General features: G+C 71.2%; 102 protein-coding genes, 1 pseudogene and 1 riboswitch (1 of these 104 running past the window's edge). Of the genes and pseudogenes, 52 read left to right on the top strand and 51 right to left on the bottom strand.

All coding sequences use genetic code 11. The features are described from left to right. The 8 genes from Ahu01nite_RS05215 to Ahu01nite_RS05180 form a co-directional block, all read right to left on the bottom strand. Positions 1-215, bottom strand: the beginning of a protein-coding gene (locus tag Ahu01nite_RS05215) for a sensor histidine kinase (protein WP_239158654.1). It extends 1,876 nt beyond the left edge of the window; 215 of the gene's 2,091 nt are visible here — the first part of the coding sequence; the start codon lies at positions 213-215; the stop codon falls past the left edge of the window. A 19-nt stretch (positions 216-234) separates the two neighbouring features. Further along, positions 235-759: a hypothetical protein gene (locus tag Ahu01nite_RS05210; protein WP_203835229.1), complete on the bottom strand. Its 525-nt coding sequence runs from the start codon at positions 757-759 to the stop codon at positions 235-237. A 66-nt stretch (positions 760-825) separates the two neighbouring features. Beyond that, the gene (locus Ahu01nite_RS05205; RefSeq protein WP_239158625.1) at positions 826-1,224 is read right to left on the bottom strand and encodes a nuclear transport factor 2 family protein; all 399 of its coding nucleotides are present in this window, start codon (positions 1,222-1,224) and stop codon (positions 826-828) included. Further along, positions 1,224-1,595 carry a GntR family transcriptional regulator gene (locus Ahu01nite_RS05200; RefSeq protein WP_203835228.1) on the bottom strand — a complete coding sequence of 124 codons (372 nt, stop codon included), beginning with the start codon at positions 1,593-1,595 and terminating at the stop codon, positions 1,224-1,226. Before Ahu01nite_RS05200 ends, Ahu01nite_RS05205 begins: the two co-directional genes overlap by 1 nt. Positions 1,596-1,622: 27 nt before the next feature. Further along, a complete protein-coding gene (locus Ahu01nite_RS05195; RefSeq protein ID WP_203835227.1) occupies positions 1,623-3,005 on the bottom strand; it encodes an MFS transporter in 1,383 nt (460 codons plus the stop codon). Between the two features lie 49 nt (positions 3,006-3,054). Continuing rightward, positions 3,055-3,645, bottom strand: coding sequence for a hypothetical protein (locus Ahu01nite_RS05190; RefSeq protein ID WP_203835226.1), 591 nt, complete (start codon positions 3,643-3,645; stop codon positions 3,055-3,057). Continuing rightward, the gene (locus Ahu01nite_RS05185; RefSeq protein ID WP_203835225.1) at positions 3,645-5,492 is read right to left on the bottom strand and encodes a dynamin family protein; all 1,848 of its coding nucleotides are present in this window, start codon (positions 5,490-5,492) and stop codon (positions 3,645-3,647) included. The genes Ahu01nite_RS05190 and Ahu01nite_RS05185 overlap by 1 nt, the downstream gene beginning before the upstream one ends. Further along, positions 5,486-7,024 (bottom strand): dynamin family protein, encoded by a 1,539-nt coding sequence (locus Ahu01nite_RS05180; protein WP_203835224.1) that lies wholly within the window; start codon positions 7,022-7,024, stop codon positions 5,486-5,488. Before Ahu01nite_RS05180 ends, Ahu01nite_RS05185 begins: the two co-directional genes overlap by 7 nt. Before the next feature lie 220 nt (positions 7,025-7,244). On the opposite strand from Ahu01nite_RS05180, the gene Ahu01nite_RS05175 reads away from it, so the two are divergent. The 4 genes and pseudogenes from Ahu01nite_RS05175 to Ahu01nite_RS05160 all read left to right on the top strand — a co-directional run. Further along, positions 7,245-9,779, top strand: a complete 2,535-nt coding sequence (locus Ahu01nite_RS05175) for a LuxR C-terminal-related transcriptional regulator (protein ID WP_239158624.1) — start codon at positions 7,245-7,247, stop codon at positions 9,777-9,779. Beyond that, the gene (locus Ahu01nite_RS05170) at positions 9,776-10,333 is read left to right on the top strand and encodes a LuxR family transcriptional regulator (RefSeq protein WP_203835222.1); all 558 of its coding nucleotides are present in this window, start codon (positions 9,776-9,778) and stop codon (positions 10,331-10,333) included. Before Ahu01nite_RS05175 ends, Ahu01nite_RS05170 begins: the two co-directional genes overlap by 4 nt. A gap of 5 nt (positions 10,334-10,338) precedes the next feature. Next, the gene (locus Ahu01nite_RS05165; RefSeq protein WP_203835221.1) at positions 10,339-10,908 is read left to right on the top strand and encodes a DinB family protein; all 570 of its coding nucleotides are present in this window, start codon (positions 10,339-10,341) and stop codon (positions 10,906-10,908) included. Positions 10,909-10,956: 48 nt separating this feature from the next. Then, positions 10,957-11,856: pseudogene (locus Ahu01nite_RS05160) on the top strand (NADP-dependent oxidoreductase); the annotation flags it as partial. Between the two features lie 22 nt (positions 11,857-11,878). Here Ahu01nite_RS05160 and Ahu01nite_RS05155 read toward each other — a convergent pair. After that, complete coding sequence (locus Ahu01nite_RS05155; RefSeq protein WP_203835219.1) at positions 11,879-12,631, bottom strand: lysophospholipid acyltransferase family protein; 753 nt, start codon at positions 12,629-12,631, stop codon at positions 11,879-11,881. Positions 12,632-12,821: 190 nt separating this feature from the next. Between Ahu01nite_RS05155 and Ahu01nite_RS05150 the strand changes: the two genes are divergently transcribed. From Ahu01nite_RS05150 to Ahu01nite_RS05130, 5 genes are all read left to right on the top strand, one after another. Beyond that, a complete protein-coding gene (locus Ahu01nite_RS05150) occupies positions 12,822-14,372 on the top strand; it encodes an ABC-F family ATP-binding cassette domain-containing protein (protein ID WP_203835218.1) in 1,551 nt (516 codons plus the stop codon). A 12-nt stretch (positions 14,373-14,384) separates the two neighbouring features. Further along, complete coding sequence (locus Ahu01nite_RS05145; RefSeq protein WP_203835217.1) at positions 14,385-15,359, top strand: tyrosine-type recombinase/integrase; 975 nt, start codon at positions 14,385-14,387, stop codon at positions 15,357-15,359. A gap of 48 nt (positions 15,360-15,407) precedes the next feature. Then, the gene (locus Ahu01nite_RS05140) at positions 15,408-16,253 is read left to right on the top strand and encodes an undecaprenyl-diphosphate phosphatase (RefSeq protein WP_203835216.1); all 846 of its coding nucleotides are present in this window, start codon (positions 15,408-15,410) and stop codon (positions 16,251-16,253) included. A 91-nt stretch (positions 16,254-16,344) separates the two neighbouring features. Next, the gene (locus tag Ahu01nite_RS05135) at positions 16,345-17,586 is read left to right on the top strand and encodes a cytochrome P450 (RefSeq protein ID WP_239158623.1); all 1,242 of its coding nucleotides are present in this window, start codon (positions 16,345-16,347) and stop codon (positions 17,584-17,586) included. Continuing rightward, positions 17,583-17,777 (top strand): ferredoxin, encoded by a 195-nt coding sequence (locus Ahu01nite_RS05130; RefSeq protein WP_275411706.1) that lies wholly within the window; start codon positions 17,583-17,585, stop codon positions 17,775-17,777. The genes Ahu01nite_RS05135 and Ahu01nite_RS05130 overlap by 4 nt, the downstream gene beginning before the upstream one ends. Here the strand turns inward: Ahu01nite_RS05130 and Ahu01nite_RS05125 are convergent. Beyond that, positions 17,764-18,603 (bottom strand): NmrA family NAD(P)-binding protein, encoded by an 840-nt coding sequence (locus tag Ahu01nite_RS05125; RefSeq protein WP_203835215.1) that lies wholly within the window; start codon positions 18,601-18,603, stop codon positions 17,764-17,766. The two genes, Ahu01nite_RS05130 and Ahu01nite_RS05125, sit on opposite strands and share 14 nt — an antisense overlap. Before the next feature lie 87 nt (positions 18,604-18,690). Between Ahu01nite_RS05125 and Ahu01nite_RS05120 the strand changes: the two genes are divergently transcribed. Further along, positions 18,691-19,374: a TetR/AcrR family transcriptional regulator gene (locus tag Ahu01nite_RS05120; protein ID WP_239158622.1), complete on the top strand. Its 684-nt coding sequence runs from the start codon at positions 18,691-18,693 to the stop codon at positions 19,372-19,374. Here the strand turns inward: Ahu01nite_RS05120 and Ahu01nite_RS05115 are convergent. From Ahu01nite_RS05115 to Ahu01nite_RS05095, 5 genes are all read right to left on the bottom strand, one after another. Then, positions 19,371-20,231, bottom strand: a complete 861-nt coding sequence (locus tag Ahu01nite_RS05115) for a sigma-70 family RNA polymerase sigma factor (protein WP_203835214.1) — start codon at positions 20,229-20,231, stop codon at positions 19,371-19,373. The two genes, Ahu01nite_RS05120 and Ahu01nite_RS05115, sit on opposite strands and share 4 nt — an antisense overlap. A gap of 141 nt (positions 20,232-20,372) precedes the next feature. Beyond that, a complete protein-coding gene (locus tag Ahu01nite_RS05110) occupies positions 20,373-20,984 on the bottom strand; it encodes a response regulator transcription factor (protein ID WP_203835213.1) in 612 nt (203 codons plus the stop codon). Beyond that, positions 20,981-22,111: a sensor histidine kinase gene (locus Ahu01nite_RS05105; protein ID WP_239158621.1), complete on the bottom strand. Its 1,131-nt coding sequence runs from the start codon at positions 22,109-22,111 to the stop codon at positions 20,981-20,983. Before Ahu01nite_RS05105 ends, Ahu01nite_RS05110 begins: the two co-directional genes overlap by 4 nt. Then, the gene (locus Ahu01nite_RS05100) at positions 22,048-22,827 is read right to left on the bottom strand and encodes an ABC transporter permease (RefSeq protein ID WP_203835211.1); all 780 of its coding nucleotides are present in this window, start codon (positions 22,825-22,827) and stop codon (positions 22,048-22,050) included. The genes Ahu01nite_RS05105 and Ahu01nite_RS05100 overlap by 64 nt, the downstream gene beginning before the upstream one ends. Then, the gene (locus Ahu01nite_RS05095) at positions 22,824-23,729 is read right to left on the bottom strand and encodes an ABC transporter ATP-binding protein (protein WP_203835210.1); all 906 of its coding nucleotides are present in this window, start codon (positions 23,727-23,729) and stop codon (positions 22,824-22,826) included. The genes Ahu01nite_RS05100 and Ahu01nite_RS05095 overlap by 4 nt, the downstream gene beginning before the upstream one ends. Positions 23,730-24,021: 292 nt before the next feature. On the opposite strand from Ahu01nite_RS05095, the gene Ahu01nite_RS05090 reads away from it, so the two are divergent. The 4 genes from Ahu01nite_RS05090 to Ahu01nite_RS05075 all read left to right on the top strand — a co-directional run bounded on the left by Ahu01nite_RS05090 (position 24,022) and on the right by Ahu01nite_RS05075 (position 29,403). Beyond that, positions 24,022-24,984 (top strand): NAD-dependent epimerase/dehydratase family protein, encoded by a 963-nt coding sequence (locus tag Ahu01nite_RS05090; protein WP_203835209.1) that lies wholly within the window; start codon positions 24,022-24,024, stop codon positions 24,982-24,984. Between the two features lie 201 nt (positions 24,985-25,185). Further along, positions 25,186-26,655 (top strand): IucA/IucC family protein, encoded by a 1,470-nt coding sequence (locus Ahu01nite_RS05085; protein ID WP_203835208.1) that lies wholly within the window; start codon positions 25,186-25,188, stop codon positions 26,653-26,655. After that, positions 26,652-28,268 (top strand): IucA/IucC family protein, encoded by a 1,617-nt coding sequence (locus Ahu01nite_RS05080; protein ID WP_203835207.1) that lies wholly within the window; start codon positions 26,652-26,654, stop codon positions 28,266-28,268. The genes Ahu01nite_RS05085 and Ahu01nite_RS05080 overlap by 4 nt, the downstream gene beginning before the upstream one ends. Then, a complete protein-coding gene (locus Ahu01nite_RS05075; RefSeq protein ID WP_203835206.1) occupies positions 28,255-29,403 on the top strand; it encodes an alanine racemase in 1,149 nt (382 codons plus the stop codon). The genes Ahu01nite_RS05080 and Ahu01nite_RS05075 overlap by 14 nt, the downstream gene beginning before the upstream one ends. Positions 29,404-29,420: 17 nt before the next feature. Here Ahu01nite_RS05075 and Ahu01nite_RS05070 read toward each other — a convergent pair whose 3' ends face one another. Further along, positions 29,421-30,413: an NAD(P)-dependent alcohol dehydrogenase gene (locus tag Ahu01nite_RS05070; protein ID WP_239158620.1), complete on the bottom strand. Its 993-nt coding sequence runs from the start codon at positions 30,411-30,413 to the stop codon at positions 29,421-29,423. An 88-nt stretch (positions 30,414-30,501) separates the two neighbouring features. On the opposite strand from Ahu01nite_RS05070, the gene Ahu01nite_RS05065 reads away from it, so the two are divergent. Next, a complete protein-coding gene (locus Ahu01nite_RS05065; protein WP_203835205.1) occupies positions 30,502-31,080 on the top strand; it encodes a TetR/AcrR family transcriptional regulator in 579 nt (192 codons plus the stop codon). Positions 31,081-31,163: 83 nt separating this feature from the next. Here Ahu01nite_RS05065 and Ahu01nite_RS05060 read toward each other — a convergent pair whose 3' ends face one another. From Ahu01nite_RS05060 to Ahu01nite_RS05040, 5 genes are all read right to left on the bottom strand, one after another. Beyond that, on the bottom strand, positions 31,164-32,435 hold the full coding sequence (locus Ahu01nite_RS05060; RefSeq protein ID WP_203835204.1) for an MFS transporter: 1,272 nt from the start codon (positions 32,433-32,435) through the stop codon (positions 31,164-31,166). Positions 32,436-32,573: 138 nt separating this feature from the next. Beyond that, positions 32,574-33,218 (bottom strand): class I SAM-dependent methyltransferase, encoded by a 645-nt coding sequence (locus tag Ahu01nite_RS05055; RefSeq protein WP_203835203.1) that lies wholly within the window; start codon positions 33,216-33,218, stop codon positions 32,574-32,576. Further along, positions 33,215-33,709 (bottom strand): peptide deformylase, encoded by a 495-nt coding sequence (locus Ahu01nite_RS05050; protein WP_203835202.1) that lies wholly within the window; start codon positions 33,707-33,709, stop codon positions 33,215-33,217. The genes Ahu01nite_RS05055 and Ahu01nite_RS05050 overlap by 4 nt, the downstream gene beginning before the upstream one ends. A 9-nt stretch (positions 33,710-33,718) precedes the next feature. Then, positions 33,719-33,943 (bottom strand): HAD family hydrolase, encoded by a 225-nt coding sequence (locus Ahu01nite_RS05045; RefSeq protein ID WP_203835201.1) that lies wholly within the window; start codon positions 33,941-33,943, stop codon positions 33,719-33,721. Next, positions 33,940-35,181: a chorismate-binding protein gene (locus Ahu01nite_RS05040; RefSeq protein ID WP_203835200.1), complete on the bottom strand. Its 1,242-nt coding sequence runs from the start codon at positions 35,179-35,181 to the stop codon at positions 33,940-33,942. Before Ahu01nite_RS05040 ends, Ahu01nite_RS05045 begins: the two co-directional genes overlap by 4 nt. Before the next feature lie 121 nt (positions 35,182-35,302). On the opposite strand from Ahu01nite_RS05040, the gene Ahu01nite_RS05035 reads away from it, so the two are divergent. Continuing rightward, a complete protein-coding gene (locus Ahu01nite_RS05035; RefSeq protein WP_203835199.1) occupies positions 35,303-35,503 on the top strand; it encodes a DUF5999 family protein in 201 nt (66 codons plus the stop codon). Positions 35,504-35,880: 377 nt separating this feature from the next. Here Ahu01nite_RS05035 and gcvP read toward each other — a convergent pair whose 3' ends face one another. After that, entirely contained in the window at positions 35,881-38,727 is a 2,847-nt protein-coding gene (gene gcvP / locus Ahu01nite_RS05030; protein ID WP_203835198.1) for an aminomethyl-transferring glycine dehydrogenase, read from the bottom strand. Between the two features lie 70 nt (positions 38,728-38,797). Next, positions 38,798-38,892, bottom strand: a riboswitch (glycine riboswitch). Positions 38,893-38,952: 60 nt separating this feature from the next. Here gcvP and mgrA point away from each other — a divergent pair. The 6 genes from mgrA to Ahu01nite_RS05000 all read left to right on the top strand — a co-directional run bounded on the left by mgrA (position 38,953) and on the right by Ahu01nite_RS05000 (position 43,624). Further along, entirely contained in the window at positions 38,953-39,948 is a 996-nt protein-coding gene (gene mgrA / locus Ahu01nite_RS05025) for an L-glyceraldehyde 3-phosphate reductase (RefSeq protein ID WP_275411705.1), read from the top strand. Continuing rightward, a complete protein-coding gene (locus tag Ahu01nite_RS05020) occupies positions 39,945-40,616 on the top strand; it encodes a nucleotidyltransferase domain-containing protein (RefSeq protein ID WP_203835196.1) in 672 nt (223 codons plus the stop codon). Before mgrA ends, Ahu01nite_RS05020 begins: the two co-directional genes overlap by 4 nt. Then, positions 40,613-41,359: a nucleotidyltransferase domain-containing protein gene (locus Ahu01nite_RS05015; RefSeq protein ID WP_203835195.1), complete on the top strand. Its 747-nt coding sequence runs from the start codon at positions 40,613-40,615 to the stop codon at positions 41,357-41,359. The genes Ahu01nite_RS05020 and Ahu01nite_RS05015 overlap by 4 nt, the downstream gene beginning before the upstream one ends. 329 nt (positions 41,360-41,688) lie before the next feature. Continuing rightward, positions 41,689-42,006 (top strand): hypothetical protein, encoded by a 318-nt coding sequence (locus tag Ahu01nite_RS05010; protein WP_203835399.1) that lies wholly within the window; start codon positions 41,689-41,691, stop codon positions 42,004-42,006. Positions 42,007-42,335: 329 nt separating this feature from the next. Continuing rightward, complete coding sequence (locus Ahu01nite_RS05005) at positions 42,336-42,671, top strand: ArsR/SmtB family transcription factor (RefSeq protein ID WP_203835194.1); 336 nt, start codon at positions 42,336-42,338, stop codon at positions 42,669-42,671. Beyond that, the gene (locus tag Ahu01nite_RS05000; protein ID WP_203835193.1) at positions 42,668-43,624 is read left to right on the top strand and encodes a maleylpyruvate isomerase family mycothiol-dependent enzyme; all 957 of its coding nucleotides are present in this window, start codon (positions 42,668-42,670) and stop codon (positions 43,622-43,624) included. The genes Ahu01nite_RS05005 and Ahu01nite_RS05000 overlap by 4 nt, the downstream gene beginning before the upstream one ends. Here Ahu01nite_RS05000 and Ahu01nite_RS04995 read toward each other — a convergent pair whose 3' ends face one another. Then, positions 43,625-46,039 carry a DUF6493 family protein gene (locus Ahu01nite_RS04995; RefSeq protein WP_203835192.1) on the bottom strand — a complete coding sequence of 805 codons (2,415 nt, stop codon included), beginning with the start codon at positions 46,037-46,039 and terminating at the stop codon, positions 43,625-43,627. Continuing rightward, positions 46,036-46,617 (bottom strand): TetR/AcrR family transcriptional regulator, encoded by a 582-nt coding sequence (locus Ahu01nite_RS04990; RefSeq protein ID WP_203835191.1) that lies wholly within the window; start codon positions 46,615-46,617, stop codon positions 46,036-46,038. The genes Ahu01nite_RS04995 and Ahu01nite_RS04990 overlap by 4 nt, the downstream gene beginning before the upstream one ends. 289 nt (positions 46,618-46,906) lie before the next feature. Here Ahu01nite_RS04990 and Ahu01nite_RS50180 point away from each other — a divergent pair, with 289 nt between their 5' ends. From Ahu01nite_RS50180 to Ahu01nite_RS04975, 3 genes are all read left to right on the top strand, one after another. After that, the gene (locus tag Ahu01nite_RS50180) at positions 46,907-47,218 is read left to right on the top strand and encodes an SDR family NAD(P)-dependent oxidoreductase (protein ID WP_239158619.1); all 312 of its coding nucleotides are present in this window, start codon (positions 46,907-46,909) and stop codon (positions 47,216-47,218) included. Positions 47,219-47,263: 45 nt separating this feature from the next. Next, positions 47,264-48,478 (top strand): hypothetical protein, encoded by a 1,215-nt coding sequence (locus tag Ahu01nite_RS04980; RefSeq protein WP_203835190.1) that lies wholly within the window; start codon positions 47,264-47,266, stop codon positions 48,476-48,478. A 221-nt stretch (positions 48,479-48,699) separates the two neighbouring features. Further along, positions 48,700-49,557 (top strand): DUF1963 domain-containing protein, encoded by an 858-nt coding sequence (locus tag Ahu01nite_RS04975; protein WP_203835189.1) that lies wholly within the window; start codon positions 48,700-48,702, stop codon positions 49,555-49,557. A 102-nt stretch (positions 49,558-49,659) separates the two neighbouring features. Here the strand turns inward: Ahu01nite_RS04975 and Ahu01nite_RS04970 are convergent, their stop codons facing one another. After that, positions 49,660-49,983 carry a putative quinol monooxygenase gene (locus Ahu01nite_RS04970; RefSeq protein WP_203835188.1) on the bottom strand — a complete coding sequence of 108 codons (324 nt, stop codon included), beginning with the start codon at positions 49,981-49,983 and terminating at the stop codon, positions 49,660-49,662. A 33-nt stretch (positions 49,984-50,016) separates the two neighbouring features. On the opposite strand from Ahu01nite_RS04970, the gene Ahu01nite_RS04965 reads away from it, so the two are divergent. From Ahu01nite_RS04965 to Ahu01nite_RS04955, 3 genes are read left to right on the top strand one after another with little or no spacing between them, the layout of a single operon-like run. After that, positions 50,017-50,622, top strand: a complete 606-nt coding sequence (locus Ahu01nite_RS04965; protein WP_203835187.1) for a DNA topoisomerase IV subunit B family protein — start codon at positions 50,017-50,019, stop codon at positions 50,620-50,622. Between the two features lie 55 nt (positions 50,623-50,677). Next, positions 50,678-51,160, top strand: coding sequence for an SsrA-binding protein SmpB (gene smpB / locus Ahu01nite_RS04960; protein ID WP_203835186.1), 483 nt, complete (start codon positions 50,678-50,680; stop codon positions 51,158-51,160). A 21-nt stretch (positions 51,161-51,181) separates the two neighbouring features. Further along, the gene (locus Ahu01nite_RS04955) at positions 51,182-52,372 is read left to right on the top strand and encodes an alpha/beta hydrolase (RefSeq protein WP_203835185.1); all 1,191 of its coding nucleotides are present in this window, start codon (positions 51,182-51,184) and stop codon (positions 52,370-52,372) included. On the opposite strand, the gene Ahu01nite_RS04950 is transcribed toward Ahu01nite_RS04955, so the two are convergent. From Ahu01nite_RS04950 to Ahu01nite_RS04940, 3 genes are read right to left on the bottom strand one after another with little or no spacing between them, the layout of a single operon-like run. After that, a complete protein-coding gene (locus Ahu01nite_RS04950; protein WP_203835184.1) occupies positions 52,357-53,478 on the bottom strand; it encodes an outer membrane protein assembly factor BamB family protein in 1,122 nt (373 codons plus the stop codon). The genes Ahu01nite_RS04955 and Ahu01nite_RS04950 overlap by 16 nt on opposite strands. Positions 53,479-53,500: 22 nt before the next feature. After that, complete coding sequence (locus Ahu01nite_RS04945; protein ID WP_203835183.1) at positions 53,501-53,971, bottom strand: hypothetical protein; 471 nt, start codon at positions 53,969-53,971, stop codon at positions 53,501-53,503. Positions 53,972-54,027: 56 nt separating this feature from the next. Further along, the gene (locus Ahu01nite_RS04940; RefSeq protein ID WP_203835182.1) at positions 54,028-54,723 is read right to left on the bottom strand and encodes an NADH-quinone oxidoreductase subunit E; all 696 of its coding nucleotides are present in this window, start codon (positions 54,721-54,723) and stop codon (positions 54,028-54,030) included. Positions 54,724-54,747: 24 nt separating this feature from the next. Between Ahu01nite_RS04940 and Ahu01nite_RS04935 the strand changes: the two genes are divergently transcribed. Then, positions 54,748-55,452 (top strand): hypothetical protein, encoded by a 705-nt coding sequence (locus Ahu01nite_RS04935; protein WP_203835181.1) that lies wholly within the window; start codon positions 54,748-54,750, stop codon positions 55,450-55,452. A gap of 51 nt (positions 55,453-55,503) precedes the next feature. Here Ahu01nite_RS04935 and Ahu01nite_RS04930 read toward each other — a convergent pair whose 3' ends face one another. After that, positions 55,504-56,106: a malonic semialdehyde reductase gene (locus tag Ahu01nite_RS04930; protein ID WP_203835180.1), complete on the bottom strand. Its 603-nt coding sequence runs from the start codon at positions 56,104-56,106 to the stop codon at positions 55,504-55,506. 91 nt (positions 56,107-56,197) lie between these two features. On the opposite strand from Ahu01nite_RS04930, the gene Ahu01nite_RS04925 reads away from it, so the two are divergent. Continuing rightward, positions 56,198-56,662 carry a MarR family winged helix-turn-helix transcriptional regulator gene (locus Ahu01nite_RS04925; protein ID WP_203835179.1) on the top strand — a complete coding sequence of 155 codons (465 nt, stop codon included), beginning with the start codon at positions 56,198-56,200 and terminating at the stop codon, positions 56,660-56,662. Between the two features lie 8 nt (positions 56,663-56,670). Here the strand turns inward: Ahu01nite_RS04925 and Ahu01nite_RS04920 are convergent, their stop codons facing one another. From Ahu01nite_RS04920 to Ahu01nite_RS04900, 5 genes are all read right to left on the bottom strand, one after another. After that, positions 56,671-57,027 carry a nuclear transport factor 2 family protein gene (locus Ahu01nite_RS04920; RefSeq protein ID WP_203835178.1) on the bottom strand — a complete coding sequence of 119 codons (357 nt, stop codon included), beginning with the start codon at positions 57,025-57,027 and terminating at the stop codon, positions 56,671-56,673. Next, positions 57,024-57,476 carry an SRPBCC family protein gene (locus Ahu01nite_RS04915; protein WP_203835177.1) on the bottom strand — a complete coding sequence of 151 codons (453 nt, stop codon included), beginning with the start codon at positions 57,474-57,476 and terminating at the stop codon, positions 57,024-57,026. The genes Ahu01nite_RS04920 and Ahu01nite_RS04915 overlap by 4 nt, the downstream gene beginning before the upstream one ends. Further along, positions 57,473-57,859, bottom strand: a complete 387-nt coding sequence (locus Ahu01nite_RS04910; protein WP_203835176.1) for an ArsR/SmtB family transcription factor — start codon at positions 57,857-57,859, stop codon at positions 57,473-57,475. The genes Ahu01nite_RS04915 and Ahu01nite_RS04910 overlap by 4 nt, the downstream gene beginning before the upstream one ends. A 53-nt stretch (positions 57,860-57,912) precedes the next feature. Continuing rightward, complete coding sequence (locus Ahu01nite_RS04905) at positions 57,913-59,295, bottom strand: lamin tail domain-containing protein (protein ID WP_203835175.1); 1,383 nt, start codon at positions 59,293-59,295, stop codon at positions 57,913-57,915. A gap of 70 nt (positions 59,296-59,365) precedes the next feature. Continuing rightward, complete coding sequence (locus tag Ahu01nite_RS04900; protein WP_203835174.1) at positions 59,366-59,965, bottom strand: hypothetical protein; 600 nt, start codon at positions 59,963-59,965, stop codon at positions 59,366-59,368. A 76-nt stretch (positions 59,966-60,041) separates the two neighbouring features. Here Ahu01nite_RS04900 and Ahu01nite_RS04895 point away from each other — a divergent pair, with 76 nt between their 5' ends. Beyond that, positions 60,042-60,680: a superoxide dismutase gene (locus Ahu01nite_RS04895; protein WP_275411704.1), complete on the top strand. Its 639-nt coding sequence runs from the start codon at positions 60,042-60,044 to the stop codon at positions 60,678-60,680. Between the two features lie 88 nt (positions 60,681-60,768). Here Ahu01nite_RS04895 and Ahu01nite_RS04890 read toward each other — a convergent pair whose 3' ends face one another. Further along, positions 60,769-63,099 (bottom strand): ROK family transcriptional regulator, encoded by a 2,331-nt coding sequence (locus Ahu01nite_RS04890; RefSeq protein ID WP_203835173.1) that lies wholly within the window; start codon positions 63,097-63,099, stop codon positions 60,769-60,771. A gap of 231 nt (positions 63,100-63,330) precedes the next feature. Between Ahu01nite_RS04890 and Ahu01nite_RS04885 the strand changes: the two genes are divergently transcribed. Continuing rightward, positions 63,331-64,617: an MFS transporter gene (locus Ahu01nite_RS04885; RefSeq protein ID WP_203835172.1), complete on the top strand. Its 1,287-nt coding sequence runs from the start codon at positions 63,331-63,333 to the stop codon at positions 64,615-64,617. An 11-nt stretch (positions 64,618-64,628) separates the two neighbouring features. Continuing rightward, positions 64,629-66,389, top strand: coding sequence for a glycoside hydrolase family 3 protein (locus Ahu01nite_RS04880; protein ID WP_203835171.1), 1,761 nt, complete (start codon positions 64,629-64,631; stop codon positions 66,387-66,389). Here Ahu01nite_RS04880 and Ahu01nite_RS04875 read toward each other — a convergent pair. The 3 genes from Ahu01nite_RS04875 to Ahu01nite_RS04865 all read right to left on the bottom strand — a co-directional run bounded on the left by Ahu01nite_RS04875 (position 66,368) and on the right by Ahu01nite_RS04865 (position 70,939). Continuing rightward, positions 66,368-67,816 carry an FAD-dependent monooxygenase gene (locus Ahu01nite_RS04875; protein ID WP_203835170.1) on the bottom strand — a complete coding sequence of 483 codons (1,449 nt, stop codon included), beginning with the start codon at positions 67,814-67,816 and terminating at the stop codon, positions 66,368-66,370. The genes Ahu01nite_RS04880 and Ahu01nite_RS04875 overlap by 22 nt on opposite strands. A gap of 557 nt (positions 67,817-68,373) precedes the next feature. Continuing rightward, positions 68,374-68,985, bottom strand: a complete 612-nt coding sequence (locus Ahu01nite_RS04870; protein ID WP_203835169.1) for a TetR/AcrR family transcriptional regulator — start codon at positions 68,983-68,985, stop codon at positions 68,374-68,376. A gap of 1,216 nt (positions 68,986-70,201) precedes the next feature. After that, positions 70,202-70,939 carry a hypothetical protein gene (locus Ahu01nite_RS04865; RefSeq protein ID WP_203835168.1) on the bottom strand — a complete coding sequence of 246 codons (738 nt, stop codon included), beginning with the start codon at positions 70,937-70,939 and terminating at the stop codon, positions 70,202-70,204. Between the two features lie 66 nt (positions 70,940-71,005). On the opposite strand from Ahu01nite_RS04865, the gene Ahu01nite_RS04860 reads away from it, so the two are divergent. From Ahu01nite_RS04860 to Ahu01nite_RS04830, 7 genes are all read left to right on the top strand, one after another. Further along, on the top strand, positions 71,006-71,536 hold the full coding sequence (locus Ahu01nite_RS04860; protein WP_203835167.1) for a hypothetical protein: 531 nt from the start codon (positions 71,006-71,008) through the stop codon (positions 71,534-71,536). Between the two features lie 46 nt (positions 71,537-71,582). After that, entirely contained in the window at positions 71,583-73,784 is a 2,202-nt protein-coding gene (locus tag Ahu01nite_RS04855) for a putative bifunctional diguanylate cyclase/phosphodiesterase (protein WP_239158618.1), read from the top strand. A gap of 91 nt (positions 73,785-73,875) precedes the next feature. Continuing rightward, on the top strand, positions 73,876-74,856 hold the full coding sequence (locus tag Ahu01nite_RS04850; protein WP_203835166.1) for a helix-hairpin-helix domain-containing protein: 981 nt from the start codon (positions 73,876-73,878) through the stop codon (positions 74,854-74,856). A 203-nt stretch (positions 74,857-75,059) separates the two neighbouring features. Then, positions 75,060-75,764, top strand: coding sequence for an energy-coupling factor ABC transporter permease (locus tag Ahu01nite_RS04845; protein ID WP_203835165.1), 705 nt, complete (start codon positions 75,060-75,062; stop codon positions 75,762-75,764). Positions 75,765-75,849: 85 nt separating this feature from the next. Next, a complete protein-coding gene (locus Ahu01nite_RS04840) occupies positions 75,850-76,206 on the top strand; it encodes a PDGLE domain-containing protein (RefSeq protein ID WP_203835164.1) in 357 nt (118 codons plus the stop codon). Next, positions 76,206-76,967 carry a cobalt ECF transporter T component CbiQ gene (cbiQ, locus tag Ahu01nite_RS04835; protein ID WP_203835163.1) on the top strand — a complete coding sequence of 254 codons (762 nt, stop codon included), beginning with the start codon at positions 76,206-76,208 and terminating at the stop codon, positions 76,965-76,967. Before Ahu01nite_RS04840 ends, cbiQ begins: the two co-directional genes overlap by 1 nt. Continuing rightward, positions 76,964-77,704 (top strand): energy-coupling factor ABC transporter ATP-binding protein, encoded by a 741-nt coding sequence (locus tag Ahu01nite_RS04830; protein ID WP_203835162.1) that lies wholly within the window; start codon positions 76,964-76,966, stop codon positions 77,702-77,704. The genes cbiQ and Ahu01nite_RS04830 overlap by 4 nt, the downstream gene beginning before the upstream one ends. Here Ahu01nite_RS04830 and Ahu01nite_RS04825 read toward each other — a convergent pair. Continuing rightward, on the bottom strand, positions 77,701-78,369 hold the full coding sequence (locus Ahu01nite_RS04825) for an SGNH/GDSL hydrolase family protein (protein ID WP_203835161.1): 669 nt from the start codon (positions 78,367-78,369) through the stop codon (positions 77,701-77,703). The genes Ahu01nite_RS04830 and Ahu01nite_RS04825 overlap by 4 nt on opposite strands. A 319-nt stretch (positions 78,370-78,688) precedes the next feature. Here Ahu01nite_RS04825 and Ahu01nite_RS04820 point away from each other — a divergent pair, with 319 nt between their 5' ends. From Ahu01nite_RS04820 to Ahu01nite_RS04810, 3 genes are all read left to right on the top strand, one after another. After that, the gene (locus Ahu01nite_RS04820; protein WP_203835160.1) at positions 78,689-79,144 is read left to right on the top strand and encodes a MarR family winged helix-turn-helix transcriptional regulator; all 456 of its coding nucleotides are present in this window, start codon (positions 78,689-78,691) and stop codon (positions 79,142-79,144) included. A gap of 73 nt (positions 79,145-79,217) precedes the next feature. Then, positions 79,218-89,597, top strand: a complete 10,380-nt coding sequence (locus Ahu01nite_RS04815) for a beta strand repeat-containing protein (protein WP_203835159.1) — start codon at positions 79,218-79,220, stop codon at positions 89,595-89,597. An 829-nt stretch (positions 89,598-90,426) separates the two neighbouring features. Next, positions 90,427-90,864: a hypothetical protein gene (locus Ahu01nite_RS04810; RefSeq protein WP_203835158.1), complete on the top strand. Its 438-nt coding sequence runs from the start codon at positions 90,427-90,429 to the stop codon at positions 90,862-90,864. Between the two features lie 10 nt (positions 90,865-90,874). On the opposite strand, the gene Ahu01nite_RS04805 is transcribed toward Ahu01nite_RS04810, so the two are convergent. Together Ahu01nite_RS04805 and Ahu01nite_RS04800 are read right to left on the bottom strand one after the other, a co-directional pair. Next, entirely contained in the window at positions 90,875-91,918 is a 1,044-nt protein-coding gene (locus Ahu01nite_RS04805; protein WP_203835157.1) for a zinc-dependent alcohol dehydrogenase family protein, read from the bottom strand. A 15-nt stretch (positions 91,919-91,933) separates the two neighbouring features. Beyond that, the gene (locus tag Ahu01nite_RS04800; protein WP_239158617.1) at positions 91,934-93,238 is read right to left on the bottom strand and encodes a DUF1479 domain-containing protein; all 1,305 of its coding nucleotides are present in this window, start codon (positions 93,236-93,238) and stop codon (positions 91,934-91,936) included. A gap of 90 nt (positions 93,239-93,328) precedes the next feature. Between Ahu01nite_RS04800 and Ahu01nite_RS50175 the strand changes: the two genes are divergently transcribed. Beyond that, complete coding sequence (locus Ahu01nite_RS50175; RefSeq protein ID WP_275411702.1) at positions 93,329-94,699, top strand: ROK family transcriptional regulator; 1,371 nt, start codon at positions 93,329-93,331, stop codon at positions 94,697-94,699. A gap of 170 nt (positions 94,700-94,869) precedes the next feature. Next, positions 94,870-99,267: a HEAT repeat domain-containing protein gene (locus Ahu01nite_RS04790; RefSeq protein ID WP_203835156.1), complete on the top strand. Its 4,398-nt coding sequence runs from the start codon at positions 94,870-94,872 to the stop codon at positions 99,265-99,267. Here Ahu01nite_RS04790 and Ahu01nite_RS04785 read toward each other — a convergent pair. The 5 genes from Ahu01nite_RS04785 to Ahu01nite_RS04765 all read right to left on the bottom strand — a co-directional run bounded on the left by Ahu01nite_RS04785 (position 99,221) and on the right by Ahu01nite_RS04765 (position 104,235). Further along, a complete protein-coding gene (locus tag Ahu01nite_RS04785) occupies positions 99,221-100,084 on the bottom strand; it encodes a Cof-type HAD-IIB family hydrolase (RefSeq protein ID WP_203835155.1) in 864 nt (287 codons plus the stop codon). The two genes, Ahu01nite_RS04790 and Ahu01nite_RS04785, sit on opposite strands and share 47 nt — an antisense overlap. Positions 100,085-100,244: 160 nt before the next feature. Then, entirely contained in the window at positions 100,245-101,309 is a 1,065-nt protein-coding gene (locus tag Ahu01nite_RS04780) for a LacI family DNA-binding transcriptional regulator (protein ID WP_203835154.1), read from the bottom strand. 31 nt (positions 101,310-101,340) lie between these two features. Next, positions 101,341-103,218 (bottom strand): Na+/H+ antiporter NhaA, encoded by a 1,878-nt coding sequence (nhaA, locus tag Ahu01nite_RS04775; RefSeq protein ID WP_239158616.1) that lies wholly within the window; start codon positions 103,216-103,218, stop codon positions 101,341-101,343. A gap of 52 nt (positions 103,219-103,270) precedes the next feature. Next, positions 103,271-103,468: a hypothetical protein gene (locus Ahu01nite_RS04770; protein ID WP_203835153.1), complete on the bottom strand. Its 198-nt coding sequence runs from the start codon at positions 103,466-103,468 to the stop codon at positions 103,271-103,273. Positions 103,469-103,596: 128 nt separating this feature from the next. Beyond that, positions 103,597-104,235: a TetR/AcrR family transcriptional regulator gene (locus tag Ahu01nite_RS04765; protein ID WP_203835152.1), complete on the bottom strand. Its 639-nt coding sequence runs from the start codon at positions 104,233-104,235 to the stop codon at positions 103,597-103,599. 223 nt (positions 104,236-104,458) lie between these two features. Here Ahu01nite_RS04765 and Ahu01nite_RS04760 point away from each other — a divergent pair, with 223 nt between their 5' ends. The 5 genes from Ahu01nite_RS04760 (at position 104,459) to Ahu01nite_RS04740 (ending at position 110,114) form a co-directional block, all read left to right on the top strand. Then, a complete protein-coding gene (locus Ahu01nite_RS04760) occupies positions 104,459-105,370 on the top strand; it encodes a shikimate dehydrogenase (RefSeq protein WP_203835151.1) in 912 nt (303 codons plus the stop codon). Beyond that, on the top strand, positions 105,363-107,162 hold the full coding sequence (locus Ahu01nite_RS04755; protein ID WP_203835150.1) for a bifunctional sugar phosphate isomerase/epimerase/4-hydroxyphenylpyruvate dioxygenase family protein: 1,800 nt from the start codon (positions 105,363-105,365) through the stop codon (positions 107,160-107,162). Before Ahu01nite_RS04760 ends, Ahu01nite_RS04755 begins: the two co-directional genes overlap by 8 nt. A 68-nt stretch (positions 107,163-107,230) precedes the next feature. Next, a complete protein-coding gene (locus Ahu01nite_RS04750) occupies positions 107,231-107,623 on the top strand; it encodes an STAS domain-containing protein (RefSeq protein ID WP_203835149.1) in 393 nt (130 codons plus the stop codon). Positions 107,624-107,657: 34 nt separating this feature from the next. After that, the gene (locus Ahu01nite_RS04745; protein WP_203835148.1) at positions 107,658-109,235 is read left to right on the top strand and encodes a sensor domain-containing diguanylate cyclase; all 1,578 of its coding nucleotides are present in this window, start codon (positions 107,658-107,660) and stop codon (positions 109,233-109,235) included. Positions 109,236-109,250: 15 nt separating this feature from the next. Beyond that, entirely contained in the window at positions 109,251-110,114 is an 864-nt protein-coding gene (locus tag Ahu01nite_RS04740) for an arginase family protein (RefSeq protein WP_203835147.1), read from the top strand. A gap of 20 nt (positions 110,115-110,134) precedes the next feature. Here Ahu01nite_RS04740 and Ahu01nite_RS04735 read toward each other — a convergent pair whose 3' ends face one another. The 4 genes from Ahu01nite_RS04735 to Ahu01nite_RS04720 all read right to left on the bottom strand — a co-directional run bounded on the left by Ahu01nite_RS04735 (position 110,135) and on the right by Ahu01nite_RS04720 (position 113,162). Further along, positions 110,135-111,145: a LacI family DNA-binding transcriptional regulator gene (locus Ahu01nite_RS04735; protein ID WP_239158615.1), complete on the bottom strand. Its 1,011-nt coding sequence runs from the start codon at positions 111,143-111,145 to the stop codon at positions 110,135-110,137. A 182-nt stretch (positions 111,146-111,327) separates the two neighbouring features. Further along, positions 111,328-112,206: an MBL fold metallo-hydrolase gene (locus Ahu01nite_RS04730; protein WP_203835145.1), complete on the bottom strand. Its 879-nt coding sequence runs from the start codon at positions 112,204-112,206 to the stop codon at positions 111,328-111,330. Then, entirely contained in the window at positions 112,203-112,742 is a 540-nt protein-coding gene (locus Ahu01nite_RS04725; protein ID WP_203835144.1) for a winged helix-turn-helix domain-containing protein, read from the bottom strand. The genes Ahu01nite_RS04730 and Ahu01nite_RS04725 overlap by 4 nt, the downstream gene beginning before the upstream one ends. A gap of 54 nt (positions 112,743-112,796) precedes the next feature. Beyond that, positions 112,797-113,162 (bottom strand): DUF2203 domain-containing protein, encoded by a 366-nt coding sequence (locus Ahu01nite_RS04720; protein ID WP_203835143.1) that lies wholly within the window; start codon positions 113,160-113,162, stop codon positions 112,797-112,799. 76 nt (positions 113,163-113,238) lie between these two features. On the opposite strand from Ahu01nite_RS04720, the gene Ahu01nite_RS04715 reads away from it, so the two are divergent. Continuing rightward, positions 113,239-113,517, top strand: a complete 279-nt coding sequence (locus tag Ahu01nite_RS04715; protein WP_203835142.1) for a hypothetical protein — start codon at positions 113,239-113,241, stop codon at positions 113,515-113,517. On the opposite strand, the gene Ahu01nite_RS04710 is transcribed toward Ahu01nite_RS04715, so the two are convergent. After that, on the bottom strand, positions 113,518-114,348 hold the full coding sequence (locus Ahu01nite_RS04710; RefSeq protein ID WP_239158614.1) for an SDR family NAD(P)-dependent oxidoreductase: 831 nt from the start codon (positions 114,346-114,348) through the stop codon (positions 113,518-113,520). A gap of 68 nt (positions 114,349-114,416) precedes the next feature. On the opposite strand from Ahu01nite_RS04710, the gene Ahu01nite_RS04705 reads away from it, so the two are divergent. After that, positions 114,417-115,010 carry a TetR/AcrR family transcriptional regulator gene (locus Ahu01nite_RS04705; RefSeq protein WP_203835141.1) on the top strand — a complete coding sequence of 198 codons (594 nt, stop codon included), beginning with the start codon at positions 114,417-114,419 and terminating at the stop codon, positions 115,008-115,010. The last annotated feature ends 333 nt before the right edge of the window (positions 115,011-115,343 follow it).

Here is a 115,343-nt window from a genome sequence, read left to right as displayed (position 1 = left end):
GTGACGAGTACGGACGGTGCGTGCGCCCATTGAGACGGCAGCCCGTATGCGCCGACGAGCCGTAGTTGTTCCCCGTCGAGGAGGTGGACCATGGCGGCGGGTGCGTGCGCGGCCTGCGCTGTGAGCGCTGACAGGTGGCCGGCGGCGGCCTGTGACAGTCCCCCGGTCCGCAGATCCATCCGGCCGGGTGCCGACTCACTCACCCGCTTTGCCACAAAGTTCAAGAAAAGTATGTTACGCCCGAACGGGTGCGGTTGGGGCCGGTGGCAGCGGGTTGCGGCACTCCGCGGACCCGATCGCCAGGATCGCGCCGGTGGTGACTTGTTCGAGGTCCTTCACGTACGGGGGTTCGCCGTCGTGGACGGTCACGAAGGTGATGTCAGCGACGTAGACATCTTCGTCGTCCATGTCGACCGCGCTGATCGTGAGGTAGGCGACGGCCGCCGGGTGGTCCGGGTGTTCCTCATTGAGCCGGTAGAGCGCCGCCAGGGAAAAAGCGACCCCACGGCGCGCAAGGTCGGCCGCCCTGCTCCGCGATGGCCCGGTGAGGTCCAGGTCGGGTATGCCGCGTCCATTGACGGCAGCCTCGTAGCCGGTGAGGTCGGTGAAGGCATCCGGGGAGCCCGAGTATGTGGCCAGGAAGCGGCGCAGCAGCCAGGCTCCGCGGTCGTCCCGAGTCCAGCCCTCGTCGACGGCAAGGCTGAGTCGACGGCAAGGCTGAACAGAGCCGGCAGGTCTTGGTGGGATGCGTGATCCCACAGGCTCGCACCGGCTAGCTCCGTGAATATGGATACAGGGACACGATGGGGTGCAGGGGGCACGCGGTCATGGGTGGAGTGGGGTGCGACGGGGGGTGACGGTGCGGTGGGAGATGCGCCAGCCGGTGGGGGTTTGGCGGAGGGTGTCGTCGTAGGTGACGCTGCCGCAGAGGCCGTCGGTGGTGATGCCGAGGCCTTTGGAGCGGGCACGGACCGTGCCGTCGGGGGTGGTTTCGACGCGGATGTTGGTGACGTGGTGGGCGACGGGGTTGCGGTCGCCGAGGGCCTGGGCGGCCGCGGTGATCGCTGCGAAGCCCGTCAGGACGCCGCCGCCGAGGGCGGTCACGTCGTAGGTGATGTCTTCGGTGAACAGGGTGGGGAGCTGGTCGAAGGCGCCATCGTCCATGAGGTGGCCGTGCAGGGCCAGCAGTTCGTGGATGGCCAGCCGGTCGTCGGTGGTCAGCATCAGGCGCCTCCCGATGACTGGGTCAGGGCGGCTCTGACGAGGTCGAGGGCCTGCTGGGAGGTGAGGCCGAGGGAACGGGTCGTTTCGGCGTACCTGTGGGCTGCTTTCTGGGCTGCCTCGGGCGTGCGGGCAGCAGCGGCGGTGACCACAGTGCCGGCTCGGCCGCGGGTTTCGACGAGGCCGGCCTGTTCGAGTTCGCGGTAGGCGCGGGCGACGGTGTTGACGGCGAGGTTGAGGTCGTTGGCCAGGTGGCGGACCGGGGGCAGGCGGGTGCCGGCGGGCAGGGTGCCTTCGGCGGCGAGGGCGGCGATGCGCAGGCGGACCTGTTCGTAGGGTGGGGTCGGGGACTGCGGGTCGATGGTGATGTCCACGGGGATGCGGCGCTCCTGGGTCGTGGGTCAGAGCAGGCGCGGCGGGGTGTTGCCGGCTGCGGTGACGGCCCGGCGCAGCGGGACCATCGCGAGCAGGATGCCACCGGCGACGAAGAAGACCACGAGCGACACGATGCCGATGCGGTAGCTGTTGGTGAGCTGGTAGACCAGGCCGAACGCGAGGGGGCCGAGCCAGCTGGTGCCTTTGTCGCTGATCTCGTAGAAGCCGTAGTACTCGCCTTCGCGGCCCGCGGGGATGAGCTGGCTGAACATGGATCGGCTCAGGGCCTGGCTGCCACCCATGACCAGGCCGATGCCGGCGCCGAGGGCCATGAACGGCAGGGACATGCCTTCGGGGAGCCAGAACGCGGCGAGGATGACGACCAGCCACAGGCCCAGGGAGATCAGGACGGTGTTCTTCGCGCCGATGCGGGTGGCGAGCAGGCCCAGCAGCAGGGCACCGCCGAACGCCAGGAACTGCACGATCAGGATCGTGACGATCAGGGTGGACTGTGGCAGGTGGAGCTCTTCGGTGCCGTACTGGCTGGCCAGGGAGATGACGGTCTGGATGCCGTCGTTGTAGACGAGGAAGGCGGCCAGGAAGAACAACGTCAGCGGGTACGCCTTCAAGCTGCGCAGGGTGTACCCGAGTTGCCGGAAACCGCCGGTCAGGACGTTACCGCCGGTGGAGACGGTGGCGGTGGGGTGCTCGCGGAGCCAGAGCAGCGGGATGAGGGTGAACGCCGCCCACCACACGCCGGCGGACACGATGGACCAGCGGGCCAGGTCGAGGGTGCGCTGGTCGTCGCCGTCGACGCTGAGGGTGATCACGGCGACGAGGTTCAGGGCGAGCAGCACGCCGCCGCCGAGGTAGCCGATGGCCCAGCCCCGGCTGGAGACCTTGTCGCGTTCGTCGGGGCCGGCCAGGCGGGGCAGGAACGAGTTGTAGACGACCACGGACGCCCCGAACGACACGTTTGCGATGATGAACAGCAGCCCGCCGAGCAGGTAGCGGTCCCCCGTGACGAACGCGATGGCGATCGTGGCGGCGGCGCCGGTGAACGCGGTCGCGGCGAGCAGGGGTTTCTTGCGGGGTGCCCGGTCGGCGACCGCGCCCATGACCGGCAGGACGAACACGGTCAGCAGCACCGACAGCGACACGAGGTACGGGAAGTACGAGCCCGCGGCGATGCTGAGGCCCAACGGGTGCACGCGGCCGTCGCAGGTGTCCGCGCCCAGTGCGCAGCCGGCGGCGAGCTCCGTGACCGTGGTCAGGAACGGGCCCAGGAACACCGTGATGACGGTGGTCGAGAACGCCGAGTTGGCCCAGTCGTAGAAGTACCAGCCGGTGCGTTCCCGCCGGGTGCTGTCCGGCGCGGTGGTTGCGGTCATGGCCGCAGATGATGTCATCCCGGGGTGGGTGTCCGGGACCCCGGCGCGATGGTTTTCCCGGTGTTTGTCAGCCGTTCTCGCTCCACCAGCGGGCCAGGGCGCTGGTGGCGGGGTCCTCGGAGCCGGCGAGGGTGGCCCACGGGTCGGCGCCGGGTGGCAGGTCCTCGGCGGCGTACGCGGCGAGTTCGGTGGCGGTGACCGGGGTGACCGGCGTCGTGACCGGGTCGACGACGCCGAGGCTGCCGGTGTCGATCCAGGGGAAGCCGTCGACGGGTTCGGGGAGCGGGCCGACGTCGACCAGCGGCGGGAACGCGGTGATCGGGTCGTCGAGGTGCTCGGCGGTGGCGTCGGGGTCGGCGCCGATCGGGCCGAGGACGTGCCCGTCGGTGATGTCGGCGACCGGGTGGTGCTCGGCGAGGTCGTCGGCGGGCGAGTCGTCGTGGACCGGTTCGTGGACGTCCTCCACGACGGCGTGATGATCGTCCACCTGGTCGTCGGCGCCGAAGTGGTCACCGTGGTCGAGGTGGCCGGCTGCGGGGTCCTCCCAGGCGGGGGTGTGGTCCGCTTCCTCCCACGGGGTGTCGGGCAGGTCCTCGTGGTGGGGGATGTGGTCGCCGTGGTGATCGGCGAAGTCCGGCCAGCCGTGTTCGTCGCTCATCAGATCTCCTGACCGAGAGGTGCGGGGGCGGGTGCCAGGGCGCGGGCCCGGGTGAGTACGTCGTCCACGTGACGCAGATGACCGCGCAGCTGCTGCAGCTCGGCGCTCACCTCGGTGCGCCGCCGTGAGCGTCCGGCGGCGTCCTCGGCGGCGGCCGCGTCGATGTCGGCGACCTGCGCGTCGAGTTCCCGCAGGCGGCGTTCGACGGCGTCGTCGACGGCGACGCCGAGGGCGTACTGAAGGTCGGTGAAGCGGTAGGAGATCTCGTCCTGCAGTGCGGCGCGGGCCTCGCCGAGGACGTCGCGCAGCCACAGCCGGGCCTGTTGCCGGTCGGTCTGGACGCGGCGGTGGTAGAGGACGTATCCGCCGGCGGCGAGGCCGAGACCGAGGCCGGCGACGGGGATCAGCAGTCCCCCGGCGACCGCACCGCCGACGCCGAGCACGGACGCGCCGAACGCGGCGCCACGCCCGGCCATCATCGCGATGCCGCCGGCGGACAGGGCGATGAGCAGGTTGTCACCGGAGCCGTCACGGGGGGCGTTCGCGTCGAGGGTGTGGCGCAGGGTCGCGTTGAGCCGGTCGAGGACGGCCGACAACTCGTCGTTGTCGAAGACCTGCGCCAGGACCCGCTCCCCGACCTGCCGGAACGTGGCCCGCAGGTCGTCGGACAGGGTCACCGCGAGGGCCTGCAGCCGGGTGTCGACCTCGTCGGGCAGCCCGGTGAGGGCCTCCCCGCGGCGTTTGTCGACGCTGTCGGTGAATTCCTGCTGCAGGGCGCCGATCTTCGTACGCAGGGTGGAGACCATCTCGACGCGGGCGCGTTGCGTCTCGGTGTTGAGCAGCAGCGCCCACTGCCGCGACTCGGTGCGTTTGCGGGCGGCGAGCGCGGCCCGGTCGGCGCGGACCTTCGCAGCGCCCGCCGGGTCGGCCTCCGCGGCGCGCAGCCGGGCCGTCGCGGCCTGTTCCTGCCGGCCGAGCTCGGCGCGGGCGGCGCGGAGCACGTTCGCGAGTTGCAGCTGGTGACCGCGGCCGGCGAGCTCGACCAGGGCGTGCTGCAGACCGGCGATGTGGGACGCGTCGACCAGGGGGGCCTGCTCGGCGGCGGGCATGGACAGGGCCAGCTCCGCGAGCCGCGCCGACACCGGGAACCAGGGGGCGTCGGCGAACCGGGGTGCCTTGGCCCGCAGCAGGGTGCGGTTGTCGTCGGCGATGCGCCGCCACCCGGGGAACGCGTCGACCTTCGTCAGCGCGAACACCACCGTGTCGACGCGTTCGCTGGCGGCGGCGAGGAAGTCGAGCTCGGGTTGCGACAACGGCGACGACGCGTCCGCGACGAACAGCAGCGCCGTGGCCCGCTCCACCGCGTCGAGCGCGACCGCGGTGTGGGCCGGGTCGAGACCACCGACGCCGGGGGTGTCGATCAGCGTCACGTACTGCAGCAGCGGCGCCGGGTGGGTCAGCTCGATACGCCGCGGCCCGCGTCCCCCACCGGGCAACCCCCGGCCGGTCGCCCACGCTCGCAGCTGCCGCGCATCGACGTCGACGGGCTCAGGGACACCCGGAACGTACGCCGCGGCGCTCAGCGTCGGGCCGGGGGTGAAGTGCAGGTAGGTGGCGGTCGCGACGGCCGCGTCGACCGGGGACAGCCCCGGCACCCCGAGCAGCGCGTTGATCAGGCTGCTCTTGCCGCGTTTCGTCTCCCCGACCAGCACGATCGAGGGCCGGGTGACGCGGCGCCGGCGCAGGTCGGCGAGCTCGGCGGCCGCGTCGGAGTCGGTGGCGCGGACCGCGGCGAGCGCGTCGCGGACCGCCGTGTCGAGGTCCTTGCCGAGGTCGCGGGTCACCATCGGGTCACCTCGCTGCCTGCGCGGATGCCGTCGCCGTTTCGGATGCTCTGGGCGAGCAGGTGGAAGCCGCGCTGGGCGACCTGCGCGACCCGGGACTGGGCGGGACCGGCACCGGCGACGGCGTAGACGCGCCACCTGTTCGCGGCCTCGACCGCGGCGGCGGCGAGCTCGTCCGGGCCGGCCTGCGGGCGGCGCAGCACCCAGCGCGGGTCGTCGGAGGTCGCCAGCCGGATCAGCTCCTGCTCCCAGGCGACCGGGAGCGCGACCCGGCCGGTCGCGACCCGCTGGGCGACTTCGAGCAGCCGCAGCCGGTGATAGGCGGGCTCGCGCAGCAACCGTTCGGTGGCGTCCTGCAACACCTCCCGGTCGGGGCCGGCGGGGGTGTGCCCGGCGATCCGCTCGAGCCGGGACAGCGCCCACCCGGACTTGATCGCGTCGGCACGCCACCGCAGGGTCTGTTCCAGGGTGTTCTGCAGCCGTGGGAACCCCGACGCCGCCACCAGGCGGCGCACGAGCTCACCGGTGCCGAGCTGCGGGTCGGCGGCCAGCTGGGCGAGGGAGAACCCGATGCCGTACAGGTCGAGCAGGCCCAGCAGCCGTTCGCGGTGCTCGGCGCTGACCGGGGCGGGCCGGGTGCGGAACAGGTCGACGGAGGCGAGCAGCACCTGCAGCTCACCGGCCGGCAGCGTGGACAGCCGTTGCAGGGCGGCGCAGTCGGCGCTGGTGAGGCGCCCGGACTCGCCGGTCTCGGCGAGCAGGCCCGCGACGGGGATCACCTCGGACACCGTACGCGCCAGCAGGCCCGCCTGCTGCTCCGCGAGGGGCCCGGCGACCGGCCACGGGTCACCGGCTCCACCGACGAGCGTGTCGACCTTGCCGAACACGCCGAGCGCGTTGATCGGGCTCGACGCGAGCCGTGCCGACGCGGCCCGGAACGCCTCCAGCGCGCGGACGTCGTCGGCACGGACGGCCTGGGTGAACACGTACACGACGGCTTCGGCGGCGGCGACCTCCTGCGAGGAGTCCTCGTCGATGTCACCGTCGAACGGTGCGGTCGCGGCCTCCCCCAGCTGCGCCGCTGCCCGCGCGGACACCTGCGTGTCGGACGACGCCAGGCCGGGGGTGTCGACGACGGTCAGGTCCCGCAGTTTCGCACTCGTCAGGGTGACATCGAGGTACGCGACCCGCCCGGCCGAGACACCGAGGCGTTGCGGGATCATCCCGTCGTCGTCGAGTGGGAGGCTGCGCCGGGTCCCGTCGCGCAGCACCGCGTCGACCCGGTCAGCGGTCCCGTAACGGAACCTGGTGACGACGCGGGTGCACTCACCGGCGGCTGTGGGGGCCACCCGGCGGCCTATCAAGGCGTTGACGAGTGTCGACTTTCCGGCTTTCAACCGCCCCGCGATCGCGACGCGCAGGGGTTCGCCGAGCCGCTCGCGGACGTATCGCACCTGTTCACCGGCCTCAGGGCCGACACCCGCGACGACGTCGTCACACAGGGTCGCGACCCGGGTGGTGAGGGGACCTACCATCACGACTCGTCAGCCGAGCACACATTCGGCGAGAATGTCAGCACTGCGGCCGTCGACGGCGACATGGTGGTCGAAGACAAGGCGGTCAGCCCTCCCGTGCACGGGCAGGGCCGGGTCGCCTGCCGCAGCACAAAGACTACGGACCGGGGATCGCGAGCGACTCCCTGGTTCGTGCCAAGGCAATGCCGCTCCGGGGGGCTGCGGCGGAATGGGGGCGTGCGTGTCACAACGGGACCTGGCCGGGCTGGCAGCCGCCCACCTGCGCCGACCGGGACTCGTCGTGCTCACCGGCGCCCCGGGCACCGGCCGCAGCACCCTGCTGCGCCGGATCGCCGGGACCGCACCCGGGCCGGTATTCACCGGCGGTGGCCTCGCCATGCTCGCTGCCACCCCCGCCCTGGCGCTGTCACGGGCCGTGAAAGCGCGGCTGCCCGCCCACGACGTGCCGCTGCTCGCCGAGGCCGTCCGGTCGCGGGTCCGCGGCGGGCTGCTCGTCCTCGACGACCTGCAGTACGCCGACCCGGCGACCCTGGCGGCCCTGCCGTATCTCGCCGCCCACGTGCGGGTCGTGGCCGCGCTGCGCACCCCGCACCGGCTGCCCGCCGGCACGATCACCGACCTGCGCGCGGCGGCGACGGCGTGGCTCGACGTGCAGGCCCTCACCGCCGGCGAAGCCGTCGACCTGGTCCGGCGCACCGCCCCGCAGCTCGACGAGCACGTCGTCACCACGGTCGCCGCCCGCGCCGGTGGTAACCCTCTCGCGGTGGTCACCCTGGCCCGGCAGGCCGGCAGTGGACGCGGCACCCCGGGCTCCGACATCGACCAGGTGGCGTATGCGATCGCGACCGCCCTGGCGGACCTGCCCCGGCCCGCCCGTACGGCGCTGGCCGCGCTCGGGCTGCTCGGCCGGCCCGCCCCCGCGGCGCTGCTCGGCCCCGGCGCCGCCGACCTGGCGCAGGCCGGGCTGATCGCCGACGAGGGCGACGGGGTCGTGCCCGTCTCCGCGTATTTCGCCGAGACCGCCGCCGGGCTGCTCGACGCCGACGCCCGCGTCGAGCTGCACCGGGCCCTGGCGACGCTGACCCCCGACGCGGAGGCCGCCCGGCACCTCGCCGCGGCCGGTGACGCGCAGGGTGCGTACCGCAAAGCGCTGACCGCCGCCGACCGTACGACCGGTGCTGACCGTGGTGATCTGCTGCTGTTCGCCTGTGACCTGCCCGGGGTCAGCCCCGACCCGCGGGTCCGGATCGCCGCCGCCGACGCGTTGCTGTCCGCGGGCCGCCCCCACGCCGCGGCCCGGGTCCTCACCACCACCGGGCCGCTCGGGGTGGAGGCCGACGTGCTGCGCGGTGAGGCCCTGTTGCAGGCCGGGGAGCCCGCAGCGGCCCGTGACGCGGTACGCCCGGTGCCGGATGCCGCCGCGCCTGCCGTGCTCGCCGCCCGGGACCGGATCCTGCTGCTCGCCGGTCTCGCCGCGGACCCGGGCGCCGCCCTGGACACCGCGGAGAAGATCGCCGCCCGCTATCCGACGCCCCCGCCCGGTGTCGCCGCCGCAATGGCCGCGGTGCGGGCCGCGCATCGCGTTCCCGGCTGGGACCGCGCCCTCGCCGCCGCCGGCGCGGACGGCGCTGACCCGCTGACCGGCAGGTGGAGTGCGTGGCTGCTCGTCGAGTATCTGATAGCCGACGCCCGCCTGACCGAAGCCGCCGCGTTCGCCCGGCACGCCGGGGCTGCCGCCGGTAACGCCGTCGCGTACAGCTGGCAGACCCGGTTCCTGGCCGTCGCCGACTGGGCCGACGTCCTGCACGGCACCCGCCCACCCGGCGACAAGGCCGGTGGCCCGGACGACAACGCCGTGGGCGGGCCGATAGAACCCAGCGCGGAAAGTGACACGGCCGTCGAGGACGTCGCGGATGCCGTGGTCCGCCGCGCCGGTGATCTCGCTGACCGGTCGCTGCCCGCCGACGCCCGCGGCTACGCCGTCGCCGCGACAGCCCTGGTCGAGGCCGACACCGGGCTGCTCGCCGCCGCGCGGGGGCGGCTCGCCGGGCCGGACCTGCACCCCGCCACCGCCTGGGTCGCACGGGAAGCGGCCTGGCTCGACGGGCAACCCGACCGTGCGACCCAGCCTCCCGCCGCCGGCCCGGCGGGGCTGCTCGGCGGGCTGCGGGAGATCACCCTGCTGTGGGCGGCGTTCGACGCCGGCAGCCCCACGGCCGCCGCGGCCCCCGTGACCGGGCTCCCCGCGGCCGCGCAGAACACGCTGACCGCGTGGGCGACCGGCACCGGTTTCCCCGCGGCCGCCGCCGGCTGGTCCGGGGTCGTGCTGCGGGAACAGATCCGCTGCCTGCTCGCCGCCGGGCTGCGGGAACCCGACCCGCAGCAGGCCGTCGGGGCGCTGCTCGAGGCCGAGAAACTCGCCGACGACGCCGGCCTGGTCGTCCTCGCCGGACGGGCCCGGCGGGGGCTGCGCCGCCATCACGTGCAACGCGACAGCCGCAGCCCCCGCTCCGGATCGAGGCTGACCCGCCGCGAGATCGACGTCCTGCGCCTGGTCGCCGCCGGGGAACCGACCCGCCGCATCGCAGGCCAGCTCGGCATCTCCACCGAGACCGTCGACACCCACATCCGGGCCGGGATGCGCAAACTCGGTGCCCGTACCCGTACCGAAGCCGCCGCCCTGGCCCTCACCCAGCTGGAACCCGAACCTGCCGCCCGGCACCGCGCGCAACCCGACCGTGAGGATGGCCGGTGACCCGACAACCCGACGCGCCCCGCCACGTCGTGACGTCCACCGCGGACGCCGACACCGTGGTCCGCCGCCTGTCCCGTGACGGCTGGTCCGTGCAGGAAGGTTTCGCCCTGACCGACGCCGCGTTCGACGTCAGCACGGAACGACTCGTCCTGCACGGCAGGATCAGCGACCCCGACACCCTGCAACTCGCCGTCCTGGCCGCGGCCCGCGGCGCCGGTGTCGTCGCGGTCTGTGACACCGACAGCCCGATGGGCCGCGCCCTGGTCGACGATCTGAGCCGCCTCGGCGCGGTCCAGCTCGGCGCCGGCCCCGGCACCCCCGCACCCGCGGCAGCCGACGACAACGGCACCGGCGTCGTGCCGCTGGTCCCGGAGCAACAGGCCCTGCTGGACAGGCTCGCCGCCGGTGATACGATCGCCGCGGCCGCGGCTGCCGAGTTCCTGTCGCTGCGCACCGCGAACAGGCGCATCGCGGAGGCCCGCGCGCTGTTCGGGGTCCGCACCACCCGTGAGGCCGTCCTGGCGTACCTGCGCCAGCGCGGCACAGGAGGCTGAACCGGATGAAGGACTATCTGCTCGACGAACTGCGGTCCACCCGCCGCGCGGTGGTGTGGAAACTCGACGGCCTGTCGGAATACGACATCCGGCGGCCGTTGACACCCACCGGGACGAACCTGCTCGGCCTGGTCAAACACCTCGCAACGCTGGAAGCCCGGTACTTCGGGGAGATCTTCGCCCGCCCGTTCCCGCAGCCACTGCCCCGGTGGCAGGACGCTGACGGCAGTGACCTGTGGGTGGCCCCGGACGAGACCCGCGAGCAGGTTGTCGGCTTCTACCGGCGGGCGTGGGAGCACGCGGACGCGACGATCACCGAGCTGCCCCTGGACACCCCCGGTCACGTGCCGTGGTGGCCGCGACCGGACGTGAAACTGTTCGGTGTGATCGTGCACGTCCTCAACGACACGAACCGGCACGCCGGGCACGCCGACATCCTGCGCGAGCACCTCGACGGCCGCACCGGGGTCGCCGACTGGGACGATCACCCGATCGACCAGGCTGCCCGCGACGCTCATCGGGCGATGATCGACAAGGCCGCGAAGGCGGCGGATCCGGGTCACCTGCGGCCCTGACGCTCTCAGTTCCCCCGGTCAGGGCCGCCGGCTGGTTACGGTCCGGGGATGAGAGCTGTCCAATTCGTTGAGTACGGCCCCCCGGGCGTCGTCCACGTCGCCGAGGTGAGCGAACCCCATGCCGGGCCGGGCACGATCCGGATCGCGGTCCGCGCGTCCGGGTTCTCCGCCGGGGAAACCCTGATCCGCTCCGGGCGGATGCGGGACACGATGCCGGTGCGGTTCCCGTTCCGGACCGGGTTCGACGCGGCCGGTGTCGTCGACGAGGCCGGCCCCGGGGTGAGCGGCGTCGAGGCCGGCGACGAGGTGTTCGGATGGACCGCTGCCCGGGGTGCGAACGCCGACTTCACGGTCCTGCAGGCATGGGCGCCGAAACCGCCCGCGTGGAGCTGGGCGCAGGCCGGCGGCGCCGCCGGCAGCGCCGAGACCGGTGTCCGCGTCCTGGACCTGCTCGCCGTCACAGCCGGCCAGACGGTGCTGGTGCAGGGCGCGGCCGGTGGGGTCGGCACGGTCACGGTGCAACTCGCGGTCGCCCGCGGAGCCCGGGTGATCGGTACGGCCAGCGCTCCCAATCATGATCTGCTGCGCTCGCTCGGCGCGGAACCCGTCGTCTACGGGCCGGGCCTGCCCGACCGGGTCCGGGCCCTCGGAGGGGCCGACGCCGTGGTCGACTGCGCGGGCGGGTCCCTGCCCGACCTGATCGCCATCGCCGGGGACCCCGCGAAAGTGATCACGATCGCCGACCTCGGCGCCGCGGGCCACGGCGTGCACCTGTCCCACGGCGGTGTCGACGCTCTCGCCGTACACAGCCTGGGTATCGCCGTGGACCTGGCCGCTCAGGGCCGCCTGCAACTGACCGTCGCGGCGCAATTCCCCCTGGAACAGGCCGCCGCCGCGCACGAGCTGAGCGAGACCCGCCACGCCCGCGGCAAGATCGTCCTGATCACCGGAGGCCCTGAGCACCGGAGGCTCAGCGGCGGGTGCGGGACAGGTCGACGGGGCGGGTCGGGTCGACGTGGTGCGGCAGGCGGGGTTCGGTGGGGCGTAGCGGGGCGAGGGTGTCGGTGAGGGCCTGGATGATGCGATCGGTGGCGCGCCTGGCCCGGGCGCCGGGTGAGCCGGTCAGCCCGGACAGGTCGACGAGGTCACCGAAGTGGACGTGGACGACCGGGCGGCGCGCCAGGGTGCTCAGGATCGAGCGGATCAGCCGGGCCGGGGTCGTGTAGGGCAGGACCTCGTGGGTGCCCCATTGCGCGACGGCCAGGACGGGGGCGCCGGACAGGGCCGCCATCCGGGCGACGCCGGTCTTGCCGCGTTCGGGCCACATCCACGGGTCGAGTCCGATGCGGCCCTCCGGGTACACCAGCACCACCGACCCGGCCCGCAGTGCCGCCGCGGCGGCGGGCAGGGCGTCGGCGACGCGGTCGGTGTTGCGGTCGACGCGCAGGTGCCCGCTGGCGCGTAACGCGGCCCCGGCGATCGGTGCGTCGAACAGTCCGCCGGTGGCCATGAACCGTGGTGCCATCCCGGCGCGGTGGCAGGCGGCGGTCATGACGATCGGGTCGACCGGGCCGACGTGGTTCGCGGCGAGGATCAGCGGCCCGTGCCGCAGCCCGGCGGGGACGGCTCCGGTGACTCTCAGCCGGCACATCGTGGGGACGAGGACCCGGGAGAGCAGCAGCAACGCCCGCCACAACCACGGCACCCGCCACGACGTCTCCATAACGCCGCCATGATCGCACGGGTTAATCCGGTTGCGGCCCGGCGGAGCACGCGGCATGGTGGAGGTCAGCCGAGACCGAGGAGCTATTTCTTCCGTGTGATACCGACCCGACCCGTGTGACGCCGCCCCCTGGGTAAGTGCGTCCGGGTCGCCGTGTCAGTTCTGGTATCTGCCGCACGCGGAGGCGCTTGTGTTGAAGGCTGTGTCGCTCGCTCATTCCCACGACGGTGATCTGTTGTTCACCGGGTTCGACCTGGTGCTCGGCGCCGGGGACCGGGTCGGGGTCGTCGGCCCGAACGGTGCCGGGAAGACCACTCTGCTGCGGATCCTCGCCGGGGAGCTGACACCGTCGCACGGTCACGTCACGCTCGGCCCGGGGACCCGGGTCGGGTATGTGCCGCAGCAGGTGCCCGGCGCGGAGCAGGCCACGATCGGGGAGTTCCTGAGCGCGGGCCTCGGCGAGCTGGCCGGGGTGCTGACCCGGATGCGGCACCTGGAACAGCAGCTGGCGGACGGTGCTGACGTGCTCCGCGCGTACGGTGAGATTCAGGAGCGGTGGACCGCCCTGCGGGGGTGGACCGCTCAGGCCCGTGTCGATCAGGCCCGGGAAAGGCTGGGGATCGCCCACCTGGACGGCACCCGCGGGTTGCAGGAGATCTCCGGCGGTGAGCAGGCCCGGCTGCTGCTGGCCCGGGCCCTGCTCGACGACCCGGACGTGCTGCTGCTGGACGAGCCCACGAACCATCTCGACGCCGAGGGCGCGGCCTGGCTCGCGCAGTGGCTGGCCGATTATCCCGGCGGGGTCCTCGCTGTCAGCCATGACCGGGCGTTCCTGGATCAGGCGGTGACCCGGGTCATCGAGTTCGACGGGATCCATGAGCAGGCCCAGGACTATCCCGGCGGCGGGTACAGCGTCTACCGGGCGGAGAAGACGCGGCGGTGGCGCAAGCTGCTGCTCGACTACGAGGCGCAGGAGAAGGACCGGCTGCGGTGGGAGGCCGACATCGCGCAGACCCTCGCGCAGGCCCGCGGGGTGGAGACGACGGTGCGGTCCGGGGTGGAGGCCCCGCATCTGCGGCGGATCGCGAAGAAGGTCGCGAAGAAGGCGAAGGTCCGCGAGCGCAGGTTGCGCCGGCAGATGCAGTCGCTGCGGTGGATCGAGCAGCCCCGCACCCGGCCACCGCTGACGCTCGCGTTCCCCGGCGACGAGGACACGGCCGGGCAGGTCGTGGCGAAACTCGACGATCTGGTCGTGCGGCGCGGGGACAGGATCATGGTCACCGGGCGTAACGGTTCCGGGAAGACAACCCTGCTGCGGGCGTTGGAGCGGGCCGCGGACGTGCCGGTGGCGGTGCTGCCGCAGACCGATGCCGGGCTGCGGAGCCCGGTCACGGTGGTTGACTACTTCCGGTCGCAGATCCCCGTGTACGCCGACGACGCCGAACGGCTCCTGCAGGCGCACCAGTTCGGCGCCGACCAGTGGCAGGCGCCGTTGCGCAGCCTGTCCGCCGGGGAGCTGCGCCGGTTGCTGCTGGCGGTGATGGTGAACAGCCCGGCGCGGGTGCTGCTGCTCGACGAGCCGACGAACTTCCTCGACTTCGACGCCCTCGACACCCTGGAGGCGGCGTTGCGGGCGTACCGGGGGACGGTGGTGGTCGTCACCCATGACCGGTATTTCGCCGCGGCGGCAGGGGCGGGCCAGACCTGGCATGTCGCGCACGGCCGGGTGACGGTGAGCTGAAATCATGTCGGGATGACGTCACTGGTTCCCCGCCAGCCACATCCCGGCACTGTCGACACCGCGGGCAGCGCTGAGCAGGTCACCGAGGCGTGGCTGGCGAACCGGCGGTTGTCGCCGCACACCCGGGCCGCGTACCGCCGCGATGTGGGTGGCTGGCTCGCGTGGTGCGCGGCCCGGGAGCTGGATCCGTTGCGGGCGTCGTTCCTGGACGTCAACGCGTACGCGCGGGGCCTGGAAGCTTCGGAGCTGGCGCCGGCGTCGGTGGCGCGGAAACTGTCCGGGTTGTCGAGCTGGTACGACTTCCTGACGAAACTGCGTGCGGTGGATCACAACCCGGTTGCCGGCGCGGACCGCCCGTACGTGTCCCGTGACCATTCGGGGACGATCGGGCTGGCCCCGCAGGAGGTCGACGCGCTGCTCGCCGCCGCGGACGCGGACACGGGCCCGTCGGCGGCCCGGCACCGGGCGGTGCTGACGTTGCTCGCGGATCTGGGGTTACGCGTCGGGGAGGTCTGCGGCCTGGATGTCGCCGACCTGGGTTATGAGCGGGGTCACCGCAGTCTGCGGTTCATCGGCAAGGGCGGCCGGCCGCGGCGGCGGGCGCTGACCCCGGCGGCGGCGCAGACCCTGGACGCGTACCTGCAGGAACGCGCCGCGGCGGAAGGCACGGCCGTGGACCGTCTCGACGGGGCGTTGCTGGTCACCTCGGGCGGGACCCGCATCGACCGGCACGCGGTGTTCCGGCTGGTGCGGCGGCTGGCGAAGGAGGCGGGGATCGCGAGCTGGGCGAAGCTGTCCCCGCACTCGCTGCGGCACTCGTTCGCGACGACCGCCCGCGCCGAGGGTGTTCCGCTTGAAGACGTCCAGGATGCCATGGGTCACGCCGATCCGCGGACGACGCGCCGCTACGATCGGGACCGGCACAACCTGGACCGTGATCCGTCGTACACGCTCGCGGCGGCCCGTGCCCGCCGCAACGCCTCGTGATCGCACCCCCTATTCTCGACGCCGTCGTCGATCACGGATGAGGTTGGGTTGAACATTTTCGAAGCGGTGCTGCTGGGTGCGGTGGAAGGTTTCACCGAATTCCTGCCCATCTCCAGTACCGGTCACCTGACCATCGTGGAGAAACTGCTCGGCTATCAGATCGACGCGCCGGACATCACCGCGTTCACGGCGATCATCCAGTCGGGTGCCGTGTTCGCGACGCTGATCTTCCTGCGGACCGACATCGTCAGGATCATCGGGGCGTGGGTCAAGGGCGTGTTCAGCTCCGCGCAGCGCTCGAACGCCGACTACCGGTTCGGCTGGGCCGTCATTCTCGGTTCCATCCCCATCGGTATCGCCGGTCTGCTGTTCCAGGACGCGATCGAGACGACGCTGCGCTCGTTGTGGTTCGTCGCCGGTGCGTTGATCGTCTACAGCTTCGTGATGTGGTTCGCCGACCACGCCGCCACCGAGGTCCGCCACGCCGAGGACGTGACGTGGAAGGACACCCTGATCATCGGCATCGTGCAGTGCCTCGCCGTGATCCCCGGCGTGTCCCGCTCCGGGTCGACGATGACCGCCGGTCTGCTGCGTGACCTCGACCGGGTGACGGTGACGAAGCTGTCGTTCTTCCTGAGCATCCCCGCCCTGTTCGGCGCGACCATCCTGCAGACCTACGAGAACTACGACGGCATCTCCTCGGCCAACGGCGGCGTCGGCTGGACCGCGACGATCACCGCCACGATCGTGTCGTTCATCGTCGGCTGGTTCGCCGTGTCGTGGCTGCTGAAGTTTGTCGCGAAGCACTCGTACTCGATCTTCATCGGCTACCGCCTGGTCCTGGGTTCGCTGCTGCTGGTCCTGCTCGCCACCGGGACGATCGACGCGAAGTAATCCGGGTGAGGGTGTCGCATTCATTGACGTTCGTTGTTTTATAGCCCACTCCGGCGTTAACGTAGCGCGTGCAAGCCAGCACGGTGCGTTGATGATTGAGGAGGCTTCCGTGGGTGATGTGGTGACCGACCGGCTGCCGTTGTTCCCGTTCCTCAGCCCCGGCGACGACCCTTTCACCCCGGTGGGCGGGGCTGATCTGCGCCGCCTCGACGGGCCCGTGACCCGGGTGAGGCTGCCGACCGGCGGGTGGACGTGGCTGGTCACCCGGCACGGCGATGTGAAGCAGATGCTGCGCTCGGACGCGTTCAGCGCCGACATGGCCCGGCCCGGGTTCCCGCTGCTGCGCCAGGCGCCGCCGCAGACACCGGAGGGCCGCCGGGGTGGTTTCATCCGGATGGACGGCGAGGAGCATCTGCGGTTGCGCCGCATGCTGACCGCCGAGTTCATGATCAAGAACATTCGGCGGATCGAACCGCTGATCGGCGATGTCGTCGACGGCGCCCTCACCGCGCTGCAGGCCGGGCAGCGACCCGCGGATCTGGTCGCCGGGTTCGCCCTGCCGGTCCCGTCGCTGGTGATCTGTCACCTGCTCGGGGTGCCGTACGCCGATCATGGGTTCTTCCAGCAGCGCAGCGCGATCCTGCTCGACCGCACCGCCGGCCCCCTCGCCGTGCGGGACGCGGTCACGGGGCTGCGGTCGTATCTGGGCCGGCTCATCGAGGACAAACGCGTCAGCGGAACGCCCGGCGACGACCTGCTCGGCAGGCTGATCACCGAGCGGGTCCGCACCGGGGAGCTCGAGGTCGGTGAGCTGATCGGGATGGCGTTGCTGCTGCTGATCGCCGGGCACGAGACGACCGCGAACATGATCGGCCTCAGTGTCCTGTTGCTGCTGCAGCACCCACAGGTGTGGGACCGGCTGCGCGCCGAACCCGCGCAGGCCGACGCGGTGGTGGAGGAGTTGCTGCGGTATCTGACGATCGTGCGGCAGGGACTGCCCCGGCAGGCGATCCGCGACGTCGAGGTCGGGGGCCGGCGGATCCGGGCCGGGGAGCCCGTCACCGCGCTGTTGTCGCTGGCGAACCGGGACGCGGAGGTGTTCGACGCTGCGCAGGAGTTCGACCCGTACCGGGAGGCGCATCAGCATCTCGCGTTCGGGTTCGGGGTGCACCAGTGCATCGGGCAGCCCCTGGCCCGCGCCGAGCTGCGGATCGCGTTGACCGGGCTCGCGGCCCGGCTGCCCGGGTTGCGCCTGGCCGCCGACCCGGCGGACCTGCCGAAACGCGACAACTCCATCGTGTACGGGCTGGCCGAACTGCCGGTGACGTGGTGAGCGGGGTCACCGCGGACCGGGATGTGTGTGTCGGGGCGGGGATGTGTGTGCTGACCGCGCCGGAGCTGTTCGATCAGGACGACGAGGGTCTCGTGGTCCTGATCGACGGCAAGCCCGACCCGGACCCCGCACTGACGCAGCGGGCGGTGCTGCTGTGCCCGTCCGGGGCCCTGCGGGTCACAGGAAGTTAGCGGCGGGCTGGGGTTCGCGGCCCAGCAGGGTGGCGAGCTGCGGGTCGACGCCGGCGAAGTCGCCGCGCCGGGCAGCCTGGTAGAAGCCGAGCAGGAACCGCGCCATGAACTCCGGGGTGCCCCGCTCGACCTGCGCGGCGAGCCACGCGTCGTCGTCGAGCAGCTCGACGGTGACCGTCCGGCCGGCCAGTTCGGAGGCGGTGACGGCGAGCTCGGCGAACGTCGGTGCGGCGTTCGCGGTGATCGTGACGGGACCGTCGAAGCCTGTGCCCGCCGCGAGGATCACGGCGGCGGCCTGCGCGGAGTCGTCGCGGGCCGTCCAGGACACGGGACCGTCGCCGGGGACGGCGATGACGCCGGTCTCGCGCCAAGGGCCGGTCATCCAGGTGAGGCTGTGGGCGTAGAAACCGTTACGCAGCGACGTCCACGCGATCCCGGACCGTTCGAGGAGCTGTTCGGTCTCGCCGTGGTCGCGGCCCGGCTTGAACGCGGTGTCGAGCAGGGCGTTCTGGTGGCTGGTGTAGAGGATCCGGCCGGCCTTCGCCGCGACGGCCGCGTCGATCGCGGCGCTGTGCAGGGCGACCGCGTCGGCTTTCGGGTCGCTGGAGGAGACGAGCAGCAGCTGGTCGGCGCCGTCGAACGCGGCGGGCAGGCCCGCGGGGTCGGCGTAGTCGCCGTGGCGGACCTCGACGCCGAGGTCGGCGAAGCGCTGGGCTTTGCTGACGTCGCGGGCCACGACGGCGATCTGCGTGGCCGGGACGAGGGTGAGCAGGTGGTCGACGGTGGCGCCGTTGAGGGCTCCGGTCGCTCCGGTGATGACGATCATGGTGACACTCCAGGTGATATCAGCGTTTCGCCATTGACGTTAACACTGGAATCACGGCGATAGCAAGAATCCGCTATCATCGGAAACGTGAAGGAGCAGCCAACCCGGGACCACGTACGCGCACGCCTCGTCGACGTCGCCGCCACCCTGCTCGCCACCCAGGGCCCCGACGCGGTCACCACCCGCTCGGTCGCCCTCGCCGCCGGCGTCCAGGCCCCCTCGATCTACCGGCTCTTCGGCGACAAGGACGGCCTGCTCGACGCCGTCGCCGAACATGGCTTCGCGACCTACCTGGCGCAGAAACCCCCCGTCGACACCGGCGGCGACCCCGTCGACGAACTACGCGCCGGCTGGGACCTGCACATCGGGTTCGGCCTGGCCAACCCCGCCCTGTTCCGCCTCATGCACACCAGCACCCCCACCCCCGCGGGCAGAGCCACCGCCGAGGCCGGCGGCGCCATCCTGCGCCGCCGCGTCCAGCGCGTCGCCAAAGCCGGCCGGCTGCGCGTCCCTGAAACCCGCGCTGTCGCCCTCATCCGCGCCGCGGGCACCGGAGTGGTCCTCACCATGCTCGACGAAACCGAACCCGACCCCGCCCTGGCGGACCTCGCCTGGGACGCGGTCTGCGCCGGCATCCTCACCGACACACCCGCCGAAACCCCCGGCACGGGCGCCGCGGCCGTCACCCTGCGCGCCGCCCTGCCCGACCTGCCGGACTTCACCCCCGCAGAAACAGCCCTGCTCGGGGAATGGCTGGACCGCCTGGCCTAAGCCGCATACGCCGCGTTGATCCCCTGAGCGTCGGTGACCCGCAGCCGCGTCGACATCGTGCTGCGCGCCGCGATCTGCGCCGCATACGCCGCCCGCCGCCGCGCCACCACACCGTCACCCTTCGCCGACGCCGTGACCTGCTGCTCCATGTGCCGCGACAACCCGTCCTTCAACAACGCCAGAGCCTCCGTACGCAGCTGCGACACCCGCGACTCCGACACCCCCAGCTCCGCCGCGACATCCGCGAGAGGCCGCTCCTGCAGGAACGACGCCTCCACCACGAACCGCAGCCGCTCCGGCAGCATCGACACCGCGTCATGCAGATACCCGATCCGCTCACGGTGCAGCAGCATCTCCTCCGGGTTCAGCGACGCCTCCGTCACCAGATCCTCCGCGGCACCCGCCGTGAACCCCTGCAACGACAGCACCGCCGCCCGCTGCACATCGTCATCCACCGACGACAGCTCCGCCACACCCACACCCAGCAGCTCCGCGAGCTCCCGCGGCGACGGCGTACGACCCAGCCGCGCCGTCAGCTCCTGCCGCGCCACATCCGCGCGCCGCGCCCGGGCCCGCACCGACCGGCTCGCCCAGTCCTGACCCCGCAACTCGTCCAGCAGCGCACCCCGCACCCTCTGCACCGCGAACCGGCCGAACGGCACCCCCCGCGACACGTCGAACGCCTGCGCCGCCGTCACCAGCGCCGCGTACCCCGCCGACGCCAGATCATCACGGTGCACATGCGCCGGCACCTTGAACAACATCTCCCGGACCAGGTGACCGACCAGCGGCATGTTCTCCCGGACCAGGGCGTCGAGCTCGCGGGCGGACAGCGGCGTAACAGTCGCAGCGGACATCGTGGTTCCCCCTCGGATCCGTCTCCCGGTGACGGCTCACCGGCTGACAGGGGGAACTTTTCAATCCGCCGGGTGCAGAACCCGGTTCCGTACAGGTGCAGGAAGGTTGCACCGGGAAAAACCCTAAAGTCCGCACAGCACCTACACAGGCAACCAGCCACTCTCCCGGGCCAGCCGCACCGCCTCGGCACGGGTACGCGCACCCGTCTTCCCGATCGCCGACGACAGATGGTTACGCACCGTCCCCTCCGACAGCCGCAACTCCCGCGCCACATCCGCGACCGTCCCGCCGTCCGACGCCGCCCGCAACACATCCGTCTCGCGCTCCGTCAACGGCGAATCCCCCTGCGCCAGCGACTGCGCCGCCAGAGCAGGATCCACGACCCGCAACCCCTCATGGACGCGGCGCACAGCATCCGCCAACTGCCGCGCCGGAGTGTCCTTCACGATGAACCCGCTAGCCCCCGCCGCCATCGCCTGCCGCAGATACCCGGCCCGCCCGAACGTCGTCACCATCAGCACCCGGCACCCCGGCACCCGCTTGTGCAGCTCCCGCGCCGCCGCGATCCCGTCCAAACCCGGCATCTGCACATCCAGCAACGCCACATCCACCTTGTGGTCGATCACCGCCGCGACAACCTCGTCACCCCGCCCGACCTCGGCAACCACCTCGAGATCCAGCTCCATGTCCAGCAGAGCCGCCATCGCACCCCGCACCAGAGCCTGATCATCGGCCAGCAACAGCCGGATCACGACGGCACCTCCACCCGCACCCGGAACCCCGGCCCGTCGCCACGACGCCCCACCGACAACACCGCACCCGCCTCCCGCGCCCGCCGCTGCAACCCCAGCAACCCCTGCCCATCAGCCGCCGGCACCCCCGCACCCGGCCCGTCATCCACGATCTCCACGCTCGACGGCGTCAACCGCACCTCACACCGGCCCGCCCCGCTGTGCCGCACCACATTCGTCACCGCCTCCCGGATCGTCCACGCGAACAACTCCCGCACCCGCGACGGCACCTCATCCGCCGCCCCCGGAAGATCCGCCACCACATGCGCCGCCTTCAACGCCTCCCGCGCCGCCGCGATCTCCCCCGGCAGCGAAATCCCCCGCATCCCCAGCGCCGTCGCCCGCACATCCGACAACGCATCCCGCGCCAGAGCCTCCAGATCCTGCAACTCCTTACGCGCCTTCTCCACATCGATATCCAGCAACCGCTGCGCCAGCTCCGCCTTCACCGTCACCACCGTCAGCGAATGCCCCAGAATGTCGTGCAGATCCGCCGCGATCCGCGCCCGCTCGTTCTGCACCGCCATCACCGACAACTCCTGCTGCGCCGCCCGCAACCGGAACTGCCGCTCCCCCGCCAGCCGCAACCCGAACGTCGCCGCCGACCCCAGCAGCACCGCCAGGCCGTACCCGTTGTCCTCCCACCCCGGCACCAGCCACGCCAGCAACTCCGCCGACACCACCAGCGCCCCGCAGAACGGCACCGCCTGCCACACCGGCAGCACCGTCATCGCCAGCGCCCCCACATACACCGCACACGTCAGCGCATGAAACCCCGCACCCGGCACCTGCAACGCCGCCAGACCCAGCATCGCCGTCAGCAACAGCCACACCAGCGGCAACCGCCGACTCACCGCCCGGCCGCGCGCCACCAGGAACACGTACAACACCGCGAACCCGGCCAGCGCCACCAACCCCACATCACGGGCCCACCCGGCCTGAGCCCGCAACGCCGACAGGTTCTCACCCAGATAGAACAGCCAGACCGCCGCGAACACCCACACGAACCGGGGCCGCCCAGGCGTCAGACCCGCGCCGTGTCCCTGCGGAACCGCCACATCGCCCCCACCGAGAACACCGCCGTCCACACCACCACGCTCAACGCCGCCAGCCATAAATTCCCCTCATGCGTCAACGGATACCGCGCGATCTGCCCCACCCCGTACACCGGCGTGAACGCCGCGATACGCGCGAACGTCGACCCCAGCTGATCCACCGGCACGAACAACCCACCCGCGAACGACAACACCGCCAGCACCGGCCCCAGGATCTGCAACACGTTCTCACTGGGCAGCAGATACCCCATGAACAACCCGAACGCCGCGAACACCAGCGCACACACCCACGCCAGCAACCCGCACTCCACCCACGCCGCCGCCGGCAACTCCGCACCCGTGAACGCCCCCACCACCAGCGCCACCAGCACCGACACCGCCCCGACAATCATCGCCAGGACCAGCTTCACCGCGATGTACGCCCCCGGCAGCAACGGCGTCAACCGCAACTGCCGCGACCACCCCGCCGCCCGCTCCACCGACACCATCGCCCCACCGGACGTCGTCGCCAGCATCGCCCCGTACACCGCCATACTCACCAGCACATACCCGGCGACGTTCCCACCACCGTCAAGACGCTCCGACCGGTACGACGCACTACTGCCGAACAGCAGATAGAACACCGGCGGCATCACCACCGTGAACACCACCGTCCGCCGGTTACGGACCATCCGCCGCAACTCCAGCCCGATCATCCCCAGCGAAAACCCACCCCAGCGCGGCAACGACCGCTCCACCACCGTGGTCATGCCGTCACCTCGTCACTCGTGAGCGCGATGAAAGCCTGCTCCAGGTTCCGCGCCACGATCTCCAGATCCCGCGCCGCCGTCCGAGTCAGCAGATACCGCGCCACCTCATCGGTGTCCTTCGCATGCACCAGCACCGAATCCCCCCGGACCTCCACCGAATCCACCCCCGCCATCGCCCTCAACGCCGCCTCCTGCTCCACCGCACCAGGCAAAGTCGCCCGCACCGTACGCCCGGACGCCAGCGCCTTCACCTCAGCCGCCGTACCGTCCGCCACCACCCGGCCCCGCCGCACGAACACCACCCGATCCGCATACGCATCCGCCTCCTCCAGGTAATGCGTCGCGAAGATCACCGTCCGCCCCGACCGTGCGTCCTCCCGGATCGCCGACCAGAAATCATGACGCCCCGACACATCCATCCCCGTCGTCGGCTCATCCAGAATCAGCAACTCCGGATCCGGCAGCAACGCCATCGCGAACCGCAACCGCTGCTGCTGACCCCCCGAACACTTCCCCACCAGGCGATCCCGGATATCCGCGATCCCCGCCCGCTCCAGCACCGCCTCCACCCGCTCCCGCGGCCGCCCGAACAACACCGCCGTCAACCGCACCGTCTCCCCGACCGTGTAGTCCTTCAACAACCCACCCGACTGCATCACCGCCGACACCAGCCCCAGAGCCACCGCCTCCCGCGGCGCACGCCCATACACCCGCACCGACCCCTGCGACGGCTCCGACAACCCCAGCACCATGTCCACCGTGCTCGTCTTGCCCGCCCCGTTCGGCCCCAGCAACGCCACCACCTCCCCCGGCCGGATCGCCAGACTCACCCCGTCCACGGCAGTCACCGCCCCGAACCGCTTCACCACACCGTCGAGCTCCACAGCCATCCGCTCCGTCATGCCACCAGCCTCGCCGCCCCCGGCCCCCGATGCGGGGGTGACACGTCACCCTCACCCCATGACATCCGTAACGGGTGCCATCGGATGATCGGCTCGACACCTGAGCACCAACGCCGCTGCCGAACCCACCCACCCGACCTCCACACTGGAGCGCAGTGCCCGGTGCGGTCCGGGGACGCCACTGGCCACCCGACCGGGACGTCCGCACCGGGCACACCCCCATCCGGCGACCCCGCTCTGCCGACAGCAAAAACACCTTCCCCCACCCGCCCGCACCGGGCAGGGTCAGCAAATGCGACTGCTCATCCTCGGCGGCACCGGCTTCGCCGGACACGCACTCATCGACGCCGCCCGCACCCGCGGCCACGACATCACCGTGCTCAACCGCGGCCACCGCCGGCCACCGCCAGGCGTCACCGCCCTCGTCGGGGACCGCACCACACCCGACGGGCTCACCGCGCTCCAAGGCGGCACCTGGGACCACGTCATCGACACCTGGTCCGCCGCACCCGGCGCCGTCCGCGACGCCGCCACAGCACTCAACGGCCGCGCCGGGCGCTACACCTACATCTCCAGCCGCAGCGTCTACGCCGACGGCACCGGCGCCGGCGCCACCGAGAATTCCCCCACCGTCACCGGCGACGGCGACGACTACGCCCACCACAAACGCGGCGCCGAACTAGCCGTCGACCAGCACTTCGACGGGCCCGTCCTGCACGCCCGCGCCGGCCTGGTCCTCGGCCCCTACGAGGACGTCGGCCGGCTGCCCTGGTGGCTCACCCGCCTCGAACGCGGCGGCCCCACCCTCGCCCCCGGCCCGTACGACCTGCCCCTGCAACTCATCGACGTCCGCGACCTCGCCGACTTCGTCCTCGACACCACCGGCACCGGGGCGTACAACGTGGTCAGCTCACCCGGGCACACCACCATGGGTGAACTGCTCGACCTCGGCAACCAGCTCACCGGCGGGCACGCCGACCTGCGCTGGACCGACGAGAAGACGATCCTCGACGCCGGCATCGAGGCGTGGATCGAACTGCCGATCTGGCTCGCCCCCAGCAGCGCCGACTATGGCTTCCTGCATCAGGGCGACGTCAGCAAGGCCCTCGCCGCGGGCCTGCGGCCGCGTCCGATCCGGGAGACCGTCGCGGACACGTGGGCCTGGATGCAGACCCTGGGTGGTACGCCCGCCCGGCGCCCGGACAGGCCCGCGCTCGGCCTGAGCCCGGAGAAGGAGTCCACTGTCGTGTCGTGACATCCGACACGGAGATCATCTGGAAAGGGACCGGCAGCCACTCGCTGCCGGTCCCTTTCCACAACGCTCTGACCTGCCTAAAAGCAAACGGTGGGGGTCGTTGAATTCCTTTTTGTAGTTGATCGTGGTGTGCGAAGCACATCCTCTAAGCCATCCTAGGACGTTAGGGGAGAGGGGTGTTCCAGGACGGACAATGAGCACGTGCCCACCGCTGACGGCGCCCGGACCCGCGCCGAGCTGACGACCCTGCGCCCGGACCTCACCGGCGCCTACGACCGGGCCCTGCCCCGGGCCCGCGCGGAGATCATGTCCCGGCTGCTCGGGGCCGTCGAACGCGAACCGCTCGGCGTGACTCTCGAGTATCCGGCGCGCGCCGCACTGCCCTTCGCCGTGCCGGAACCCGGCCTCACCGTGTCGGGCACCACCGATCCCGCGGAGCTGGTGACCCGGCTGGGCTGGGCGCGGGGGTTCCGCGACGAGATCGCCAACTCCGTGGAGAACCTCGCCCTCGCCTACGCCGACCCGCCCCCGCCCGGCGACCGGCCCCTGCTGGACACGTCCCCGGACCTGGCCACCCTCGAACAGCTCGTGCCGGACGGGCACCCACTGCACCCCTGCTGCCGCACCCGCACCGGCCTCACCGCAGGCGACGTCCTGCGCTACGCCCCGGAGCACCGGCCCACCCTGCGCCTGCGCAAACTGCGCGTCCCCGCCGACCGCTGGTACGGCGGCGGCCCCCCGGTGCTGCTCGCCCATCCGTGGCAGGCCGACCGGCTCCGCGACACCCACCCGTGGCTGCGGCCCGACGGCGAGACCGGCCCGGTCCGCCCGCTGATGTCGCTGCGCACCGTCGACACCGGCGCCGGGCATATCAAGACCGCCGTCGACATCCAGATGACCTCCGCCGTGCGGACCGTGTCACCGGCCGCCGTGCACAACGGGCCACGGCTGTCCGCGTTGCTGCGCACCCTCACCGCCGGGTTGCCGCTGGAGATCCTCGCCGAGACCGGGGCCGGCGCGGTGATCGTCGACGGGCACCCCGACCGGCACCTGGCCCACCTGCGCCGCGAGGCACCCCGGCTGCGCCCCGGCGAGACGGTCGTGCCCCTCGCGGCGCTGGCGGCCCCCGACCCGTACGACGGGCGGCCCCTGCTGCACCACGCCGCGCCCGACCCGTACGCGTGGTGGCACGACCTCACCCACCTGCTGCTCCCGCCGCTGCTGGCCGTCCTGGACCGGGGCGTCGCGCTGGAGGCCCACGGCCAGAACACCCTGGTCGTGCTCGCCGGCAGGCGCCCCGTCCGGATCGTCTACCGCGACTTCGGCGGGGTCCGGGTCAGCCCCCGCCGCCTGGCCGCCGCCGGTGTCGAAGCCCCGCCCCTGCAGGGTGACCTGCCCAGCGACGACCCCGTGGTGCTGCGCACGAAACTCGCCGCGGCGGTGCTCGGCACGGTCACCGGTCAGCTCGTCGCCGTCCTGGAACGCGGCGGCGCCGACCCGGCGAAGCTGTGGGCCACCACCGCCCACGCGATCGCGGCCGCGGGCACCGCTGACGCCGCGGCGCTGCTCACCGAGCCACTGCCGATCAAGGCCACCACGGCGATGCGCCTCGCCGCAGACCCTCTTGACGATGTGTGGGCATATCTGGAGAATCCGATGGGAGCCTCATGACGCGCAGCGTGACTTCCGGCAGGCTGGCTGTTTCCGCTGCTCATGCGGGGGCGGCGCTGGCTGTGCACGCACCGGGGCTGGCCGCGGCGTACGAAACGGCGCTGCCGGAGGCCGCCGACGTCGTGGGGCGCAGGTTGCGGGGGGCTCTGGTCCGGGAACGACTCGTCGACGCCGCGCCCGGGGACCACTTCCATGCGTTCCATCGCGTGGAGTACGCCCATTCCGGCGCGGACGACCCGGCGGAGCTCATACCGCCGGGGCTGCCCGGGGCCGCAGGGCTCGCCGCCGAGCTGCGCAACGCGGTCGTCAACCTCGCCATCGCCATGGCCCGGCCCCCGCAAAAAGCCGCCGCCGATCCGGACGCGCAGGCCGTTGCCGGGGAACGGCTCGCGGTGGCCGGGCACAACCTGCACCCCTGCGGGCGTACGCGGCTGGGCTGGGACACCTCCGACGTGCTCGCCCACGACCTGGAAGCCGGGCACACCCGCCTCGGGTTCCTCGCCGTGCGCGACGACACGCACCTGGGCGACGACGTCGGCGCGGCCCTGCGGGAGGCGTACCCGCAGCTGCCCGAGGTGGCGTCCGGGTTCCGCCTGCAGCCCGTGCACGCGTGGCAGCGCGACGCCGTGCTGCGCACCCGCTACCGGGACCTGATCGACGCCGGTGACGTGCGGATCCTCGACGCGGAACTCGACGCGGTGCCGACGGCGGCGCTGCGGACCCTGCTGCTGCCCGCCGCCGCGGACGGCAGCCGCCGCTACGTGAAGGTGTCCCTCGACATCCAGGTGACCTCGACGCGGCGCAGCATCTCGGTGGCCAGCACCCGCAACGGCCCGGCCGTGTCGGTGCTGCTACACCGCCTGGTCGCCGACGATCCGGGGATGGACCGGCTGCTGCTGATGGCCGAGACGGCCGGTGCGGCGGTCCCGGCGGGGTCGGGTCGTGACATGGCAGCGATCCTGCGCGACGGGCTGACCGGCCGGCTGGTCCCGGGTGAGCGCGCAGTGCCGGGTGGGGCGTTGCCGTTCGTGGCGGCGAAACTGGTCGCGGAGTTCGCCGCGGGCACGGGACGCATCAACGGCACTGCCGCGGCGGGGGCGTTCCTGGACGCGTACGCCCGGCTGGTCCTGCCGCCGTTGCTGCGGCTCACGATGCGCGGGGTGGCGTTCGAGGCGCACCTGCAGAACTGCCTGCCGACGTTCCTGGGTGGTGTCCCGCACCGGCTGGCGCTGCGAGACTTCGCGGGGCTGCGGCTGCACCCGGGACGTCTCGGCGACGCGGCCGGCGCCCTGGAGCTGTGGCCGGGGTCGGTGGTCGGCACCGACGACGAGGACGTGCTGCGCGCGAAGATCGGCTACACCGGGTTCCAGGCACACCTCGGGGAGCTCGTCATCCGGCTCGGCGAGTCCCACGGCCTGGCCGAGGACGCCGCGTGGCGGATCGTGCGCGCGGTCGTCGACGAGGTGTACGACGTGCCGGGTGACGCCGCCCGCGCCGATCATGCGGCGTTCACCGCGCCGCTGGTCCCGCACAAGGCGCTGGTCAGGATGCGGCTGGCCGGGGCCGGTGACGAGTACCTGCCGGTGGAGAATCCTCTGCATGCCCGCGCCTGAGAACGTTGTCGCCGCGCTTGCTGAGCTGCCGTCGCCGGTCTGCGCGTACGTGTATGACCTGCAGGCGTTGCGGGAGCGGGCCGCGCAGATGCGGGCGGCGTTACCGGCCGGGACGACGCTGCTGTACGCGGTCAAGGCGAACGGGCACCCGGATGTCGTACACACCCTCGCTTCGGTGTGTGACGGCCTGGAGGTGGCGTCCGGGGGTGAGTTGCAGCTGGCCGTGGGTGCCGGCGCCCGGCAGATCGTGTTCGGCGGCCCGGCGAAGACCGACGCCGAGCTGGCCGCGGCGATCGCGGCGGGTGCGCAGATCAACATCGAGAGCGGCCAGGAGCTGCGCAGGCTCGATCGGCTGGCCGCGGCCGCCGGGGTTGTGGTGACAGCGTGTGTACGCGTCAATCGCGCGACCGCGTCCGTCGGCGGGACTCACGCGATGACGGGCACGGCGACCCCGTTCGGTGTCGGCGAGGCAGCGCTCGGAGAGTTCTTCGCGCTGCCCCGCGACAACGTGCGGATCGTGGGGTTCCACCTGCACGCCGTGTCGAACAACCTCGACGGCCCGGCGCACGCCCGGTTCCTCGCCGACTGTCTCGCGTGGTCGGTGACGGCCGCGTCGCGCTACGGCGTCGACCTGGAGATCGTCAACGCCGGTGGGGGCCTCGGCGTCGACTATCTCAGCGACGCGATCATCGACCTGGACGCGCTGTCGACCGGGGTCACCGTGCCGCCCGGGGTGACGCTGATCGTGGAACCGGGCCGGATCCTCGCCGCCGACGCGGGCTGGTACGCCACCGAGGTCATCGATCTGAAGCACACGCACGGCACGTGGTTCGCGGTGCTGCGCGGCGGGACGCACCACTTCCGGCTCCCCGCCGCGTGGGGCTACAGCCATCCGTTCACGGTCGTGACGCGGGAGCTGTGGCCGTACCCGTGGGATCGTCCTGCGGTGTCGGACACGCGTGTGGACGCTGTGGGCGAGTTGTGCACCCCGCGTGACGTGCTTTCCCGCGATCAGCCCGTGGAACGCCTGCGAATCGGCGACGTGCTGCTGTTCGCCCGCACCGGCGCCTACGGCTGGGACATCTCCCACCACGACTTCCTGCGCCACCCCGCCCCGCAGTTCCTGATCGTCTAGAACGGGCCGGTTCGTCCTCACAGCGTGGCGGCGTCCAGGACGAGCCGGTACCTGACATCTGCTGCGTCGAGGCGGGCGAACGCCGTACCCATCCGATCCGCTTCGATGATCTCGACCTCGGCGGTGATGCCGTGCGTGGCGCAGAAGCCGAGCATCTCGCGTGCTTCGCGGAGGCTGCCGATGGACGTGCCCGCCAGTCGGCGCCGGCCGGTGATCAGAGGCCCGACAGGCACGGACAGTGGCGTGGCCGGTGCGCCGGCCATGACGAGGGTGCCGTCGACGTCGAGCAGGCTGAGCATCGGAGCGAGGTCGGTGACCGCCGAGACGGTGGAGATGATCAGGTCGAACGCGCCCGCTGGTGCGCCGGCGACAGTGTGGAAGCCGGAGGCACCGAACCGTCGCGCGTCGTCCTCCCGGGCCCGGCTGCGGCTCAGGACGCTGACCTGGGCACCCATCGCAGCGGCGAGTTTGACGCCCAGGTGACCGAGCCCGCCGAGGCCGGCGACCGCCACTCTGACGCCCGGCCCGGCGTTCCACTCCCGCAGCGCGGAGAACATGGTGATGCCGGCGCACATCAGCGGGGCCGCGGCGGCCATGTCCAGCGATGCCGGCAGGCTCAGTGCGAAGTCCTGTCCGATCACGATGCGCTCGCTGAAGCCACCCGCGTCCGCCGGGGCACCGCCGCCGCCCGTGCAGTACTGCTCCCGGCCGGCCCGGCAACTCGGGCAGATCCCGCACGATCCCAGCAGCATGCCGACCGCGACCCGGTCGCCGATCGTGTGCGCGGTGACATCCGTACCTACTGCGGATACGAGGCCGGTCACCTCATGGCCGAGCACCGTCGGGTAGGTCGCGTAACCCCAGTCGTTGCGGGCCATGTGCAGATCGGAGTGGCAGACGCCGGCGTAGGCGACATCGACCGTGATCTCGGCGGGGCCGGGCTCGCGACGGGTGATGCCCACCGGTTGCAGCGGCGCGCCGGCGCGGGGGACGGACAAGGCCTTGATCACGGTTTCCTCCTGAGCAGTTCACGACCGAACGGTCTAGAACCGTAGCATGTTCTGGAACGGCCGGTCGTGAACGGGTACGCTGTCCTGCATGGCGAGGCCGAGAGAGTTCAACGAGGACGACGTGGTCGCCAAGGCGCTGCACCGTTTCTGGGCCGCTGGATACTCGGCGACCTCCATCCACGATCTGGTGGAGGCGACCGGGATCAGTCGCGGAAGCCTGTACGGCGCTTTCGGCGACAAACACACCCTGTTCCTGCGGGCCCTCGATTCCTACTGCGCCGGGACGATCGCCGCGGTGCACGGCGACCTGGACGGTGACGAGGCAGGTGCCGCCGCACGGCTGGGCGCCCACATGCGCCATGTCGCCGACAGCTGCGGCGACAGCCGGAACGGGTGCTTTCTGGCCAAGTCGAGTGCCGAGCTCGCCGCCTCCGATCCCGAGGTCGCACTGCGAGCCGAGCAGATGTACGGCACGTACGAAGAGGTGCTGGTCACCTGTTTGACGCAGGCGCAGGCCGCCGGTGATCTCGACGGCAGGCACGACCCCCACGCGCTTGCGGCACTACTGCTGATCACGGTGCGCGGCATGGACGCACTCGGCCGGGCGCGCCGCGGCCGCGACTTCATGCGACAGGTCGCCGACCTGTCACTCGCGTTCCTGAACTGACCCCGCCTCTGCGCTGGCCCGGCGGGACCACGACTGCCCGTCGTCGTTCATGCAGCCGTGGTCCCGCCGCGTCGTCTCCGCGGCTATGACAGGTCGGCGCCGGCCGTGCGGACGGTTCTGCTCAGGCTCGCCGTGAGCGCGAGCAGCGTGAGCCACCCGGCCAGGACATAGGTCAGCACCGGCGCACCGATCAGCGCGATCAGCGCACCCGCAGCCATCGTCCCGATCGCCGCGCCACCCGTGGTGAGCGTGTCGATCGCGCTGGTGACCCTGCCCCGCAGCGCGTCCGGGGTGACCGCGAGCCGGTAGGAGTCCAGCGCGACGTTGTAGATCGGCGACACCACCGACTCCGCGAACGCCACGACCAGCAGCAGCCCCCACACCGGCGCGACCGCGTAGAACGGGAACGCCAGCGCCTCGGCCCACAGCATCGCGATCGACAGCCTCCCCAGTGGATACCGGCGGGTGAGCACCGGTGCCAGCACGCTGCCCAGCAACGCACCGGCAGCGGCACCGGTGAACACCAACCCGACCTGGGCAGGGTTCGCGTCCAGGCGTTGGGCCAGCACAATGATCAGCAGATATCCCGCGCCGTACCGCAGACTGTCCGCCGCGTCGATCAGGGCCAAGGTCCGGATCATCGGGGTACGCCACAGCCAGCCCAGCCCCTGCCCGATCTCGGCTACAAGAGCCCGCGGTGAGGCGCTGGTCCTGGCCCTTTCCCGCTGGGAGCCGGCCCGTTCTTGCTGGGAGCCGGCCCGTTCTTGGTGGAAGCCGGCCCGGATGCTCCGCAGTGCGACGGCCGAGACCAGGAACGAGGCGGCGTTGACCGCGAACGGGAACGTCCGCCCCACGGCGTAGGCGACGCCGGCCACCGAGGCGCCGGCGATGCGCAGGGTGTTGGAGAGCACGCCGATCGTTCCCAGCGCGCGGGGCAGCTCATCCTTGGTGACGATGGCCGGTAGCGCCGCGCTGTTCGCCGCGGCGAACAGGGTGCTGAGGGCACCGGTGAGGACTGCGACGGCGTACAGCTGCGGCATGGCGAGCACGCCGCACGCCGCGGCGACGGGGATGGAGGCGGTCAGCGCCGCACGGCCGGCCTCGCACCAGATCATGGTGGTTCTGCGGTCCCAGCGGTCGGCCAGCGCACCGGCCACCAGCCCGAAGCCGAGGTAGAGCGCGGTCTGCAGGCCGAGCAGGACGCCGGCCTGGGTGGCGGACCCGGTGAGGGCCACGACGAGCAGGGGCAGGGCGAGGAACTGGAGCTGGTCACCGAGCTGGGAGACCAGCCGCCCGCCGATCAGCAGCTGAAAGTTGCGCCGGCGCCACAGGGGCGCCGAGATTGAGTTGTCCATGGGGCAGTCCTGTCGCTGAGTGCTCTGTCAGGGGCTCGACAGACACGCGGAGGACTCCCGGTAAAAGGGCAGACTCCACCCGCGTGTCGCAGCTCGACAGCTAGGACTTACACGGGGAGAACACGGCGACGATCATAGCTACTGCTTGCGGAACTCCGCGCACCACCGGGCACGGAGGGTCTCGCCGGGGTTGCCGGTGAGGTGCTCGATGCCAACGGTGGTCAGGCCGGTGCCGAACGCTTCGATCTCGTCACGCTCGAGCGGCCACGGCGGTCCCTCGCGGCGCTCGTCCACCGCGGCGGCGGCCAGGACGAGCAGGGTGCCGCCCGGGGCGACCAGCGGGGCGAGGTTCGCCATCGCCCGATCACGCGTGGGGCGGGGCAGGGCTTGGACGTTGTTGCTCTCCACCACCAGGTCGAACGCGTCCCGCCACCGAGCGGGCGGGTCCAGCAGGTCGGCGACCATGTAGTCGACCGGCGATCCGGGGTGGCGCTCACGTGCGGTGCGTACCGCTGTCTCGGAGATGTCGAAGGCGGTCACCGCGAAGCCGAGCCCGGCCAGGAACTCGGCGTCGCGGCCCAGCCCGCACCCGACCACCAGGGCGCTGCGTCCGTGCCCCGTCATCGCTGCACGGCCGGCCCAGGCGGTGAGGTAGCGGCTCGGGCGGGGGACGTCCCACGGAATGTCCGCACCGGCCTGCGCGTACAGCTTCTCGAACCAGCCCGTCGGGTCACCCGCGGCGAGCGACTCCCGGGCCAGCCGTGTCGTGTCGGGAACGGTCACGCGCTCGCGCGGGGCAGGCGGCGCAGCTCACGCAGGGCCTGGCGGCGGGTGTCGCCGGTGAGGGTATCGATGTAGAGGCGCCCGTCGAGGTGGTCGGTCTCGTGCTGCAGCGCGCGGGCGAGCAGCCCCGTCCCGTGGATCGTCACGGGTTTGCCGTCCTGGTCGAAGCCGGACGCGGTGACCGACATCGCGCGGGGTGTCGCGAAGCCCAGGTCGGGCAGCGACAGGCAGCCCTCCTCATCGTCCTGCTCGCCGTCGAGGTCGCTGAGCACCGGGTTGATCAGATGCCCGACCACGCCGTCGACGTTGTAGGAGAAGGCCCGCACACCGACGCCGATCTGCGGGGCGGCGACCCCGGCCCGGCCGGGCACCCGCACGGTGTCCTCCAGGTCGGCGACGAGCTCACGCACGGCGGCGTCGAAGCCGGTCACCGCTTCGGACGGGGTACGCAGGACGGGATCTCCGTACAGGCGGATGGGGCGCACAGTCATGCCCCGAATCTACCCGCCGAGGATCAGCCGGGCCGCGGCGAGCAAGTCGTCACCGGGACGGTCCCGCACCAGCAGGGCGGGGATGCCCGCTGCCCGCGCTCCGGCCACGTCGGCGTCCGGGTTGTCACCGGCCATCCAGACCCTGCCACCACGGGTACGCGTCAGAGCGGCCGCATACATAGCCGGATGCGGTTTCTCGAACCCGGTCACCGCGGACGTGAGGACGTCGATCATCGGCCGCCGGCCAGGATGGCACGCAACGGTCCGGCTTTGGCGGCGGCCTCGTCGACCTCGGCCCAGGGGTCGCTGTCGATGGTGATGCCACCGCCGGCCCACAGGTGCAGCCGGCCGTCGGTGGCGGCGACCGTGCGGATGGTCAGGCCGAGGTCGACGTGGTCGGTGCCGACCCAGCCGAGTGCGCCCATGCTGACGCCGCGGCCGACCGGTTCGAGGTGTGCGATCTCGTTCAGTGCTGCGAGTTTGGGTGCGCCGGTCACCGAGCCGCCCGGGCACATCGCCCGCAGCACCGCGGACAACTCCAGGGTGCCGGTGATCGGCGCGGACACCTGCGACTCGGCCTGCCACAGACCGGACCATTCGCGTACACCGAAAAGCTCGTCGACGCGTACCGGACCGACACCCGGTAGCCGGGCCAGGTCGTTGCGGGACAGGTCGACGATCATCACGTGTTCGGCGCGTTCCTTGTCGGATGCGAGCAGTTCCGCGCGCCCTTTCACGGTCGCCGGCCGGGTCCCTTTGATCGGGCGGGTGATGACCCGCCCGGCGCGGATCTCGACAAGGGTTTCCGGGGACGCCGTCGCGATATGCCAATTGTCGCCCGCCATCATCCCGCCGTACCGGGCGCCGGGAATTCTGGTCACCCGCTGTAGGGCCGCGACCGCATCCCCGGTGTACGGCGCGCTGGCGTGACCGACGACGTTGACCTGATAGACGTCGCCCCGTGCGATCGCCGCGCGGACCGCGCCGACAGCATTGGCATGTTCCTGACGGGTCCAGCTGGGCACCCAGGAACCGAGCTCCCACGGCGGCGGAGCTGACTCAGGGTGAGCGCGGGGTGCCGGGGTGGAACCGCTCCCAGCTTCGCTACCCTGGGTGTGGTGGACGTAGAGAACCGCAGCCACGTCCGGGATTCCCGGGACGGGGGTCACCCCGCCGGGCATCCCACCGGCCATCACCGAACCGGCGGCCGCAGACACGTAGAGTGCCGATCCACAGACCGTGTCTTCATCGATCGGGTGGAATGGGATGGCCGAACGGATGAGGTTTCGCACCGGCAGTCCGTTGCTCGCGAGCCAGGCTGTCACAAGCTCTGCGGGGTCACCGCCGTCGGACAGGTACCACTCGAACCTGGATGACGGACGGTGACGGTGCAGGCAGGAGGCCGGAGAACCCGGTGGACCTGTTTGCGCGGGTGTCGGAAAGTGGTCGTATCGGCGCCTGCCGTGGAACATCTGAACAGTGGATTCTGTCAACGGAGCCCCATCACCCGCGCCAGCCGAAATCGTTCGGAAGGAGTAGTGTTCGGCCCCGTTGATGTGAAGCACAACACAACCCCTTACCGGAGATCCCCCGATGTGCCAGCACCAAAACACCTGCCCTAACGCCGAGGCCATGGACCGCGAAGCGGCCCGTATCGTGGCCACCTTCCCTGAACAGGGATGGAGCCTGCTCTGCAACGGAGTCATCGTCTTCGAGGACACCGGCGAGCTGCTGCCCGACTGCAGCGTCATCGAGCCGCACCGCGGCCCGGCCCGCCACGCCCTCGCCGCCTGACCCACCGACGGACCCGCCATCCTCCGGACGGCCCGACCCGGGTCACCGGAGCAGCCACAATCGCACAGACCCGCACGGACCCGCCCACCGGGCTCAGCCACTCACCCGGCGCCATCCACCAGGCGCCATGAGCCCGACGCGGACCCTGCGACAACACCGTCACACCTGCAAGGCACAGCTAGTCCCGGCATCCCGGCGACGAAGCCGAGAGCGACGCCCCTGACACCAGGCGGCGACCCGCTCGGCTCCGCCGAAGCAGCCGAGCACCCGCGCCTACTCCCCCACCGCGCTCACCCACAACCGCGCCGGGCACCAGCCGCGCGCGGAAGCGACCCCGAGGGACCGACCGGCGCGAACCGGCCGGCCCTCGTCGCGGCTCAGTCCTCGAACGCCTCCGGCGACGGGCACGAGCAGACCAGGTTCCGGTCACCGTACGCACCGTCGATACGCCGCACCGGCGGCCAGTACTTCGACGTCCGGTCCACACCCGCCGGGAAACCGGCGAGCGACCGCGGGTACGCGTGGTCCCACTCGTCCGCCGTCACCGCCGACGCCGTGTGCGGGGCGTGGTGCAACGGGTTGTCGTCCGCCGGCCAGTCCCCCGCCGCGACCCGGTCGATCTCACCCTTGATCGCGATCATCGCGTCGCAGAACCTGTCCAGCTCGGCAAGGTCCTCGCTCTCGGTCGGCTCCACCATCAGGGTGCCCGCCACCGGGAACGACATCGTCGGCGCATGGAACCCGTAGTCGATCAGCCGCTTCGCCACATCGTCGACGCTCACCCCGGTCGCCTTCGTGATCGGCCGCAGATCCAGGATGCACTCGTGCGCGACCAGACCCTCGTTGCCCGCATACAGCACCGGGAAGTGGTCCCGCAGCCGCGCCGCCACATAGTTCGCCGTCAGCACCGCCGCGGCAGTCGCCGCCGCCAGGCCGTCCGGGCCCATCATCCGCAGGTACGCCCACGAGATCGGCAGAATCCCCGCCGACCCGTGCGCCGCCGCCGACACCGCGTGCGTGTCCGCAGCCCCCTTGCTTTCTCCTGGGTTTTCCGCCACGGGGAAGCTCTGCAGCGGGTCACCCGGCAGGAACGCCGCCAGGTGCGCCCGGACCGCGACCGGGCCGACACCCGGGCCGCCGCCACCGTGCGGGATGCAGAACGTCTTGTGCAGGTTCAGGTGCGACACGTCCGCCCCGAACTTACCCGGCTTGGCATACCCGACCAGCGCGTTCAGGTTCGCCCCGTCGACGTACACCTGACCACCCGCGTCGTGGACCTTGCCGCACAGGTCCGCGATGCCCTTCTCGTACACCCCGTGCGTCGACGGATACGTCACCATGATCGCCGCGAGCGCGTCCCGGTGCTTCTCGATCTTCGCGTCCAGGTCCGCCAGGTCGACGTTGCCCATGTCGTCACACGCCACCACGACAACCCGCATACCCGCCATCACCGCGCTCGCGGCGTTCGTACCGTGCGCACTCGACGGGATCAGGCACACCTCACGGTGCGTGTCACCGTTCGCCCGGTGATACCCGCGGATCGCCAGCAGACCCGCCAGCTCCCCCTGCGACCCGGCGTTCGGCTGCACACTCACCGCGTCATACCCGGTGACCTGCGCCAGCCACCCCTCCAGCTGCGACACCAGCGCTTCGTACCCCTGGGTCTGCGACGCCGGAGCGTACGGGTGGATGTTCGCGAACTCCGCCCACGACACCGGCTCCATCTCCGTGGTCGCGTTCAGCTTCATCGTGCACGACCCCAGCGGAATCATGCCCCGGTCCAGGGCGTAGTCGCGGTCCGACAGCTTGCGCAGGTACCGCAGCATCGCCGTCTCCGAGTGATGCGAGTGGAACACCGGGTGCGTCAGGTAATCCGTGCTCCGCAGCAGCACACGCGGGATCCCGTCGACAACCTCCGGCGCGTCCGCCGCCCCGAACGCCGCGAGCACCGCCGACACGTGCGCCGGCGTCGTCGTCTCGTCCGCCGCGATCGACACCCGGTCCGCGTCCACCAGCCGCAGGTTGATCCCGCTCGCCTCGGCCGCCGCAACGATCTCCGCAGCCCGGCCCGGCACGACCGCGGTCACCGTGTCGAAGAACGCGTTGTTCGTCACCTCGACACCCGCCGACGCCAGCCCCGTCTGCACCGCCCGCGCCATGTTGTGCGCCCGCTGCGCGATCGCCCGCAACCCCGCCGGACCGTGATACACGGCGTACATACTCGCCATCACCGCGAGCAGCACCTGCGCCGTACAGATGTTCGACGTCGCCTTCTCCCGGCGGATGTGCTGCTCCCGCGTCTGCAACGCCAGCCGGTAAGCCGGCGCGCCATCCGCGTCCTTCGACACACCCACCAGACGCCCGGGCAACGACCGCTCCAGCCCGGCCCGCACCGCCAGGTAGCCCGCGTGCGGACCACCGAAGCCGAGCGGCACCCCGAAGCGCTGCGTCGTCCCCGCCGCGATGTCCGCCCCGATCTCCCCCGGCGTGCGCAGCAACGTCAGCGCCAGCAGATCAGCGGCCACCGTCACCAGCGCACCCACCGCGTGAGCAGCCTCCACCAGCGCCGCATGATCCCGCACCGCCCCGGACGCACCCGGATACTGCACGTGCAGCCCGAAGAACTCCGCCGGCAACTCCACGTCGCCGTCCAGGTCGACCAGCGTCAACTCGATCCCCAGCGGCTCCGCCCGGGTCCGCAGCACACTCAACGTCTGCGGCAACGTGTCCGCGTCGACGACGTACACCGGGCTCTTGCTCTTCGACGAACGCCGCGCGAGGGTCATCGCCTCCGCGACCGCCGTGCCCTCGTCCAGCATCGACGCGTTCGCCGTCGTCAGACCCGTGAGGTCCGTCACCATCGTCTGGAAGTTCAGCAACGCCTCGAGCCGGCCCTGGCTGATCTCCGGCTGATACGGCGTATAAGCCGTGTACCAGGACGGATTCTCCAGCACGTTCCGCCGGATCACCGCGGGCGTGAACGTACCGTAATAGCCCAGACCGATCATCGACGTCGCGACAGTGTTGCGGCCCGCGATCTCCCGCAGCTCCGCGATCGCCTCCTCCTCGGAGGCAGCCTCGGGCAGCTCGAGCCGCTCGTGCCAGCGGATCACCTCAGGGATCGCGGCATCCATCAGCGTCTCGAGCGAGGCCTGCCCGATGGCCTTCAACATCTGGGCCTGGGCATCCCCATCAGCACCGATGTGGCGATTGGCGAACGTCATGGCGGCTCCCGGGGAAAGGTCGACAAGGCAACCTCCCCCTCTGTCACCCCAGGACGGGATTTCAGAGTCGCCTGCCAGCGCGGTCCTTTTGCCTGAGAGGTTCCGGGGAGGATTTGCCCCTTCGGCGCCGCCATACGAACTGGCGATCTCTCCCGCGCGGCTGTTCGGCTACCGGAAAACCTACCAGTGATCATGTTTCCGGAGCATGTCCCTAGGCTGTGGTGTGTGACCTACTCCGCGGCAGAGAACCGCTACGACACCATGACGTACCGCCGAGCGGGCAAGAGCGGCCTCACCCTGCCCGCCCTCAGCCTCGGCCTCTGGCACAACTTCGGCGACAACAAGCCCTTCGACACCCAGCGCGCCATCGTGCGCCGCGCGTTCGACCTGGGCATCACCCACTTCGACCTGGCCAACAACTACGGCCCGCCCTACGGCAGCGCCGAGACCAACTTCGGCCGGCTGCTCGGCACCGACCTCAAGGCCTACCGCGACGAGCTCGTCATCTCCAGCAAAGCCGGCTACGACATGTGGCCCGGACCGTACGGCGACCACGGCTCCCGCAAATACCTGATCTCCTCGCTCGACCAGTCCCTCGCCCGCCTCGGCCTCGACTACGTCGACATCTTCTACCACCACCGCCCCGACCCCGACACCCCGATCGAGGAGACGATGGGCGCCCTCGACGCCATCGTCCGCAGCGGCAAAGCCCTCTACGTCGGCCTCAGCAACTACTCCAGCGCCCAGACCTCCCAGGCCGCCCAGGTCCTCAAGGACCTCGGCACCCCGCTGCTCATCCACCAGCCGTCCTACTCGATCCTCAACCGCTGGACCGAGGAGGACACCCTGCTCGACACCCTCGAAGCCGCCGGCGCCGGCTGCATCGCGTTCAGCCCCCTGCAGCAGGGCCTGCTCACCGACCGCTACCTCAACGGCATCCCCGACGACTCCCGCATCCGCACCAGCCGCTTCCTCAACGAGGACGCCCTCGACCCCAAAACCCTCGAAGCGCTGCACTCCCTCAACGACCTCGCCAAGCGCCGCGGCCAGAGCCTCGCCCAGATGTCCCTCGCCTGGGCCCTGCGCGACCCCCGCATGACCAGCCTCATCATCGGCGCCAGCAGCGTCAGCCAGCTCGAGAACAACGTCCTCGCCCTGGAAACCCTGCGCCTGTCCGACAGCGAACTCTCCGAGATCGACGCCACAGTCGCGGACCTGTGACGCACTTCCCACCCCACACGATCCTGGCGGTCGTGGTCGGCTCACGCGCGTACGGCCTCGACGGGCCAGCCTCCGACCACGACCGCCGGGGCGTGTACGCCGCACCCACCCGCGACTTCTGGCACCTCGACAAACCGCCGACCCACGTCGACGGCCCCCAGGACGAACAGTTCACCTGGGAGATCGAACGCTTCTGCACCCTCGCCCTGCAGGCCAACCCCACCGTCCTCGAAGTGCTCTGGTCACCCCTCACCGAGAAGATCAACACCGACGGTCAAGCCCTGCTCCGCGTACGCACAGCCTTCCTCTCCCGCCACCTCGCCCAGACCTACGGCGCGTACGCCCGCGACCAGCTCAAACGCGTCGCCGCCCGCCGCGAGCACACCGGCGAGACCAACGGCAAGCAGGCCATGCACATGCTCCGCCTCCTCATGGCCGGCGCCCACGTCCTGCGCACCGGCAACGTCCTCCTCGACGTCCGCGCACACCGGGACCGCCTCCTCGCCGTCAAAACCGGTGGAACCGACTGGCCGTCCGTGGTCTCGTGGTCCGACGACCTCTTCGCCGACCTCGACGAAGCCCACCGCACCACCACCCTGCCCGCCGACCCGGACCGCGACCGCGTCAACGAGCTGCTCCACGGCGTACGCGAAAGGAACCTGCGGTGACCGCAACCATCCCCACCTGGGCCTCCACCGCCGTCCAGCTCGCCTACCCCACCATCTTCGTCACGGTCAGCGGCGCCCACCTCTACGGCTTCGCCTCCCACGACTCCGACCTCGACCTGCGCGCCACCCACCTCCTCCCGGCCACCGAGGTCCTCGGCCTGCACACCGGCCCCGAAACGCTGCAGTCCGACACCTGGCGCGACGGCGTCGAGCTCGACGTGGTCAGCCACGACCTGCTGAAATTCGCCCGCCTCCTCACCAGCCGCAACGGCTACGTCCTCGAACAGATCCTGTCCCCCCTGGTGATCCACACCTCGGACACCCACCGGGCGCTGATCGACCTCTCCCCCGGCCTCATCACCCGCCACCACGCCCACCACTACCTGGGCTTCGCCGCCACCCAGCTCCGCCTCCTCGACACCGCCAACGAGATCAAGCCGGCCCTCTACACCCTCCGCGTCCTGCACACCGGTCTCCACCTCATGCGAACAGGCACGGTCCAAGCCGACCTCCGCACGTTCGACACCCCTGCGTACGTGGCAGACCTCATGGCTTTGAAACTCGACGCGGAACACTCGGACTTCCCCGCGGCCATGCGCCCGGAATTCCTCGCAGACATCACCCGCCTGCGCAGCGAACTCGAAGCCGCCCGCGACAGCTCCCCCCTCCCGGCCCACCCCGACCCGGACGCGGTCACCGCCCTCCACAACCTCGTGATCACCACCCGCCTGACCACGATCTGACCCACCGCCCCGCTCCCCGGGGTGGACGCGCCCGGAATCTGTTCTGTGTTGCCGGCGAAGCCGTCCTCTTGCTCTGGTGCGACTTGTCGCACTGCCCGTAGACCATCCTAGGAACCTAGGTGTTATGTAGGCAGCGCGATCGGGCGGTTACTCTGAGACCCGTGTTCACCAGCGAGCTTGACAACCCGGAGCTTGACGCCCCGGCCGCGCGTCTGGCCCAGCCCCACCCGCACCTCACCCAGCCGCACGGGGGCCAGCCGCACGGGGGCCAGCCGAGTCCGGCCCGGCCCCATGCGACCCGGCCCTACCTCTCCAGGCCCGGCCGGGCCGTGCTCGTCGCCGGCACCCTCACCGAGCTGACCGGCCCCACGAGCGGCCTGGTCGAGCTCCCCCTGCGCCTCTGGTGGAACCCGCAACGCGCCTTCGACCTGAGCCAGCACACCATGCTGCTCTGGATGTACGAGAACGTCCTGCGCGAAGCAGTCCGCATCACCGAACTCCGCGACCACCTCCACGGCCCGACCCTGCTCCGCCTCTGGCCCGAGCTGAACCTCCCCCGCGCCGTCCGCGCCGCCTGGGAAGCCCGCCACCCGGCCCTCCACCGCACCACCACCCTCACCGCAGCCGACACGGCCCTCGCCGCCTGACCGACCCCGGCCTGCCTGCGCGAGCCGCGACCAGCCGGCTCCTGAGCGGCGATGATCCACCGGCCTCGCATCCTTCTCACTGCGGTCCGGTCGACCCGGGAGTTACCCCGAGAAGGGGTGACCCCCAGCGGCATCCAGTATCTGATTCACGGTGCAGGCTGCCGGATGACCGCTGAGGACGGGCGGGGTGACCTCGCCGCCGGACTCGTCACCATCTCGACGGTTCCTGGAACGCCGGTCGCGGCGGCCGCCCCGAGGTCATGGCCGGGGCTCTGCGAGATTTCTTCCTCTAGTTGACGCTTGATAAAGCGGATGGTTGAGTAAGGGTCATGCAGAAGCAGCAGCTCGACGCGGTGTTCACCGCACTGAGTGACAGCACCCGGCGGGACATCGTCGCGCGGCTGAGCACGGGCGAGGCGACGGTCAAAGAGCTCGCCGAGCCGTACGCGATGAGCATGCAGGCCGTCTCCCAGCACATCCGGGTGCTCGAGCGGTCCGGGCTGATCAGCCAGGGCCGGCACCGCCAGACACGGCCGTGCCGGCTCGAGCCCGCGGCGCTCGACGCCGCGCTGTCGTGGATCGAGGAGAGCCGGCGCACCTGGTCGGAGCGCGTCGACCGGCTGGAGACCCGCCTCGCCGACCTGCAGCAGGAGGCAGACCAGTGATCATCTCCAGGAGGATCCTGCGCGCACCCCGCGACCTGGTGTGGCGGTGCCTCACCGAGCCCGCCGAGCTCGCGCGGTTCTGGGGACCGGCCGGCATGCACACACCGGTCGACGGCATCGTCGTCGAGCTGCGTCCCGGCGGCCGCTTCGAGACGCTGATGATCGGCGAGCACGGCAGCCACCGCATGGTCGCCACCTTCACCGAGGTCGTCGCCCCCGCGACGCTCGCCTGGGTCGAGCCGGCGTCCGGGATGCACACCACCAGCACCCTGACCGACCTCGGCGACGGCACCACCGAACTCGTCATCCAGCAACGCCACGTGCCCGAAGCGATGCGTACGCCCGAATCCCGCGCCGGGTTCCTCACCTCGCTGGACAAACTCGAACAACACGTCATCACCAGGCATCGGATCGCGGAGACCTACCACGCCCTCGCCGGCCTGCTCACCGCCGGCGACTTCTGGGACAGTCCGTCGCTGTGCGAGAAATGGCTCGTACGCCACGTCGTCGCGCATGTGACGATGCCGGTGCGGCTGACTCCCGCCCTGTTCGGAGCGGAGATGGCAGCAGCCGGCGGCGACTTCACCGTCCTCTCCGACACGGTGGCCATGCGCGACGCCGCGCTACCCACTGCCGACCTTCTCGCCCAGCTCCGGTCGCCGGACCTGCACGCCTGGCAGCCGCCGGGCGGGGGCGCGGTGGGCGCCCTCAGCCACGCCGTCATCCACTCCCTGGACGTGACACTCGCCCTCGGCGTGCCACCGGTCGCCCCGGCCGATGCCGTAACCGCCGTCCTCGACCAGCTCACCGCCAGCCGTGGCACGCTGTTCGGCGTCGACCTGACCGGCACCCGCCTCGAAGCCACCGACACCACCTGGACCTGGGGAGACGGCCGCGTCACCCGCGCGGACAGCGGCTCCCTGGTGGCATTCCTGAGTGGCCGGATGCCGTGATCACGCCAGCATGGCCTTCGCGGTGCGGGCGGCCTTTCCGGAGCCCCGCAGGCCGCCCAGCCACTGTCGCAGATCCGCGTCATCGGCCGGGCGGGCATTCAATCGCAACGATTCCTCGTGCAACACCGTGAGCAGCGCATGCAGGCCGGCGTACCCACTGTCCAAGCGCGGCAGCAGCAGCGTGAGCACCTCCACCACCTTCCGGGCGGTGTCCTGACCCGCAGTCGCCGCGTCACGCAGCGACATCGCCCAGCGGGTGGGTTTGCACGGCCCGCTCAGCTGGGCCATCGCCTCCGCCAGCTGCTCGTTCGTGATCCGGCCTGCCACAAAGACGTCAACGGCCCGCGTTCTGCCGATCGGGTCGCTGCAAGACAGGCCCGATGCCAGGGTCGCGGCGGCCATCGGGCCCAGGCGGCCGGGATGGGTCAGCAGGGCGTCGAGGACGGCGACGGTGTTGTATTCGACCTCGGTCCCGATGGCGTCGAGCGTGGAACGGACGCCGCGGGCGAAGAACGGCTCGGCGTCGTGCGGCCAGGTCAGCGCGTCCCAGGCGACCCAGTCGGGGCCGCCGGTCCAGGACTCGCCGAGTGATTCGTCGCTCCAGGACCGGACTACTGTGGGCTGGTCGGCGGGGGTGAGCCGGTGCTTCCACGGCGGGTCGGCGGTCAGGCTAGCGCGCCAGTGCACGCCGAACTCGTAGCGGTCGGGGCGCAGGACCAGCCCGTACGTCGCCGCTCGGCCCTGCCCCGGGCCGTCGAGGCCGGCGGCGATCAGGTGCGGGTCGTCCGCGTACGGTGCGCGGGCCCGGGCGGCGGCCACCCACCAGGCGTCCGTGACGATCGGGGCCGGTGGGCCGCCCAGGGCGTACCGGACGACCTGGCCGGTCTCGCCCGGAAGGTCCGCCGCCGCTCGCAGGGCCTCGTCGCGTCCCCCGGGGGCGATCCGCAGCAGCGCGGCGACCAGGTCGTGGTGGCCCGGGGTCCGGTCCCGCAGCCGCCGCACCAGCGTCATCGGCGCGATCCAGCCCGCGGCACCGGTCGGCGTGGCCACGGTCGGGCCCTGCTCCAACCGGGCATGCAGCAGTGCCTGAGCCGGCATGCCGTACCGCGGATGCTCGATCCCGCCGGCGGTCAGGACCAGCGACGCGAGATGCCCGCGCAGTTCCCAGCTACTGCGATCTCCGCGCGCCACCGTCGCCGCCCGCTTGACTATCGGACTCAACTTGTCGGACATTTCGTAAATGCCCGACAAGAACAGCTCGACCTCGAGCGGGTCACGGGCATTCTCCAACAACGCCGCAGTACGTTCCACAAAGTCGTCAGCCGTCATCGGCATCAACTCCCGGGCAGGCTCCTGGTAGGCCGCCGCCTCCTCGCCGACCGCAGGAATCGCCGCACCGAGCCACTCCACGGCCACGCGTTGCACGGACGGTTCGAGGGTCTCGAGCCGGCCGGCAACGACGTCACCGGCGTCCAGCGACCGCAGCAACTCCAGAGCCTTGACCTGCACATCACCGTGGGCGTGCTCCAGCCCCCAACCCGCAGCCTCCGCAACGCCGTCCGGATGCCGTTTCGCAACGGCGGCCAAGAGCTTCAGCACACCAAGAGCGGTCTTCTTGACCGGTACGCCCAACGCGGGCACACACGCCACCACGAATTCCGCGTCATCGATCCGGCCCGCCTTGTCGAGCGTGGCCAGACAGCGCACCGCCATACCGACCGTGGCGGTCACCTGACTCCGCAGCAGGTCGAGCAGCAACGCCTGATCCGCGGCCAGCTCGTCCACAGTGGGTGACAACGTCTCGTACGTCGCCGAGAACCACCCGGCCCGGAACGCTGTGAAGCCCCGCCCCAGCGCCAGCAGGCAGCTCCGCAGCACCCGCGCCCGGTCCAGCACGCCATCCTCGATCAGGTCGGCGAACGCCCGGCGCCACCCCGCCCCCACCGCGACGTACTTGTCCAGCGCCGCGAGGCTCACCTCACCGCCACCCTCGACCTCGAAGACCCGCCACAACGCCCGCTCGACCAGCTCCGGATCGTCGCGCAGCAGGCCACGCCGGCTCTGATCACCCCAGCGGTCACCGAGCCCGGAGACCATCGCCAGCACGTAGTCGTCGTCGGGTTCGAGCGTGACCAGGCCGAGGCGTTCCAGCGTGCGGATCTCGGTGAACGTGTCGCTCCCGATCGTGGAGGTAGCCAGCATCCGGATCCGCTCCCGGACCAGCCGCCCCACCCACGCGGGCGCCGCCGCCCCGAACGGCGTCTCTCCCCCGCCGTCTTTCACAAGATCCGTAAAGGCTTCGAACAACGCCGGCCAGGTGCGCCGCTCCGGCTCCCACCGGGCAAGATCACGAACAAGATCTCCTCCGGGTACGCCCGACAGCTGCGCAAACGACGGAAGGTAATACGCCGTCACGGCCTCGCCCCGCGGACGAACTGGTCAACGGCGGTCTCCAGGAGCCCGTCGAGCAGCTCCGGCACGAGCAGACTCCCGTTGATCAGCGAAGCGATCCCGTGCAGCGTCGCCAGCAGCACGACCCCCACCTTGTGCGAGTCCCCGGCGGCGAGCACACCCTGCTCCTGCCCCTGCACGATCAGGGCATCCATCAACCCGAACGGCACGGAGGCGGCCACGGCGATCTGCTCCGCGCCCTCCCGATGCTTCCCGGCGAACATCAGCTCCAGCAACGCGGCATCATCGGTCGCAAACTTCAGGTACGCCGCCGCGATCGCATGCAACCGCGGCACGAACTCCGGCCCGGCAACGTTCAACGCCACCCGCAACGTCGCATCCAGCCGCGCGAACCCAGCCTCCGCCAGCGCATCCAGCAACGCCTGCCGATCCGCGAAATGCCGCCGCGGCGCGGCATGACTGACCCCGGCCTCCCGAGCCAGCTCCCGCAACGACAACTGCTCCGCCCCGTCCTCCCGCAACCTGCGCTCAGCGGCATCCAGCAACGTCGTCCGAAGATTCCCATGGTGATAAGCAGGCACCCGATCACCCTAGTCTAATGTTGCCGTTGACACCATTGTTGTCACCGCATACATTGTCGCCCATGCCAACATCCTCCCCCGCCTCCCTCACCGGCCAGACCGCCATCATCACCGGCGCCAACAGCGGCATCGGCCGAGCAGCAGCCCGCGCCCTTCTCCTCGATCCGAGCCTTCGCCGCGGCCTTCACCACCCCGATCGACATCCTGATCAACAACGCCGGCCTGATGATCCCGCCCCTGGGCCTCACCGAAGCCGGCCCCCGTCCTCGCCACCGCCGCCCACCCCGGCATGGCCGCCACCAACCTCCTGAACCACCTCGAGGGCGAACGCTCCACCCTCCCCCGCCTCCGAACCCACATCACCAGACGCCTCTCCCAAACCGACCACGAAGGCGCCCAGCCCACCCTCCACGCAGCAACAGCCACCATCCCCGGCAACAGCTACATCGGCCCGGACGGCTTCCTCCAAGGCCGCGGCGCCCCCAAGCTCGTAAGCCGCTCCAAGTCCGCCCAAGACCCCGCCCTGGCCCGCCACCTCCGGCAAGCCTCCGAATCCCTCACCGGCGTGACCTTCCCCCAACTCACCACCACGACCCCCTGATAAATCCGCTCCGATTGTCAGGCCTGGTGGGATAGCCTCCGCCGGGTGTCCACCCGGGTCCCACCGCCGATCGGCAGTGCCGCCTGGGATCGAGAGCTGACAACGCTCGACATCGATCGCCCGACCGTCGACCGGGAGTTGCACAGCGCCGTCGAGGACGCCATCGCCGAAGGAACCGCCGAACCCGACGGCCACGACGTGTACCTCAACGACGCATCACCCGAGACCGCGGCCGTACTGGTCCTGTTCCATCAGAGCCACCCGTCGTACTCCGCGCTGATGTATCTGAGCTTCGTCTGGCACGACGCCGACGGCCGGCTCCGCGACTGGATCGTGCGCCAGTACGCCGCCATGCTCGTCCACGGCCCCCGACCGGTCACCGACTCGGCCACCTACGGCCTGGCCATCGACTACTTCGAGGACCACAAAGCGGCACCCGGCTTCTTCGCCGCTCTCCTGCCCCAGATCCCGACCGGCAACTGGGGCGGACTCCTGCGCGCCGCGGGCCCTCTGACATGGCCGATCAAGCGGCAGCTCTTCCTGACCGCCGCAGAGCACCCGGGTCTCCACGCAGCCCTGGCAGAGGGAATGGCCGCGTCCTTCTTCGGCATCCACCGATCCGAACTGGTCATCAACGGCCAAGCCCAAGGCCGGCCCGCCCACTGGTCCTCAGCAAGCCCGATCTTCGGGGAACCGGGCGATGCCAGCGTCGTCCACCCAGCCACCCCAGTCATGGATCACGCCGTCGTCGAGGCAATGTCCCCAACCGAGCGGAATGACGATCAGAAGATCGCGCGCAACCGCCGCAGCGGCGGGGTCTGCCAGGGCCGCGGCGATGTCGTTCAACATGTCGGCAGCCGCTTCCATCCGCTCGGCGATGGCTGGGACAACGGCAACTCTGGCACCGTCGGCATCCAGGTACGACTCGAGGCCCTGTTCCGCTTCAAAGCCGGACCACCAGTCCTCCAGTACCGACAGGGCGACACGCCTTGGCTCGCCCTGATATTCCCGCGCTACAAACAACAACTGCTCTGTCATGGCTACGGCGGCAGGATAAACAGTGCCGCGGTGATCGTTGCCGACGGCGAAGCGCACCAGCGTCCCGGCATCGCCCCAGTCCTTCGCGGACGGCTCCACGACGGCACGAAGGGCCGCCAGGATGGACGCCTCGTCGCAGTCGCCAGTGTCCGGCCACGGGAAAGCCGCCCAGTTCACGTCTCCGCCGAGCGGGCGACCACGATAAAGAGCCACGTCAGGTGATCGGCGAAACACCCCACTCACCCCGCCACTGTCCCACATCGCCGCATCCGATGATGCTGCAAGCCGTGGGGTGTAGCTTCGCGGGACCGGACCTCTTCAATCGGCCTTTGCAGCTTTGGACCGGGTCGAGTCAGCCAAGACCGGCTGACAGATTGACAGTCGGCACGGGCCTTTCCAGGGGTACGCGTAGCCCGTTGGCGGGCGTTTGCCATCGTATGTCCATGCTGAACAGTCGCATCGAAGAGTTTCGCGCTGCCCTGGCCGCACACGACATCACCGGCCAGGAGCTGGACAACTGGCTGGAGTACGCGCGTTTCTACGTGGTCCTGCCCGTGGTCCCGGAAGGCCCGCCGCCGATCGACGGCCCGGTCGCCGGTCGCAAGGGTGGTCTCCCCCTGCTGCCGCCGGACATGCCCTGGCCCGTCGGTCCGTCCGGCCCGCTGCCGTTCCACGGCCTGGTCGACTGTGCTGCCCTGCCGCGCAGCGAGCGCCTCGACCTCGAGCTGCCGGCCGACGGCTACTTCCTGTTCTTCGTCAACTTCGATGACACCATGATCAACTTCGAGGACTATGAGGGTACGGGTGACGGGTTCGGGCGTGAGCAGGAAGCCGCCCGCCTGATCTACGTGCCCGGTGGCATACCGGTGGAGGAGCGGCCCGGGCCCGCGTTCCCGGTTGTGGAGTTGCGTGCCACCATCAGCATCGATCCTCCGAGCTGGCCCAGCGGCGAGCCCAGTGCAGAATTCGCCGAGCGGGTCCCCAACCACGAAAAACTGGAGCGGCTGGCGGGAGAGTTCTGGCGGGGCTGGTACGGCGACCGCGACATCCGGCTCGGTGGGTTCGCGCTCACTCCGCAGACGGAGCCCGCCGACGTCATCGCCGAGCATCAGCAGCAGGTGACGGGTGGCGACCTGGACGAGTGGCGGCAGCTGGCTGAGCGGGAGTGGGTGCCGCTGGCTCAGCTCGGGTCCGAGGAGCCGGTCGAGTCGGCGACCCTCGCGCGCTTCATGGTAAAGCGGGCCGCTGTGGCAGCAGGGGACTTCAGCGAGGTGCTGTCGGTCGCGGAATTCATGGAGTGAATCAGGCGACGGGATCGCAGGGATACATCTTCGCCACCCGGAGGCCGTCGACGTCGGGCTGGAGGTAGATGTCGGCGGTGTCGTAGGAGGCCTTGACCGGCATCAGTTGACGGCCATCTCGCCGAGCAGGGACCAGTCGTCCTGGTCGACCGTCTGGCTGATGATGCGGGGCGTGGCCTGGAGGTACGGCGGGAGGTCCCGCTGGGCCTGCTTGAAGTGGGCCGAGCCGACGTGTGCCCCGCCCGCGTCACCGTCGCGGAAGGCCTCGACGAGGACGTACTCGTTCGGGTCGTCGAGGCAGCGTGACCAGTCGAACCAGAGGCAGCCCGGTTCGGCGCGGGTGGCGCGGGTGAACGGGCCGCTGATCTCGGGCCACTGGGCGGCGTACTCAGGCTTGATCAGGAATTTGGCGGTAATGAAGATCATGGTGGACCTCTCCGGGCGGCATAAACTGGGGCGGTGACAAAGTACGACGCGTCCATGATCCAGGTGCTGACGCTGGACGCCTCGGTGCGCAAACGGCCGGGGATGTATTTCCGGTTCGCCCAGGATAATCCGCTGCTGCCGACCCAGGTTCTCGCGGACGTGCTCGGCTCCGTCGATCATCCGCCTACCGCCGTGGCGCCGGTGCACTCCGCGGATGCCGTCGCCGAGATCACCGGTGACCTGGCGTTCACGGTCACCGACAACCTGCGGGCCCAGCCCGGCAAGCACGGCTACTTCGACTCTCTGATCACGACGGACCGGCTCTGGTTCGCGGCGGCCGCGGCGCTCAGCACCGCGGTCCTGGTCGAGATCTGGCAGGACGGCCACGCCTGCCGCCAGCACCTGGCAGGCATGCATCCGACCGGCCCGGCCGAGGAGTTCCCCGCCCCGCCCGGCGCGGGCGCCCGGTTCGCGTTCACCCTGGACACCACCTACTTCGCCCCGGGCGCGGCCATCACCACCGACCTGGCCACGATCGACCCGCACGGCCCCCACTGCGAAAAAGGCCACCGCACCGGTTCGGTCACCGTCCGGGACCTCCGCAATCCCGCGAAACCCCAACAATGTGAGTACGCGTAAAGCAGCGTCAACGCTGATCGTTAAGCTCTGCGAGTGAGGGTGGGAGGGGGCGGGAGTGGCAAAGGAGACCGGGCGGAAGGCCATCGCGTCGAACAAGAAGGCGCGGCATGAGTACGAGGTGCTGCGGACGTTCGAGGCGGGGCTGGTGCTGGCCGGCACCGAGGTGAAGTCGTTGCGGGCCGGGTATGTGTCGATCGTGGACGCGTTTGCCGCGGAGCACGAGGGCGAGTTGCTGCTCTACAACCTGCACATCGCGGAGTACGGGTTCGGGTCGTGGACGAATCACGCTCCCCGGCGTACCCGTAAATTGTTGCTGCACAAGGTCGAGATCGCTCGCATCCTTGACAAGCTCAAGGAGAACGGTATCGCTCTGGTGCCTTTGTCCCTGTATTTCAATGATGGCTGGGCGAAGGTCGAGCTGGCGCTGGCGCGGGGCAAAAAAGAGTACGACAAACGCCAGACGCTCGCCAAGCGGGACGCCGAACGGGAGATCTCCCGGGCGATGGGACGCCACCTCAAGGGTCACCCGAGGGGGTGAATTCGTGAGATCCTGTGCTGCATGCTGGCAGCGGATCTCTGGCAACAGGCGGTCGCGGGCGGGGGCCCGGTGATCTCGCCGGTGGATGCGCGGGGCCTGATGGTTGCGGGGGGCCTGGTCGATGTCAGTTTCGTGTGGCGCGGCGAGGCGGAGCGCACCTCGGTCGGGTGGGGCACGCAGCAGCCGATGGAGCGTGCGCCCGGCACGGACATCTGGCAGCGCACGTTCCGGTTGCCGGCGACGATGCGCACCATCTACTACTTCTCGCATATCGCGGTCGACGAGCATCGTCCCCCTCCCGGCGACAGCGGCTCCGGCCCCACCCACGTCGACCCGCTGAACCCCGACCGGCTGCTGTTCCCCGGCGACCCCGACGATCCCACCGACCGTGACGGCTGGGTGTCGGTGCTGACCCTGCCGCGGGCCGCGCCCCAGACCTGGTGCCTGCCGCGGCCGGGGGTTCCGGCGGGGACGGTCGAGCGGGTCGAGCTGGACGGCGGCCACCGGGTCGCGATCTACCGGCCCTCCTCCGGCACTTCCGGTCGTGGCGGGCAGCCCGGCGGGTTCAGGGCCGGTCTGCCCGCGGTGATCGTCTTCGACGGATATCTCGCGCGCACGATGATGGCGATGCCGGTGACCATCGACAACCTGATCGCCGCCGGGGAGATACCGCCGCTGGTGGCGATCTTCGTGGACGGCACCGACGAGACCCGGCTCGAGGATCTGGCGCCGTCGTCGGAGAAAACCACCCGGTTCATGATCCGCGAGCTGATGCCGTGGGCACGCCGGGTTCACGGCATCAGCCCGTACCCGCAGGATGTCGCCCTGGCCGGGATGTCGCTCGGTGGTCTCACCGCTGCCGCACTGGCGCTGCGGGCGCCGGAGGTGTTCGGCGCGGTGATCAGCCATTCGGGCAGCTTCTGGTGGCCGGCGCCCGCCGGCGGCGACCCGGAGTGGCTGACCCGCGAGGTGGCCCGCCGTCCCCGCGCCGACGTGCGTTTCTACCTCGACGTCGGCGACCGGGAGCGGCAGATCTTCCTGCCCGGCGTGCCCGACCAGGTCACGGTCAACCGGCGGATGCGTGACGCGCTGCGGGCCAGGGGCTACCCGGTGACGTACGCGGAATACCCGGGCGAGCACGACTACGTGAACTGGCGCAACACGTTCGCCGACGGCCTGCGCGCGGTGTTCGGGCATCACCCCACCAGGTAGGAGCGCAGCACCCAGTTGTCCTCGACGTAGTAGATGCGGCCGTCGGTGACGACCGGGTGGGTCCGGGGCCGCCCGGCGACCGGGACGTCGAGCCGCTGGTTGCCGGTGTCCGGGTCCACGAACGTCGTGCCGACGTAGAGCTGGTCCCGGGCGTGGACGGGCTGCTGCGCGGCCGCCGGCAACCCGTAGTAGACCTTGACCAGCTGGCCGGTCACCTCGCGGACCTCGACCTTGCCGCTGCGGGAGACGAAGAGCTGGTTCCCGCTGATCGTGAACGGTCCTACGGGGAAGCCGCTGCCCGCGTACACCTTGCCGGTGCTCGACCGCACGCGCACGATCTGGTCGCCTGCGCGGAGATAGAACACGGACGGGCTCCCGGCGAGCACCGACCACTTCTTCGCCGTACGCCACAGGATCTTGCCTGTCGTCATGGCCATCGCATAGGCGCCCCGCCCGTCGCGCCGCGTCACGAGGATCGTTCCGAGGGCGGCCACCGATCGGGTCCAGCCGTCGGTGCGCCGCCACAGCTTCCTGCCATCACTGATCCGGTACGCCGTGACGTGACTCTGCTTCGCCGCCCACCCGCTGACCAGGGCGATCCCCCGATCGGCGACCAGCTCGAACGTCGACACGGGGAGCCGCACCCGCCATGTGCGCGCGCCGGTCAGCTCGTCCACCGCGGTGAGATACGACGGTGAGCTCCCGGCCTTGCGGCAGGTGGTGGAGAGCGTGAGGAGCATCCCGCCGGCCACCACCATCGCCCCGGCACGTTCCCGGTCCACGGCTCGCGGCCCCCAGTGCCCGAGCCGCCGGCTCCACAGCTTCGTCCCGCTGACCCCGTCGTACGAGTCGATGCTGTGCCCGGTCCGCACGAACATCCGGCCCGCGTGCACGACCGGCGCGCCGAACTGGGTACAGACCTCGTTGTCGGGCGCCAGCTGCGCGGACCAGCTGAGGCTCATCCCGGTGAAGCCCGGCGGCTGCTCGTACGGGTTGTAGAAGTTCGCGTACGGACTGCCGCCGTCATGGGTCCAGTCCGCCTGTGCGGGCCCGGCCAGCAGGCTCGTCGCGAGGATTCCGGTCAGCGCCGCCCTGATGATCTTCACACCAGGCTCAACGACGGTCTCTTTATTCCGGCATCGGTAGCTCAGCGGCCTCGCCGGTCGCGGGCGCGGCGGAATGCTCGGGCGCCGCGAGCAGACTGCGGGTGTAGCGGCCCTGCTGCCGGGTCACCGGCAGCGTGATCAAATGAATCGGCGGCGGTGGCTCGACGAACCGCCCCGTCCCCCACCGGATCCAGAACGGCAGCCGCCCCTCCTCCGCCTCGGCGAGCAACTTGTCGACGGTCCGCTGCCGATGCGTGTGGTCCACCTCGACCACGATCGGCGGCCCGTCCTCCCTGGCCAGCGCGACATCGAGCACCGAATGCTGCCGCTCCATCGGCGGCGGCAACGTCACCACACTCGCCGCCCGCCGGTACACCCGCCACCCGTGCGCCTCACCCCACTCACCGACCGTGTCGATGATCAGGGCCGTCACCTGCTCCTGGCTGAGCCCGGTGAACGTCAGCGCAGCGAGCCGGGGCGCCAGGTCGTCCATGCACGGAATCGTAGTTCGCCCCCGCCCCACCCCTGCGCCCAGCCTTCGCGACGGCCTCAGTCGGCAGGGATGAGCACAGCGCCAGTGAGAACGACAGTGCCGTTGGGGTCGCCGCACTGCACCCGGAGCGTGAGCTTCTCGGCGTCATCGACGGTCGCGGTCAACTGCTGGGACTGCGCCGCGGTGGCCCGCTGCTGCGCGCCGGCCTCGGCGGTCACCACCTCGCCATCCCGCTGCCGGGTCCCGGTGAGAGCGGTCACGTAAGTGGCCGACCGTTCATCGGCGTCCGGCGGATAGTACGGCCGGACGTCGGCGCGGAACTCTACGTATCGGCCCTTCAGCAGGTAGGTGACGCTGTGCTCCTGGTCGCCGGTCTGGTTCGACGGGCAGCTGATCGCGATGGGCCGATCGGTCCAGCCGTCCTTACCGCGCACCGGCCGCGGAACCGCGACGAGGAATGCGCCGCCGGATTCCGCGGCGAAGCCGTTCAGGTATTCCGCACTCGCGGCCGGCGCCGGCCCGCTCGGGCTTTGTGGAGCGCTGGACGGCCCCGGTCCGGCGGCCGTCTCGTGAGCCGCGGAAGGAGCGGCCCCGGCGTCGGTGGCGCCGGGGCCCGGCGGGGACTTCGGCCACTGCCAGGCCACGAATGCCACGAGAAGGCTGAGGATGCCCGCGACGGTGCCCAGCACGGTCGCCCGGACTCCCGTGTCCCAGCCGCGCCAGCCACGCGACTTGGGGACCTTACGGGCCAATTCCGCCGTACTAAGGTGCGGCCGGTGAGTCCAAAGATTACCGTCCGCAGAACCATGTCGATCATTTCCGTGATCGCTGTGATCCTTTTCGCGTTCACCGCTTTCTTCTCCTGGCGCGCACTGGGAAAGGCTGACGATGCCCTCACCCAGGTCAACGCCCTCGCCTCCGCTCGGGCGGCCGAGGCACCCCCGCAGGTGGTCGCCGACCCGACCGTCGCCGCCACGACCGCCGATCCACCCACAGCCGCCGCCACGGAGGATCCCGCCGGGGAACCGGCAGCGACAGTGCCGAGCCTCAACGCCCAGACCCAGTACAAGACCCGGTACACCAGCCAGACGCTGCGCATTCCGCCCAGCTGCACCAGTTCCGTCTACATCGATCTCGACGAGCCCCGGGTGCAGACGGAATCGAATGTCGCTGAACTGAGTTACGAAAATCCGTGTGGCGGCGGCACCACCGCCCAGTTCAGCCTCCAGAGCGACGTGACCGCGAGCGCCGTCCCCTCCGAGGCCGTGACCCCGATCGAATGCGCGGAACAAATTCGCACGAGCCCGTTGGGCAAAGCGAACGAGCCGATCCGCCGCGGCTCGGTCTACTGCGTCAAGACGTCGCCGAACGCCGCCCAGACCAGCGGGATCACCTGGAAGATGGTCATCCTCGCCGTGACCGCGACGGCGCAGGACGGGACGGTCACGCTCAAGGCGTCAGCCTGGGATATTCCGCAGTAGAGGACGGCCACGACGGGTCAGGGCGTGTCGCTGGTGTCGTAGGACAGCCGCTCAGACCCACTGCACCACGTCGTCGTGCTCCAGGCGTGGGAGCCTGCCGAACCAGGGATTCTCCCCGGGGTGGCCGATGTTGACGACCAGGATCGATCGGTGGCGCCCGTCGGGGAAGAACTCGGCGTCGATGCCCGCCGCGTCGAAACCCGCCATCGGGCCGGCCGCCAGGCCGTGGGCGCGGACGGCGAGGATGAAGTAGCCGGCCTGGAGGGTGGCATTGAAGGTGGCTGTCCCGGTGCGCTTCGCGTCGTCCGCGGCGAAGACGTCCTTCAGCTCCGGCCGGAACGGCAGGACCGTGGGGATGTGCTCGTGGAACCGGGTGTCCATGGCGAGAACAGCCACCGCGGGCGCAGCCGCCGTCTTGGCACGGTTGCCTTCGCTCATGTGCTTGAGCAACCGGTCACGGCCCTCGCCCTGCCGGACGTAGAGCACGCGCAGGGGCTGGGAGTTGGCCGATGTCGGCGCCCACTTCGCCAGCTCCCAGATGTCCGACAGCTCCGCGTCGGTCACCGGCGTGTCCGCGAAGGTGTTCGCGGTCCGCGCCTCGGTGAACAGCAGGTCCTTGGACTTCGCGTCCAGAGATTCGAGCGAGCGATCCATGTCCGGTTCCTCACCACAGCACTTGGTTAACGTGTGAACCAAAGGTAGATCGCAACTGGTTCACACGTCAACCAACGGTAGAGTGACGCCCATGACAGAGGTGCCGTGGCTGGACGAAGGGGAACAGCAAGCCTGGCGTGCCCTGATGACGATGCAGGACGACCTGGCAGAGTTCCTCGACCGGCAGATACGTAACCGCGACGGGCTCTCCAAAGCCGATTACGAGGTCCTGGCCCATCTGTCCGAGGCACCCGGGGGCCGGCTCCGCTCCTTCAGGCTCGGCGAGCTGCTGCGCTGGGAGAAGAGCCGCCTCTCCCAGCACCTCGGGCGGATGGAGAACCGTGGCCTGGTGATCCGCGAACGCTCGCTCGCCGACCAGCGTGGCGCGGACGTCACCATCTCCCGCCGCGGCACCGACCTCATCACCGCCGCCGCCCCGAGGCACGTCGCCGACGTCCGCGCCGCGTTCTTCGACCATCTCACCGCGGCAGAGCTGCAGACCATCACCACCATCGCCGGCAAGGTGAAGGAAGGGCTCGCGAAGCTGCAGCCCTGACGGTGGTCTCAGGCGAGCGGGACCACATAGGAGTCGACCCGGGCGATGAGGCCGTCGCGGAACGTGAAGAGGTCGTTGAAGCCGAACCGGAACGGGCCGTGCTCGACGGTGGCACCCCGGCCCTCGCCCGTGGTGACGACGACGGGACCGTCCTCGTAGACACGCTGGACGTCGAGCTCGGGGCTGCCGGTGAAGGCCGGGTTCTCGATCTCGCCGTCGAAGTCCGCCTTACCGCGCGTCGTCCGATGGCCGTGGATGACCCATTCGACGTCGTCGGTGAGCGTCGCGAGGATGCTCGGGTGGTCGCTCGTCCGGAATCCGGCGAAGTACTGGTCGACGAGGTCGCGCTGTGTCGGTGCGGTCATGATGTGCTCCTGTCGAGCTGAAGGTAGGTGCCGAGGGAGTCGAGGATCGAGCCGAGTCCGGTGGCCGCCCGGGCCGTGCGGAGCTCGGGGGGAAGCCGGCGCTGGTGCACCGTCAGATGGGTGCCGTCTCCGGACCTCCGGACCGTGACGGTGGTCCGCAGGCCGGTGACGGGCTCGTCGAACACGAGCTCGTGCGGCGCGGTGACGCTCACGTAGACGAACGTGAGCCGGCGGGTGGCGCCGTCCGGTGCACGGGTGTCGAGCGCGAACTCACCACCGGGGCGCAGGTCGAGGGTCACGGATTCCGGGGGAACCGTGGCGTGCGAGCCGCCCCAGAAGCTCGCGATGCTCACCGGCGAGGTGAAGGCGGCCCAGACCCGTCCGGGGTCAACGGCGTAGTGCCGCTCGGCGATCAGTTCGTCGCCGCGCAGCTTCGCGGCCCCGTTCACGGCGCCTCCTCGGGCTCGGCCCCCAGGGGGAAGCCGGCGCCGGGCTCGACCTCCAGGGGGAAGCCGGCGCCGGGCTCGGTGAGGTGCTTGCCGAGGGCGTCGAGGCGGTCGTCCCAGGCGCGGCGCTGGTCGTCGACCCACGTGCCGATCAGGGCGAGCTGATCGGCACGGAGCCGGCAGGGGCGGCGGGTCCCCTCCCGGCGCTGCTCGACGAGGCCGCACCGCCGTAGGACGCCGACGTGGTGGGAGATCGCCTGCGGGGTCAGGTCGAACGGCCCGGCGAGCTCCCCCACCGTCGCGTCCCCGTGCGCGAGCCTGGTCACCAGGGCCCGGCGCACGGGGTCACCGAGGGCGGCGAAGGCCATATCGAGATCGGGAGGCATGACACCACCCTAACGCAAACGTACGCTTGCACAAGCGCTTGTTTGCTAATGCGTCACGACGTGCAGGTCAGGGTGCCGGCGCGAAGGGCGTGGCCGGCGTCGTTGGTGTCGTCGGACCAGAGGACAGGCTTGAGGCCGCCGGCGCAGGCCGACTGGGGTGCGATGGCGAAGCCCTCGTTGTTGTAGTTGGGCATGCCGGTGGGGCGGTCGGCGGTGCGGGTGACGGCGAATCTGCCCTGGGCGTTGAGGTCGAGGGTTGCGGTGCGGCCCTGGCAGGTGTCGTCGCAGGCGGCCCACAGGTGACCGGTGGCCGGCTCGAACTCCAGGTCCATGACGGCGGGGAAGCCGCTCGTGAACGTGGCGACGCGGGTGTAGGTACCTGACGGGGTGAGCGCGTACGCGTACACCATGCCGTTGTTCTCGACCCCCGCGAAGAACAACCCGCTGCCGTGCCCGGGGTAGGTCGCCGGGGTGTAGGCGGCGCCGGTGTGCTCGTCGCGGAAGCCGTGCGCGGTCAGGAACGTGTCCGGGATCCAGGAGACGGCTTCGGGTCCGGCGTTGGCGGGCAGGCCGGGAAGATCGGCGGTGAGGTTCCACTCGGCGGTCGCGTTCAGCGTCGTCGCCGTCGAGGTGGTGTCGAAGCGCAGGATCTTCGGTGCACTGGACGAGCCGCTGTTGTCGCGTTCGGTAATGACGAAGGTGCCGTCCGGCGAGACGACCACACCCTCGGCGTCGGGGTCGCCGCTGCCGTTGGCGAAGTGCAGGGTCTTGCCGGACGCCCAGCCCCCGGCCGGGTCGGGCCGCCACGTCGTGCCGTTGGGCACCAGGCGGTACAGCGTGCCCGGTCCGTTGCGCACGGCCCACAGCACGGTCGCGCTCTCGTAGGACAGTCCGCTGAGGTTGGTGCCGAAGACGTTCGACCCGTCCGCGACGGTGACGGCCGTGCCACCCGGCCAGCTCGTGCTCAAGGGGCTACCACAGGCGTTCGCGGCACCCTTGGTCACGGCGACGGTGGTCGTGAACGCGCCGGTACCGTCGGCGCACCGTCCGTACGTGGTGGTGGCATGGCTGGTCCAGGCGTAGGAATCCACGAGCGTCGAGCCGTCCGCGGCGTACAACCGTGCGGAATCCGCGCTGCCCAGCCCGTACGCCGATTCGACGTCCAGAGCCAGGAACGCACCCGGACCCAGCGACGTACCCGATGCGATCTTGTACGAGTGGGAGTTGTCGTCGTCCTTGACGATCCACTTCGACACGTCAACCGCGACGGTCCCCGTGTTGACCAGCTCGATCCAGTCCCCGGGACTTCCGCCGCTCGACTCGACCTCGTTGATCCTGATCGAGGACGCGTCCTGCGCCGAGGCAGGCGCGCACGCCAGCCCGAGGCCGAGCACAGCAAGGGCAGCAACGACAGAGGCATTTCTACGCGTACGCAATGTGGCCGGTCCTTCGTCCAGAGGGTCTCAGCGAAGCGTCAGCCACCCGGGCAGCCACAAATTGAACACCTCACCAACGGCGCCGTAACTCACCGCCGTGACTGAGGAGCGGAGCGTCGAGCCGCCAGCGAACCCAGTGGGTGCTGTGCCCGACGGCCTCGGCGAGCCGCCCGAGTGTCCACCCGGCGGCGCGCCGTTGCCGGAGCCAGCCGGGCAGGTCCTCGGTGCCGAGGCGTTGGGCGGCACGCAGTTCGGCGGCGACGGCACGGGATCGGCGGCCGGTCGCGGAGTTGATCCCGGTAGGACGAAGCGCGACACCGGCCCGGTCGAGCGCGGCACGAAGGCGGGCCCGGCCCAGACCGGTGGCGGCGGCCAGGGCTTCCAGCGAGGCCCCTGCGGCGTACGCGGAACGCAGGTAATCCTCCAACGCCGCATGACCGAGACGCGCCAGCCGATCGGCGAGGTCCCGCTCCCGCCGCGCTCCCATGACTGCGCGGTAGCTCTGCGCGGTGTACCCGTGAGCGCGGACGTGCGACCCCAGCGACGTGAACCACCGGCCACACAGGTGGCAGCACAACCGCCCAGTCGACTCCTCGACGGCCAGCTCCCCAGGCGGAGCGTGCAACCCGGTCCCGTCCGGCAACCGCCACAGATGCCCGTGCCTGCTCATCCGGCTACCCCTCCACTCCGCCCGCCGCCACGATCCACGTGTTGCATACTGTTGGCAATAACAAATTCTATGCAGAATGAAGGCGGCGATGGCGCTCTACACGCTTCCCGACATGCCCTACGACTACGGTGCACTCGAGCCCGCCATGAGCGGGCAGATCCTCGAACTGCACCACTCCAAGCACCACGCCGCGTACGTCAAGGGCAGCAACGACACCCTCGACCAGCTCGCCGAGGCCCGCGACAAGGGCGACTTCACCACCCTCGTCGGGCTGGAGAAGACCCTCGCGTTCAACCTTTCCGGGCACGTCCTGCACTCGATCTTCTGGAACAACCTCTCCCCCGACGGCGGCGACCGCCCCGACGGCGAGCTGGCCGCCGCGATCGACGAGCACTTCGGATCGTTCGAGGCGTTCGCCGGGCAGCTGTCCGCCGCGACCAAGGGCGTGCAGGGCTCCGGCTGGGGCATCCTCGCCTGGGAACCGTTGTCGCAGCGCCTCATCGTCGAGCAGGTCTACGACCACCACGGCAACGTCGGCCACGGCTCCACCCCGATCCTGGCGTTCGACGCCTGGGAGCACGCGTACTACCTGCAGTACAAGAACGTGCGCCCGGACTACGTCGACCGCCTGTGGGACCTGGCCAACTGGGCAGACGTCATCAAGCGCTTCGACGCCGCCCGCGCGGCCGGCAACCCGATCATCGTTGCTCCCTGACGAGCGGGCGGGACAGGCCGGGCGGGCGTTCCAGGACGCTCAGCCTCCACATCGCCGCCGCGTCGGTGAGCGGCCCACCGGAGATCTGCTAGAGCAGGGTCTCGATGGCGCCGAGGATCTCGGCGTCCGCGCCGAGGGAGGTCGGGACGACGGTCAGGCCGGCGGTGGCGCTTGGGGAGCAGTGCCGCAGCAGGGCCTCGCGGACGCCGTCCACCACGAACGGGCCGGCTGTGGCGAAGCCGCCGCCGACGACGACCACCGCCGGGTTCAGCACGTTGCAGACCGAGGCGACCGAGCGGCCGATCAGGCGGCCTGCGTCGGCGAGGGCGCGCTGGACCGGGCGGTGGTGGGACGCGGCGAGGGCGAGCAGGTCCGCTTCCGTCGGGCGGGTGGTCGCGGCGCCGTTGTCGAGCAGCGCGGCGAAGTACGCCGGGGACAGGTAGACCGAGAGGCATCCCCGGCTGCCGCAGACGCAGAACGGGCCGACCTCGCGGACGTTGAGGTGGCCGACCTCGCCCGCGTAGCCGATCGCGCCGCGGTGCATGCGGCCGCCGGCGATGATCCCCGCGCCCGTGTACTGGTCGGCGCGCAGGTAGAGGACGTCGCGGGCGCCTTTCGCGGCGCCGTGGCGGGTTTCGGCCAGTGCGGCGAGGTCGGCGTTGTTCTCGACGGTGACGGGTACGCCGAGCACGGCCGTGATCTCGTCGCCGGGGTTGAAGCCCGCGAACATGGGCAGCACGCCGCGCGCGCCGAAACGGCCGGTCGCAGGGTCGACGGGCGAGGGGACACTCACCGCCGCCGCCCGGAGCTCCGACAGGTAATGACCGTGGCGTAGCAGCAGGTCACGGCCGAATTCTGCGGCGCGGCGCAGGTGGGTGGCGCCGGACAATCCGATGGGTACGGCGTCCGTGTCGTCATGGCGTACGGTGCCGGCGCCGTCCGTGATCACGGCCCGGATGCCGGAAGCGGTCAGCGCGAGTCCCATCAGCAGTCCGGGTGGCGCGGCGATCCGGAAGTGGGGCGAGGGGCGGCCGGCGCGGCGTTCCCCGACCGGCGCGGTGGTCTCGACGATGCCGTCGTGGTCGAGCTCGGCGAGCAACTCGATCACCGCCGCGCGGGGCAGCCGGGTGAGCTTGACGATGTCGCTGCGCTCGACGGTCCCCCGGGCCCGCAGCAGGTCGGTGATCATGCCTCGGCGCACGGCGCGCTCCCGCAAGGTAGGGGACACGCCATCGGGGGCGGCGTCGAAAACGCGGCTGCCACGGGCGGCGGGAGTCGCGTCGACCGCCGCGGAGACGGCGCCGAGGATCGGGGCTCGGCCGTCGAGGGCGCTGGCCCGGACCACCGTGGTGTCGGCGACCTCCGGCTGGGCGTAGCGGCGCAGCGACTCGCGGACGCCCTGGATGATGGTGCCCTCGGGTTCGATCAGCGGGCCGTCCAGCACCACCAGCGACGGGTTGATCGTGTTGGCGAGGTCGGCGACGACGCGGCCGATCATGCGCCCGGCGTCGGCGAGGACCCGCTCGGCGGTGGCGTCGTGCCGGGCGATCTCCGTGACCCGCTCCGCGGTGAGGTTCTCGCCGTACGTCACGGCCAGCATCGCGAGGATCTCGCGGGGCGAGGCGATCGTCTCGAGACAGCCCCGGTTGCCGCAGCGGCACAGCGCCCCGGTCTCGTCGACCTGGACGTGGCCGATCTCGCCGGCAGCACCGGTCGCGCCGTGGTGCACGTGCCCGTCGAGCAGCAGCCCACAGCCGATGCCGGTGGAGATGCGCAGGTAGCAGACGTTGCGGTGGCCGCCCGCCGCGCCATGGGCGACCTCGCCGATCAGGCTCAGGTCGGCGTCGTTGCGCACGGTGACGCGGTGCCCGAGACGCTGCTGGAGCTCGGTCGCGGGGACCACGCCGCCCCAGCCGGGCAGGACGCTGCTGGCGACGATCGCGCCGTTGGAGGTGCCGATGGGTGCGGAGAAGCCGACGACCGTGGACCAGATGCGGCCCCGTTCGGCGCCCGCCTCGGCGACGCAGTCCCGGATCAGGGCCGCGACCGCGTCGAGGGAGCCGGTGACGTCGGAGGTGTCGAGGTCGCGGTCGTGCTCCACGAGGATCGCGCCGGTCAGGTCGGCCACTGCCACCCGTACGCCGGGACCGCCGACCACCGCACCCACCACACAGCCGGCGGCGGGCCCCAGGGTGAGCATCCGGGCGGGCCGTCCCGGACCCGCCGCGACGGTCGCCGCGCCTTTCGCGAGCAGCCCGGCGGTGAGGAGCTCGGCGACCATGCCGTTGACGGTGACCCGGGCCATGCCGGTGCGCCGGACGAGCTCGGCGCGGCTCAACTCCCCCGTCTCACGGACGATGGAGAGCAGGTAGTCGCGGCTCACGACGTGCACACGCCGGCCGCCCGGGCGGGGCGTCATGGCTCCACCGTACGCCGGGGGTTATTGACGTATCCAGACTTAACCCGGCCGGCATGGAACGCGCAGAACGCCCAGAACGAAACAAAAGTCGGCCCGGATACGAAACGCATAGCTAATTCAAAGGAAACCCATCCGTCATTTGGGCTTGGTTTAGCGTCAATCCGATCGATAACTTCGAGGGACGAGGTCGCCGGTGGGAGGCGTCCCGTCCACGTCACATCGAGGTGCGCCATGACCACACTGAACCCCGCGGCAGCGGTCCGAACCGTCCCCACGGACGCCCCCGCCCCCAAGCCCGACGCGCCGGCCCGGCTGATCGCCGCGATGGCCCTCGCCCAGCTGGGCACGTACGTCGCGGTGCTCACCCCGGTGGTCGTGACGCTGTCCATCCGCGTCGCCGAGATCGCCCCGGACAACCGCAACTCGGCGCTGAGCTCGGTGCTGTCGGTCGGCGCGCTGCTCGCCCTGATCGGCAACCCGTTCTTCGGCGCGATGTCCGACCGCACGACCTCCCGGTTCGGCAAGCGCCGCCCGTGGCTGATCGGCGGCATCCTGCTCGGCGCGATCGGCCTGCTGATCGTCGCGACCGGCAGCAGCGTGCTGGTGCTGACCGCGGGCTGGGCGCTCGCGCAGCTCGGCATCAACGCCACACTCGCCACCGTCACCGCCCTGCTGCCCGATCAGATCCCCGCGCACCAGCGGGGCCGGGTGGGCGGCATCCTCGGCCTGATGACCTCGATCGCGATCCTGATCGGTACGGGGCTCGCGTCGCTGCTGTCCGGCAATACGTTCCTGATGTTCATGGTCCCGGCGGTGATCGGGGTGCTGTCGGTCGGCACGCTCGTGCTGATCCTCAAGGACAAGCCCGCCGTGAAGGGCGCGTTCGGCAGGTACACGGTCCACGAGTTCCTGCGGACGTTCTACATCAGCCCGCGCCGGCACCCCGACTTCGCGTGGAACGTCCTCAGCCGCTTCCTGGTCTGGATGGGCATCGCGTCGCTCACGTCGTACCAGGCGTACCTGCTGATCGACCGGTTCGGCTACACCACGGACAACGTCGCCGACGCCATCCTCGTCGCCACCGTGCTGACCACCGCCGGCATGCTGATCGGCTCGACGTTCGGCGGCTGGCTCTCCGACCGCACCGGGCGCCGCCGTCCCTTCGTGTTCGCCGCCGGCGCCGTGATCGTCGTCGCGCTGCTGATCATCGGGTTCAGCAACAGCTACGGCGTGTTCCTCTTCGCGGCGGCGGTGTTCGGTCTCGGTGAGGGCCTCTACCTCGCCGTCGACCTGGCGCTGGCCACCGATGTGCTGCCCAACCCCGACGACGCGGCCAAGGACATGGGCGTCATGAACATCGCCAACGCCCTGCCGCAGTCGCTCGTCCCGATCATCGCCGCCCCGATCCTCGCGATCGGCGCAGGCTCCGGCAGCAACTACGCCGCGCTGTTCCTGTTCGGCGCGATCGTGGCCGCTGCCGGCTCCACCCTGGTCCACTTCATCCGCGGCGTTCGCTGAAAGGTCCGGCCATGTACCCGTACGAGAATCCCGAACTGACCGTCGATCAGCGCGTCGACGACCTGCTGGACCGGCTCACCCTGGCCGAGAAGGCCGGGCTGATGTTCCACACGATGGCCGCCGTCGACCCGGACGGCACCCTGCACGAGCCGGACGGGCCCGGCGGGATGTTCCCGTCGACGTCCTGGCTGGTCACCGAGAAGCTGATCAACCACGTCAACATCCTGACGCTGCAGCCCACGGCGCCGACGCTGATCGCCGAGTGGCACAACCGCATCCAGGAGCTGGCCCGCGGCACCCGGCTCGGCATCCCGGTCACGGTGTCCACCGACCCGCGGCACGGCGTGCTCGACAACCCGGCGACCAGCGCGGCGGCCGGCGGCTTCTCGCTGTGGCCGGAGCCGATCGGGTTCGGCGCGATCAAGGACCCCGAGGTGATGCGGCGCTTCGCCGACGTCGCCCGGCGCGAATACCTCGCCGTCGGCATCCGGGTCGCGCTGCACCCGATGGCCGACCTGGCCACCGAGCCGCGCTGGGCCCGCACGAGCGGCACCCTCGGCTCCGACGCCCACGTGGTGTCCTCACTGATCAAGGCTTACGTCGAGGGCTTCCAGGGCTCTTCCCTCGGACATGACAGCGTCGCCGCGATGGTCAAACACTTCCCCGGTGCCGGGCCGCAGATGAACGGCGAGGACGCGCATTTCCCGTACGGGCGGGAGCAGGTCTACCCCGGTGGTCGGTGGGACCTGCACCTCAAGCCGTTCGAGGCGGCGTTCGCCTCCGGGGTCGCGCAGGTCATGCCCTACTACGGGATGCCGGTCGGCACCGAGTACGAGGAGGTCGGCTTCGGCTTCAACCGCGAGATCATCCAGGGCCTGCTGCGCGACCACTACGGCTTCGACGGCGTGGTCTGCACCGACTGGGGCCTGGTCACCGACGCCGACAACGTCATGGGTGCCCCGATGCCCGCCCGCGCCTGGGGCGTCGAAAGCCTCTCCCGCGTCCAGCGCGTCGAGAAGATCATCAACGCCGGCGCCGACCAGCTCGGCGGCGAACACTGCCCGGAACTGATCATCGAGCTCGTCCAGGACGGTCGCGTGTCCATCGAGAGGATCGATCTTTCGGTACGCCGTATCCTGCGCGACAAGTTCCGCCTGGGCCTGTTCGACGACCGCCGGTTCGTCGACGCCACCGCCGTCGCGGGCAGCGTCGGCACCCCCGCATTCCTCGACGCCGGCCTCGACGCCCAGCGCAAATCGGTCGTCGTCCTGCAGAACGAGTCCCTGCTCCCACTCGCCGAGGGCATCGCCGTCCACCTCGACGGCGTCGACCCCGCCGTCGCCGCCCGCTACGCCAAGGTCGTGGACACCCCGGCGGAGGCGGACGTGGCGATCGTGCGGCGCACCGCACCGTACGAGCAGCGCGGCGGCGGTTTCGAGGCGTTCTTCCACGCGGGCCGCCTCGACTGGACCACCGACGAGCTCGCCCCGGTGCTGTCCGTCGCGGCCGAGGTGCCCACCGTGGTCGACGTGATGCTCGACCGCCCGGCGGTGCTCACTGCGCTGCTCCCGGCGACCCGGGCGCTGACCGGTACGTTCGGCGCGAGCGACGAGGCCCTGCTCGACATCCTCTTCGGCCGGTTCCCCGCCACGGGCACGCTGCCGTTCGAGCTCCCGTCATCGATGGCGGCCGTCGAGGCCTCCCGCGAGGACGTCCCGAACGACACCGTGGACCCGCTCTTCGCGTACGGTCACGGCCTTTCGAACCAGTAGCTCAACGCCTCCTGGAGCCCGTCGGTCGTGTCGCCCTGCCAGGCGACATAGCCGTCGGGCCGCACCAGCATCCCCGCCGGGGCCGCCCCCGTCACCACCGTGTCCACCCGGTCGGCGAACCGCCCCGGCGTCAGGTTCCCGGCCGGATCGATCACCAGGGGGCGACCCTGCCGGGTCAGCTCCCGCAGCCCGGGAAAATCGGGGGCGAGCCGGCCGACCAGGGGACCCTCGGCCGCGCCCATGTCGTAGACCACATCCGTGCCGGCCATCAGGTCCGCGATGTGCTTGCGGGTCGACGGCATCGTCATCAGCTCACCGAACAACTCCCGCAGCGCGGTCACCTCCGCACCGGGTCCGATCAGGACGGACTGCGCCTGGGTGTGCATGGTCACCCTTTCGGCGGCCGGCCGGCGCTCCGACTCGTACGTGTCGAGCAGTCCTTCCCTGGCCTCGCCCCGCACCGCCGCCGCGAGTTTCCAGCCGAGATTGACCGCGTCCTGCAGCCCCAGGTTGAGCCCCGGCCCCCCGATCGCGGAATGCACATGCGCGGCGTCCCCGAGCAGCAGCACCCGGCCTTCGCGATACCGTTCCGCCAGCCGCGTGTTGCCCCCTTCGAGCCGGCGCATCAGATGCGGTCCCGGCCCCGCCGGCGGCCCGAGCGTCACCGGCACCCCGACCACCCGGCTCGCACTGGCCGCCAGCTCCTCGAGCGACGCCTCCGGCTTGTCAGCACGATCCCACTCAGCGGTGTTGAGCAACGGCACCTGCCCCGGCGCCCACGTGATCACCCCATGATCGGTGCGCGTGTGCTGGAACGGCGGCACCTTCCCGTACCCCTCGATGATCAGCCCGCCGTCCTCCGCGACCATCCCGTCAGGAACACTCACATGCCCCGACAACCACACCGACGTATCGGTGGTCACCCCGGGAAACCCGATCCCCGCCAGCTTCCGCACGGCACTGCGCCCACCATCAGCCCCGACCAGGTACGCGGCCTCGATCGGCTCACGGCCCCTGATGTGTACGACGACCGACTTCTCGCCCTGCTCCAGCCCCACCACCTCGTGGTCCCGCAGGATCTCGACACCGAGCTCGGCCGCCCGCCCGGTCAGCATCGCCTCGATCCGGCGCTGCGGCACCATCACCGTGAACACATCATTCTTGGGTACGCCGCGCAGGTCCAACGGGAACGCCCCGAAGATGAAACCCTCCGCCGGGGCGGGCGGGCCGTCTGCCTGCACCAGACGCTCGTAAAGGCCCCGGCGGTCCAGCACGCGGACCACCTGACCTACCAGGCCGTTCGCGCGCTGCTCGGTGGTCGGGCCGGTCAGTCGCTCCAGGACCACGGGGCGGATGCCGGCTAGGGCCAGCTCGCAGGCCAGCATCAGACCGTTCGGTCCAGCGCCGGCAATCACTACGTCAATCATGACAAAACCCCTTTCAAGGGCATGGGTCATCGGCCCGGTACGAGCCGGGCGGGCGGTTTCTGGTCGTTCGATCTGGGGACAGCAGGGCGTTGCTCGCTGATCGAGCCCACGCGTGAGCCTCACCGGTCGAGCCCGGCCGCGGGCGGTCGCGGGCGTGCCCAGCCGCGGGCGGCGGTTGCGCCTGGCCGCGGGCGGTCAGTGCGTTTTGCTGGTCGTTGCGAGTGGCCTGAGTGGATGCGGGATCGGCCCGAGATTGTGTATTTCGTGCGCGGAAGTGATTGACCGGGTTTGACAGCCGGGTCCTTGAGAAATTGCGGTATCCCGAGTTTCGGCGCAATATCTCGCCGCTACTGGCGACTTTGGTTCTGCGCTGGTCACTCTTGGTCACGCACGACCTTGTTGTGGCGGGGTCTGCAGCCCTTTGTGCTCGGGCAGGCTGCGGCGTCCTGTGGTCAGACGGGCACGCGGCGGGAGGGCGGTTACGGCGTTGAGGGTCAGGCTGGCGGCGGGAGGCCGGCTGTGGCGTCGGGGGCTCAGGTGGGCGGCGGCGCTGGGGGTCAGGTGGGCGGCGGGAGACCGGCTGCGGCTCGGGTGAAGGCTTCGGGGAGCAGGATGTCCATGCGGACCGGGGGGTCGGCGCGGAGGTAGAAGGCCACGGTGGCGGCGTTGATCGCTGTGACGGTGGCGGCGACGAGGTTCGGGTAGAAGTCGTGGTGTGCGTCGGTGCCGGTCCGTTCGGCGATCGCGGCGGCGAGCTCGGCCTCAGCGACGGCGCCGGCGCGCAGGAGCTCGCCCTGCAGGACCGGCTCGGCCATCATCAGGCGCAGGCCGACGGTCCATTGGAGCTGGTCGGGCACGGGATGCGCGAGCACCTCGGGGCCCGGCTGGAACTGGGCCATCGCCGCCGCCGTGATCGCCGTCCAGAGTGACTCCCCCGGCGGCCGGCGGCGCAGCTCGGCGGAGACCTCCAGGAACCGGTCGAGCTGCCGGGCAGCGATCGCCTCCGCCTTGCTCGAAAAATAATTGTTGAACGTACGCGGTGACACCCCCGCCGCCGCCGCGATGTCCTCCACTTTGACCTCGTCGTAACCGCGCTCCACGGTCAGCCGGATCGCCGCCCAACTCAGCGCCGCCCGCGTCGCCACCTTCTTGGATTCCCGCAGCCCCATGCCCCCACCCTACCCGAACTTGCGCGCCCCGCAAAGATGCGTGCCCCGCAATTTTTGCCCGGAACCCGGCCGCGGGGCGCTCCCGCCCGTACCCGTGGTTGGCACCCGACCTGGAGGCAACACCATGCCTGCACTTCCCGAGTCAGACCCGCAGCCCGACTGGCCCCCGGCCGACACCCCCCGCCCGGAGGAGGAACCCACGGCCGAACTCCCCGTCATCACGGCCCGAAAGCCCGGCTGGAACGGCCCCACCCTGGCCCAGGCCGCCCTCTCCATGGCCTTGACCAACCACAAATCCTCTGCCCCGGATCCCGAGGGGGCGGACCAGCCCATTGCCGGCCGGACGGCGGCGAAGGAGCGGTCAGTGGATGGGCATCCTGATGATCCCCGGGCCGGAAGACCTCCCGCCGCCAAGGACCCCGCCCCGACGGCTGCCGCGCAACCCCCATTCACCGGGGAAAACGAACCCGGCTCAGCCCACGGGGAAGGCGGACCTCAAGCGGTCGGCGAGGAAGGCAGACCTGAGGGGATCGGCGGGCAGGCCGGGCCCGAGCGAATCGGCGGGGAAACCGGGCCCGAGGCGATCGGCGGGCAACCCGGAGCTGGGACGGTTGGCGAGCACGGATCTGGGTCAGCTGACACATCACGCGGAGCCGGGTCGGTTGACGCTGCGGCCGGGGAGAGCGCTCCCCGAGCGACCGGAACGACCCGAGCGACCGGAACAACCGGAACAACCCGAGCGACCGAGACAACCCGAGCGACCGGAACAACCGGAACAACCCGAGCGACCGAGACAACCCGAGCGACGGGGACGACCGGAACGACGGGGACGACCGGGCTGGCCGGAGCGACAGGGACAGCCGAGGCGACCGGAGCGACGGGGGCGGCTGGGGGAATGGCCGGTCTTGCGATGGAACCGCCGCCTGCTGCCGGGCCGCTGATGTCGTCGGGCGCCTGGCCGTCGTGGACTGGGCCGTCATGGACTGGGCCGTCGAGGACTGGGCCGTCGATGACCGGGCCGTCGATGACCGGGCCGGCATCGCGGCTTGACGCTGCGGCCCCGACATCCGGCGGGGGCCTCGACGCGTCATCGTCGGCGCCCTGGGCCGAGTCGACAACGCTCCCCCATGCGGAAACGATAAAGCTCCCCCACGCCGAAACGAGCACACTCCCCCACGCGGAAACGACAAAGCTCCCCCACGCCGAAACGGGCACGTCAACCGCCGGGGCGGGAATGGGTGCGCCGCTCTATGCGGGGACGGGTGCGGCGTCGCATGCCGGTGGGGCTGTGGATGGCGAGGCGGCGAGGTGGGAGGCCACGCCGGTGTTCGTGAGTGGTGGGCCGACCGGCGGCAGGGCGGCCGGTGATGCGAAGGACGACTTTGGCTCCGCGGGCAGCGATGCCGCCGATCGCGACAGTACGAGGACGTTCGGGCGGATGGGGGCGGGTGGCATCAGCCCGGGGGCGCGGGACGGAGCCGGGGCATTTGACGGCGAGGGTGTCGGTGGGGGTGAGGATGCTGGGTGGATTCTGCCGGGGATGCAGCATGCAGAGGAGGGCCACGTAGCGGATCAGGGCGATGGTGTCGCCGGTGATGGGGTGCCGGGGCGGCGGTGGCTGGTCGGGGCCGGGGTTGTGGCTGTTGCGCTGGTGCTGGCCGGGGCGGCGGTTGTCGTGGTGGGGCACGGTGGGGATGGCTCCGGGGCGGACAGCAGGCAGTGGGCTCCGCCGGCCGCCGCTGGAGGTAGGCAGGGTGACGCGGGAGACCAGCAGGGAGCGGCGGGTCAGCAGAACGGCGCCGGCCAGCCGGGGGCGGGGAGCCAGGGCGGCCAGCAAAGCGGCGAGCAGGACGGGCAGCAAGCCGGCCAGCAAAGCGGCGAGCAGGACGGGCAACAAGCCGGGCAGCAGGAGAACGGCGCGGGCGGGCAGCCTGGCAATGCTGCTGGGGCGCATGTGGTGGAAGGGGTGCGCTCCGGGCGTACGGTGGCGGGATTTGATCTTGTGGATGGGGCTCGGAGCGTGACGCTTCGGACGGCTGATCTCGGGGAGGGGCTCTATCGGGTGAGTACGCCTGAGGGGCAGCCGGCTGTGCCGCTCAGTGAGGAGCGGGACGGGCGGGTTCAGGTGCGGATGGCCGGGAATGCGGACGCGGTTGACATCACGCTGAGTTCGCGGGTGCGGTGGGATCTGCGGGTCGGTGGGGGTGCGGACAGCAGCGTCATCGATCTCAGTGGCGGGCGGGTCGGTGGGGTGGAGCTCAGCGGTGGGGCCACCCGGATCAGCCTGGTGCTGCCGCCGCCGGACGGGACGTTGAACGTGCGGATGTCGGGTGGGGTCAGTCTGCTGGATGTGCGGACCGCGGCGGATGTGCCGGTCCGGGTCCGGGTGGGTCGTGGGGCGGGGCAGGTGGTGCTGGACGGGTTGACGCATTCCGGGGTGGCGGCGGGTAAGACGTTCAGTTCGCCGAGCTGGGACACCGCGGCGGATCGGGTCGATCTTGATGCGGTGGCGGGGCTGGCGGCGTTGACAGTGGCGGCCAGCGGGCTCTGAGGGCGGAATACCTCAAGAGAAGGTCAAGGGCGCCGAACAGCGGACTGTGCTGAGAATCGCGGACCGGTGGTGGGCGATCTGGCCGGTGCTGGGCCTGGCCGGCTGCCTCGTCTACCTGACGCTGCCATCGGGGGCGGTCGCGGCTGCCTTTTCGGCCGCGGTCGGCTATCTGGCCGCCGTGGTGACAATTCTCGGGGTACGCCGTAACAGGCCGGCCGATCCCCTGGCGTGGCTCGTCTTCGCGGCGGGTCACGTGTTCTGGGCGACCGGGGACATCGCGTACGCCGCGAACTCGCATCTGCTGGGCTATCAGCCGTACCCGTCGTGGGCGGACGCTTCGTACCTGTGCGCGTACCCCTTCTTCGTCTTCTCCCTGTTCCGGCTTGCCCGCGGCCGGCGGGCGGGCGTGTCCCGGCTGATCGACGCCGGGGTGAGCATCACCGGGCTGGGCCTGGTCTACTGGGTGTTCGTGATCGGGCCCATCGCCGGTGACACCTCGCTGCCGCTGCTGGGCCGGATCGCGACGATCGGTTATCCGACGGCCAGTGTGCTGATGCTCGCCGCGGTGCTGCCGCTGATCGTGCGGGCCGGGCGGCGCAGCCCGAGCGGGTGGCTGCTCGCCATGGGCTGCGTGACGGTCCTGCCGGGCAATGTCGTGTACACGCTCTTCCCCGGGTTGCTGGCCCAGTACGGCGGTCTTGTCTACGGGGCGTTCGTCTGCACGTACATCTGCTGGGCGGGTGCGGCTGTGCACTCCTCGTCGCGTACGCCCGATGCCGGCCCGGAGCGCACCGGACCCCGCAGGCTGGCGATGCCCGCGGCCGCGACGATGCTCGTGCCCGTGGTCCTGTTCGTCGAGGGTGGGCGGGCACCGGACCACGTGGACTGGCTCGCGGTCGGGATCGGCTCGACGCTGCTGGTGCTGCTGGTGATGGCACGGCTCGTCGGCTTCGTGTCGCAGGTGCAGTCGCAGGCCGTGCAGCTGGAGGATCTGGCGTTGCACGACCCGCTGACCGGGCTGCCGAACCGGCGCGTCTTCGAGGAACGGCTCGAAGTGGCGGTGGCTGCCGGGAGCTCGCAGGTCGCGATGCTCGACCTGGACGGCTTCAAGGACGTCAACGACCGGCTCGGACATGCGATCGGTGACCGGCTGCTGACCGTGGTGGCGCAGCGGTTGGCGGCCGCGCTCGGCGACGACCGCGGTCTCGTCGCGCGGATGGGTGGCGACGAGTTCGCCGTGCTGGTGAGTGACGGAATGGACGGTGTCGTCGCGCGGATCTGCGCGGCGCTGGACCGGCCGATCGAGGTCGCCGGGCACGAGCTTCTGATCGGCGCGAGCATCGGCACCGCCGACGGCACGGACACCGATGACGCGGGCGAGGTGCTGCGGCGCGCGGACGTCGCGATGTACGCGGCGAAGCACGCCGGCGTGCGGCACCGCAGTCATCAGAGCGAGCTGGACGTGGTCGCGGGTGAGCAGGCGCTGCTCGCGGCGGAGATGCGTGCCGCGCTGGACACCGGCCAGTTCCGGGTCGTCTACCAGCCCATCGTCTCGCTGCCCGACGGGCGGATCGTGTCGGTGGAGGCGCTCGTCCGGTGGGAACATCCGACGCGTGGGTTCGTCAGTCCGGTCGAGTTCATCCCGGTGGCCGAGCAGAACGGGCTGATCGTCGAGCTGGGTGCGTGGATTCTGCGTACGGCGTGTGCGCAGGCCGTCATGTGGCGTAACGAACTGGGCGAGGCGGCCCCGGAACGTATGTCTGTCAACGTTTCCGCCCGCCAGCTGGCCGAGCCGGGCTTCGCCGACGTCGTCGCCTCGGTGCTGGCGTGGACCGGTCTCGGGGCGCGGCACCTGATCGTCGAGGTGACCGAGACCGCGGTGTTCGGCGGCGGTCAGACCGTGCAGACGGTGAAGGACCTGCACGAGCTGGGCGTGAAGATCGCGCTCGACGACTTCGGCACCGGGCACTCGTCGCTGGGGCTGCTGCAGACGATCCCGGTCGACGTGCTCAAAGTGGATAAATCATTCGTGGACGGGATCACGATGGCCGGCCGGCACGCGGTCATCGCCACCGCATTGATCCAAGTCAGTAACGGTTTGGGGTTGATGGCGGTGGCCGAGGGGGTAGAGACAGCGGAACAGGCGGCGGAGCTCCACCGGCTCGGGTACCGGCTCGCGCAGGGCTACCATTTCGGCCGACCGGTGGCCGAACCGGACTTCACCGGAGCCCGGGTCGCTGTGGTGTGACACAACGGATCGGCGGTGCGTGAACGTGACGGCGCAGCTCTCCCCTATGATGCGCGCTACAACTTCACCCGAAGCCGTCCGGAGGCATGCCGTGGCATCAGTCCTTTCCCTCGTCGGCGGGCTCGTGGTCGGGGTGATCGCCGGCTGGCTCATCTGGGGCAGGAAATCCGCCCCGGCCGTTCCCGCCGGCACGTCGGCACCGGCAACGCCGCCGGCCGCCGAGCCGATCCCCGACCCGAGTCCCGCCGCCGACGCTGCCGTCTCCGACCCGGAGCCGGCCGCCGAGCCCGTCGACGAGCCCCTCGCCAAGCCTCTCAGCACGACCGAACCGGTCGCCGGGGAGCCCATCGTGGAGCCCGTCGCCGCCGGTCAGCCGGCACCGGCCCCCGTCACGGACCCGGAGCCGGCCTTCGAGCCGGAGCCGGTCGCTGTCACGGAGCCGGAGCCGGATCTGGCCTCGGAGCCGGAGCCGGTTGTCGTCGCGGAGACGGACACGGTCACCCTCGTGGAGACCGCGTCCGAGCCGATTCTGGTAGCGGAGACGGAAACCGTGTCCGTGGTGGAGACCGAGACGGAGCCGGTTCTCATCGTCGAGACCGAAACCGTCGCGATCACGGAGGCCGCGCCGGTCGCCGGATCCGCGTCGTTCGCGGAACCGGTTGCCGAGCCGGTCACCGAACCGGTCGCCGAGTCCGAGCCGGTCGCGCCCATCGCCGCGACCGAACCCGAGCCGGTTACCGAGCCCGCGCTGTTCACGGAGCCGGAACCGGAGCCGTTCGCGGAGCCCGAGCCGGTCGTGATCCCCGCCCAGGCCGCTGCCCCCGTCGCGGAGCAGACGACCGACCAGCCGCACGAGATCCTCACGCACGAGCCCGACGACCTGACGAAGATCGCCGGTATCGGCCCGAAGATGGCGATGGCCCTCGCGGCCGGCGGCATCACGACGTTCGCGGAACTCGCGGACACCGACGTGGCCACCCTGCGCACGATGATCTCGACGGCGGGCATGCGGCTCGCCCCGACCATCAACACCTGGCCGGAGCGCGCCCAGGCCCTGGTGGGCACCAAGTAACCAGCACTACCCAGAAGGCCCGGCCGTCATCGACGACCGGGCCTTCGCTTGTGCCCGGACGAGGACGGCGGTGGCTGGAGATGATCATCACTTCGTGAATCCCGCGCGTCGCCGCCATGGTGGCTCAGTTGCCAATACTGTGCAACTACACACGTTGGCCAATATGCTGCGATGGACCGTGGCGCGTTCCTGGGGAGGAATCGATGGACGACGTTCAGGCGATGCACATCGCCAACGGGATCGTGGACGGGCCGGTGTCGGCACTGTTCGCCGTCATCGCCGTGCTGGCGCTCGCGTTCTGCGTGTGGCGGGCCCGGGCCGACCTCGACGACCGGCTGGCACCGATGGCGGGGCTGGTGGCCGCGTTCATCTTCGCGGTGCAGATGCTCAACTTCCAGGTGCTGCCGGGCGTCTCGGGGCACCTGCTCGGCGGCGCGCTCGCCGTGGCCCTGGTCGGGCCGTGGGTCGGTGCGCTCTGCGTCTCCACCGTGCTGATCGTGCAGTGCCTGCTGTTCGCGGACGGCGGGCTCACCGCGCTGGGTCTGAACATCACCAACATGGCACTGATCGGTACGGCCGCCGGCTACCTGCTGGTCGCCGCGCTGATGCGGTTCCTGCCGAAGACGCCGGGCGGGGTGGGCGCGACCGCGTTCATCGCCTCGGTGGTCGGCGTGGTCGTCGCGTCGCAGGGCTTCGTCCTCGAGTACTGGCTGGGTGGCACGACCGAGCTGTCCATGACGACGATCGCCGGGACGATGGCCGGCGTACACGTGCTGATCGGCCTCGGTGAGGGTGTGATCGCCGCGACCACGGTCGCCACGGTCGCCCGGGTCCGCCCCGACCTCGTTTACGCGCTGCGCCGTTACCGCAATACCGTTCCCGCCGCAGAGATGGCTGATGCGGCATGAGCGATTGCACCGAGCTACGCCTCCCGTCACCGACGGACGGCCGTGACGGCGAGGGCCATGAGCGCATGCCAAAGGGAGGCACAGCATGAGTAAGCGACTCGGATGGTTCCTGGCCGGCGGTCTGCTGGTCGCGCTGCTGCTGGCCGGGGTGGTCAGCAACTTCGCGTCGGGCAGCCCGGACGGGCTCGACGCGACGGCCCGGCAGGGCTGCACGTTCAACGCCGACGACGAGATCACCGGCGGCACCTGCATGCTGCAGCAGGAGCAGGCGCACCAGATGGACGACAGCCCCCTCGCGGGGTACGGCATCCGGGGCATCGACAACGCCTGGCTGTCGACCGGCCTGTCCGGCGTCCTCGGGGTGCTGATCACGTTCGGGATCGGCGGCGGCGTGTTCTGGCTGGCCCGCAAGCGCAAGACCCCCGAAGAAGCGACCCGCTAGTGGGAGCCGGGCACGCCCACCCGCTGCATCTCGACCGGCCCAGCCCCGTGCACCGGCTCGCGCCGGAGGTGAAGATCCTCGCGACGCTGCTGTTCACCGTCGTGGTGGTGGCGACCCCGCGCGAGGAGCTGTGGGCGTTCGGCGGGTATGCGGTGCTGCTGGCTGCGGTTGCCGGCGCGGCGGGCGTACCCATGAAATGGCTGGCCAGGCGCGCCTCGATCGAGCTGCCGTTTGTGCTCCTGGCTGTCGCCCTGCCGTTCGCGGGGCACGGCGAGCGGGTCGGCTGGCTGGGGATGTCGCTGTCGGTGGACGGGCTCTACGGCGCGTGGAACATCGTCGCGAAGGGCACGCTCGGGGTGGTGGCGTCGCTGCTGCTGGCGGCGTCGACCACGATGCGTGACCTGATCGTGGGGCTCGACCGGCTGCGCTGCCCGGCGGTGTTCACCCAGATCGCGACGTTCATGCTGCGCTATCTCGACATCCTCGCCGACGACGCGCGGCGGATGCGGATCGCGCGGCTGTCACGGGGCTACGATCCTAGGTTCCTGTGGCAGGTCAAGGCGTTCGCGGTCAGCGTGGGATCGCTGTTCCTGCGGGCGTACGAGCGCGGCGAAAGGGTTTACCTGGCGATGGTGTCGCGTGGTTATGACGGGCGGCTGCCCCGGCCCGAGGCGGGCGGCGCGACGGCCGCCCAGTGGGCCCAGTCGGCGGTCCTCCCGGCGGCGGCCGCGGCCATCGCGATGACAGCGGTCCTGCGGTGAGCCTGTCGATCAGCGGGCTGACGTTCGCCTACCCCGACGGCAGTGTGGCGCTGCGCGGCGTCGATCTGTCCGTCGCCGAGGGTGAACGGGTGGCGCTGCTCGGCCCGAACGGCGCCGGCAAGACCACCCTGGTGCTGCACCTCAACGGCATCCTGCACGGCGGCGCGGGCAGCGTCGACGTCGGCGGGTTGCGGGTCGACGGCCGGGACCGGGCCCGGCTGAGCGAGATCCGCCGCCGGGTCGGGATCGTCTTCCAGGACCCCGACGACCAGCTCTTCATGCCGACGGTCGCGGAGGACGTGGCTTTCGGCCCGGCCAATCTCGGCGTACGCGGTGCCGAGCTCACCGCCCGCGTCGACGAGGCCCTCGAAGCGGTCGGCATGGCCGCGCACCGCGATCAGGTGCCCCATCACCTGTCGTTCGGCCAGCGCCGGCGCGTCGCGGTGGCCACGGTGCTGGCGATGCGGCCCGACCTGCTGGTCCTCGACGAACCCTCGTCCAATCTGGACCCCGCGAGCCGGCGCGAGCTCGCCGAGATCCTGCAGACGCTGCCCGTGACCGTGCTGATGGTCACGCACGACCTGCCGTACGCGATGCAGCTGTGCTCGCGCTCGGTGATCCTCGACGGCGGCCGGATCGTCGCCGACGGCCCCACCCCCGAGATCCTGGCGGACGAGGCCCTCCTGCACGCGCACCGCCTGGAGCTCCCTTTCGGATTCCACCCCGTACGCCCTTAACGGCGCGCGACGATGGCGTCGTACCACGCGTTGGCGATTCTGCGGTAGCCCTCGTTCGTCGGGTGGACCTGGTCGCTGAGATCCGCCGCGGTCATCACGGCGTGCTGGTCGACGTAGACCACGCCGTAGTGGCCGGCCACCAGCGCGGGCAGCCGCGCGTTGAAGGCGTCGATGCGGGCGTTCACCGCCGGGACGGAGCTGCAGACCAGCGACGACACATAGACGGTCACGCCCGGGTCGGCGGCCACGATGTGATCGGCGAGCGCGACCAGGCGGTCGGGGGCGGTCGCCGACCGGTAGTCCTGGATCATGTCGTTGGTGCCGAGGTGCATGACCACGATGTCGGGGTGATACGTGGCCAGCCAGCCGTCGGCGCGGGCCGCGATCTGGTCGATGCGCCAGCCCGGATGCCCCTCGTGGTCGGGGTCCGGGGCGGTGCCGGAGTGCTGCGAGCCGACGAAGTCGACGCTGAGGCCGGCCTCGCGGGTGAGCCGCTCATGGAGGACACCGCGGTAGCCGTTGCCGTCCGTCGAGCCGTACCCATGGGTGATCGACGCCCCGAGGGGCAGGAGCACCACCGGCTCGGAGGCTGAGGCGGGGGTCATCCCCGCGGCAACCGCCACCACACCGAGCAACCCTGCCGCCACCCATCGCCCTGTTCGCACGGTGTTCTTTCTAGCGCCCCTGCGCAACCAGCCGGGAGAGAGGCGTACCACTAAATACTTGGCCAGCCACACAGGTGTCTAGCCACATAAGTGGTGTGGCAGGCTGAGGAGTCAACGTGAGAGCAATCGTGTTTGACCGATGCGGCGGCCCGGACGTGCTGCACGAGGCAAATGTGGAGGTCCCGCAGCCCGGCCCAGGCCAGGTGCACGGCAACGGGGCATCACCTTCTCCCAGGGGTCCCCGCAACGCTCCGGCGGCCAGCTGGCCGCCGTGGCCCAGGACGAACCCCGCATCCCCACGACGGCCGGCGCAGGACCGATGAGCTACGCAATCTTCCAACTCGCCCGCGCCCACCGCTCCTACGCCGCCACCCTGCTGCGCGCGATGGACCTGCATCCCGGGCAGGAGCTGCTACTGATGCACCTTTTTGACAGGGACGGCCAGTCCCAGTCCGAACTGCTCGAAGGCCTCGGCGTGGACCACTCCACCATCTCCAAGGCGCTGCGCCGCATGCAGGACGCCGGCCTGGTCATCCGCGAGCCGGCCGCCCATGACCGGCGCGTCATGGTGGTCCACCTGACCGACAAGGGCCGGGCGATGCGCGAGCCCATCACGGCCCTGTGGCAGTCCCTGGAACAGACCTCCGTCCGGGACCTGTCGCAGCAGCAGGCAGAGTCCTTCGTCGAGACGGCCTACGCCATCACCGAGGCGATCGGCGGCCGCGCACTTCCCGGCGACCATGGCAAGCGGTTGCCAGGAAAAGCGGGGCTTTGACCGGAGAAAAGCGGTCTCGACCGGTTTCCGAAAAACGAAGACTGCTCGTATAAGTCCGTCTTAGGGTTCGCTCGTGGCGACACCCGTACTCACCATGATGAAAAAGATGGCCCTGGCGGCCGTCGTGCTGCTGCTTGTCGCCCTGGCCGGGCCCCCTATCGCCGCATACGCGGCCGTGGGCCCGATCAACACGACCGCGCAGGCCGCGAACATCACCGTGAAGGTGCTGGGCGGGCTGATCCCGGTGACCATCGCGCTGCCCGACCCGGCGAAGACCTGGACGACCGGCGGCGCGGCGAGCACCAGCAGCACCGTCGGCGCGAACGTCCCCGGGGTGCTGAACCTCGGGGCCGTCAACTCCTCGGTGGGCCCGGTGACCGGGGGCGGCACGGCGTCCGCGGGCACGGCCGGGCTCGGCGCGTTGGGCGCCCTGTCGGTCGGTGCGGTCCAGACGAGCTGCACGATGAGTGCGTCCACCATCGCCACGACCACGGACGTCGCGAACCTCAACGTCGGCGGCCAGGTGATCAACCCCTCGGTCAACCTGCCCCTCGAGGTGGCCGGCGTGCTGAGCCTCATCGTCGACCACCGGGTCGCCACCTACAACACGAGCACCGGGCGGCTGAACTACTCGGTCCGCGCGCTGGACGTCGCGCTGATCCCGGGCGGCGCGGTGGTGGACGGATCGATCATCGTCGGCCAGTCCACCTGCTCGGGCATCGTCAAGCTCGGCGCGGTGAACCTCGCCCCCGCCACCCTGGCACCCGGCGAGAACGGCACCCCGAAGGTCACGGTCACCAACACCGGTGACGTGGCAGCGCCGAGCACCACGATCCGGATCCCGATGCCGCCGACCGGCTACACCCTGGGCACGCCGACGGTGACCGGTGGCGGCACGTGCACGACCAGCGCCACGTTCATCACGTGCACGGGTGTGACCGTGCCCGGCTCCGGCAACGCCGTGGTGTCGCTGCCTGTGTCGCTCGCCGCGTCGGCGACCTCCGCCGCGGACTGGGCGCCCGCCGCGAGCACGATCACCGCGGTCAGCACCCCGATCCCCGGGGTCACCGACACCACGATCAGCGTGAACGGCGGTGGCACCCTGGTGAACCGGGCCGCCCCGAAGAGCACCGGCGGCTCGATCACCGTGACGCCGATGAGCCTCGCAGCCGGCAAGGCGGCCACCACCCCGGTGACGGTCGCCAACGACGGCCCCTCGGACGCGACCACGACGGTGACCATCCCGCTCGCCGACAAGCCCGCCGGTGTCTCGATCGTCTCCGCGACCGTCGCCGGCAACCCCTGCTCGGTCAACGCCACCGCGATCACCTGCACCGGTGTCGTCGTCCCGGGTGGTGGCACGTCGACGATCAGCCTGCGCGCCGCGGCCACGACCACCACCGCGCCCGGAACCGTCTGGAACGTCACCGGCATGGCGGCCACTCTCAACGGAACCGCGATCAGCGGCGCCGGGCGGGTCCTCACGGTCAGCGATCCCGACGTCAACCTCGACACCGGCGTCACCATCACCCCGGCCACCGCGGTGCCGGGTGACGGCGTGGCGACGCCGACCGTCCGGGTCCGGAACCTCGGTATCATCCCCGCGACCGGCACCACCATCACGCTGCCCGCTCCCCCGGCCGGTTACACCGCCGGCACCGTCACCACGACCGGCGGCGGCACCTGCACCACGACGAACGGCATCCGCTGCACCGGCGTCACCGTGCCCGCCACCGGGACCGTCACCGTCTCCGTTCCGGTCACGCTCGGCGCGGGGGTCACGGCCGGCTGGTCGGCTGCGGCGGGTGAGCCGGTGACGGCCACGAGCGGAGATTCCACGGGTACGGCGACGGGTACGATCGTCGCCGCCGATCCCCAGTGGACACTCGGAGTGACGGCGACGGGACCTGCGGCGCGCACCGTGCGCCCCGGGCAGACCGCGACGATGTCGGTGACGGTGTCCGACAACGGCCCGTCCGACGCCCGCGCCGCGAGCTATGTGGTGGTGGCGCCGCAGGGCACGACGTTCGGGACGCTGACCGGGACCGCGGCCGCCTGCACCCAGCTCTCCCCCACCACGCTGCGCTGCACGAACGACATCCCGGCTGCCGGGCCCGCGGTGACGCTGACCCTGCCGCTGGTCGTCTCCGCGCAGGCCGATCCGGCGACGCCGCTGACCGGTGGCTGTGTGAGTCTCAACAACGACACGAGTTGCGGTGACCCGGGGGACAAGCCACTGCCGGCGATCGAATTGCGTACGCCCATCGCGAACCGCCTCACCGTCACCACCACCCCCGCGACGATCGTTCCCGGCGAGAACGGCACCGGCCGGGTGGGCCTGACCTCCACGCAGTCCGAGGATGACCTGTCCGTCACGATCCCGGTCACCGGGCTGCCGGCTGGCTTCACGGCCACCGGCGCCACCGGCCCGGCCGGGTCCACGTGCACCGTGGGCGCCGCCGTCATCACGTGCGAGGGCGTCGACCTGAGCGCGGGCCAGGCGGACAGCATCGCGGTGGCGGTCGCGGTCGCCTCCTCGGTGACGCCGCCGGCCACCTGGAACGTCAGCCCGATCACCGTCTCGGACGGCGGCGAGCAGATGACCTCCAGCGGTCCCCTCGCGAATGCGGGCACTCCCGCGTACCAGCTGACGGCCACGGTCACCGGCCCGCCCGACAACACCGTCGAGCCGGGTCAGACCACCGATCTTTCCTTGACCGTACGCAACTCGGGCCCCTCCGACGCCCCGGCGACCCCGTTCGGCGTGATCCCGCCGACCGGCACCACGTTCGGCGCCCCCACCGGCCCGGCGGCCACCGCCTGTACGGTCGCCCCGGATGGCACCAGCGCGTCCTGCACCGTCGCGCTCGCCGCCGGGGTGAGCAGCCCGCAGCTGACCCTGCCGGTGAGCATCCCGGCCGGCGCGGACGTGAACACCCCGCTCGGCGGCGCCTGCGTGGACCTGAACAACAACGGAAGCTGCGGCGGCGCCCCGGACAAGGCGTTCGACCCGATCATCCTGAAGGTGCCGTTCGCGCAGCGGGTCACGATCACGGCGACCCCGGTGACGGTCACGCCCGGCTCGTCGGGCAGTGCGACGGTCGCCGTCAACGCCGTGCACGGCGCGGTGAGCGGGCTGACGGTGACCGTACCGCTGGTGCTGCCCACCGGTCTGTCGGTGACCAGCGCCAGCCTGACCGGGGCGACGTGCACGATCGGCGGCGGGAACGTCACCTGCCCGAACGTCACCATCAGCAACGGCGGCACCGCCGCGATCAGCGTCGTCGTCGCCGCGACCGCCGGCACCGCGCAGGGCACGGACTGGACCGCGACCGGCATCACCGTCTCGGACGGCGCCGACCAGATCACCGCGGACAAGCAGCTCGCGACCGTGGGCGCTCCCAGCTACCGGCTCGCGACCACGGTGACCGTGCCGGACGAGGGTGAGCTCGAGCCCGGTGACACCGGCGACCTGAGCGTCGAGGTCGACAACCTGGGCCCGTCCGACGCCACGGGTGCCCGCATCGGGGTCCTCGCACCGGCCGGGGTGACCTTCGAGCCTCTGGCCGACCCCGGCACCATGGCCGCCTGCACACTGACCGACACCACCCACGCGACCTGCCTGTTCGACCTGGCCGAGGCCGCCACGCCGCTGACCTTCCTCTTCCCGATCAAGATCGACGGCGGCGCCGACCCCGGCCAGCCCGTCGACGGCGGCTGCATCGACCTGGACAACAACGGCGTCTGCGGTCCGGGCGATCCCGGGATCCCCGACATCTATCTGGCGACCCCGCTGGCCCAGGTAGTCACCGTGGGCACCGGCCCCGGCACGATCGTGCCCGGCCGCGCCGGCACCGGCCAGGTCACCCTGCGCTCCACCCGGCCCGAGACCGGGCTGACCGTCAGCATCCCGCTCGCCGACCTGCCCGCCGGGTTCACCGCGAGCGCCGCCGCCGTCGACGGCGGCACCTGCACCGTGAACGGGACGACGGCGATCACCTGCACCGGCGTCGCGCTCACCGCCGGGGTCACCAAGACCGTGGACGTCCAGGTCGCCGTCGCCTCGTCGGTCGTGCCGCCGCAGACATGGAGCACCACCGTCACGGTCACCGACGGCACGGACAGCGTCGACGGCACCGGCCCGATCGCCACCGCCGGTACGCCCGCCGACGCGGTCACCGTCACCGTCACCGGCCCCGCCGACGGCACGGTCACGGCGGGCAGCACCACGAACCTCACCGTCGTCGCCACCAACGCGGGGCCGTCCGACGCGACCGGCCGTACGTTTGTCGTCACCGCCCCCACGAGCACGACCTTCGGCACCCTGACCGATGCCGCCGCCGTGGCCCGCTGCACCCGCGCCGGTGACGGGCTGTCGGTCTCCTGCACGGTCACCCTGCCCGCCGGGACCAGCACCCCGGACCTGCTGCTGCCGCTGGTCGTCGACGCGAACGCCGACCCGTTCACACCGGTCACCGGGGGCTGCGTCAACCTGTCCGGCACCGCGGGCTGCTCCGGCCCCGGCGACCGGCCGGTGCCGACCATCATGCTCAAGGTGCCGTTCGACCGGCGCGCGCAGCTCGTCACCGCCGCCGCGACCGTCACGCCCGGCACCCAGGAGACCGCGACCGTGGGCGTCAAGGCGCTGCACGGCGCACTCAGCAACCTGACGCTGACCGTGCCGCTGGGCGCTGTGCCGGCGTCGCTGACCGTCACGCCCGCCGACGCGGGTTGCACGGCGACGGCGGGGCAGATCCGGTGCACCGGGATCAATGTCGCCGACCAGCAGACGACGAGTGTGACTCTGCGCGTACGGGCGGATGCCGGAGCTGCTGAGGGCACCACCTGGACCGCCACCGGGGTCACCGTCGACGCGGGCGGTGGCAACCAGATCACCGGCGACCCGCAACTCGCCGTCGTCGGGCCGCCGCGGGCCACGCTCGACGCCGTCGTCACGCTGCCACAGCCGGCGATCCTGCCCGGCGGCTCGGGCACGCTCACCGTCGACGTCGACAACCTCGGCCCGTCCGACCTGGCGACCGCCACGATCGGCATCGCCGTCCCGACCGGCGCCACCCTGGGTACGCTCACCGCCCCCACCTCGACCCTGTGCACCGCGAACGCCGCCCGCACCCGGCTGACCTGCACGTTCCCGCTGACCGCCGCCGCGGCCCCGCTACGGTTCCCGGTGCCGCTGGACGTGCCGGCCGGCGCGAATCCGCGTACCCCTCTGCCCGGTGGTTGTATCGACCTGAACAACGACGGCACCTGTGCCGACCCGCCCGACCGGCCGATCCCGCCGATGCCGCTGTCGACGCCGTTCAACCAGCAGGTCACCATCAGCACCACCCCGGCCACCGTGACGCCCGGCCGGAACGGTGTCGCCCGCGTGACCGTCGGGACCGATCCCGCGCAGAGCAACCTGACGGTCAGGGTTCCGCTGAACGACAAGCCCGGCGATGTGTTCGCCGGCGCGCCCAGCGTGGCCCCGAGCGGTACGTGCACGCTGCAGACCGGCTTCGTAGAGTGCACCGGCGTCGACATCGCCGCGGGTACGGCGGCCACCGTCACCATCCCGCTGTCGGTCACCGCCGCCGCGGCGAACGGGACCTGGACCGCGACCGGCATCACCGTCACGAACCCGGGCGGCGACACCGCGACCGCCAACGGTGTCCTGCTGAACACCGGCACCGCGAGCTACACGCTCACGGCCACGACCAGCGGCCCGGCCCCCGGGACCGTGCTGCCGGGCGAGACCACGTCCGTGACGATGACCCTCGACAACACCGGGCCGTCCGACGCCGTCAACGCGCCGGTCACGCTCAACGCCCCGGCCGGAACGTCCTTCGGCACGCTCGACGGCGCGATCGCCCAGTCCTGCACCGTCGCGTCGGCGAGCACGCTGACCTGCCGGGTCACCCTCGCCGCTGACGACCAGCCCCTGGTCTGGACGCTGCCGATCGTCATCCCCGCGAACGCCGACCCCGCCGTGGCGATCACCGGTGGCTGCGCCGACCTCGGCGGCGACGGGGCCTGCGGCGGCACCGGCGACGTGGTCCTGCCCGACATCACCCTGCGCGCGCCGCTCGGCACCGTACTCACCGTGAGCGCCGACAACCCGTCCCTCACTCCTGGTACCAGCGGAACGGCCACGGTGAGTGTCGCCGCCTCAGCCGCCCGGCAGGGCCTCACCGTCCGTGTCGACACGGGTTCGCTGCCGTCCGGGCTGACCCTCACCGGGGCCACGACCTGCGCTGTGCAGACCGGCTTCGTCGAGTGCACCGGCGTCGACATCGCCGCGGGCGGGACCTACGGGATTCCGCTCTCGCTCAGTGCCGACGCGGGTGCGGCCGAGGCCGTCTGGACACCCGCCGTCACCATCACACAGGGCTCGGAGACCGTTACGCGTACGCCGGGAGCCGCGACGATCGGCGCCCCCGTCCACCCGCTCAGCGTCGCCGTGACCGTCCCCGCCCCCGGCACCCTGCTGCCCGGCGCGACCGGCGACCTCGGCGTTACGGTCACCAACGCCGGCCCGTCGCTCTACCGGCAGGCCCGCGTGCAGTTCAAGGCCCCGACCGGCACCACGTTCGCCGCGCTGACCACACCCGCCGACGGCTTCTGCACCGCGACCGCCACCGTGGTCACCTGCGTACGCGACCTGCCCGAGGGCGACCTCGCGTTCCCGCTGCGGATCGTCGTCCCGGGCACCGCCGACCCGGACGACGTGCTCGACGACGGCTGCTACGACGCCAACCTCGACGGCGACTGCACGAACCCGCCCGACGGCTACTTCCCGCCGATCACCCTGGACTCGCCGCTGAGCGCCGACGCCCGGATCAGCACCGAACCCGGCACGGCCGTCCCGGGTGGCCCGGCCAGCCCCGGATACGTCGTCGTCGACGCCGACCGTGCGATCTCCGGCCTCACCGCCACCGTGCCCACGAACACGCTGCCCGCCGGCTTCACCATCACCGGTGCCACCGGCCCCAGCGGCTCGGCGTGCACGTTCACGACCGATGTCGTCTGCACCGGCGTCAGCCTCACCACCGGCAGCCACCGGGTCATCACCGTCACCGTCACGGCGGCGTCCAGCCTCGGCACCGCGATCAGCTGGACACCCGGCCCGATCACGATGACCGACGGTTCCGGGCAGAGCACCCAGGCCCCCTCCGGCACGCTGATCACCACCGGCGACCCGATCGCGGCGGTGACCTACGAGACCTCGCTCCCGCCCGGTCCCGTCGAGGTCGGCGGCACCACCACCCTGACGGTCACCGCGACCAACGCCGGTCCGTCCGACGCCATGCACGTCGTGACCAGCATCCTGGCGCCGCCGTACACGACGTTCGGCCCGCTCACCGGCCGGGCCGACGACGACTGCATCCTCGCCGACGGCAACGTCCGGATCGACTGCGACTTCTCCGTGCCGATGACGGCGCCGCAGGTCGTCTGGTCGGTGCCGGTGCAGGTCGCCCCCGACGCCCCGCCGGCGATCGTCCTCACCGGCGGCTGCCTCGACAAGGGCTCCGACGGCGCCTGCACCAGTGGCGACCCGTCGCTGCCCGGGATCCCGACGACCCGCACCCTGGACCAGGCCATCACCGTCAGCGCCGACAACAAGACCATCACCGCGGGGAGTACGGGCACCGCGACCGTCACGGTCGCATCCGCCGACGCGCGTACCGGCCTGACCGTCACTGTCCCCCGCGCCGGGCTGCCCGCCGGGACCGCCGTGGTCTCGGCCCGTCAGGGTGGCACCACCGACTGCGTCATCAGCACCGACGCCGTCACGTGCTCCGGGGTGGACCTCACCGCCGGCGGCAGCACCGGCATCGCGCTGGCCCTGACCCCCGTCTCGTCCGCGACCCCGGGTCAATGGACGCCGGCGATCGTGGTCGCCCAGGCGGCCAGGACCATCACCCGCAACGTCCCCACCGCGACGATCGTGACCGCCGCCAACGCGTTCACCGTCACGGTCGTCGCGCCCGCCGCCGGCACTGTCCTGCCCGGCAGCACCGCCGACCTGGCGGTCACCGTCACCAACACCGGACCGGCCACCACCAGGAGCCTGGCCTTCACGGCCCCGAGTGGCACGACCTTCGGCACGCCTTCGCTCGCCGGCTGCACCGTCGACACCCCGGCCGCTGTGACCTGCCCGGTCGCCGTGGCCGCCGACGGAACCCTGCAGTTCACCCTCCCGGTCGCCGTCCCGCTCGGTGCGACGTCCCCGGTCGGCGGTGGCTGTGTCACCGTTTCCACGACCTGCGAGCCGCTCCCCGCCATCGAGCTGGCCACCCCGCTGGGCGGCCGGGTCACCCTCGCGACGGTGCCGGTCACGATCACACCCGGCCAGACCGGTACGGCCGTCGTCCGGGCAACCGCCACCGGCGCGATCCCCGGCACCACCGTGACCGTCCCGCTCACCCTGCCGGCCGGCCTCCTCGTCACCGGCGCCTCCGGCCCGGCGGGCTCGACCTGCACCCTGGCCTCCACCCAGGTCACCTGCACCGGCGTGAACCTCGTCCAGGGGCAGACCAACGCGGTCTCGCTGGTCGTGCGTGCCGCCTCCGCCCTGCGCAACGGCGTCACCTGGACCGCGAGCGGCATCACCCTCACGGTCAACGGCGAGTCGGTCCCCGGCGGCGGTCAGCTCGCCACCACGGGTACGCCGTCGAGCCCGCTCGCCGTGGCCGTCAGCGGCCCGTCCGGCAACGTCGAGGTGGCCGGCACCACCACGATGTCCGTGACGGTCACCAACCCGGGCCCGTCGGACGCGATCGGCGTCACCGCGACGGTCTCGGCCCCGACCAACAGCACGTTCGGCGCACTGTCCGGCCAGGCCGCCCTCGACTGCAACCCGTCCAGCACCGTCGTGCTGAGCTGCACGATCACCCAGGCCGTCGGTACCGCCGCGAAGATCTGGAACCTGCCGGTGGTCGTCTCCAGCACCGCCCTGGACGGCGACATCGTCGGCAACGGCTGCTTCACCCGCGACGGCGTCAGCACCTGCGGCGGCTCGGCAACGGTCGTCGCGTTCGCCTCGGACCGCCCGCTCAAGGACACCGCCACCGTCACGATCACCCCGAAGACGATCCCGGCGGGCACCACCGGCAACGCCACGATCAGCGTGGTCTCGACCGCCGACAAGACCGGGGTGACGCTGACGGTGCCGCTCACCGGCCTGCCCGCGGGCATGACCGTCACCAGCGCCACGGTCGGCGACGCGGACTGCACGGTCACCGCGGGAACCGCTGTCGCCTGCCGCGCCTTCAACCTCATCGCCAACCAGGCGGTGACCGTGACCCTCGCGGTGACGGTGGACGGCTCGGTCACCACCGGCACCCTGTGGAGCGTCACGGGCGTCACGCTCAGCAACGACGCCAACAACACCGACGTCCTGACCGCCCAGGGCACCCTGGTCACGACCACGACGGCCGACTACACGGTCACCGTGAACGTCGGAACGCCGTCGGTGCCGCGCCCCGCGCCGGGTCAGACCACGATCCTGCCGATCACGCTGACCAACAGCGGGCCGCAGGACGCGGACCCGTACACGGCGACGTTCGTCCTGCCCACCGGCACCACCCACGGCACCCTGCCCACGGGCTGCTCCGAGGGGTCCACCGCCCGCATCGTGACCTGCACCCTGGCGATCGCCGACGGGGAGACCACCGAACTGGACCTCCCGCTGATCATCGACGCTTCGGCCACGGTCGGCTCGAAGCTCACCGGCGGCTGCGTCGACGGCGGCAACACCGGCACCTGCGGCGCCACGGACGACCTCGCCCTGCCCGATCTGACGGTGTCGGCCCCCACGGTCGACCTGGACATCGACTACAGCAACCCGGCCCCGACGGCCACCCAGGGCAAGGCGATCCTGCTGAAGCTCCCCTACAGCAACAACGGCTCGCAGAGCGCCTCGGACGTCACCTTCCTGATCAACCCGCCGACCGGCACCACCCTGACAAAGGCCGTCGTCCTGCTCGACGCCTCCGCCACCGACTTCACCGCCGCCGCCACCGAGGCCGACACCGTCGAACTCACCTGCGACCCGGCCCCCGACGTCGACAGCAACGCCGTCACCTGCACCGGCCCGGAAGCCCCGGTCGGCTCCAGCAGCGAACTCTGGCTCTACCTCGCGGTAGCCAAAACCGCCAAGGCCGGCACCTTCCCGGTCACCGTCACCATCAGCACCACCAGCACAGAAGGCAACACGGTCAACAACACCGCCACCGCCAACCTCACCATCGCCTCAACCCCCACCGACACCGACGATGACCCGACCGACCCCACCACCACCCCGCCGACGGACAACTCCGACACCACCACCGGCTCCGGCAACCTCCCCAAGACCGGCCAGGACCTGACCGGCCTCCTCCTCCTCGCCATCCTCATGATCATCGGCGGCGGCGCCGCCCGCCTCGCCGCCCGCAAGGGCCGCACCCGCTGACCCCCGGCCTCCGCCGCTGCCCGGCCCGGCCTCTGCCGTTACCCGCCGCTGACCGGCCCGACATCCGGGCCGGTCACGAGCCAGGAGCCGGACGCCGCAGCGACCTGGAGTCCTGCAGCGACCGGCAGGAAGACGGGCTCGGAATGGCCACCCTCGAATGACACTCGGCAGCTTCCGCCGTCGTCGTCACGATCCGTCACCTCCGCCAGACCTATATGCCATGTGCCGAGACGTGATTGCCACGCGCTTGACGACCTCTACGACCAAAGATTGTGACTTCCGGTGCTTCAGCGCAATGTCCGGCGAATTTTCCGTCCTCCCAAATAGGCGACTATCGAATCAACGAAGGAACAGCGCGAAGTGTCACCATTCGATGGCGCGTCTATGAAGTTTGGGGAGCGGCGTCGCACGACGCATTCCCGTCGGCGACGAGCGACGTGACGGCGTCGAAGTTGGTGAGAAGGTCCTTTCGAGTAGCGCGGCTCCGCTGCGCCCGGTGACACCCCGTGTTGCATTCTTGGGAACCGGACGGAGGCTCTCCACCACGGGGTCAAACGTCCACCATAATTGTGCTGAAACCCTGAATGCCGCAACTTTTTGGACCGCTGACTGTCAAACACGCGGCAATCATGCCTCAGCGCATAACATATACGTTCCGGCCGAGGTGACTGGCTGTGATAATTGTGGCCACCAAGGTCCAGACCGATCACCGGCATAGGCTTCGGCGTCAGGGTGGCTGCACCGTGATCGGCACCCGCTGACCATCCCGGCCGGCGCCCGCGAGAGCGTGTGACCGGGCCGGTCACTCTGACGAGATCTGGAGCCCGTCGTGACGATCAAGAAGAGCCGCGGGGTCTGGCGCGGCGACAGCTTCGCCGATCTCGAGACCTATGTGCGCGAGTTCCGGGCCGGCGGCTACCCGGTCGGACAGGTCAAGGAAGTCGTCTGCCGGCAATGCGGCGGGACCTCCTTCGCCGTCAGCGTCGACGACGAGGACGGCTGCGCCGTGACCGCCTGCCTTGCCTGCCGCGTCGAGGCACCCGTGGCTGACAGCGCCGATCACCTCGACGATGCCGACATCGGCGAGTGCGCCTGCCCGTGCGGCGGCGAGACGTTCGCCGTAGCCGTCGGTTTCGCCATGACGGACGACGAGGAGGTGCGCTGGATCAGTGTCGGCCTGCGCTGCCTGACCGACGGCACGCTCGGTGTCTACGCCGATTGGAAGATCGACTACGAACCCAGCGCCCACCTGCTCGCGGGCGTCTGATCCGCCGGGGTCAGCGGACCTTGATGACGGTGAAGCCGGCCGGGGCGGGGCCGTCCATGGCGGCGAGCGCCGCAGGGGCGTCGGGCAGCGCGATCTCGTGGGTGATCAGCTCAGCGGGGCGCAGGGCGCCGGTTTCGATCATGGCCATCATCTGCGGGTACGCGTGAGCTGCCATCCCGTGGCTCCCCACGATCTCCAGTTCGTGGGCGACGACGAGTTCCATCGGCACCGCGGGGCGCCCACCGGCAGCGGGCGGGAGGAGTCCCACCTGCACGTGCCGGCCCCGTCGCCGCAGTGATTCGATCGAGGCTGTCATCGTGACCGCGCTGCCCAGGGCGTCGAGGGAGACGTGTGCACCGCCGCCCGTCACGTCGCGGATAGCTGCGGGGACGTCGGGCGTCGTGCGAGCGTTGATGGTCACCGACGCGCCGAAGCGGGTGGCCAGGTCCAGGGCTGCGGGGTTCACGTCGACGGCGATGACGCGGGCGCCGGATGCGGCGGCGATCATCACGGCGGAGAGGCCTACGCCGCCGCAGCCGTGGACGGCGAGCCAGGTGCCGGGGCGGGTGCGGCCCTGGGTGACGACGGCGCGGAACGAGGTGGCGAAGCGGCAGCCGAGGGTGGCTGCTTCGGCGAAGGCTACGGCGGGTGGGAGGCGTACGAGATTGATGTCGGCCTGGTGGACCACGACCTGGTCGGCGAACGAGCCCCAGTGGGTGAATCCTGGCTGGTGCTGGCGGTAACAGACCTGCTGGTCGCCGGCGAGGCAGGCCGGGCAGGTGCCGCAGGCGCAGATGAACGGGGTGGTGACGCGGTCGCCGGGGTGCCAGTCGCGGACCCCGGCGCCGACGGCCGCGACGACCCCGGCGAACTCGTGGCCGGGGACGTGCGGCAGGCGGATGTCGGGGTCGTGGCCGCGCCAGCCGTGCCAGTCGCTGCGGCAGACGCCGGTCGCCTCGACGGTGACCACCACGCCTCCGGGCGGCGGGGCCGGGTCGGCGACCTCCGCGAGAGTGGGAAGTTCACCGAACGCCTCATACAGGACCGCACGCATGCACCGATTGTGCCCTCAGAGGCCCAGGCCGCGCCGGCCGGTCTCGTTGAGCTGGGCGGGCTGGAAACGGTTCGGCCAGGTGCGCTCGTAGTGCTCCTCGGGGAAGTCGCTCGGGCTCGAGCCGGTCTCGAAGGCGGCGCGTACGTCGGCGGCGTACCGCTCGTTGCGCGGGCACCACGGGGCCGCCGGGATGTACATGACGTTGCCCCAGCCCTGCTGGTCCCGCACCGGGGCGACGCTGTGGATCATGTCAGCGTGCCACCAGACCGAGTCGCCGGCGCGGACGTCCGGGATGGCGGTGAGGGCCTCCAGCAGCAGCGGGTGCCATTTCTCGCTCGCGGGGAAGACCTGGTTGACCGTGACGCCGCACATGTCGTCGTCGGGGACGTCCGGGAGCAGCGGGCGCAGCATGAGGTACGCCATCGCCTCGGGGATCGGGACGGTGTGCAGGACGCCCTGGTCGTGGGCCATGTCGGACAGCGCCGTCCAGCCCTGGAACGTGCGGAACGCCGAGCACATGGTGCTGCCCGGGTACTGCGGGCCCGCCGTGCGGTGGGCGGCGTCCCAGGGGTCGTACTGTTCGATCGTGCCGTCGAAGAGGTGCCGGAAGGCCCGCTGGTACGACTCGGTCATCCAGAGGTCGAGGGTCCCCGGGTCGAGGTGGGTGCCGAGCCCGCCCGAGTCGGCGCCCTCGGGACGGCGCCGGATCCGGTCGGGGTAGAGCGAGTCACGCGACGGGTCGAACCACTGGACGCCGCCGGACTCGTGCTTCCACTGCCCGTTGAGGAACGCCTGGACGTTCGCCATGCGGTCGCTCTGCCGGGCCTGCATCTGCGCCGGTGACCAGTAGACAGGGTAGATCTCCGGCTTCGAGCCGACGCTGCCGAAGAAGTCGTCACCGGGGCCGCGATAGTTGTCGAAGAACGCGTTGCCCTCGACGTAGCCGACGATGTCGCGGTCCCAGCCGAGCGCCTGCTCCCGCTCGAAATGCCCGCGGACGACGAGGCAGCCGCGACGGCGTACCAGTGCGATCTGCTCGTCGGAAACCGTGCCTGCCGCGATGTCCGCGTACGAAATGGTCGGCCAGACGGCCTCGCCCCGCCGCTTCGCGGCCACGATCTCACTCACAGCGACCCGCACACGCTCTTCAGCAACGGCAAAAACCTCTTCGACGGTACGCCCGGAGTGCGCGATCCTTGCCCGCAAAGCCGCCTTCACCTCGCGGATCGCGCCCTTGAGATCGCTCGGAGTCTGCTCCCAGTGCGGCAGCGGGGGCAACATTTCGCTCGCGTGCGGGGCGGGGACGACGGGTGCTGACATGGCGGCGACTCCTTCTAGTGAGGTCTCCTTATTTAGAGCACGGTACGGGTCGGCCACGTTCAAGGCAAGAGTCCTGCCTAGAATCGTCGGGTGGATCCCGCCAAGCCGTCCCTCGACCTGCTGCGCACCCTCACCGATGAGCACGTCCTGCGCGGCCTGATGCGTCACCGCCGCCTGACCAGGGCGGAGCTGTCCACCGAAACCGGCATCTCGAAACCGACGATCGGCGAGAGCGTGCGCCGCCTCACCGGGCTCGGCCTGCTCGCCGACACCGGCGAACGCACCCCCGGCGGACGCGGCCGAGGCCGGGTGGGCTCCTACTACGCGCTGACAGCTTCGGCGGGGACAGCCCTCGCGGTGAGCATCGGCCCGGACGGCGTCATCGCCGAACGCATCGACGTCTACGGCGAGACCCTCGCCCGCGCCACCCACCCGCTCGACACCCCGGCCACCCCCGGCCAGATCGCCGCCGCCCTCGACACGGCCGTCACCGGTTGCAGCGGTGACCTCCCTTCCCGCCTGGCCGTCGTCAGCGCCGCCGACCCCGTCAACCGCCACACCGGCCGCATCATGCGCCTCCCCGACGCCCCGTTCCTCCTCGGCGACCTCAACCCGGTCGCCGTCCTCACCCCCCACGTCACCGGCCCGATCACCGTCGACAACGACGTCAACTGGGCAGCCCGCGCCGAACGCGACGCCGCCCTCAACGCCGGCCCCGACGCCGCCCTCAACGCGGAACTCAATGCCGGCCTCAACGCCGGGCCCGACGTCGCGCTCAATGCGGGACTCAACGCCAGGCGTGATCCCGGACTCAACACCGGGCCAAATGCCGCCCTCAACGCTGGGTTCGATGCCGGGCGCGATGCCGCCCGTGATCCCGGGCGCGAACCCGGGCTCGCGCAGCCGGCCGACTTCGCGTATCTCCATCTCGGCGAGGGTCTCGGCTGCGCGATCGTCAGCGACGGCGAGGTCCGCCGTGGCACGGACGGCCTCGCCGGCGAGATCTCCCACCTGGTCACCAACGGCCCGCACGGCAACGCCACCACGTTCATCCAGGTCTTCGGCGAACTGGGCCTGCGCATCGCCACCTCCACCGCGATCGACACCGCCCGCCTGATCGCCACCGCCACGGCCCCCGGCGCACAGGCCACCGCCGTCCGCTCGACCATCTCCCGCGCCGTCGGCGGCGTGACAGCCGCGATCGTCGCCCTCACCAACCCCGCAGCGATCGTGATCGGCGGCTCCTGGGGCACCCACCCGGCCCTGTTCTCGGCCATCACCGCCGTGGTCGCCCACCTCCCCCGCCCCGTCCCGGTCCACCCCGCCACCATCCCCACCGAACCCGCCCTGACCGGCGCCCGCACCGAAGCCGTAGCCCTCCTCCGCACCGCCGTGGTCGCCGCCGCCACCCACCAGCCCGGCCCGCAGCCGCCGTCCGCCGGAAGCTCCGTCGCTGGCTAGCCCAGCCCTGCAGCCGCCGCCGGAAGCTCCGTCGCCACCAGCCGGCCCGCAGCTTCCGCCCGCCGAAGCACTGTCCCCCGCTGGTCCAGCCCGCAGCTGCCACCCGCTGGAACCTCCGTCACCCGAGCGGGACATCGGGGAGCGGTGGCGGTGTCCTACCATCGGCCGCTATGAGTTCAGTGACCGGACAGGTTCGTGAGGCGGTGCGGCGTGGCGACCTCGTCTGGCTCTCCGCGCATCTCGGCGTGCAGGAGTGCACACCGGCCGTCCTGAAGCTGCTCGTCCGCCAGGACGACCCGCGACTGCGCCACTGGGGCCTGGAACGGCTCGCCGCGCGGATCGCCATGTCCCGGGACGACGAATCCGAGCGGGCCGAACTCGCCGGGCTCCTCCCGCAGACGCTGGACGGGCCGCCGGAGACAGCGCTCACCCTGGCCCGGATCCACCAGGTGCTCTGGCGGCACGTCCCGCGGCAGCGCCGCCCCCGGTGGCGCGGCGCCGGGCTCCCTGCCCGCGTGCAGATCGCCTGGCTACGGGCCGAGATCCTCAACCAGCCGGAGAGCGTACGCAACGAGCCCGTGGCGGAGCTGCTCTACCAGGCCGTCGAGGGACTCACCGCCGCCGACGCCCCTCACCCCGACGACCTGATCCGTGAGCTGGCGGCGAGCAGGGACCCGGTGCTAAGCGACGCCGCACTGCGACTGGCCCGCGAGGCGCTCCACGCCGCGCTGCTGGCACCCGACCGGGCTCGCGAGCACATCGGCCACCTGCTCGACACCCCGCACACCGGTGTGGCCGTCGCGGCGCTGCGGGAGCTCGCCGAGCCGTGGGCCGCGTTCGCTCCGTTCCCCCGGGAACGCCTGACGCCGTTCCTCCGCGCGACGGAGCTGGCAGCGGAACCCGCCGGGATCGATGCCGCGGTGACGGTCGCGGCCCGACACGGTCACGGCGATCTTCTGCGGGACATCGTCGTGGACGACGCCGTACCGCCGCGATCCCGGCAGAGAGCGTTGCAGGTGCTCGGGGAGACAGCCGCCCGCGACGACATTCCCGCCGTCATGGCCATCGCGGCCACGGACCCGCTGCTGTACGGGAAATCGGCGATCACGTGCCTGCGCTCGATGCACCGCCGGGGCCTGTTCCCGAGCGGCGACGACGCGGCATCGATCGTGGACCTGGCGCTCGCCGATCACAGCATCACCGCGAGCGACGCTGCCACGATCATGTTCACGTGCCGGCACGAGGCGTTCCGCGCGCTGGTGGCCGACGACGACGCGATGTGGCCGCGCCGCCTGGAGCTGCTGGTCGGCCTCGCCCGGCAGGGAAGCGACGACCTTCCGGCCGGCGAAACGGTCACCGGCCTGCTTCCTGCGGCGTCACGCCCGGAGCCCTTCCTGGCCGCGATCCGCGCGTTGCGTCACCTCCCGGCCGAAGCGGCGGTCATCGACGCGTTGCCACGGGCCCCCGCGGCGGCGCTGGACGCTCTCGAGGCCATCGGCGGCCGGCTCACCGTGGCGGCGCTGGAGGACGGGCTCGGCACGGTCATCGCGCCGCACCTGCGTACCGTACGCAACCAAGCCCTTGAACTGCTGTGGCATCTCACCGACGATCCTGACCGGCGGCGAACGATCCTCGCCCGCCTCAACCCCCGCGATCTTCCCCGGCGCATCGCGACGGACCTCGGCGCGGCCGACCGCGGGGAACTGGCCGTGCTGAGCGCCGGGTTCGAACCCGGCAGCCCCGTGGAGGCGCTGCTCGCGCTGGCCCGCAACGGCGACGCGGCCACCCTGGAAACCATCGCCGAGCTCCTGGTGCGCATCGTGGCGGACCTCGCGGCGTCCGACGAGCCCGGCGATCCCGATGACGTCGTGGCCGCCATCCGTGGGCTGGGCGCCCGTCTCCACAACCGCGGAAAGCTGCGGCCGTTCTGCCTGCGCGAGGCCGGCACCGCCGACGAAGCGGGCCACGCACTCGTCGCGACCATCGTGCTCGACCTGCTGGACCGCCCCGGGCTGGCCCCCGGCGAGCAGGCGGTCCTGCTCGCCATGCTGCAGCAGGCCCCGTACGCCGGGACCCGCGCCCGGGTCCACCGGCTGCTGCGGCACCGTGACCGCCACGTCCGCAAGCAGGTGATCGCCGTTCTGGCCGCCGACACCACCGGTGACGATGCCGAGGCGCTGTCGGCAAGCCTGATCGTGCTGACCGCCGCCCGCGACGCTCAGACGGTCCGGCAGGCACTGCTCGCGCTCGGTCACCTCCAGGCCCGCTGGGCAGCACCCGCGATCGCGAGGTGTCTCGGCCATCCCACCATGAACATCAAGAAGACCGCCGCCGCGGTCCTGGTCGACGCGGGTACGCCGGCCGTGGTGCCCGAGCTGCTGTTCTGGCTCGGCCACCACGACAACCCGGGCCTGCGCGCCACCCTCATCGAGGCACTCCGCGCGATCCTCGCCGACGCCTACCCCGCCACCGTCCTGGCCGCCGCCGAACAGGCCCCCGACGACCGCACCCGCGAGCTCCTGCTCGACGGGCTCGGCTGCGCGCTGTCGCCACGATCGGTCAACGCCCTCGCCCAGCAGGGTTCCCCGATCGCACCCGCCCTGCTCACGCTGGTCGCCGCGGGCCGGATCAGCCTCGCCTCCGGGACCGTCGAGGAGCTCTCAGCGCAACTGACGGCGTACGGCATCGCCGCACCGGCTGGACGGGACCCGGCTGCCGGCAACCGGAGCGACCACGACGTCGACGCCCTCGCCCTGGACGGCTGGGACACCGAGATCGCCCGGCGCGTCATGGACCATCCGCTGAGCGCCGGCCACCTCACCCGGCTCCGGCCGATGCTCGCCGACTGGCTGGACCTGGCCGAGGTCGTCCCGGCCGCCCTCCGGCTCGCTCTGCGGATCTGCCCCGCGCCGTGGTCTGCCCACGAGATCAGCGTCTTCACCCGGGCTGCCCGCACGCTTGTCGAAGGCCTCGCCGGCGCCACCGGTAATGATCGCGACGATCTCCTCGAGGCACTCGAAGCGGTCGCGCCGGGCCTCGACGCCCAGGCACTCGACATCGTCACCCGCCTCCGCGCCCTCCCGCCCACCGCAGCCGGACGCCGCTCGACGCTGCCTCTGCTCCGCCGGTGCGGCGCGGTCGTGACCCGCGCCGACCTCGAGCACGCCCTGGCCGCAGCCCGGTTCGGCCCCGACCCCTGGCTGGCCGAACCCGCCCTGCTCCGCGACGCCTTCGCCGTCACCACGACGACTTCCCGGGAGCACCTCAACGCGCTTATCGAAGCATTCCCGTCGACCAGCCAGGACGAACGGGCCGCGCTCCTCGACCGCATAGAGGCCCTGCAGCCCCTCGACGCACCGGCCTGGACGATCACCGAGAACACCCACCTGCCCACCGACGTCCCACGAACACCACAGGACAGCGACCTCGACCAGCCCCGATCAGCCGCGCAACGCGAGCGGCTCCTGACCGCCCTCGACGCACCCGACCCGGCCCGCCGCAGCGCCGCGGCCGCAGCGCTGCGGGACTGGCCCGAGCCGGAAACCACCCAGGCCGTGCTCCGCGCGTTCCTGCACGGACGCGCCGACGTGACGATCACCCCGAGCCTGGCCCAAGCCCTGACCACCATGGACGAAACCGAGCTACGAGCCGGCGACGCCGTCCAGGAACGAGTGGCCCGCGCCGCGTTCCACCTCGACCCCGCCGGCCTGCAGCGGCTGCTCCCGATGCTGCTGGAATGGTCGGAACACGGCGCCCCCGCAACCCGGGCATCAGCCGAACGTACGCTGCGCCAGTTCCCCGAACTCGCCGACACCATCGCCGAGAGCCTCCGCAGTCGCCTCGATGCCGGAGCGTGGGGGCTGCTCGACCTCATCATCGGCCGCAGCCTGCTCCGCACTCCCGCCCTGACCGAAACCTGCCGGCGCCTGCACGCCGAAGGACGCGACGACCTCGCCGAAAAAATCATCCTCGTGGACGGCCCCCTCGCGGGCAGCAAGGTCGCCGCATTCCAGGAGCGACCCCAGGCCGACGCGGTGAGCCGCGACCCGTCCCGGCCCGGGCTGATCACCCTGATCCGCACCGGTCACCCGGACCAGATCCGCCGCGCGCTCACCGCCCTCGCCGAAACCCTCGAGGACAGCAACGCGGCACTGGACCCCGAGCTGGAAGACCTGCTGGCCGAGCTCCTGCACCACCGCGAGTCCCGGATCCGCCTGCACGCCCACCGCGTCGGCCGCAAGCTCCTGGACCGCCCGACCTACCTACGGCACACCGCGGTCCTGCTCGACGACGCCGAACCCGATGTGGTCCGCTCAGCGATCAGCACCGTCGGCCACGCGGCCTACGAGCCCGCGATCCCCGCCGTCGTCGGCCTGCTCACCCATCCACACGCCACCGTCCGCCGGACCGCCGCCGACGCCCTCGTCCACATCGGACCGCCCGCGGCATCCGCCCTCACGTACGCGGCCCACCACGCACGGCCGGACAAACGGCACCACTACAGCGAGGTGCTCAACCGGATCACAGGGCCATGGGGTCCGGACCCAGAAGGTGCTCGAGCACCGTGACCACGCCGTGGTCGCGGTGCGAAGGCGCACGGTAGCGGGCGCGGCGCAGGACCTCCGGGTGGGCGTCGGCCATGGCGAACGACAGGTCCGCCGCGTCGAGCATCTCGAGGTCGTTGAGGTAGTCGCCGAACACCGCCGTCTGCGCCGCCGTGATGCCCAGCTCGGCCTGGAGCCGGCGGACCGCGGCACCCTTGTCGGCGGTCGCGCTCATCAGGTCGATCCAGTGCGGCCCGGACACCACGACGCGGTGCGTGCCGTCGTGGAACCGGGTGAGGTGCGGGGCGGTGTCCCGCTCGGCGTTCCCGAAGTCGTACACCGCGATTTTCAGCACGTCGTCCCCGATGGCGAGCAGATCGGCAACCGGTTGCAGCGCGGCGTAGTACCGTTCGGCCTCGTCCAGGAACGGCCGGTCGGTGCGCTCGATATAGGCGGACCGCTTCCCGCAGACCACAACACCGAGGTCAGCGCCGGCCTCTGCCAGGGCACGCAGGGCGAGGACCACTGACCGTACGAAGTCGGCGCCCAGCATGTCGGAACTCAGCTCGACCCCGTCGCGGACCACGTAGCTGCCGTTCTCCGCGATGATCGGCATCCCTTCCGCAGCATGCGCGACGTCCCGCAGCAGCGTCGCGTACTGCCTGCCGCTCGCCGGGACGAAGACCACACCACGCTCCCGCATCCGGTCGAGCAGCGGCCACAACCCGTCCGGCACCCGCCCGTGCTCGTCGAGCAGCGTCCCGTCCATGTCCGCGACCACCAGCCGCAGATCGGCCGGCCCGTCCGGCAGAGCGTCGGCCGTCGTCACCGCTGCGGTCATGAACTCCCCTTACCAAGGCCCGGCCACCAGAATCCCCGACGCTACTGACCGCCCGTCGAGGCCCCGGCGCCGCATTACCGCCGGGTGAGCCACGCCGCACCCGCTACAGCATCCTAGGTTGCTGGGATGAAACCCGTTCAGAGACAAGGAAGTCGGTCGGTCACAGGGTGGCGACCGGCAGGTACGACCCCGCGCCGGACACGATGAGCGATCCCCGCCCGGCCGACGCGGGATTGCGCCGCCGGTGCGCGGTCGACCCCCGGACCACCAGCCGCACCGGCAACGCCTCGGAGGCGGCAGACCCCGAGCCATCAAGCAGACCCAGCAGATTTCGTACGCCCAGAGCCCCCATCGCCCGCAACGGCGACGCCACCGTCGTGAGCCCGGGCGTGATCAGGGCGGACGCGGCGACGTTGCCGAACCCGACCACGCTCACCTCCTGCGGCACGAGGATCCCCCGCGCGCTCAGCGCCCGGATCAGTCCGATCGCGATCAGGTCGTCATAGGCGATGACCGCCGTCGTGGGCCGCCGCAGCAGCTCCCCCGCCGCGGTCATCCCCCCGGCGATCGTCGCGGGGAACGGCCCGATGCGCCGCGACTGCACGCCGTACTCGCAGCCGGCCTGGCGCAGGCCCCGCCGGCGCATCCCGTCCGCCCAGGCGTCGGCCGGCCCCGCGACATAGGTGACCATCTCGTGGCCGAGCTCGCCGAGGTGGGCCATCAACCGCCGCATCCCGTCCGCGATGTCCGGGACCACGCTCGGCAGCCCGTCCAGCATCCGGTCGAGCAGGACCGCCGGGCGCTGGGCGACCAGCGAGCGCAGCGCGGTGTCGGGTGCGTGCGGCGCGGCGACCACGGCGCCGTCGACCGTGGACAGTGCCCGTTCGAGGGCTTCGCGCTGCGGCACGCCGTCGTCCTGGGCGTCGGACACGACCGTCGTGAATCCCGCGGCGCCCGCGGCCTCCTGGGCACCGCGCAGCAGCTCGGCGGTGGCCGGGTCGGTCACGTCGGTGACGATCAGGGCGATCATCGAGGTACGCCCGGTGGCCGTCGCCCGCGCCACGGGGTTCGTCCGGTAGCCGAGCTCGGTGGCGGCGGCCCGGATCCGGTCGGCGGTGCCCGCGGCGACCCGTCCCGGGCGGGAGAACGCGCGCGACACAGTTGACGCCGCCACACCGGCCCGGCGGGCGACGTCGTAGATCGTGGGCGCCCGATTTCCGGCCATCGCGCTCAGGTTATCCCCCGAAAGCCGCTGCTCAGGGCACTTTTGGCGACAACGAGCTGCGGATCCGGGCGGCCTTCACGGCTTCCTTGAGGGTGGCGACGTCGTACGCCCCGTAGTGGCGCCGCCCGTTGATGAAGAACGTCGGGGTGCCCGAGACCCCGCTCAGGTCGGCGGAGTCGACGTCCTGGGCGACGCGCTCGGCGTACGTGTGGTCCATCAGCTCGTCGTGGAAGCGGTCGACGTCCAGGCCGAGCTGGTCGGCGTACCGGAGAATGTCCATGATCCGCAGGTGGTCCTGGTCGTCGAGCATCAGGTCGTGCATCTCCCAGAACTTGCCCTGCTCCGCGGCGGCCTCCGCGGCCTCGGCGGCGAGCTGGGCGAGGGGGTGAACGTCGGTCAGCGGCAGGTGCCGCCAGACGTAGCGCAGGTCGGCGTCGACGATCAGGGCGCGGGCGGCGGGTTCGGCCTGGCCGCAGTACGGGCACTGGAAGTCGCCGTACTCGACCACGGTGACGCTCGCGTCGAGCGGGCCCCGGCAGTGGTCGCGCTCCGGGTCGACCTCCGGGATGAGGTCGATGATGCCCTCGGTGTCACCGAGCAGCGCCCGCGCCCGCCGCTGCTTCGGCAGCAGCCGGGTGGCCCGGAAGACCGCCCAGGTCAGCACCGAGGCGCCGGCCGCCGCGGTCAGGACGCCGATCTTCGCCTCGGCGAGCTCGGGACCCTCGAAGGCGAGCGCCGCGATGAGCAGGGACACGGTGAACCCGATGCCGGCGATGGTGCCGCTGCCGAGCACGGAGGCCCAGCCGACCCCCGGCCGGATCCGGCCCCCGCTCATCCAGGTCAGCGCGGCGGAGACCCCGACGACCGCGATCGGTTTGCCGACGAGATAACCCAGGATCACCCCCCAGGTCACCGGCGAGGTGTACGCCCGGACGAGAAAACCGCCGTCAACGGTGATCCCCGCGTTGGCCAGCCCGAACAGCGGCACGATCACGTAGCTGGACCACGGGTGGAACCGTCGCTGCAGCCGGTCGTTCGGTGACAGGGTCTCGATGACCCCGATCGCGGCGGAACGGGCGATCTCCGGGGTCGGCTGCTCGCGGAACAGCTTGAACAGCCCGCTGGCCTCCTCGAGCCGTTCCCGGGCCGGGGTGTACGCGACCGCGGTGAGCCCCATCGCGAGCCCGGCCACCACGGGGTCGACGCCGCTGGCCAGCATCGCCGCCCACAGCACGATGCCGACGAGCGCGTACACGGCGCTGCGCTTGACCCGGAACACCCGCAGCGAGATGAAGACGCCGAAGGTGACCACGGCGACGGCCAGCGGCATGAACTCGATGTCCTCGCTGTAGACCAGCGCGATGACCACGAGGGCCACCAGGTCGTCGACGACGAAGACGGTGAGCAGGAAGACGCGTACCTGGTCGGGCACGCCCCTGCCGAGCAGCGCGACCAGGCCGAGGGCCAGCGCGGTGTCGGTGGACATGGCCACACCCCAGCCGTGCGCGCCGGGCCCGCCCGCGGTGACCGCGAGGTAGATCAGCACCGGGATCAGCATGCCGACCAGCCCGGCCAGGGCGGGCAGGACAAAACGGCGCCGCTCGCGCAGATCGCCGAGGTCGAACTCGCGCCGCGCCTCCAGCCCCACGACCAGGAAGAACAGGGTCATCAGGCCGCTGTTGACCCAGGTACGCAGGTCCTCGGAGATGCCGTACGCGCCCAGGTTCACCGAGAACTCGGTGTGCCACAGCGCTTCGTACGACCCGGTCGCGACGTTCGCCCAGACGAGGGCGGCAGCGATAGCGGTGACGAGCACCCCGGCGCTGCCGGCCTCCGTCCGCAGGAACGCGCGCAACGGAGCGCCGAGCTGCCGCGCCCACGGGGTCCGGCCCTGCATCGCATTGCTCACGCGGTAAGCGTGCTGATCCACACCGCGCCGCGCAAGATCGACGGCCGGCGGATCAGCCGGCGCTGCCCTCCACGGGCGCCGGAACGCCGGAGGCCGGAACGCGGGGGGCCGCAGCGGCCTGCGTCTCGAACGGGTGGCGCAGGCGCGCCATGTTCTCGTCGCTGTGGTCGGCCGGAGCGTTGTCCGGGGCCGCCTCGTCGCGACTGGTGTCGGCGACGAACTGCGGGTTGGAGAGGTTCTCGGGAACCATGTCTTGCGGCTCCAGCTTGGGATCGGGGGCAGGGACGGATCGGGATCTACCCAGACACCGCTGAACTATGCCGCACATCAGGCCGCACATCGGCAAGCCGGTATGTGGCAGGCCGCAAACCGGCTACTTCACTCAGCGGCGGAGAGGTAGGACACGATCATATCGGCCAGCATCGTGCGGTAGTGCAACCGGCGGTCAGGATCGACGAGATCCCGGCCGAAAATCGCCCCGAACGTGTGCCGGTTAGCGACCCGGAAGACACAAAAAGCACTGATGGCCATGTGTACGTCGAGCGCGTCGACGCCCGTCCGGAACAGCCCCTGCCCGCGGCCGCGCTCGAGGATCTCCCCGAGCAGATCCACCGCCGGGGTATTGAGGCTGACCAGGTCGGCCTCGGGCATGCGAGCGATGTGCTCACCCCGGTGGATATTCTCGATGCTGACGAGCCGGATGAAGTCAGGGTTCGCCTCATGGTGGTCGAACGTCACCTCGGCGATGCGCCTGATCGCCGCGACCGGGCCGAGATGGGCGACGTCGACCTCCTGCTCAGCCGCACGGATCCGGCCATACGCGGCCTGCAACGCCGCGACGTACAACTGCTCCTTGCCACCGAAGTAGTAGTAGATCATCCGTTTCGTCGTACGGGTGCGGGCCGCGATCTCGTCCACGCGCGCCCCGGCATACCCCTGATCGGCGAACTCGGCCGACGCGACCTCGAGAATCTCAGCCCGCGTACGAGCGGCGTCCCGGCGGCGCCCGGTGTCCATGCCTCCTCCTTGCTGGCGCGACTGGGTCGCGCCCTTACCGGCGCGATTTAGGTTGCGTGCAATTAAGTTGTGGGCAATTTAGTTGTGCACAACTAAATTGCACACAACTTAGTTGTGCGCGGCTGGAAGTGTCCCACGCAACGTCTCGTTGACCGCGCACCCCCGCGCTGGCTAACGTACGTGCTAACTAACGTACTGGTTCGTACATTAGTGGGAGGTGCCGATGTCCGAGCGCTACCTCGTGGGTCTCATCGGCGCCGGTATCGGCGCGTCGCTGAGCCCGGCCCTGCACGAGCGCGAGGCCGACCGCCTCGGGCTGCGCCTGCTCTACCAGCTGATCGACCTGACGCCGCTCGGTGCGGCCCCGGACGACATCGGCGACCTGGTCCGCGACGCGCGGCGGCTCGGCTTCCGCGGGCTGAACATCACCCACCCGTGCAAGCAGGAGGTCGTCAAGCACCTGGACGCCCTCTCCCCCGGCGCCGCCGAGTTGCAGGCCGTCAACACGGTGGTCTTCCACGACGGGCGCGCCACCGGGCACAACACCGACCGGGACGGGTTCGCGGAGGGGTTCCGGCGGGGGCTGCCCGGGGCACGGCTCGGCGAGGTGGTCCAGCTGGGTGCGGGCGGCGCCGGTCACGCAGTCGCGTACGCGATAAGCCGTCTAGGAGTCGGACGGCTCACCCTGATCGACCCGGACGAGGGCCGCGCCGAGGGTCTCGCCCAGGCGCTGCGAGAACGCGGGCTGCCGGCCCGCAGCGCCACCCCCGATCGGCTCGGCACCCTGCTCGCCGACGCGGACGGGCTGATCAACGCCTCCCCGGTCGGGATGGCCGCGCACCCCGGCCTGCCGGTCCCCGAGGAGCTGCTGCATCCCGGCCTGTGGGTCACCGACATCATCTACAGCCCGCTGCGCACCGAGCTGTTGCGTGCCGCGGCGGCGCTGGGCTGCCGCACCCTGAACGGCGGCGGGATGGTCGTGCACCAGGCCGCCGCCGCCTTCGAACTGTTCACCGGTCACCGGCCCGACGTGGCCGCGATGACCGCCGACTTCACCACCCTGGCGGCAGAAGAACTGGCAGCAGAAGAACTGGCAGCAGAAGAGCCGGCACGACAGGAGCCGTACCGTGCGTAAGTCGATCGCCACGGTGTCGCTCAGCGGCACCCTCGAGGAGAAGCTCGCGGCCGCCGCGCGGGCCGGTTTCGACGCCGTCGAGATCTTCGAGGCCGACCTGATCAGCGCCGCGAGCCCGGCGCGCGACATCCGGGCGATGTGTGCCGACCTGGGTCTCGGCATCGAGATCTACCAGCCGCTGCGGGACTTCGAGGGCGCCGGCCCGGAGACGTTGCGGGCCAACCTCCGCAGGGCCGCGGGCAAGTTCGAGCTCATGGGCGAGCTCGGCACCGACCTGTTGCTCGTCTGTTCCAGCGTCGCGCCGCGGACCATCGGCGACGACGGGCTCATCGCCGAGCAGTTGCACACGCTCGCGGAGCTCGCCGCCGGGCACGGGTGCCGGGTGGCCTACGAGGCGCTCGCCTGGGGACGGCACGTCAACGACTACCACCATGCCTGGAAACTGGTCGCCGCCGCCGGGCACCCGAGCCTCGGTGTGTGCCTGGACAGCTTCCACATCCTGTCGCGCGGGCACGACCCCGCCGGCATCCGCGAGATCCCCGGCGACAAGATCTTCTTCCTGCAGCTGGCGGACGCGCCGCAGATGCTGATGGACGTGCTGCAGTGGAGCCGGCACCATCGCTGCTTCCCCGGTCAGGGCTCGTTCGACCTGGCCGGGTTCCTGCGCCACACCCTCGATGCCGGATACGAGGGCCCGCTGTCGCTGGAGGTGTTCAACGACGTCTTCCGGCAGGCCGACGCCGAGCGGACCGCCACCGACGCCCTGCGCTCGCTGATCGCGCTCGAGGAGGCGGTCCTGCCGGAGTCGCCGGTGGCCCCGCCCGCGCCGCTGCGGGGCTTCTCGTTCGCGGAGATCGCCGTCGACCCGCTCGGCGGGGTCGCCGCCGAGCGGTTGCTGCGCGCCCTGGGGTTCGCCCGCGCCGCCCGGCACCGCACCAAGCCCGTCCACCTCTGGCAGCAGGGCGACGCCCGGATCCTGGTCAACGCCGCCCGCCCGGCCCCGGCCGACCGCCGCCGTGGTGACGCCGCCGTGTCCGCGGTGGCCGTGGACAGCGCCGATCCCGCGCAGTCCGCCGCGCGTGCCGAGGCGTTGCTCGCTCCCGGCGTACCGCGTAATTTCGGGCCCGGCGAGGCCGAGCTGACCGCGATCACCGCCCCCGACGGCACCCTGGTCTTCTTCTGCGGCACGGAATGGCTCGGCGACTTCAGCGAGCTCGAAACACCCCTGCCGGGCGCGGCCGGGATCACGGCCATCGACCACATCGCGCTCTCCCAGCCCGCCCACCACGCCCAGGAGGCGGCGCTGTTCTACCAGTCGGTGCTGGGCATGCGCCGGCACGACCCGGTGGAGATCGCCGACCCGTACGGCCTGGTCCGCAGCTTCGCCATGACGAGCCCCGGCGGCGCCGTCCGGCTCGCGCTGAGCGTCCCCGCCCTCGCCGGTGACCCGTTGCCGCAGTCGGCCGGGCACCAGCACGTCGCGTTCGCGTGCACCGACATCTTCGCCACCGCCCGCGCCGTCCACGACTCCGGCGCGAGCATCCTGCCGATCCCGGACAACTACTACGCCGACCTGGCCACCCGCACCGGCCTCAGCACCGATTTCCTCGCCGGCCTGCGAGGAGCGAACATCCTGTACGACCGCACCGACGACGGCGAGTTCCTGCATTTCTTCACCACGATGCTCGGCCGCCGCCTGTTCTTCGAGGTGGTCCAGCGCATCGACGGCTACGACGGGTACGGCGCCGCGAACACTCCCGTACGCATGGCCGCGCAGTATCGCCTCGCATAAAAGCGCAAAGAAGGACCGCCGCGCACTATAGAAGTACGGTTTCCGGGCCTACTGCTACAAAAGGTGCCATGCGGCACTATGGCATCACCCGGATCATGGTTGACGGCGGCCGCGAGGTCTGCGTCCGGCTCTTCGGCGACGTCGACGGCGACGCCCGGGACGAGCTGCGTCGTGAGCTGCACGACGCGGTCGTCGACAACACCGCCCCGCTGTTCGTGGTGGACCTGGACGAGACCCGGTTCCTGGATTCGGAGGCGGTCGGGGCGCTGCTCGAAGGGTGCCTGCACGCCCGGGAGAGCGGCAAACAGGCGGAGATCATCAATGCGCGCGGTGTCGTGCGTACGGTGCTGACCGTCACCGGTGTGCTCGACCTGTTCGGAGCGGCCCCGTCCGGCCCGAACGTCGTACCGTTGCCCGCCGAGCGTGGTAGGCCCGATTGGCCGCATCGTCGCGCCACGTGATCAGTTCTCCGGCCCCGGTGCCGATGGGCAGTGTGTGAGGTGGAGCCGACGCGGGACGGCGGTGCTGCTGGTCGGCGTCGTGCTGCTGGCCGGCGGCGTGGTGTCGGCGGTCGTCGGGTACGCCCTGACCCGCAGCGAGCAGCGCTACGCCTCGCAGTCGATGGACCGCTACACCAGCGACGTCTCGGCGGCCGTGACCGCCGAGGTCAACCGGTACGGCGCGACCCTCGCGGACATGTCCCGGGCGGTCGCCGCCCAGAGCGACCTGAGCCGCGACGACTTCCGCGACATCACCGACGGCCTCGACGCCGACCGCCTGCCCGGCGCCAGTGGCCTGTCGTTCGTCGTCGAGGTCGCCCGCAAGGACCTCACCACCGTCCAGAACTACTGGCGGGTCCGCGGTGCCATCGGCCTCACCCTCAGGGCCGCCGGCCCCGGCACCTCGCATGAGTTCGTCATCTACTCCCGCTCCGCCGACGGCGTGCCGGTCAACCCCGGGCAGGACGTGGACACCGTCCCCGTGCTCGCCGAAGCCCTGGCCACCGCGCGCTACGGCGGCGCGCTCGCCGCCACGAGCACGTACGTCCTGCTCAAGGATCGCGCGCAGGCCGCCACCCGGCACGAGGCGTCGTTCAGCCTGGTCTCCCGCGTGCAGACCCGCACCGGGAAGTTCCGGGGCTGGCTCGTGATGGGCGTGCACGGCGCGGACTTCCTCGACCGCACGATCAGCGACCACTCCCAGGGCGTCGTCCGGGTCGCCGTCAACGACCCGTCCGGCACCGACACCATGGTGATCGCCAGCACCGGCGCGGGCGCCGAGAACCCCGACCCGGCCCTGGTCCGCGAACGGGCGATCAGCGTGGGCCAGCGGGTCTGGCGGCTCACCCTCTACCCCACCGAGCATCTGCTGAGCGGGACCGACCACACCCTGCGTACGGTGGCGATCGGCTCCTGTCTCGGCATCTCGCTCGTCCTGGCGGTGCTGGTCGGTGTCCTCGCCGGCGCCCGCAACCGCGCGATCACCCAGGTCGAGCACGCCACCGCCGAGCTTCGCCGCGACATCGCCCACCGCGAGGAGGTCGAGCAGCGCCTGCGCGAACGCGAGAGCCAGCTCGAGCATCTCGCCTTCCATGACCACCTGACCGGCCTGGTCAACCGCAGCTTCTTCCACGAACGCGTCACCCAGGCCCTGATCACCCATGCCGAGCTCGGCGAGTCCTTCGCCGTCATCTTCATCGACCTCGACGGCTTCAAACAGGTCAACGACCGCCTGGGCCACGCCGGCGGCGACGACCTCCTGCGCCAGGTCGGCGGCCGCCTCAGCGCCTGCCTGCGCGCCGGCGACACCATCGCCCGTTTCGGCGGCGACGAGTTCGCCGTCCTCACCGAACACCTCGCCGACCCCGCCGACGTCCGCGTCGCCGCCGCCCGCATCGTCGAAACGGTCGGCCGCCCCTACCTCCTCGATGCCGGCCCGGCCAGCGTCACCGCCAGCGTCGGCATCGCCCTCAACCACCCCGGCAACGACGCCGACGACGTCCTGCGCGAAGCCGACCTGGCCATGTACACCGCCAAGAAGGCCGGCAAGGCGCGCTTCGTCGTAGCCGGCTGAGCCTTACCCTGGGTCATGACCGCCAACCACCAGTCGATAGCCCTGCTGTCGGCCCCGTACGACTCGGGACACCACGGGAAGCGCATGGGCGCGGGCCCCCTGGCCCTCTCCGGCGCAGCGGATCGCTTACGCGGGCGCGGGCATCCCGTGCGGGAACAGAGCCTGTCCGTACGACCGGAGTGGCAGGCCGAGCTGGAAACATCCTTCGAACTGCACCGCCTGATCGCTGACGCCACGACCGGCGCACGGGCCGCGGGTGAGGTGCCCGTGCTGCTATCAGGCAACTGCAACGCCACGCTGGGCGTACTGGCGGGCCTGTCAGCGTCGGCGCCCCGCCTCGGGCTGGTCTGGTTCGACGCGCACGGCGACTTCAACACCCCGGACACCGACGCGAACGCCTACCTCGACGGCCAGGCCCTCGCGATGATCACCGGCCGCTGCTGGCCGGCCATGACGGCGTCCGTCCCCGGCTTCCACGCCATCCCCGACGACCGGGTCCTGATGATCGGCACCCGCGCCCTCGACGACCTCGAGGCCGGGCCACTGAAAGACAGCCGCATCACCACGCTCAACGCCGCCCAGGCCCGCGACAGCACCGCCGCCGTCACCGCGCTCGCCGCCCGGGTCGACGCCGTCCACATCCACCTGGACCTCGACGCGTACGACCCGTCCATCGCCCCGGCCAACAGCTACGCCGCACCGGACGGCCTCTTCCCCGCCGACGTCGGCGCCATCCTGCACGAGCTCAGCGGCCAGACCCGGATCAGCTCCGCAACCCTCGCCTCCTGGGACCCCGCCCACGACATCAACCACCGCCTGCGCGACGTAGCCCTCGACGTGGTGGACCTGCTGGCCACCCTGGCCCGCTCCGACCGGTAGCACCCCGGCCTGAGACGGAGTCAGGCCGAGCCACGAACGAGGAGCCGGGTCTCCAGGAAGACCGGGTCGGGCCGGGTGCCGTCGAGCAGGTGCTGGGCCTGGGCGACGGCGAGCTCGCCCATCCTGCGTTTGTCGATGTGGACCGTGGTGAGGGGCGGGTCGAGGATCTCGCCGACGGTGAGGCCGTCAAACCCGACCAGGGCCAGGTCGGCGGGGATGTTCAGGTCAAGGCGACGGATCGCACGGTACGCACCCAGCGCGATCAGATCGTTGAAAGCGAACACCGCGGTCAGCCCGGGATGGGCAGCGCGCAACTTCTCCAACCCGGTCTCGCCGCCGGCCATGGACTGCTCGACGTCCACGATCGCGTCCGCCGGAAGGTCGTGGGCGGCCATCGCGGCCAGGAACCCGCTGCGGCGGGCGGGGTCGCAGGCCGGCGGGCAGTCGAGCATCCCGATGCGCCGGTGTCCCCGCGCGACCAGGTGGTCCACGGCGGCGTGCACGCCGGGGGCCACGTCGAGGTCGACGGCGGCGAAGATCGTCTCGGCCGGGCGCCGGTTCATGACGACCAGCGGGACGCCCTCGATCGCGGCGGTGATGACGTCGTCGGTCTGGAACAGGTAGCCGATCATGGCGTCGACCTGGCCGGCGAGCCCGCGGAGCAGGCCGGGCTCGCGGGAGGTGTCGTCCTGGGAGCTGGCGACGACGATCTGCCAGCCACGGGCCTGGGCGGCGTCGATCACCCCGGCGATCAGCTCGGGGAAGAACGGGTTCACCACGTCCGGGACGATCAGGCCGACCGTGACGGCCCCGGGGCGGACCAGGCCGCGGGCGAAGCGGGACGGGCGGTAGCGCAGCTCCTTGGCCGCCTCGAGGACCCGGCGGCGGGTCTCCGGGTCGATCTCGCCCTTGTCGTTGATGGCCCGCGACACGGTCTGATGCGAGACGCCGGCCAGCTTCGCCACGTCGCGCAGCGTCACCCGCCGGGCGGCACCACCGGCCCCGGGCTCGTCCTCGGCTTTGTCTTCCACGATCCCCGCATCGTAATCCGAACCCGGTTGACGCCCGGGCAGCACCGGGTGCAGACTCCCGTTAACGGTCACGTGACCGTTAACGGAAGCCACGGAAGGGTGACTCATGGACTTGTCGGCGTTGCTGCTGAGCGTCCGGGCGGCTCAGGACGAGGCCCGGTCGGCGCTACCGGACGCGAAGGTCAGGCCGCCCCGGCGCGGGTGGTGGCGATTCGGGAGAAGGCCTGGTGGACGAGACCGCGCCCGATGAGACGGAGCTTGTCGATCCGGCGGGGCTCGTTGTAGATCAGGAAGTCGTCGAAGCGGTGCACCCCGCGCCGGCTCTGCACGGCGTGGGCGGCGTCCCGTACGGCCCGCAACTGGTCGACCGTCATCTGCGGGGCGCGCTCGTCCGGCTGGCGCGGCGCACCGATCGGGTAGTCACGCCCGGGCCGGTTGCGCATCTCGACGTGACAGCCGAGCACGTGTGTGACGCCGCGGGTCTCGGCGACCTCCACCAGGCGGTCGAGGGTGGCCATGAACGCCGGGGCGTCGGCGACGTACAGCCGGCCGGGCAGGACAGTGTCCCCGGTGAGCAGCAGGCCGGTGCGGGGATCGAAGACGCTGATCGCCGCCGCGTGGTGCCCGGGCGACCCGAAGATCTCCAGAACCCGTCCGCCGAGGTCGAGCGAAGCGGTGCCGGCAGGCCAGCCCGGGCCGAATCCGAAGTACGCCCGGACGTCGTCGACGCCGTGCCCGACGACCGTGGTGCGCGGCCGGTCGGCGAACTGCCCGTCAGCGGCGACGTGATCGCCGTGCGGGTGGGAGTGGGCGACGATCAGCTCGTACCCATCAGGAAGGAGGTTGTCGACCGTCTCCCGCAGGGGAAACAGCTGCGGGTCGGCGGTGGCGCCCGTGTCGAGCAGCAACGCCCGCTCGTCGCCGATCAGCAGGACCAGGAACGGGGCCTCGTAGTTCACCGCCCGGCTCTGCCGCAGGATGACCGTACGCTCGTCGTAGTGATGGATCTGGATCGCGGGATCATCCTGCCCGCCGTGGCCCCACGTGACGTCGAAACTCATGACCTCTCCCCCTCGGCCCCGGCCACGAACGGCGTGGCCGCCATGAAAAACCGGACGTGGCGCGCTCCCGGCCGGTCCCCGTCGGCCCGCCCGAGGTACGGCTCGAGCAGCTCCTTCCACCTGGCCCGCAGCTCGGCGGCCTCCTCCGGCGTCACCGAGGCAACCGCAGCGACCATGCCGAGGCCGTCCTCGCCGGCGGCCCGATCGGCGTACGCCCGGATCGCCGCGGTCTCGCGCTCGACGACGAGCCGTTCGAGCTCCCGCCCAGCTGCCGCACTGCCGTCGACGCGCAGATCGGGCGCGGGCGCCACCACGCGCCACTGCCGTTCCCGCCGATCGGGGCCGGGCGACGATTCCTCGACGTAGCCGTACTTGGCGAGCTGGCGCAGATGGAACGAGCAGTTCGCCTGGGGCACGCCGAGGACCCGGCCGCACTGCGCCGCGGTCGCCGGGCCGGTGGCCCCGAGCAGTTCGAGAAGGTTCAGCCGCAGCGGGTGGGTCAGGGCCCGGATCGCCTGCGGATCGGGAACGCGCATATGCCAAAGATTACTTTGACACCTGGATTTGTCAAAGCTTTCTTTGGCATATGGTCAGGCCGGGAGCCTGCGTCTTCCGGCGAAGCCGAGGTCGAGGCGGTGGTACCAGTCGAGTGAGGTGTCGCCCTCCAACCAGCAGAGCAGGACGGGTACGCCGTCGAGCTCGGCCGGGTAGTCGACGAGTAACGGTGCGATGCCCTTCAGCTCCGCGCCGGTCTGCTGAACCCGGGTCATCAGCTCGTCGAGGCGGGCCTCCGCGGCCTTACGCTCGGGCAGACCGCCCAGGTCGGTGGGGGTGCCGCCGGGATTGAGGCCGGCGGTCAGCTCGACCACATCGGCCCGGACGACCACGATCTCGTCGAGCAGCGGGAGCAGCGCGGCGAGCTCCGCGCGCGCCTCCGCGACGGTGAACAGAGCCATGCGCGCCAGTCTGTCATCCGGGCAATACATCACTGCCACAGGTGCCGTGCGGGCCCGAGCGGCTACGGTTCATCCCATGACGTCCTACTCGGGCCCCGCGACGCTGATCCTCACCGACGGCGCGCGCGTGGCAGGCATGGCAACGCTCAAGACGAACGAGCGTGGTGATCTCAAGGGCTGGACCGGCTCTTTCCGCCCCGACCAGGCGAGCACGGAGGTCCGCAACGCAAGTGACGGACTGCGCCTGGAGTTGCCTTACGAGGAGATCGGGGAGGTGGATGTCACGGGCGTCCGGCGCCTGCTGGCAACCCAGGTCCTGATGTCTCTCGTGGGCAAGGGTCCGGCACCCTTCTAATCAGACCGAGGCGAGCAGCCCCTCGGTGCGGTCCCACAGCTCACGGGCCAGGGCAGCATCGAGGGCCTGCGGATTCGGCCGCCGGGCCGGCTTGCGCCGCTCGTAGTAGGTGCCGGAGACCCAGTCGGTGCCGGGGCGGCCCTCGGCGAGCCAGACGAGCTGGTCGGCACCCTTCTCCGCGGTGATGTAGAACCTGCGGACGACCGGGTTCCCGGTCATGAACCGCATCAGCGGGCTCGTGGTCTCGGAGCCGAAGCTGCTCGCGACATTGCCCGGATGGAACGCCGCCGCGGAGAGGCCCCGGTCGTGGTAACGCCGGTGCAGCTCCTTGGTGAACAGGATATTTTCGAGCTTGGCGGTCCCGTAGGCCCGGACCGGCGTGTAGTCCCGGTCGTGATCCAGATCGTCGAGCACCACCTTGCCACCGATGCGCGCAGCGATGCTCGAGGTCTGCAGCACCGACGCCCCGCTCGCGACAAGCTTGTCCATGAGCAGCTCGGTCAGCAGGAACGGCGCCAGATGATTGATCTGGAACGTCTTCTCAAACCCGTCGACCGTCTTCACCCGGTCACCGAAGACACCGCCGGCATTGTTGGCGAGAACATCAATCCGCGGGTACGCCGCATCGAGCTCGGCCGCCAGCGTGCGCACGTCCCCGAGGCGGGTGAAATCGGCCAGGTGGTACGCCACGCCGAGCTCGCGGGCAACGGCCCGCGTCTTGTCGGGCGAGCGGCCAACCACAACGACGCGATGACCCTTGGCGTGCAACTGCCGCGCGGCCGCCGCCCCGATCCCGTCGGAGGCTCCGGTGATGACAATGGTCTTAGACATGCTGTCAGCGTACGCCGAACCTGTCAGTCACTGTCAAGCTTGTCTTTGGCTGCTATTGTTGTCACATCATGAGCGAGAATTTGCGGGAGCGCACCCGCCGCGCAGTGCAGCGCGAGATCGGCGACGCGGCCCTGACCCTGTTCGCCGAACGCGGCTACGACGCCACCACCATCGACGACATCGCGGCCGCCGTGGGCATGTCCCAGCGCAGCGTCTTCCGCTACTTCGCCACCAAGGAAGAAATCGTCGTCGGCAAACTCGAACTCGCCGTCGACGACATGCTCGACGTCCTACGCCGCCGCCCGCCGGGCGAGCCGGTCTGGACATCCCTGCGCCGAGTCTTCGACGTGGTGGACCACTACGGCGACCAGCAGGAGCTCTCCGCGCTGATCCACCGCATGGTGTTCGACACCCCAGCCCTGTCCGCCGCCTACCTGCACCGACTCCAACTGATGCAGGAAGCTGTCGTCGCCGTCCTGGTCGAGCGCGCCGCAAAGGCCGGAAACCCCTACCCCGCCGACGACCCGACGCCACGCGCGCTCACCGCGTCGGCCTTCGGCTGCCTGGTCGCCGCGCAACACTCCTGGCTCGCCTCCAGCACCCAGGGCACCTTCGCCAACGCCCTCGACCGCGCCATGGCCACCCTCATCCCCCGCGCCTGACCTCACTCCGGATCGGCTTCGTTCGCGAGATCGGGTGCCAGAGGGTTCGCGTCTTCCGGCCCCACGCGCCAACACCGCGCGAGCGCCGCGTGCCAAATGTTCGCGGAACCGGCTCCACTTATAGATCTTCTTCATCGGCGTGGCGGACAACAACCTCGGAGTCAACTCCCTCTCCGTGCAATCGACCTTGGACCGATACGAGCATGATTACTCGAATCTGCCGATGACAACAAGACGGCCACCGAACTCATGGCGCGGTAAGCACGACGATCACCTCCCAGGATCCATCCGCCACCACTTCATGGCTATCCGAATACTCGCTATCTGCTATTC

It is taken from the genome of Winogradskya humida, from assembly GCF_016862215.1.
Taxonomy (GTDB): domain Bacteria; phylum Actinomycetota; class Actinomycetes; order Mycobacteriales; family Micromonosporaceae; genus Actinoplanes; species Actinoplanes humidus.
This window is presented reverse-complemented; position numbering and strand designations above follow the sequence as displayed.

Excerpts from the sequence above, each read along its gene's own strand:
- Ahu01nite_RS05080 (WP_203835207.1), top strand. The coding sequence starts at position 26,652 with ATGACGCGCAGCGTGACTTCCGGCAGGCTGGCTGTTTCCGCTGCTCAT.
- Ahu01nite_RS05125 (WP_203835215.1), bottom strand. The coding sequence starts at position 18,603 with ATGATCGTCATCACCGGAGCGACCGGAGCCCTCAACGGCGCCACCGTC.
- Ahu01nite_RS05115 (WP_203835214.1), bottom strand. The coding sequence starts at position 20,231 with ATGTCCGCTGCGACTGTTACGCCGCTGTCCGCCCGCGAGCTCGACGCC.
- Ahu01nite_RS05060 (WP_203835204.1), bottom strand. The coding sequence starts at position 32,435 with ATGGACAACTCAATCTCGGCGCCCCTGTGGCGCCGGCGCAACTTTCAG.
- Ahu01nite_RS04705 (WP_203835141.1), top strand. The coding sequence starts at position 114,417 with ATGAGCGAGAATTTGCGGGAGCGCACCCGCCGCGCAGTGCAGCGCGAG.
- Ahu01nite_RS05155 (WP_203835219.1), bottom strand. The coding sequence starts at position 12,631 with ATGGAGACGTCGTGGCGGGTGCCGTGGTTGTGGCGGGCGTTGCTGCTG.
- Ahu01nite_RS04730 (WP_203835145.1), bottom strand. The coding sequence starts at position 112,206 with ATGAGTTTCGACGTCACGTGGGGCCACGGCGGGCAGGATGATCCCGCG.
- Ahu01nite_RS05095 (WP_203835210.1), bottom strand. The coding sequence starts at position 23,729 with ATGACGGAGCGGATGGCTGTGGAGCTCGACGGTGTGGTGAAGCGGTTC.
- Ahu01nite_RS05075 (WP_203835206.1), top strand. The coding sequence starts at position 28,255 with ATGCCCGCGCCTGAGAACGTTGTCGCCGCGCTTGCTGAGCTGCCGTCG.
- Ahu01nite_RS04750 (WP_203835149.1), top strand. The coding sequence starts at position 107,231 with ATGCGGCACTATGGCATCACCCGGATCATGGTTGACGGCGGCCGCGAG.
- Ahu01nite_RS04770 (WP_203835153.1), bottom strand. The coding sequence starts at position 103,468 with ATGGTTCCCGAGAACCTCTCCAACCCGCAGTTCGTCGCCGACACCAGT.
- Ahu01nite_RS04840 (WP_203835164.1), top strand. The coding sequence starts at position 75,850 with ATGAGTAAGCGACTCGGATGGTTCCTGGCCGGCGGTCTGCTGGTCGCG.
- Ahu01nite_RS04805 (WP_203835157.1), bottom strand. The coding sequence starts at position 91,918 with ATGCGTGCGGTCCTGTATGAGGCGTTCGGTGAACTTCCCACTCTCGCG.
- Ahu01nite_RS04760 (WP_203835151.1), top strand. The coding sequence starts at position 104,459 with ATGTCCGAGCGCTACCTCGTGGGTCTCATCGGCGCCGGTATCGGCGCG.
- Ahu01nite_RS04930 (WP_203835180.1), bottom strand. The coding sequence starts at position 56,106 with ATGGATCGCTCGCTCGAATCTCTGGACGCGAAGTCCAAGGACCTGCTG.
- Ahu01nite_RS04785 (WP_203835155.1), bottom strand. The coding sequence starts at position 100,084 with ATGACCGCAGCGGTGACGACGGCCGACGCTCTGCCGGACGGGCCGGCC.
- Ahu01nite_RS04955 (WP_203835185.1), top strand. The coding sequence starts at position 51,182 with ATGCTGGCAGCGGATCTCTGGCAACAGGCGGTCGCGGGCGGGGGCCCG.
- Ahu01nite_RS04910 (WP_203835176.1), bottom strand. The coding sequence starts at position 57,859 with ATGCCTCCCGATCTCGATATGGCCTTCGCCGCCCTCGGTGACCCCGTG.
- Ahu01nite_RS04900 (WP_203835174.1), bottom strand. The coding sequence starts at position 59,965 with ATGAGCAGGCACGGGCATCTGTGGCGGTTGCCGGACGGGACCGGGTTG.
- Ahu01nite_RS05190 (WP_203835226.1), bottom strand. The coding sequence starts at position 3,645 with ATGAGCGACGAACACGGCTGGCCGGACTTCGCCGATCACCACGGCGAC.
- gcvP (WP_203835198.1), bottom strand. The coding sequence starts at position 38,727 with ATGACGTTCGCCAATCGCCACATCGGTGCTGATGGGGATGCCCAGGCC.
- Ahu01nite_RS04870 (WP_203835169.1), bottom strand. The coding sequence starts at position 68,985 with ATGGGGCTGCGGGAATCCAAGAAGGTGGCGACGCGGGCGGCGCTGAGT.
- Ahu01nite_RS04820 (WP_203835160.1), top strand. The coding sequence starts at position 78,689 with ATGAGCTACGCAATCTTCCAACTCGCCCGCGCCCACCGCTCCTACGCC.
- Ahu01nite_RS50180 (WP_239158619.1), top strand. The coding sequence starts at position 46,907 with ATGGCCGCCACCAACCTCCTGAACCACCTCGAGGGCGAACGCTCCACC.
- Ahu01nite_RS04885 (WP_203835172.1), top strand. The coding sequence starts at position 63,331 with ATGACCACACTGAACCCCGCGGCAGCGGTCCGAACCGTCCCCACGGAC.
- Ahu01nite_RS04800 (WP_239158617.1), bottom strand. The coding sequence starts at position 93,238 with ATGTCAGCACCCGTCGTCCCCGCCCCGCACGCGAGCGAAATGTTGCCC.
- Ahu01nite_RS04925 (WP_203835179.1), top strand. The coding sequence starts at position 56,198 with ATGACAGAGGTGCCGTGGCTGGACGAAGGGGAACAGCAAGCCTGGCGT.
- Ahu01nite_RS05090 (WP_203835209.1), top strand. The coding sequence starts at position 24,022 with ATGCGACTGCTCATCCTCGGCGGCACCGGCTTCGCCGGACACGCACTC.
- Ahu01nite_RS04975 (WP_203835189.1), top strand. The coding sequence starts at position 48,700 with ATGCTGAACAGTCGCATCGAAGAGTTTCGCGCTGCCCTGGCCGCACAC.
- Ahu01nite_RS05180 (WP_203835224.1), bottom strand. The coding sequence starts at position 7,024 with ATGGTAGGTCCCCTCACCACCCGGGTCGCGACCCTGTGTGACGACGTC.
- Ahu01nite_RS04920 (WP_203835178.1), bottom strand. The coding sequence starts at position 57,027 with ATGACCGCACCGACACAGCGCGACCTCGTCGACCAGTACTTCGCCGGA.
- Ahu01nite_RS05205 (WP_239158625.1), bottom strand. The coding sequence starts at position 1,224 with ATGCTGACCACCGACGACCGGCTGGCCATCCACGAACTGCTGGCCCTG.
- Ahu01nite_RS05050 (WP_203835202.1), bottom strand. The coding sequence starts at position 33,709 with ATGACTGTGCGCCCCATCCGCCTGTACGGAGATCCCGTCCTGCGTACC.
- Ahu01nite_RS05195 (WP_203835227.1), bottom strand. The coding sequence starts at position 3,005 with ATGACATCATCTGCGGCCATGACCGCAACCACCGCGCCGGACAGCACC.
- Ahu01nite_RS04845 (WP_203835165.1), top strand. The coding sequence starts at position 75,060 with ATGGACGACGTTCAGGCGATGCACATCGCCAACGGGATCGTGGACGGG.
- Ahu01nite_RS04875 (WP_203835170.1), bottom strand. The coding sequence starts at position 67,816 with ATGATTGACGTAGTGATTGCCGGCGCTGGACCGAACGGTCTGATGCTG.
- Ahu01nite_RS04780 (WP_203835154.1), bottom strand. The coding sequence starts at position 101,309 with ATGGCCGGAAATCGGGCGCCCACGATCTACGACGTCGCCCGCCGGGCC.
- Ahu01nite_RS04945 (WP_203835183.1), bottom strand. The coding sequence starts at position 53,971 with ATGGACGACCTGGCGCCCCGGCTCGCTGCGCTGACGTTCACCGGGCTC.
- Ahu01nite_RS05035 (WP_203835199.1), top strand. The coding sequence starts at position 35,303 with ATGTGCCAGCACCAAAACACCTGCCCTAACGCCGAGGCCATGGACCGC.
- Ahu01nite_RS04725 (WP_203835144.1), bottom strand. The coding sequence starts at position 112,742 with ATGCGCGTTCCCGATCCGCAGGCGATCCGGGCCCTGACCCACCCGCTG.
- Ahu01nite_RS05135 (WP_239158623.1), top strand. The coding sequence starts at position 16,345 with ATGATTGAGGAGGCTTCCGTGGGTGATGTGGTGACCGACCGGCTGCCG.
- Ahu01nite_RS04740 (WP_203835147.1), top strand. The coding sequence starts at position 109,251 with ATGACCGCCAACCACCAGTCGATAGCCCTGCTGTCGGCCCCGTACGAC.
- Ahu01nite_RS05040 (WP_203835200.1), bottom strand. The coding sequence starts at position 35,181 with ATGTTCCACGGCAGGCGCCGATACGACCACTTTCCGACACCCGCGCAA.
- Ahu01nite_RS05145 (WP_203835217.1), top strand. The coding sequence starts at position 14,385 with ATGACGTCACTGGTTCCCCGCCAGCCACATCCCGGCACTGTCGACACC.
- Ahu01nite_RS04715 (WP_203835142.1), top strand. The coding sequence starts at position 113,239 with ATGACGTCCTACTCGGGCCCCGCGACGCTGATCCTCACCGACGGCGCG.
- Ahu01nite_RS04765 (WP_203835152.1), bottom strand. The coding sequence starts at position 104,235 with ATGGACACCGGGCGCCGCCGGGACGCCGCTCGTACGCGGGCTGAGATT.
- Ahu01nite_RS04710 (WP_239158614.1), bottom strand. The coding sequence starts at position 114,348 with ATGTCTAAGACCATTGTCATCACCGGAGCCTCCGACGGGATCGGGGCG.
- Ahu01nite_RS04970 (WP_203835188.1), bottom strand. The coding sequence starts at position 49,983 with ATGATCTTCATTACCGCCAAATTCCTGATCAAGCCTGAGTACGCCGCC.
- Ahu01nite_RS04880 (WP_203835171.1), top strand. The coding sequence starts at position 64,629 with ATGTACCCGTACGAGAATCCCGAACTGACCGTCGATCAGCGCGTCGAC.
- Ahu01nite_RS05065 (WP_203835205.1), top strand. The coding sequence starts at position 30,502 with ATGGCGAGGCCGAGAGAGTTCAACGAGGACGACGTGGTCGCCAAGGCG.
- Ahu01nite_RS04790 (WP_203835156.1), top strand. The coding sequence starts at position 94,870 with ATGAGTTCAGTGACCGGACAGGTTCGTGAGGCGGTGCGGCGTGGCGAC.
- Ahu01nite_RS05165 (WP_203835221.1), top strand. The coding sequence starts at position 10,339 with ATGAAGGACTATCTGCTCGACGAACTGCGGTCCACCCGCCGCGCGGTG.
- Ahu01nite_RS04865 (WP_203835168.1), bottom strand. The coding sequence starts at position 70,939 with ATGCGCCCCAGCAGCATTGCCAGGCTGCCCGCCCGCGCCGTTCTCCTG.
- Ahu01nite_RS05045 (WP_203835201.1), bottom strand. The coding sequence starts at position 33,943 with ATGATCGACGTCCTCACGTCCGCGGTGACCGGGTTCGAGAAACCGCAT.
- Ahu01nite_RS04890 (WP_203835173.1), bottom strand. The coding sequence starts at position 63,099 with ATGACGCCCCGCCCGGGCGGCCGGCGTGTGCACGTCGTGAGCCGCGAC.
- Ahu01nite_RS05005 (WP_203835194.1), top strand. The coding sequence starts at position 42,336 with ATGCAGAAGCAGCAGCTCGACGCGGTGTTCACCGCACTGAGTGACAGC.
- Ahu01nite_RS05185 (WP_203835225.1), bottom strand. The coding sequence starts at position 5,492 with ATGGTGACCCGCGACCTCGGCAAGGACCTCGACACGGCGGTCCGCGAC.
- Ahu01nite_RS05100 (WP_203835211.1), bottom strand. The coding sequence starts at position 22,827 with ATGACCACGGTGGTGGAGCGGTCGTTGCCGCGCTGGGGTGGGTTTTCG.
- Ahu01nite_RS04720 (WP_203835143.1), bottom strand. The coding sequence starts at position 113,162 with ATGGCTCTGTTCACCGTCGCGGAGGCGCGCGCGGAGCTCGCCGCGCTG.
- Ahu01nite_RS04895 (WP_275411704.1), top strand. The coding sequence starts at position 60,042 with ATGAAGGCGGCGATGGCGCTCTACACGCTTCCCGACATGCCCTACGAC.